104 protein-coding genes and 2 tRNA genes (2 of these 106 cut by a window edge) are annotated in these 115343 nt (G+C 63.2%); 46 read left to right on the top strand and 60 right to left on the bottom strand.

All coding sequences use genetic code 11. The features are described 5' to 3' along the window. Positions 1-865 carry the 5' portion of a GGDEF domain-containing phosphodiesterase gene (locus CJO11_RS01910; RefSeq protein WP_095011196.1) on the bottom strand. It extends 482 nt beyond the left edge of the window, so the window shows 865 of its 1347 coding nt (coding positions 1-865); it begins with the start codon at positions 863-865; its stop codon lies beyond the left edge, outside the window. Positions 866-992: 127 nt separating this feature from the next. On the opposite strand from CJO11_RS01910, the gene CJO11_RS01915 reads away from it, so the two are divergent. Together CJO11_RS01915 and CJO11_RS01920 are read left to right on the top strand one after the other, a co-directional pair. Then, the gene (locus CJO11_RS01915) at positions 993-1781 is read left to right on the top strand and encodes an NAD kinase (protein WP_095011197.1); all 789 of its coding nucleotides are present in this window, start codon (positions 993-995) and stop codon (positions 1779-1781) included. A 72-nt stretch (positions 1782-1853) separates the two neighbouring features. After that, positions 1854-1928 (top strand) — tRNA-Asn (locus tag CJO11_RS01920). A gap of 7 nt (positions 1929-1935) precedes the next feature. Here CJO11_RS01920 and CJO11_RS01925 read toward each other — a convergent pair. Beyond that, positions 1936-2676 carry a sulfite exporter TauE/SafE family protein gene (locus CJO11_RS01925; RefSeq protein ID WP_095011198.1) on the bottom strand — a complete coding sequence of 247 codons (741 nt, stop codon included), beginning with the start codon at positions 2674-2676 and terminating at the stop codon, positions 1936-1938. 66 nt (positions 2677-2742) lie between these two features. Between CJO11_RS01925 and CJO11_RS01930 the strand changes: the two genes are divergently transcribed. Beyond that, positions 2743-3357 carry a GNAT family N-acetyltransferase gene (locus CJO11_RS01930; protein ID WP_205651086.1) on the top strand — a complete coding sequence of 205 codons (615 nt, stop codon included), beginning with the start codon at positions 2743-2745 and terminating at the stop codon, positions 3355-3357. On the opposite strand, the gene secA is transcribed toward CJO11_RS01930, so the two are convergent. Beyond that, positions 3354-6125 (bottom strand): preprotein translocase subunit SecA, encoded by a 2772-nt coding sequence (gene secA, locus CJO11_RS01935; protein WP_095011199.1) that lies wholly within the window; start codon positions 6123-6125, stop codon positions 3354-3356. The genes CJO11_RS01930 and secA overlap by 4 nt on opposite strands. A gap of 114 nt (positions 6126-6239) precedes the next feature. After that, on the bottom strand, positions 6240-6515 hold the full coding sequence (locus tag CJO11_RS01940; protein ID WP_150124958.1) for a hypothetical protein: 276 nt from the start codon (positions 6513-6515) through the stop codon (positions 6240-6242). Between the two features lie 127 nt (positions 6516-6642). On the opposite strand from CJO11_RS01940, the gene argJ reads away from it, so the two are divergent. Together argJ and CJO11_RS01950 are read left to right on the top strand one after the other, a co-directional pair. Continuing rightward, the gene (argJ, locus tag CJO11_RS01945; RefSeq protein ID WP_095011201.1) at positions 6643-7869 is read left to right on the top strand and encodes a bifunctional glutamate N-acetyltransferase/amino-acid acetyltransferase ArgJ; all 1227 of its coding nucleotides are present in this window, start codon (positions 6643-6645) and stop codon (positions 7867-7869) included. Beyond that, positions 7869-8681, top strand: coding sequence for an inositol monophosphatase family protein (locus CJO11_RS01950; protein WP_095011202.1), 813 nt, complete (start codon positions 7869-7871; stop codon positions 8679-8681). Before argJ ends, CJO11_RS01950 begins: the two co-directional genes overlap by 1 nt. Here the strand turns inward: CJO11_RS01950 and trxA are convergent. The 9 genes from trxA to CJO11_RS01995 form a co-directional block, all read right to left on the bottom strand. After that, entirely contained in the window at positions 8678-8998 is a 321-nt protein-coding gene (trxA, locus tag CJO11_RS01955) for a thioredoxin (protein ID WP_095011203.1), read from the bottom strand. The two genes, CJO11_RS01950 and trxA, sit on opposite strands and share 4 nt — an antisense overlap. A 51-nt stretch (positions 8999-9049) precedes the next feature. Further along, positions 9050-12526 (bottom strand): double-strand break repair helicase AddA, encoded by a 3477-nt coding sequence (gene addA, locus CJO11_RS01960; RefSeq protein ID WP_095011204.1) that lies wholly within the window; start codon positions 12524-12526, stop codon positions 9050-9052. After that, the gene (gene addB, locus CJO11_RS01965; RefSeq protein WP_095011205.1) at positions 12523-15465 is read right to left on the bottom strand and encodes a double-strand break repair protein AddB; all 2943 of its coding nucleotides are present in this window, start codon (positions 15463-15465) and stop codon (positions 12523-12525) included. Before addB ends, addA begins: the two co-directional genes overlap by 4 nt. Further along, positions 15458-16180: a nucleotidyltransferase family protein gene (locus tag CJO11_RS01970; protein ID WP_095011206.1), complete on the bottom strand. Its 723-nt coding sequence runs from the start codon at positions 16178-16180 to the stop codon at positions 15458-15460. The genes addB and CJO11_RS01970 overlap by 8 nt, the downstream gene beginning before the upstream one ends. Continuing rightward, a complete protein-coding gene (locus CJO11_RS01975; protein ID WP_095011207.1) occupies positions 16177-17166 on the bottom strand; it encodes an aminoglycoside phosphotransferase family protein in 990 nt (329 codons plus the stop codon). Before CJO11_RS01975 ends, CJO11_RS01970 begins: the two co-directional genes overlap by 4 nt. After that, positions 17163-17600 (bottom strand): tRNA (adenosine(37)-N6)-threonylcarbamoyltransferase complex ATPase subunit type 1 TsaE, encoded by a 438-nt coding sequence (gene tsaE, locus CJO11_RS01980; RefSeq protein ID WP_095011208.1) that lies wholly within the window; start codon positions 17598-17600, stop codon positions 17163-17165. Before tsaE ends, CJO11_RS01975 begins: the two co-directional genes overlap by 4 nt. Further along, positions 17597-19933: a sensor histidine kinase gene (locus tag CJO11_RS01985; protein ID WP_095011209.1), complete on the bottom strand. Its 2337-nt coding sequence runs from the start codon at positions 19931-19933 to the stop codon at positions 17597-17599. The genes tsaE and CJO11_RS01985 overlap by 4 nt, the downstream gene beginning before the upstream one ends. A gap of 90 nt (positions 19934-20023) precedes the next feature. Then, entirely contained in the window at positions 20024-21418 is a 1395-nt protein-coding gene (ahcY, locus tag CJO11_RS01990; RefSeq protein ID WP_095013156.1) for an adenosylhomocysteinase, read from the bottom strand. A 135-nt stretch (positions 21419-21553) separates the two neighbouring features. Next, complete coding sequence (locus tag CJO11_RS01995; RefSeq protein WP_150124959.1) at positions 21554-22024, bottom strand: S-adenosyl-L-homocysteine hydrolase; 471 nt, start codon at positions 22022-22024, stop codon at positions 21554-21556. Positions 22025-22270: 246 nt separating this feature from the next. Between CJO11_RS01995 and CJO11_RS02000 the strand changes: the two genes are divergently transcribed. Beyond that, positions 22271-22750, top strand: coding sequence for a peroxiredoxin (locus CJO11_RS02000; RefSeq protein WP_095013157.1), 480 nt, complete (start codon positions 22271-22273; stop codon positions 22748-22750). A gap of 65 nt (positions 22751-22815) precedes the next feature. On the opposite strand, the gene CJO11_RS02005 is transcribed toward CJO11_RS02000, so the two are convergent. The 4 genes from CJO11_RS02005 to CJO11_RS02020 all read right to left on the bottom strand — a co-directional run bounded on the left by CJO11_RS02005 (position 22816) and on the right by CJO11_RS02020 (position 24568). Further along, positions 22816-23241 (bottom strand): PaaI family thioesterase, encoded by a 426-nt coding sequence (locus CJO11_RS02005; RefSeq protein WP_205651087.1) that lies wholly within the window; start codon positions 23239-23241, stop codon positions 22816-22818. A gap of 25 nt (positions 23242-23266) precedes the next feature. Then, positions 23267-23872: a GTP cyclohydrolase I FolE gene (gene folE, locus CJO11_RS02010; RefSeq protein WP_095011211.1), complete on the bottom strand. Its 606-nt coding sequence runs from the start codon at positions 23870-23872 to the stop codon at positions 23267-23269. Between the two features lie 161 nt (positions 23873-24033). Beyond that, positions 24034-24110 (bottom strand) — tRNA-Arg (locus tag CJO11_RS02015). A 47-nt stretch (positions 24111-24157) separates the two neighbouring features. Beyond that, positions 24158-24568, bottom strand: a complete 411-nt coding sequence (locus CJO11_RS02020; protein ID WP_240504521.1) for a (deoxy)nucleoside triphosphate pyrophosphohydrolase — start codon at positions 24566-24568, stop codon at positions 24158-24160. A gap of 90 nt (positions 24569-24658) precedes the next feature. Here CJO11_RS02020 and CJO11_RS02025 point away from each other — a divergent pair, with 90 nt between their 5' ends. Further along, on the top strand, positions 24659-24838 hold the full coding sequence (locus CJO11_RS02025; RefSeq protein WP_095011213.1) for a Flp family type IVb pilin: 180 nt from the start codon (positions 24659-24661) through the stop codon (positions 24836-24838). 111 nt (positions 24839-24949) lie between these two features. Beyond that, complete coding sequence (locus CJO11_RS02030; RefSeq protein WP_095011214.1) at positions 24950-25135, top strand: Flp family type IVb pilin; 186 nt, start codon at positions 24950-24952, stop codon at positions 25133-25135. 79 nt (positions 25136-25214) lie between these two features. On the opposite strand, the gene CJO11_RS02035 is transcribed toward CJO11_RS02030, so the two are convergent. The 4 genes from CJO11_RS02035 to CJO11_RS02050 form a co-directional block, all read right to left on the bottom strand. After that, positions 25215-26660, bottom strand: a complete 1446-nt coding sequence (locus CJO11_RS02035) for a M48 family metalloprotease (protein WP_095011215.1) — start codon at positions 26658-26660, stop codon at positions 25215-25217. A gap of 141 nt (positions 26661-26801) precedes the next feature. After that, entirely contained in the window at positions 26802-27749 is a 948-nt protein-coding gene (locus CJO11_RS02040; RefSeq protein WP_095011216.1) for an acetyl-CoA carboxylase carboxyltransferase subunit alpha, read from the bottom strand. An 11-nt stretch (positions 27750-27760) separates the two neighbouring features. Next, positions 27761-28639 carry a tyrosine recombinase gene (locus CJO11_RS02045; RefSeq protein ID WP_095011217.1) on the bottom strand — a complete coding sequence of 293 codons (879 nt, stop codon included), beginning with the start codon at positions 28637-28639 and terminating at the stop codon, positions 27761-27763. Beyond that, the gene (locus tag CJO11_RS02050; protein ID WP_095011218.1) at positions 28639-30531 is read right to left on the bottom strand and encodes a hypothetical protein; all 1893 of its coding nucleotides are present in this window, start codon (positions 30529-30531) and stop codon (positions 28639-28641) included. Before CJO11_RS02050 ends, CJO11_RS02045 begins: the two co-directional genes overlap by 1 nt. A 218-nt stretch (positions 30532-30749) precedes the next feature. Between CJO11_RS02050 and CJO11_RS02055 the strand changes: the two genes are divergently transcribed. Genes CJO11_RS02055 through CJO11_RS13250 form a run of 3 tightly spaced genes read left to right on the top strand, consistent with a single transcriptional unit; the run spans position 30750 to position 32653 of the window. Further along, complete coding sequence (locus tag CJO11_RS02055; RefSeq protein WP_095011219.1) at positions 30750-31319, top strand: shikimate kinase; 570 nt, start codon at positions 30750-30752, stop codon at positions 31317-31319. Continuing rightward, positions 31310-32419, top strand: coding sequence for a 3-dehydroquinate synthase (aroB, locus tag CJO11_RS02060; protein ID WP_095011220.1), 1110 nt, complete (start codon positions 31310-31312; stop codon positions 32417-32419). Before CJO11_RS02055 ends, aroB begins: the two co-directional genes overlap by 10 nt. Positions 32420-32479: 60 nt before the next feature. Further along, a complete protein-coding gene (locus tag CJO11_RS13250; RefSeq protein WP_169829099.1) occupies positions 32480-32653 on the top strand; it encodes a hypothetical protein in 174 nt (57 codons plus the stop codon). A gap of 46 nt (positions 32654-32699) precedes the next feature. Here the strand turns inward: CJO11_RS13250 and CJO11_RS02065 are convergent, their stop codons facing one another. The 9 genes from CJO11_RS02065 to CJO11_RS02110 form a co-directional block, all read right to left on the bottom strand. Further along, positions 32700-32966, bottom strand: coding sequence for a hypothetical protein (locus CJO11_RS02065; protein ID WP_205651088.1), 267 nt, complete (start codon positions 32964-32966; stop codon positions 32700-32702). A gap of 184 nt (positions 32967-33150) precedes the next feature. After that, positions 33151-33522, bottom strand: a complete 372-nt coding sequence (locus CJO11_RS02070) for a tRNA-binding protein (RefSeq protein ID WP_095011221.1) — start codon at positions 33520-33522, stop codon at positions 33151-33153. Then, positions 33522-35573, bottom strand: a complete 2052-nt coding sequence (locus tag CJO11_RS02075) for an acetyl-CoA carboxylase biotin carboxylase subunit (protein ID WP_095011222.1) — start codon at positions 35571-35573, stop codon at positions 33522-33524. Before CJO11_RS02075 ends, CJO11_RS02070 begins: the two co-directional genes overlap by 1 nt. Further along, positions 35574-35750, bottom strand: a complete 177-nt coding sequence (locus CJO11_RS02080) for a hypothetical protein (RefSeq protein ID WP_169829118.1) — start codon at positions 35748-35750, stop codon at positions 35574-35576. Positions 35751-35839: 89 nt separating this feature from the next. After that, a complete protein-coding gene (bioB, locus tag CJO11_RS02085; protein WP_095011224.1) occupies positions 35840-36853 on the bottom strand; it encodes a biotin synthase BioB in 1014 nt (337 codons plus the stop codon). A gap of 6 nt (positions 36854-36859) precedes the next feature. Next, on the bottom strand, positions 36860-37141 hold the full coding sequence (locus CJO11_RS02090; RefSeq protein WP_095011225.1) for a hypothetical protein: 282 nt from the start codon (positions 37139-37141) through the stop codon (positions 36860-36862). Continuing rightward, positions 37138-39387 (bottom strand): methylmalonyl-CoA mutase, encoded by a 2250-nt coding sequence (gene scpA / locus CJO11_RS02095; RefSeq protein ID WP_095011226.1) that lies wholly within the window; start codon positions 39385-39387, stop codon positions 37138-37140. Before scpA ends, CJO11_RS02090 begins: the two co-directional genes overlap by 4 nt. Before the next feature lie 19 nt (positions 39388-39406). Continuing rightward, entirely contained in the window at positions 39407-39856 is a 450-nt protein-coding gene (mce, locus tag CJO11_RS02100) for a methylmalonyl-CoA epimerase (protein WP_095011227.1), read from the bottom strand. A 358-nt stretch (positions 39857-40214) separates the two neighbouring features. Next, entirely contained in the window at positions 40215-41750 is a 1536-nt protein-coding gene (locus tag CJO11_RS02110; protein ID WP_095011229.1) for an acyl-CoA carboxylase subunit beta, read from the bottom strand. 108 nt (positions 41751-41858) lie between these two features. Between CJO11_RS02110 and CJO11_RS02115 the strand changes: the two genes are divergently transcribed. Continuing rightward, positions 41859-43265 carry a helix-turn-helix domain-containing protein gene (locus CJO11_RS02115; RefSeq protein WP_095011230.1) on the top strand — a complete coding sequence of 469 codons (1407 nt, stop codon included), beginning with the start codon at positions 41859-41861 and terminating at the stop codon, positions 43263-43265. On the opposite strand, the gene CJO11_RS02120 is transcribed toward CJO11_RS02115, so the two are convergent. Continuing rightward, positions 43262-44347 carry a cytochrome c oxidase assembly protein gene (locus tag CJO11_RS02120; protein ID WP_240504522.1) on the bottom strand — a complete coding sequence of 362 codons (1086 nt, stop codon included), beginning with the start codon at positions 44345-44347 and terminating at the stop codon, positions 43262-43264. The genes CJO11_RS02115 and CJO11_RS02120 overlap by 4 nt on opposite strands. A gap of 50 nt (positions 44348-44397) precedes the next feature. After that, positions 44398-45417, bottom strand: coding sequence for an NAD-dependent epimerase/dehydratase family protein (locus CJO11_RS02125; protein ID WP_095013160.1), 1020 nt, complete (start codon positions 45415-45417; stop codon positions 44398-44400). A gap of 81 nt (positions 45418-45498) precedes the next feature. Between CJO11_RS02125 and CJO11_RS02130 the strand changes: the two genes are divergently transcribed. Next, positions 45499-46620, top strand: coding sequence for an NAD(P)/FAD-dependent oxidoreductase (locus CJO11_RS02130; RefSeq protein WP_095011231.1), 1122 nt, complete (start codon positions 45499-45501; stop codon positions 46618-46620). 2 nt (positions 46621-46622) lie between these two features. On the opposite strand, the gene gorA is transcribed toward CJO11_RS02130, so the two are convergent. The 3 genes from gorA to pgi form a co-directional block, all read right to left on the bottom strand. Continuing rightward, the gene (gene gorA, locus CJO11_RS02135) at positions 46623-47969 is read right to left on the bottom strand and encodes a glutathione-disulfide reductase (protein ID WP_095011232.1); all 1347 of its coding nucleotides are present in this window, start codon (positions 47967-47969) and stop codon (positions 46623-46625) included. A 77-nt stretch (positions 47970-48046) separates the two neighbouring features. Beyond that, positions 48047-49435, bottom strand: coding sequence for a DEAD/DEAH box helicase (locus tag CJO11_RS02140; protein ID WP_095011233.1), 1389 nt, complete (start codon positions 49433-49435; stop codon positions 48047-48049). A gap of 234 nt (positions 49436-49669) precedes the next feature. After that, positions 49670-51211 carry a glucose-6-phosphate isomerase gene (gene pgi, locus CJO11_RS02145; protein ID WP_095013161.1) on the bottom strand — a complete coding sequence of 514 codons (1542 nt, stop codon included), beginning with the start codon at positions 51209-51211 and terminating at the stop codon, positions 49670-49672. 157 nt (positions 51212-51368) lie between these two features. Here pgi and lepB point away from each other — a divergent pair, with 157 nt between their 5' ends. Genes lepB through CJO11_RS02160 form a run of 4 tightly spaced genes read left to right on the top strand, consistent with a single transcriptional unit; the run spans position 51369 to position 55043 of the window. Further along, positions 51369-52202 (top strand): signal peptidase I, encoded by an 834-nt coding sequence (gene lepB, locus CJO11_RS13335; protein ID WP_240504523.1) that lies wholly within the window; start codon positions 51369-51371, stop codon positions 52200-52202. Then, entirely contained in the window at positions 52199-52870 is a 672-nt protein-coding gene (gene rnc / locus CJO11_RS13340; RefSeq protein WP_240504524.1) for a ribonuclease III, read from the top strand. Before lepB ends, rnc begins: the two co-directional genes overlap by 4 nt. Next, the gene (gene era, locus CJO11_RS02155; protein WP_095011234.1) at positions 52867-53772 is read left to right on the top strand and encodes a GTPase Era; all 906 of its coding nucleotides are present in this window, start codon (positions 52867-52869) and stop codon (positions 53770-53772) included. The genes rnc and era overlap by 4 nt, the downstream gene beginning before the upstream one ends. Positions 53773-53789: 17 nt before the next feature. Next, entirely contained in the window at positions 53790-55043 is a 1254-nt protein-coding gene (locus CJO11_RS02160) for an MgtC/SapB family protein (RefSeq protein WP_095011235.1), read from the top strand. Between the two features lie 30 nt (positions 55044-55073). Here the strand turns inward: CJO11_RS02160 and topA are convergent, their stop codons facing one another. The 4 genes from topA to plsY all read right to left on the bottom strand — a co-directional run bounded on the left by topA (position 55074) and on the right by plsY (position 59692). Continuing rightward, a complete protein-coding gene (gene topA / locus CJO11_RS02165) occupies positions 55074-57590 on the bottom strand; it encodes a type I DNA topoisomerase (RefSeq protein ID WP_095011236.1) in 2517 nt (838 codons plus the stop codon). 71 nt (positions 57591-57661) lie between these two features. Next, positions 57662-58012 (bottom strand): hypothetical protein, encoded by a 351-nt coding sequence (locus CJO11_RS02170; RefSeq protein WP_095011237.1) that lies wholly within the window; start codon positions 58010-58012, stop codon positions 57662-57664. Between the two features lies 1 nt (position 58013). Next, positions 58014-59114 (bottom strand): DNA-processing protein DprA, encoded by a 1101-nt coding sequence (gene dprA, locus CJO11_RS02175; protein WP_095011238.1) that lies wholly within the window; start codon positions 59112-59114, stop codon positions 58014-58016. Continuing rightward, positions 59111-59692 carry a glycerol-3-phosphate 1-O-acyltransferase PlsY gene (gene plsY / locus CJO11_RS02180; protein WP_095011239.1) on the bottom strand — a complete coding sequence of 194 codons (582 nt, stop codon included), beginning with the start codon at positions 59690-59692 and terminating at the stop codon, positions 59111-59113. The genes dprA and plsY overlap by 4 nt, the downstream gene beginning before the upstream one ends. Before the next feature lie 114 nt (positions 59693-59806). Here plsY and murI point away from each other — a divergent pair, with 114 nt between their 5' ends. The 8 genes from murI (at position 59807) to CJO11_RS02225 (ending at position 67842) form a co-directional block, all read left to right on the top strand. Further along, complete coding sequence (murI, locus tag CJO11_RS02185; protein ID WP_095011240.1) at positions 59807-60601, top strand: glutamate racemase; 795 nt, start codon at positions 59807-59809, stop codon at positions 60599-60601. 7 nt (positions 60602-60608) lie between these two features. Next, a complete protein-coding gene (locus CJO11_RS02190) occupies positions 60609-61082 on the top strand; it encodes a hypothetical protein (protein WP_095011241.1) in 474 nt (157 codons plus the stop codon). Positions 61083-61191: 109 nt separating this feature from the next. Continuing rightward, on the top strand, positions 61192-62412 hold the full coding sequence (gene hemA, locus CJO11_RS02195) for a 5-aminolevulinate synthase (RefSeq protein ID WP_095011242.1): 1221 nt from the start codon (positions 61192-61194) through the stop codon (positions 62410-62412). A 39-nt stretch (positions 62413-62451) separates the two neighbouring features. Then, a complete protein-coding gene (locus CJO11_RS02200; protein WP_095011243.1) occupies positions 62452-63315 on the top strand; it encodes a TauD/TfdA dioxygenase family protein in 864 nt (287 codons plus the stop codon). 123 nt (positions 63316-63438) lie between these two features. Further along, positions 63439-65619: an EAL domain-containing protein gene (locus CJO11_RS02205; RefSeq protein ID WP_240504525.1), complete on the top strand. Its 2181-nt coding sequence runs from the start codon at positions 63439-63441 to the stop codon at positions 65617-65619. Positions 65620-65657: 38 nt separating this feature from the next. Beyond that, the gene (locus tag CJO11_RS02210) at positions 65658-66356 is read left to right on the top strand and encodes a nitroreductase (RefSeq protein ID WP_240504526.1); all 699 of its coding nucleotides are present in this window, start codon (positions 65658-65660) and stop codon (positions 66354-66356) included. 167 nt (positions 66357-66523) lie between these two features. Next, positions 66524-66982, top strand: coding sequence for a hypothetical protein (locus CJO11_RS13255; protein WP_169829119.1), 459 nt, complete (start codon positions 66524-66526; stop codon positions 66980-66982). 83 nt (positions 66983-67065) lie between these two features. Beyond that, entirely contained in the window at positions 67066-67842 is a 777-nt protein-coding gene (locus tag CJO11_RS02225) for a hypothetical protein (RefSeq protein ID WP_169829120.1), read from the top strand. A 43-nt stretch (positions 67843-67885) separates the two neighbouring features. Here the strand turns inward: CJO11_RS02225 and CJO11_RS02230 are convergent, their stop codons facing one another. Continuing rightward, positions 67886-69091 (bottom strand): type III PLP-dependent enzyme domain-containing protein, encoded by a 1206-nt coding sequence (locus tag CJO11_RS02230; RefSeq protein ID WP_095011248.1) that lies wholly within the window; start codon positions 69089-69091, stop codon positions 67886-67888. A 245-nt stretch (positions 69092-69336) separates the two neighbouring features. Here CJO11_RS02230 and CJO11_RS02235 point away from each other — a divergent pair, with 245 nt between their 5' ends. Beyond that, positions 69337-71067, top strand: coding sequence for a GGDEF domain-containing protein (locus CJO11_RS02235; RefSeq protein ID WP_095011249.1), 1731 nt, complete (start codon positions 69337-69339; stop codon positions 71065-71067). Positions 71068-71094: 27 nt separating this feature from the next. Here the strand turns inward: CJO11_RS02235 and CJO11_RS02240 are convergent, their stop codons facing one another. The 3 genes from CJO11_RS02240 to CJO11_RS02255 all read right to left on the bottom strand — a co-directional run bounded on the left by CJO11_RS02240 (position 71095) and on the right by CJO11_RS02255 (position 75111). Next, positions 71095-72333 carry a serine hydrolase domain-containing protein gene (locus CJO11_RS02240; RefSeq protein ID WP_240504527.1) on the bottom strand — a complete coding sequence of 413 codons (1239 nt, stop codon included), beginning with the start codon at positions 72331-72333 and terminating at the stop codon, positions 71095-71097. Between the two features lie 35 nt (positions 72334-72368). Continuing rightward, positions 72369-73544 carry a carboxynorspermidine decarboxylase gene (locus CJO11_RS02245; protein WP_095011250.1) on the bottom strand — a complete coding sequence of 392 codons (1176 nt, stop codon included), beginning with the start codon at positions 73542-73544 and terminating at the stop codon, positions 72369-72371. A 355-nt stretch (positions 73545-73899) separates the two neighbouring features. Then, positions 73900-75111, bottom strand: a complete 1212-nt coding sequence (locus CJO11_RS02255) for a saccharopine dehydrogenase family protein (protein ID WP_095011252.1) — start codon at positions 75109-75111, stop codon at positions 73900-73902. 67 nt (positions 75112-75178) lie between these two features. Between CJO11_RS02255 and CJO11_RS02260 the strand changes: the two genes are divergently transcribed. Genes CJO11_RS02260 through CJO11_RS02270 form a run of 3 tightly spaced genes read left to right on the top strand, consistent with a single transcriptional unit; the run spans position 75179 to position 77082 of the window. After that, entirely contained in the window at positions 75179-76138 is a 960-nt protein-coding gene (locus CJO11_RS02260; RefSeq protein WP_095011253.1) for a threonine ammonia-lyase, read from the top strand. A gap of 39 nt (positions 76139-76177) precedes the next feature. Beyond that, a complete protein-coding gene (locus CJO11_RS02265) occupies positions 76178-76651 on the top strand; it encodes an MAPEG family protein (protein ID WP_338064652.1) in 474 nt (157 codons plus the stop codon). Beyond that, a complete protein-coding gene (locus CJO11_RS02270; protein WP_205651090.1) occupies positions 76648-77082 on the top strand; it encodes an MAPEG family protein in 435 nt (144 codons plus the stop codon). Before CJO11_RS02265 ends, CJO11_RS02270 begins: the two co-directional genes overlap by 4 nt. 10 nt (positions 77083-77092) lie before the next feature. On the opposite strand, the gene trxB is transcribed toward CJO11_RS02270, so the two are convergent. After that, positions 77093-78070 (bottom strand): thioredoxin-disulfide reductase, encoded by a 978-nt coding sequence (gene trxB, locus CJO11_RS02275; protein WP_205651091.1) that lies wholly within the window; start codon positions 78068-78070, stop codon positions 77093-77095. Positions 78071-78216: 146 nt separating this feature from the next. Between trxB and CJO11_RS02280 the strand changes: the two genes are divergently transcribed. Then, on the top strand, positions 78217-78933 hold the full coding sequence (locus tag CJO11_RS02280; RefSeq protein ID WP_095011254.1) for a hypothetical protein: 717 nt from the start codon (positions 78217-78219) through the stop codon (positions 78931-78933). 4 nt (positions 78934-78937) lie between these two features. Here the strand turns inward: CJO11_RS02280 and CJO11_RS02285 are convergent, their stop codons facing one another. From CJO11_RS02285 to CJO11_RS02310, 6 genes are all read right to left on the bottom strand, one after another. Further along, positions 78938-79726 carry a tyrosine-protein phosphatase gene (locus CJO11_RS02285; protein ID WP_095011255.1) on the bottom strand — a complete coding sequence of 263 codons (789 nt, stop codon included), beginning with the start codon at positions 79724-79726 and terminating at the stop codon, positions 78938-78940. 59 nt (positions 79727-79785) lie between these two features. Further along, entirely contained in the window at positions 79786-80400 is a 615-nt protein-coding gene (locus CJO11_RS02290; protein ID WP_240504528.1) for a retropepsin-like aspartic protease family protein, read from the bottom strand. Between the two features lie 114 nt (positions 80401-80514). After that, positions 80515-81501 carry an L-histidine N(alpha)-methyltransferase gene (gene egtD / locus CJO11_RS02295; RefSeq protein WP_095011257.1) on the bottom strand — a complete coding sequence of 329 codons (987 nt, stop codon included), beginning with the start codon at positions 81499-81501 and terminating at the stop codon, positions 80515-80517. Then, the gene (egtB, locus tag CJO11_RS02300; protein ID WP_095011258.1) at positions 81501-82736 is read right to left on the bottom strand and encodes an ergothioneine biosynthesis protein EgtB; all 1236 of its coding nucleotides are present in this window, start codon (positions 82734-82736) and stop codon (positions 81501-81503) included. Before egtB ends, egtD begins: the two co-directional genes overlap by 1 nt. Positions 82737-82810: 74 nt before the next feature. Then, positions 82811-84184 (bottom strand): class II 3-deoxy-7-phosphoheptulonate synthase, encoded by a 1374-nt coding sequence (locus tag CJO11_RS02305; RefSeq protein ID WP_095011259.1) that lies wholly within the window; start codon positions 84182-84184, stop codon positions 82811-82813. A gap of 129 nt (positions 84185-84313) precedes the next feature. Then, positions 84314-87313 (bottom strand): M16 family metallopeptidase, encoded by a 3000-nt coding sequence (locus CJO11_RS02310; RefSeq protein WP_240504529.1) that lies wholly within the window; start codon positions 87311-87313, stop codon positions 84314-84316. A gap of 86 nt (positions 87314-87399) precedes the next feature. Between CJO11_RS02310 and CJO11_RS02315 the strand changes: the two genes are divergently transcribed. The 7 genes from CJO11_RS02315 (at position 87400) to miaB (ending at position 92437) form a co-directional block, all read left to right on the top strand. Beyond that, complete coding sequence (locus CJO11_RS02315; protein ID WP_095011260.1) at positions 87400-87978, top strand: NifU family protein; 579 nt, start codon at positions 87400-87402, stop codon at positions 87976-87978. Between the two features lie 69 nt (positions 87979-88047). Continuing rightward, on the top strand, positions 88048-88659 hold the full coding sequence (gene tsaB, locus CJO11_RS02320; protein ID WP_095011261.1) for a tRNA (adenosine(37)-N6)-threonylcarbamoyltransferase complex dimerization subunit type 1 TsaB: 612 nt from the start codon (positions 88048-88050) through the stop codon (positions 88657-88659). Continuing rightward, on the top strand, positions 88656-89111 hold the full coding sequence (locus CJO11_RS02325) for a GNAT family N-acetyltransferase (RefSeq protein WP_095011262.1): 456 nt from the start codon (positions 88656-88658) through the stop codon (positions 89109-89111). Before tsaB ends, CJO11_RS02325 begins: the two co-directional genes overlap by 4 nt. 142 nt (positions 89112-89253) lie before the next feature. Next, positions 89254-89700, top strand: coding sequence for a Ros/MucR family transcriptional regulator (locus tag CJO11_RS02330; protein ID WP_095011263.1), 447 nt, complete (start codon positions 89254-89256; stop codon positions 89698-89700). A gap of 83 nt (positions 89701-89783) precedes the next feature. Beyond that, positions 89784-90206, top strand: a complete 423-nt coding sequence (locus CJO11_RS02335; RefSeq protein WP_095011264.1) for a Fur family transcriptional regulator — start codon at positions 89784-89786, stop codon at positions 90204-90206. Further along, the gene (locus CJO11_RS02340) at positions 90181-91074 is read left to right on the top strand and encodes a lysophospholipid acyltransferase family protein (protein ID WP_240504530.1); all 894 of its coding nucleotides are present in this window, start codon (positions 90181-90183) and stop codon (positions 91072-91074) included. The genes CJO11_RS02335 and CJO11_RS02340 overlap by 26 nt, the downstream gene beginning before the upstream one ends. Positions 91075-91102: 28 nt before the next feature. After that, positions 91103-92437: a tRNA (N6-isopentenyl adenosine(37)-C2)-methylthiotransferase MiaB gene (miaB, locus tag CJO11_RS02345; protein ID WP_095011266.1), complete on the top strand. Its 1335-nt coding sequence runs from the start codon at positions 91103-91105 to the stop codon at positions 92435-92437. Here the strand turns inward: miaB and CJO11_RS02350 are convergent. Next, complete coding sequence (locus tag CJO11_RS02350) at positions 92434-93147, bottom strand: hypothetical protein (protein WP_095011267.1); 714 nt, start codon at positions 93145-93147, stop codon at positions 92434-92436. The two genes, miaB and CJO11_RS02350, sit on opposite strands and share 4 nt — an antisense overlap. A gap of 329 nt (positions 93148-93476) precedes the next feature. On the opposite strand from CJO11_RS02350, the gene rarD reads away from it, so the two are divergent. Continuing rightward, positions 93477-94409 carry an EamA family transporter RarD gene (gene rarD, locus CJO11_RS02355; protein ID WP_095011268.1) on the top strand — a complete coding sequence of 311 codons (933 nt, stop codon included), beginning with the start codon at positions 93477-93479 and terminating at the stop codon, positions 94407-94409. On the opposite strand, the gene mmsB is transcribed toward rarD, so the two are convergent. From mmsB to CJO11_RS02380, 5 genes are all read right to left on the bottom strand, one after another. After that, complete coding sequence (gene mmsB, locus CJO11_RS02360; RefSeq protein ID WP_095011269.1) at positions 94390-95262, bottom strand: 3-hydroxyisobutyrate dehydrogenase; 873 nt, start codon at positions 95260-95262, stop codon at positions 94390-94392. The genes rarD and mmsB overlap by 20 nt on opposite strands. 108 nt (positions 95263-95370) lie before the next feature. Then, positions 95371-96153 (bottom strand): enoyl-CoA hydratase-related protein, encoded by a 783-nt coding sequence (locus tag CJO11_RS02365; protein WP_095011270.1) that lies wholly within the window; start codon positions 96151-96153, stop codon positions 95371-95373. After that, positions 96150-97196 (bottom strand): enoyl-CoA hydratase/isomerase family protein, encoded by a 1047-nt coding sequence (locus tag CJO11_RS02370; RefSeq protein WP_095011271.1) that lies wholly within the window; start codon positions 97194-97196, stop codon positions 96150-96152. The genes CJO11_RS02365 and CJO11_RS02370 overlap by 4 nt, the downstream gene beginning before the upstream one ends. A gap of 92 nt (positions 97197-97288) precedes the next feature. Beyond that, the gene (locus CJO11_RS02375; protein ID WP_095011272.1) at positions 97289-98434 is read right to left on the bottom strand and encodes an acyl-CoA dehydrogenase family protein; all 1146 of its coding nucleotides are present in this window, start codon (positions 98432-98434) and stop codon (positions 97289-97291) included. 11 nt (positions 98435-98445) lie between these two features. Then, positions 98446-99942, bottom strand: coding sequence for a CoA-acylating methylmalonate-semialdehyde dehydrogenase (locus CJO11_RS02380; protein ID WP_095011273.1), 1497 nt, complete (start codon positions 99940-99942; stop codon positions 98446-98448). A 254-nt stretch (positions 99943-100196) separates the two neighbouring features. On the opposite strand from CJO11_RS02380, the gene CJO11_RS02385 reads away from it, so the two are divergent. Then, positions 100197-100865 (top strand): OmpW/AlkL family protein, encoded by a 669-nt coding sequence (locus tag CJO11_RS02385; protein ID WP_095011274.1) that lies wholly within the window; start codon positions 100197-100199, stop codon positions 100863-100865. Positions 100866-100934: 69 nt separating this feature from the next. On the opposite strand, the gene recG is transcribed toward CJO11_RS02385, so the two are convergent. After that, complete coding sequence (gene recG / locus CJO11_RS02390) at positions 100935-102995, bottom strand: ATP-dependent DNA helicase RecG (RefSeq protein WP_095011275.1); 2061 nt, start codon at positions 102993-102995, stop codon at positions 100935-100937. Between the two features lie 274 nt (positions 102996-103269). Here recG and CJO11_RS02395 point away from each other — a divergent pair, with 274 nt between their 5' ends. From CJO11_RS02395 to CJO11_RS02410, 4 genes are all read left to right on the top strand, one after another. Further along, positions 103270-103638: a hypothetical protein gene (locus tag CJO11_RS02395; RefSeq protein WP_150124962.1), complete on the top strand. Its 369-nt coding sequence runs from the start codon at positions 103270-103272 to the stop codon at positions 103636-103638. A 63-nt stretch (positions 103639-103701) separates the two neighbouring features. Next, on the top strand, positions 103702-103983 hold the full coding sequence (locus tag CJO11_RS02400; protein ID WP_095013169.1) for an FAD assembly factor SdhE: 282 nt from the start codon (positions 103702-103704) through the stop codon (positions 103981-103983). Positions 103984-104086: 103 nt separating this feature from the next. Further along, entirely contained in the window at positions 104087-107560 is a 3474-nt protein-coding gene (gene mfd, locus CJO11_RS02405; protein ID WP_095011277.1) for a transcription-repair coupling factor, read from the top strand. A gap of 102 nt (positions 107561-107662) precedes the next feature. Then, positions 107663-110395: an ATP-binding protein gene (locus CJO11_RS02410; RefSeq protein ID WP_150124963.1), complete on the top strand. Its 2733-nt coding sequence runs from the start codon at positions 107663-107665 to the stop codon at positions 110393-110395. A 13-nt stretch (positions 110396-110408) separates the two neighbouring features. On the opposite strand, the gene CJO11_RS02415 is transcribed toward CJO11_RS02410, so the two are convergent. Beyond that, on the bottom strand, positions 110409-111206 hold the full coding sequence (locus CJO11_RS02415) for an outer membrane protein assembly factor BamD (RefSeq protein ID WP_095013170.1): 798 nt from the start codon (positions 111204-111206) through the stop codon (positions 110409-110411). A gap of 121 nt (positions 111207-111327) precedes the next feature. Here CJO11_RS02415 and CJO11_RS02420 point away from each other — a divergent pair, with 121 nt between their 5' ends. The 3 genes from CJO11_RS02420 to CJO11_RS02430 all read left to right on the top strand — a co-directional run bounded on the left by CJO11_RS02420 (position 111328) and on the right by CJO11_RS02430 (position 113875). Next, positions 111328-112224: a hypothetical protein gene (locus CJO11_RS02420; RefSeq protein WP_095011279.1), complete on the top strand. Its 897-nt coding sequence runs from the start codon at positions 111328-111330 to the stop codon at positions 112222-112224. Between the two features lie 175 nt (positions 112225-112399). Continuing rightward, positions 112400-113416 (top strand): DNA (cytosine-5-)-methyltransferase, encoded by a 1017-nt coding sequence (gene dcm, locus CJO11_RS02425; protein ID WP_240504531.1) that lies wholly within the window; start codon positions 112400-112402, stop codon positions 113414-113416. Next, positions 113417-113875 carry a very short patch repair endonuclease gene (locus CJO11_RS02430; protein WP_095011281.1) on the top strand — a complete coding sequence of 153 codons (459 nt, stop codon included), beginning with the start codon at positions 113417-113419 and terminating at the stop codon, positions 113873-113875. It begins immediately after the preceding gene. Here CJO11_RS02430 and CJO11_RS02435 read toward each other — a convergent pair. Both CJO11_RS02435 and lepA read right to left on the bottom strand, forming a co-directional pair. Further along, positions 113840-114790, bottom strand: a complete 951-nt coding sequence (locus CJO11_RS02435) for an HNH endonuclease (RefSeq protein ID WP_095011282.1) — start codon at positions 114788-114790, stop codon at positions 113840-113842. The genes CJO11_RS02430 and CJO11_RS02435 overlap by 36 nt on opposite strands. Beyond that, positions 114791-115343, bottom strand: partial view of a translation elongation factor 4 gene (gene lepA, locus CJO11_RS02440; protein ID WP_095011283.1) — the 3' portion only. It continues 1265 nt past the right edge of the window; 553 of the gene's 1818 nt are visible here — the last part of the coding sequence; the start codon falls outside the window, past its right edge; the stop codon is at positions 114791-114793.

The raw sequence follows: 115343 nt of genomic DNA on the forward strand, positions 1-115343 counted from the left end.
TCGCGAGATCGTTTGGAGTGACGTTGAGCGACAGGCGCAGCGGTGCAGGCCAGTCCGCCGCGATCGCCAGCGATCGCTCGGCGATGTGGCGCGACAGGTGCGCGACATGATCGGCGCGCTCGGCAATCGCGAACAGCGCCGCTGCACCGATCCGGCCGATCGTGGGGTGTTGCCAGCGCGCAAGTGCCTCTCCACCGACCAAGCAACCGCTGGCGAGTGAATACTGGGGCTGGATGGCGATCTCGATCTCGTCGCGGTCGAGCGCGGCCAGCAGGTCCGCCTCAAGCTCGGCACTGCGGTGACCAGGCAGCGCATGGACATGTCCGGCCCATGCGATACGCGCCGCTGGCAGGTCCTTCGCCCGTTCGAGCGTCGAGGCGAGGCGGTCGAGCACGTGCTCGCTGCGCTCGCCAGGCAGCACCCGGACGAGCGCCAGGCGGGGCCATAGCCGCACCGCTTGCGTTCCACCGGGAATGGAAATTGGTGCGGCGACCGCGTCGGCCATCGCTTCGGCCAGCCATTGCCAACGCTCGCGGCTGCAGGCCTCGCGTGCGGCGACGAGGAATTGCCCTCCCCCGGCCCTGGCGACGAGCCAATCGCCTTCCTCGAACTCGTCTTCGGCCATCAGCCGAATCCGCCGAGCCACTTCGACGAGGGCGCTGTCGCCGACCGTCTCGCCATAAGCGAGGTTGATCGTGTCGAACCGCCCCAGCCCGAGCATCATTGCCTGGACCGGGACTCGCCGTGTGTCTTGCGCGGCAGCCCCGCACCACCGGTCGAGCAGCGATCGGGCATGATCCGCATCCGCAAGGCCCGTGAGGGCATCGCGCGAGGAGAGGGCGGGTTGATCGGGCATCGTCGTCATCGAGCGTAGCCTAGATCGATTGAGCGAAGGTTGCGCGGCGCATGTGTGGTGCGTTGCCAAATGGGACAGCGCCGCTTAGCTTCGGAAACGACGCCAAGGCGGGCGTGAATGCGCGAGAGGGGCACAAGTGACTGGCCAGCAAGAATTCAGCCGCCTGGCGCTGCTCGCTTCCGATACGGAGCGTGCGCAGGAGGCGGCCTTGGTACTGCGCGATGCATTCGACTGGGTACCGCTGTCACGGGCTGATGCCGTGGTCGTCCTCGGCGGTGACGGTTTCATGCTCCAGACGCTTCACGGGATGCTCGATTCGAGCCGGATTGTACCGGCCTACGGGATGAATTGCGGGACGGTCGGGTTCCTGATGAACCGCTATCGCAGCCCCGCCAAGTTGCTCGACCGGATCGCGAAGGCAAAGGCATTCCAGATTGCCCCGATCAAGATGAATGCCACCCTCCGTGATGGAAGCAGCGTGGAGGCGCGTGCAATCAACGAAGTTTCGCTGCTGCGCGAAACCCGCCAGACGGCCAAGATCGAAATCTCGGTCGATGGAAAGGTGCGCCTGTCGGAAGTCGTTTGCGACGGTGTGTTGTTGGCAACCCCGGCTGGATCGAGCGCCTACAACCTGTCGGCCAACGGACCGATCCTGCCGCTCGATTCGCAACTTCTCGCGCTCACCGCGATCAGTGCATTCCGCCCGCGGCGATGGAGCGGAGCGATCCTTCCCGAGCGCAGCCAGGTCACTTTCCGCATCAAAGAACCGGAGAAGCGTCCGGTATCCGCTGTGGCCGACCAGCACGAATTCCGCGACATCGCCGAAGTGCAGCTCGAGATCGACCGCGAGAACCAGCTCGTGCTGCTGTTCGATCCCGGCCACGCGCTCGACGAGCGGATTGTGGCCGAACAGTTTGCGGTGTGAAAAACGCCCGATTCACGGGGTTGCCAAAGGTTCGAAGCGCCCATATAGGCACGCGCCTGCCGACACGGCTGCTCCCCGATAGCTCAGCGGTAGAGTAGGTGACTGTTAATCACTTGGTCGTTGGTTCGAATCCAACTCGGGGAGCCATTTTCCGCTAAACTCCCAGCAGCAAGCGCCCGCCAACCCAGATGGTCAGCGCGGCGGTCATCCAGCGGATGACCTTCTGCGGCAGGAAGCGGACCGCCAGCAGGCTGCCGATCTGCCCTCCGATCACGACCGCGAGCAGCAATGGCAAGCCAAGCCCCACGGCCTCGCCGATCCGGTCGAACCCACTCTTGGTCAGTTGGCCGACAAGGCCGAACATCGAATTCACCAGGATGAAGAACGCTGCCGTCGCGGCGACCTGTTTTGCACCGTTCCAGCGCGTGAGGTGGAGCAATGGCGCAAGGAAGATACCGCCGCCGATCCCGACGAGGCCAGCGAGATATCCGATGGGCGCGGCGATAAACGGCATATACTTGGCCGCAGCCATCGGTTCGCCTTCGTTGGCGGACGAGCGCGGCAAGAGCAGCGTGATTCCCGTAAGGACAAGGCTTGCGCCGAGAATCGTCAGGAAGGCCCCTTTCCCGATCGGGGTCAAACCGCCGAGCAGCGCCGCCGGAGCGGCAATTCCGGTAAGCAGGATAGCGCCTCGCCATGGGGTCAGCCCCGCCCGAGCAAAGCGGATCGAACTGCCGCTAACCACTACTATGTTGCACGCCAGCGAGAGCACCGGCAGCAGGCGGTAATCGAAACCCGCCATCGCCAGAAGCGCACTGTAGGTCGATCCCCCGCCAAACCCGACGGCGGCGTAGAGCAGAGCGGTGATGAAGAATGCGATTGCGAGACCCGGCATGGGGGCGCTCTATCGGCCACGGGCGGGCCATGCTAGGTCAAAATGGAGAGGGTGGAGGCTCGGCAGATGCAGGCAGACCAAATCGAACTTGGCGGTGAACTCCACCGCTCGCTAAGCGACGAGGCCGACAAGATTGGCGAGATCACTGCCGACGCCTTCCGCAACGATCCGATGATGGCCTGGATGGTCGGTAGGTTTCCGGCGATTTCGGCCTTGTTCCACCACCAGGCGCGGAGGATTTATACGCCGCGCGGATTTTGTTATCGCCACGCCGACGAAGGCGCATGCATGTGGATGCTCCCGGGCGGAAATACCGACTTCAGCCTCGGCGACTATGCTGCGATTGGCTGGTCGACCCTGCTCCATGCCGGCCCCGGTGCCCTGATCCGTGCGATCAAGACCGGCAACGCGATGGACGCCAACCATCCTCATTTCGAACACGCCTACCTGTTCAGCATCGGCGTGCGTCAGCGTTCGCAAGGCAAGGGATTGGGGCGCAAGCTGATCCAGCCTGTGCTCGATGCCTGCGACCGGGAGGGAATCCCCGCGTACCTCGAGAACTCGAACCCGAACAACACCGGCTTCTACCGCTCGTGCGGGTTCGAGGAGACGGGCGCGGTTATCCGGCCCGAGCCGGACAGCCCGCCCCTCGTTCCGATGGTCCGGCAACCGCGGAACTAGGCGTTCCGCGCAGCACCTTGCCCGCCCACGGCACCGTGGCAGTGTTTGTACTTGTTGCCCGATCCGCACGGACACGGCGCATTGCGGCTGATGTCCTGTCCGGCCCAGGGGTTTTCGCCCGGGCTTCCGGGGCTGGCCTGCGCCATCGGCGAACCCGCCAGGGATCCGAACAGAGCCGCGCGGGAGGCAGAGCCATCGCCGTCATTCGAATCATCGATCCCGAGCAGCGGCTCGATATGGCCGGTCAGGAAATCGGGCAGATCGGGTAGCGATTCGGGCGGCGGCGGAGCAAAACGGAATTCCGCCTTGAGCAGGATCGAAGTCACGTCTTCGCGCAGCGCATCGATCATCCGTTCGAACAGAGCGAAGGCTTCCTGCTTGTAGGCGTTGATCGGCTGCTGCTGGGCATATGCCCGGAGGAAAATAACCTGCCGCAGCGCGTCGAGCGTGGCGAGGTGTTCCTTCCAGTGGTGGTCGAGCCGTTCGAGCAGGATCTGCTTTTCTAGCCGCTTCCAGATTTCCGCGTCGGTCTGCGCGATCTTCTGTTCCATCAGGTCGTCGGTGATCTTCTGGAGCCGCTCCTCGATCAGTTCAGGTTCGAGGTGGTCCTCCTCCATCCAGTCGTCGATCGGCGGAGTGATGCCGAGCACTTCCTCGATCCGCTGCTTGAGCCCTTCGACGTTCCACTGCTCGGGATACGATCCCGGCGGGCAAGCCTCGCCCACCAGCGTGTTGACGGTGTCGTGGCGCATTTCGATCACCACGTCGTCGACCGCTTCGCTGTCCATGATCTCGGCGCGCTGCTCGTAGATCACCTTGCGCTGGTCGTTCATCACGTCGTCGTATTCGACGACCTGCTTGCGGATATCGTAGTTGCGCGCTTCGACCTTCTTCTGCGCAGTCTCGATGGCCTTCGACAGCCATTTCGATCCGATCGCTTCGCCGTCGGCCAGGTTCGAATTCATCATTCGCGCGAACAGTGTGTCCGGCCCGAATATCCGCAGCAGGTCATCCTCTAAGCAGAGGTAGAATCGCGATAGCCCCGGATCGCCCTGGCGGCCCGAGCGGCCGCGCAACTGGTTGTCGATCCGGCGGCTCTCGTGACGTTCGGTCGCCAGTACGAACAGCCCGCCGGCTTCGAGCACCTTTGCCTTCTCGGCAGCGACTTCGGCCTTGATCCGGTCGATCTCGATCTGCCGCTTGGGATCGTCTTCGGGGATGTCCCTAAGTTCGTCCTCGATACGGAAGTCGACGTTGCCGCCAAGCTGGATGTCCGTGCCGCGGCCAGCCATGTTGGTCGCGATGGTGACCGCGCCGAGTCGCCCGGCCTGGGCGACGATATGCGCTTCCATCTCGTGAAAACGCGCATTGAGGACCGAGTGCTTGACGCCTTCCTTGTCGAGGAATTCGCTGAGCAGCTCGCTCTTTTCAATCGAAACGGTCCCGACCAGCACTGGCTGCCCGATCGCATTCTTTTCTGCGATTGCCTTGGCGATGGCCTGGAACTTGTCCTGCGTGTTCTTGTAGAACTCGTCTTCCTCGTCGATCCGCTGGACCGGCACGTTGGTCGGTATCTCGACCACGTTCATCTTGTAGATGTCCCAGAATTCGGCAGCTTCTGTCGCCGCGGTGCCGGTCATGCCCGACAGCTTGGGGTACATCCGGAAGTAGTTCTGGAAGGTGATCGAAGCCATCGTCTGGTTTTCCGGCTCGATCTTGACGCCTTCCTTGGCCTCGACCGCCTGGTGGAGGCCGTTCGACCACCGGCGGCCTTCCATCATGCGACCAGTGAACTCGTCGATAATGACGATTTTTCCGTCCTTCACGATGTAGTCGATGTCGCGCTTGTACATGATGTTGGCGCGCAGGGCCTGGTCGAGGTGGTGGACCACCTGCGTATTCTCGACGTCATAGAGATTCGGCGTTTCGAGCAGGCCGCTGTCCGCCAGCAGTTCCTCGATCTTCTCCGCACCCTCTTCGGTCCAGGTGATCCCCTTGGTCTTCTCGTCGGCTTCGTAGAAGCTCTCGTCGACCCCTTTCACGATCGCATCGACCGAGATGTAGAGGTCGGTCTTGTCTTCGGTCGGGCCCGAAATGATCAGCGGGGTACGTGCTTCGTCGATCAGGATCGAATCGACCTCGTCGACGATCGCGAAATTGAACGGGCGTTGCACCATGTCGGCACGTTCGTGCTTCATGTTGTCGCGCAGGTAGTCGAAACCAAATTCGTTGTTGGTGCCGTAGGTGATGTCGGAGCCATACGACGCGCGCCGTTCCTCTTCGCTGAGGTCGGGAACAATCACGCCGATCGACAGACCCAGGAACTGGTGCAGGCGACCCATCCATTCGGCGTCGCGCTTGGCGAGGTAGTCGTTAACGGTAACGACGTGGACGCCCTTACCTTCGATCGCGTTGAGGTAGGTGGCGAGAGTCGCAACAAGCGTCTTGCCTTCACCGGTGCGCATCTCGGCGATTTCACCGCGGTGGAGCACGATCCCGCCGATCAGCTGCACATCGAAGTGCCGCATCCCGAGCACGCGGACCGACGCCTCGCGCACCGTGGCAAAAGCTTCGGGCAGGATGTCGTCGAGTGTCTTGCCTTCGGCCAGCTGGTCGCGGAACTTCTGCGTCTGTGCCTTCAGTTCATCGTCGGTGAATTCCTGAAGTTGCGGTTCGAGAGCATTGATTTGCTTGACGATCTTGTCGAGCGACTTGACATAACGATCGTTGGCGGAGCCGAAGATCGACTTGGCGATATTCTGGAACATGGGCTTTTGCGTCCTGGAAAAGCGGGATCGTCCGGATGGCGGACTTGTATTGGAATGCTCCGTCCCGGCGCCTGGCCAGTCGGAGTGAATCGGCTCAAATGATCGAGTAGTGCGCTATTCGCGCGCGCGGTCGATACCGACGCGGACCGTCGTGCCAACATGATCGAGCGACGGAAAATCGCCGAAGGAACCCGTCGCCGTACACTCGGTCGATCGGATCGCAGCCGGAGCTAGCGCCTCCAGTGATGCGATTTGCCCAACGCTTGCAGCGACTTGCCGAGCTTCGATTTGCTGCTCGGCGCCGATCGCAACCGTGCGTGCTTCCACCGGAACGCCAATCGCGGCGAGCCCGGACATGAGCGCAAGGACAGCAAGGAGGCGTCTCAGCATGATGCGGGCTAGATAGTGCCGCCGGGTTAATTAGTCCACCGTCCGGATGTGGATGCCTGCGCCCGATGATTGTTCTCGTTTGTTGGGCGTTGTTCGCACGCTCGGTCCGCACTATGCGCGCAGGCGTATGGACCTCGAACGTTCCCCCCTCGCCCGCCCCTTCCCCGATGCGCCTCCCATCACTGGAGCAACGCCGCATATTGCCCGAGCGGGATACAAGGATTGGGGGCGCTGCGACCTGACCTATGTCGAGTTGGCTGAAGGGACCGCTGTTGCGGGAGTCTTCACCAAGAACGTGTGCTGTTCGAGCGAAGTCGAACTCGGTCGCGAACAAGTGATGCATGGCAAGGCCCGTGCATTGGTGGTCAATGCCGGGAATTCCAACGCTTTCACTGGTTATCGCGGGCGCGAAGCGGTCGAGCAGATCATGGTGCAAGTCGCCGAACATCTCGGCTGCGCACCCGGCGAGGTGTTCGTATCCTCCACAGGGGTGATCGGCGTCCCGCTGCCCAAGGACAAGGCGCGCGAGGGCGTCAAGAATGCCCTGTCAGCCGCCGAATGCACCTGGGAAGACGCAGCCCTCACGATCGGCACAACCGATACCTTCGCCAAAGGCGCGTCCGCCAGCGCAATGATCGGCGACACGAAGGTGCAACTGGTCGGGATCGTCAAGGGCAGCGGGATGATCGCACCGGACATGGCGACGATGCTCGGCTACATCTTTACCGATGCTGCGGTCGCGCCCGCGTTCCTGCAACAGCTGTTGTCGGCGGCGAGCGATGCGACGTTCAACTGCATCACGGTGGATTCCGATACATCGACCAGCGACACCGTGCTGGCATTTGCCACCGGCAAGGCTGGCAATTCCGCGCTGTCTTCTTTCGACGATCCCGGCGCGGATGCGTTCGCTGCTGCCCTCAATGACGTGTGCCGCCAGCTCGCCCACCTCGTCGTGCGCGATGGCGAAGGCGCGCAGAAGTTCGTCGCGGTGAAGGTATCCGGAGCGGTTTCCGATGAAAGCGCTCGCAAGGTCGGCCTGGCCGTCGCCAACTCTCCACTGGTGAAAACCGCTATCGCCGGCGAGGATGCCAACTGGGGCCGCGTGGTGATGGCCGTCGGCAAGGCGGGTGAGCCCGCCGACCGTGACACGCTCTCGATCGGGTTCGGCGGAATCTGGGCGGCCAGGGACGGTCTGCCTTTGGCGGACTACGACGAAGCGCCGGTCGCCGCGCATCTCAAGGGTCAGGACATCTCGATCGAAGTCGATCTGGGCCTCGGCGAAGGCCGTGCCACCGTGTGGACCTGCGACCTGACGCACGGCTATATTTCGATCAACGCCGATTACCGTTCCTGATGACTGCACTCGACGAAGAAATCCTCTCGCTCCTGCGTTTCGCCGCGGAAAATTCGGTGATGCCGCGCTGGCAAAACCTCGCCGAATCCGAAATCGAGGAAAAGGCAAAGGGCGACCTCGTGACCGTAGTCGATCGCGAAGTCGAAGAGTTCCTGACCGAAGCGCTGACCAAGCTTGCACCCGGGGTTGCCGTGGTCGGAGAGGAAGCCGCAGCCGCCAATCCTGCGGTTCTCGAGCGCCTGTCCGATGCGTGCTGGATCATCGACCCGGTCGATGGCACGCACAACTATGCCCACGGACGCACTCCGTTCGGTATCATTGTGGCTTTGGCCGATGGCGGAGAGACGATCGGCGGGTGGATCTACGATCCGGTAAACCAGCGGTTCTGCCATGCCCGGCGGAACGAGGGCGCTTTCGTGAACGGCGAGCGGATCGCTTCAACTGCGACGGGCGAAAACATGCCGATCGCGGCGATCTCCAAGCTATTCATCACTCCCGATCAAGTCAAATGGGTCGAGGAGCACATCGAGCCACATTTCCGGCTCGTCGAAATCCCGCGCTGCGCCGCCGAGCAATATCCCCGGCTCGCGCTCGGCGAAAACGACATCTCGAGTTTCAACCGGACCCTGCCGTGGGACCACGCGGCCGGTGTCCTGTGGCTCAACGAAGCGGGCGGCAAGGCAACCCGATACGACGGCGGAAGCTATCGCGTCGACGAGCACGCACGCCCCGGATTGCTCGCGGCATCGAGCCCTGCACTATGGGACGACTATCGCAAGCTCATCGAACCGCTTGTCGGGAAAGCGCCCTAGAGCTCGCCTTCGAGCCACTGCTTGAGCTGGCCCTTGGGGGCAGCGCCGAGCTTCTGGGCGACCGGCTTGCCATCCTTGAACAGGACCATCAGCGGGATCGACTGAACGCCGATCTGTCCGGGAACGCCGGTGTTTTCCATGATGTCCATCTTGGCGATGGTCACCTTGTCAGCCAGTTCGTCGGAGATTTCCTCCAGAGAGGGGGCAATCATCTTGCATGGGCCGCACCAATCTGCCCAGAAATCGACCAGCACGGGTTTGCCGGATTCCAGCACGTCGGACTGGAAGCTGGCGTCGGTGACTGCGATGGTTGCCATGAAAAATCTCCTGGATGTCTCTTCGTGCACCAATTTAGGGTCGTCGCAGCGTTACTCAAGCGCTGGCTGTGCATAGCTTTCCGACGCGGTCGACAAGCCGCTCTTGCGCGCTGCCAGCATCTCCGCAGGTATCGCGATCAGCTGCGGTGTCTGGGTGTAGAGCACTGCCGCCCTGACTGATCGCCCGGGATAGATCGCTTCGAGCGCCGCGGAATAAGCCGCCATCTGTCGCAACGTTGTCTCGGGCACGTCTTCGAGCCTGGAAGGCGGCCGACGCGCGGTCTTGAAATCGACCACGGTTACCTCTTCCGCCGTGACCAGAAGGCGGTCCGCCGTCCCGGCTATTACCTGCCCATCGACAGTGGCAGCCAGCGGAACTTCGGCCAGAGCCCCAAGTGCGAAAATGTCGGCGAATTCGGACTCTGCAAGCACTGCAATCGCAGCGGCTAGCATATCCTCACGCTCTTCCCTCTCGAGGTCTCCGGCTTGTCGCTCAAGCCATTGCCGGGCAGCATCTTCGCGTTGTGTCGCTGCGATGTCGGGCAAACGCTCCAGCAGGCGGTGGATCAGCACCCCGCGCCGGGCAGCAGTCTTGGCGATTTCGGGTGGTAGCGGAGGGTCTGCGCCTTGCTCGCCACCGGCGGACGACGGTGCCAGCGGGCGCGGAGGGCGCGGTTCAGATCCAACAGGCGTCACCGCCCACGCCGGGAGATCGACATCCTCCGTTCGCTCTGTTGCGTCCTTTGCGAAAGTTAGGGAACACATTTCGCCAAGTTGCCGCCGCGCACCCCAGATCGGATCGGTCAGCTCGTCATCGGTAAACAGCGGAGCGAGCCGCGCGTACCACGAATCAGGTGCCGGTTCGGTTTCTCGTTTCTTGAGGGGACCGCCGAGGAACAACGCCTCCTCGGCGCGGGTCATGGCGACGTATAGCAATCGCCAATGTTCCTCCCGCTCGGCTGCGGACATTGCCGTTTCCGCCGCTTCGATGCGACCGACTTTCTCTTCGCTGCGCAGGTTCGGCAAGGGAACGGTGCGCCCTTCACCATCCGGGAGATCCTCCGCCAACGTCAGCCCGCGCGTACGCGAGCTGTCGGGGTTGCCGGTTGCATCGGCGAGGATGACGATTGGCGCCTGCAGCCCCTTGCTGCCGTGCACCGTCATCACCCGCACAAGTCCTCCGCCGCCGTCGGCCTCGCGCTTGAGTTCGGCATCCCCGGCGTCGAACCAGGCGATGAAACCGGCAAGACTGGGCGTATGTGCGCTGGCATAGGCGCTCGCCGCATTGAGCAGTTCGTTCACCGGATCGTTCGCTTCGTGACCGAGGCGGGAGACGATCGCCTTCCTGCCCTGCCACGGCCCGACGAGGATCCAGTGGAGCAAGGCTTGCGGCGGCTCGAAGTCGGCCCGTTGCAACAACCCGCGCAGCCGCTCGGCGGTCTCACGCTGGCGAGGAGCCGCGCCGCTGCGGATATGGTCCCACAGCCCCACGCCTCTCTTGCGCCAACCGTGATCGAGCAAGTCCTGCTGGCTCCACCCGATCAGCGGTGAAACGAGCAGGCTGGCAAGGCTGAGGTCGTCGCGCGGCTGCGCAGCAAAGCGCAGTGCGGCCATCAGGTCCTGCACCGCGAGCGGCGCGCCCAGGCGCAATCGATCGACCCCTGCCACCGGCACGCCCGCCGCGTGCAGCCGGGCAACGATCAGGCCGGCCAGTTCGCTCCGCTTGCGTACGAGCACCATGATGTCGCCCGGCTGAGCATTGCGGCGATGCTTGGCCAGAGGAAAACCCTCGTCGAGCCACATCTTGACCTGATCGGCGATCCGGTTGGCCATCGTGCGCTCGGGCGGGGACAGCCATTCATCCGGGCCGTCATCGTCAGTATCGTCCGTTTGCCCCGAGACAGGTTGCCACAGGCCCACGAGACCGGGCAGGCCCGATGTGTGGCTGACGTGCGGATCGGCGCGTTCGGGCAGGCCGAAATTGTCAGGTCCGATCGCCTTGATCGCGGCGTCGACGAAATCGAGCACTGGCTGCGCTGTGCGATAGGACCGCCCAAGGCCCAATTCGAGCAACTCGCGTGCACGGACATTGCTGCGCAGTTCGCGGGCGTTTTCCGCTGCCGCGCGCATTTCATCTCGAAACCGCTGCCGTGCAGCTTCGAAATGCTTTGGGCTGGTGCCCTGAAACCCGAAGATCGCCTGCTTGTAATCACCGACCACGAAAATGGTCCGCAGCTTGCCGTCATGCTGCCCTTGCCCGGAGAAAAAGTCTCCGGTCAGCGCATCGATAATCGACCACTGGGCCGCGTTGGTATCCTGTGCCTCGTCGACGAGGATATGGTCGAACTGGCGGTCGAGCTTGTAGCGGATCCACGCAGCGAGGTCGGAATCACTCAGCAGCTCCGCCGCGCGACGGATCTGGTCGTCGAAATCGATCAAGCCTTCGCGCTGTTTGGCCGCATCCCACGCCAACGCAAACTTGCGGCCGATTTCGAGCGCGGGAGCGATCCAGTCGACCAGCTCAAGCAGCACCTGCACTGTACGGACACGGTCGATCGATGCGAGAACGCGGTTGGACAATTCCTGATAGTCTGACGCCTGCTTTTCGAGGCTGGAGAGCGATCGCGCGGTCCCCTTTTGCGTAAACAGAGCAACCTGCATCGGAGCGATTGCAGCAACCCTGTCGGCTCCAACCGCTGCAAGGAAGTCCCCAATTGCCACGATCGAAGCGTCTGCGGTCTTTGTCCCCCACGCCTCGTTCGCGGCGAGCATCGACCTGAGCGCGACGACATCGAAGATCTCGTCCGTACAAAGCTGAGCTAGTGTCGCCTCTCCGGCATCTGCATCAAGCCCGAGCAATTGCGAGACGCGCGCACGCATCGGCGGTTGCCAGCTTCCCGGGCCGAACCATGCTTCGTGCGCCTGCGCGCAGCGCATCAGCCAAGCCCGCGCACCATCGGGCCCAAACCGCAAAGAGAGTTGCGCGAGCGGCTCGATTACCGAAGCATCGCCGCGCGCTTCCGCCTCGGCGACCAGCTCTGCAAGGACAGTGTGCGCAAGGGTTTCGCGATCACGATCTTCCATCGGGCGGTTGCCCGGCACGAGGCCCGCCTCTTCCGGGAACGCCGCCAGCAACCATTGCGAAAACGCGTGGATCGTGTCGATCCGCAGGCCTCCGCCCGGGCAATCTAGGACGCTCGCAAACAATGTCCGGGCGCGCGCTTGCGTTTCCGGGTCGACCGGCGCGCCGATGTCCTTGAGCTCCTTTGCAAGCGCTTCGGGCTTGAGGCGGACCCACCGGGCGAGCACGGTATTAACCCGCTCGGCCATCTCGGCAGCACCGGCCTTGGTGAATGTCAGGCAGAGGATTTCCGATGGCCTGACATTCGGGCTCAACAGCAACCGAAGCACACGCGCAGAGAGCACCTGGGTCTTGCCGGTCCCGGCCGAAGCCGAGAGCCATACGCTGTCCGCAGGCTCAACTGCCTTTGCTTGCGCGTCGGTGAGCGGGAACACCTTGCCGCTCATGTCTCGCGGCCCATCCATTCATCGAGGCGCATGAGCTGGTCGTACGTCGCATATCCGTCTGCGTCGGGGTTCAACCGCGCAGTGAACGCCTCACGGCCAAGGATCCATCGGTCGAGCGCATCGTCGAGATACTCCTGCGCCTTGGGCAGGAATGCATCTGGATCGAGTCCGCCGCGCGCACCGTCGACCTTGAGCGGCGTCTTGACGTAGCCGAACCCGGTTTCGCTGTCCTTGCTGCGCGCCAGCGACCAGTATTCGAACCGCGTCGCTTTGCCCGTTACGCTGGGAAACGCGCCGTTCTCGACCATCAATCCGAGCGTCCCGAGCTGGAGCGCGTAGCCTGCCTCGACTTGCGCGCCGCTGGGCGGCGAGCCGGTCTTGTAATCGACCACGGCAAAGCTGCCGTCTTCGAGCCGGTCTAGCCGGTCGATCCGCCCCCGTATGGTGACCCCGCGGCATTCGATTGTGCCCCATGCTTCGAACAGTTCGGGAGTTCGCGTCGGATCGCCGGCAATGCGGTTCTGGACCCACTCGAGCGCTTTCATCAGCCGCGGTCGCCAGAGCGCACGGGTCAGCGGATGGGCGTGCATCTTGGCAAGCTGTTCTTCGGCGATAACCTCGATATCGCGCCCGGTCTTGTGCCATTCCTCGAGGATCGCATGCGCCAGTTCGCCCTGCCACGCCGGGCCGGGCTCGGCATCGAGCGCATCGAGCTCGCGCAAGCCCATGATCGAGGACGCGTAGAACTGGTATGGGTCGGCGCGCAGTCGGTCGAGCGCTGTCACGCTAACCGCGACCCTGCGCTGTTCGGGCCCTGGATCGGGAGCCGGGCGCGGATATCGCGCGGCCGGCTCGGCATTATCGATCGCTTGCGCAAGCCGAACCGAACCGCGTTCCCGATGCCGGTCGAGAAGATCGCCCAAGATCGCTTCGACACGCAGCAGGAAACGCGAAGCGATAGCCGGCCCGCTTTCGTCGCGCCGCGCACGGCTCAACACGACTTCAGGCGCGCCCAATGCTGCGGCGAGATCGTGCGCGGAAAGGCCGATGCGGAAGTCCGCGCCAGGAACCCCGAGTGCACGCAAAACTGCCGGAGGAAGCAGAGGATCCGTTGCCGGACGAGCAGGCCAGGTGCCTTCGTTGAGCCCGCCGCAGATCACAAGGTCGGCACGAGCCATGCGCGATTCGATCAGGCCGTAGATCGCGACGCGCGGGTGGCCGCCATAAGGTGGACGGACCGAAATGGCTTCCATCGCATCGGCGAGCGCAGCGTGGATTTCGTCTGCCTCGATCAGGGTTCCAACATCGCGCGCGTGCGACCGAAGGTCCTCGACGAATTGCCCCAAGGCACGGCCGTCCTCGCGGCTCCACAGGGCATCGCCGCATAGCGCTTCGCCGGTTGCGGCAAGTCGGTCGAGCCAATCGGCGAGAGGCAACGTCTGTTCTGAGCAAAGCGGATCGAGGATTGTTGCGGTTTCATTCCACCAATCGGTAACTTGCGCTTCTTCGGCGATCCCCGCCAAAGGGCCGAGACCCGGAGCTGGGCGCGGCCCGCGCAGGCATTCCTCGAACGCGCGGACGCAATCGAGCCATGCCCCGCGACGGTCCCCCATGCGAACGAGCGGGTTGGACAGAGCGGCGATCAACGCGACGGGAGCAGCGCGTTCGGCAGCGACTTCCGCCAGTTGCAGCAGCATCCGCCCGGCGGCGGTGATTGTCAGCGATCGCCCGGCCGAATCGTCGGCCTCCAGGTTCCAGCGGCGCAAGTGCTGCACCACCCGGCGGGCCAATGGACGGTCGGGCGTGACCAGCGCCACTCTCTTCTCAGGTTCGGCGACCGCTTGCCGGATGAGCAGCGCGATCGCTTGTGCTTCTTCCTCGGGGTTTGCGGTTTCCATGATCCTGACGCCTGCCAGGCGACGCTTTTCGGGTGGCAGGTCGACCCATGCCTTGCTCGCCTGCGGTGGCTGGAACAGGCTCGAAACAGCATGGCTGCGCTCGGGCTCGGCAGCGGCCAAACCCCGGCGGTGCCACGGCAGCACTTCGTCCCGGTTGATCCCCATCCGGTTGAGCAACAGCTTGAGGTGGTACTGCGGATGGGCAACCGCATCGCCTTCGCCGAACGGCGGGTCGCCCGGGTTGTCGCTGGCCCCGGCAGCGCCGAGCTCGTCCCAAACCTCACTTGACATCGTGAGGTCGAGGTCCGGCAGGATGACCGCGCCCTTGGGCAGCTCGGATACGACGCGCAGCAGCCGTGCGAGCGCAGGTGCCGCGCTGGTAACACCGGCGGCCACGATCGGCGTCGGCGGCGGTGCCTCGCGCCAGCGCCGAGCGGCAAAATCGAACAGGCGATTGCGGCGCGTAGCGGCATCGGTCATTCCGCTGGCGTCCAGTTCGGCGAGCCATTTCGCCTGAACCCTGGCAAACCGCCGAGTCGCCCTCTGCCAATGGCCCGCCAGCTCGCCGACAATCCCGACGACGCGTTCCTCAAGCAGCTCTTCGGGCCCGATGTCTTCGACCAGCAAGCGGTCCATTGTTGTCGCAACGTCTCGGGCGAGCCTGAGGAGCGCCGAGCCGCGAGGTGCATCCTTGCCCAGTTCCTCGCGCACGATTTCGGCGAGCCGCAGCCAGCGCCGAGTCGGATCGACCGCAGGAGCGATGTCTGCCGCTCCCAGCGGGTCGAGCAACGCGCCGAGCGTTTCGTCGAGGTCGAGGTCGCCCACCACCGCCATTCGCGGCATCAGCATCCCGCCGCCGGAAGCGCGGATGAAGGCCTCTTGCACAGTCCGTGCTGCGCGGGTCGAAGGAAGCAGCAGGGTCAGCCGGGCAAGGCCGAATTCGGGTTCGGAATATCGCGGGATCAGACCGGCTACCAGGGCATCGGCAAAGCCGCGGTGCGCGGCGATCGAATAGACGCTTGGTTGCTTCGCCTCAGACACCCTTCAGCACCGCTTCGGTCGGCTTGATCGCTTGCGGCGTGCCAACCTCGAACCATTGCCCGGTGAAGCTGGCGCCGAACAGGCGCTCCTCCTCGATCGCCCGTTCCCACAATTGCATCGTGCCGAAGCGCCCTTCCGGCGCATCGCGCAGCAGGTGGTGGCTCACGATCTGGATCCCGGTGTAGATGAACGGCGCGATCCGTCCCGCGCGTCGCCGGGTGAGCCGCCCGTGCGGGTCCATATGGAAGTCGCCCTGCCCGGTGAAGTTGTTGGCACGGGAATGCGGCACCACCAACAACAGCGCATCCATCCGCTTTGCGTCCCACAACTCGGACAGTTCGAGGAAGGCATTGCGCGGCCCGTCGAGCCAGATGTTGTCGGCGTTGAGGCAGAAGAACGGATCGGGTAGCAGGCCAGCGTTCACCGCCTTGACCATCCCGCCGCCGGTTTCGAGCAAGGCTTCGCGCTCGTCGGAGATCGTCACCTTCGGTGTCTTGCGGCCCTTGATGTGCGCTTCGAGAGAGTCGGCCAGGTAATGGACGTTGACCACCGCCTGGCCAATCCCGGCTTCGGCGAGGCGGTCGAGCGTGTGATCGATCAGCGCCTTGCCTGCGACGCGGACCATCGGCTTGGGCTGCGCAGCGGTGAGCGGACGCATTCGCTTGCCGAGGCCTGCCGCCATAACCATCGCGGTATCCGAAGCGAGCCCGCTCACATCAACTCTCCGCCAAAGTCGTCGCGGATATTGCGCGGGATATTGGCATCGAACCACGCGGCAACCGCGGCGAGCGCCGGATGCTCGAGATCGCGTTCCATCGCTTCCCAGACGCGCGGAATGTAAGCAAGGTAACGCTGTTTGCCATCACGTTTCCATAGCCGGGCGAAGATACCGACGATCTTGGCGTTCCGCTGCGCGCCGAGCCGGGTGTAATCGGCATCGAAATCGGCGTCCGGGGACGCAAGCTCGCGATAATGCGCCAGCATCGCCGCTTCCAGCTCGCGGCTGACGTCGCGCCGCGCATCCTGGAGCAATGAAACCAAGTCATAAGCCGGGTGGCCGACGAGCGCATCCTGGAAGTCGATCAGGCCTTGCGGCCCTCGCCCTTGTAGGTCCGGGCCAAGCAGCATGATGTTCTCTGCGTGGTAGTCGCGCAGCACGGTTACTCCGGGCAGCTGGCGAGCAAGCATGGGCGCGAGCGCTTCTTCCCAAGCCGCGACGTAGCCGTCCGCATCAACCTCGAGGCCCATCGCCGGGCAGTACCATTCAGTGAACAGGCCCGCTTCGCGCTGGTAGGTTGCCAAGTCGTAGGGCGGGAAAGGTCCGGGCGCGCAGCGGTGTAGCGTTGCGAGAACCGCCACAGCATCCGCGTAGGCTCCGTCTTCGCCAGATGGATTGGCATCGAGCCAGTCGCGCATCCGGTCGTCGCCGAAGTCCTCGAGCAGGACCCAACCTTGTGCTCCGTCAGCGGCGAAAATCTGCGGCGCGCGCAGGTCGTGCTGCGAGAGCCAGGCGGCTACATCGAGAAACGGCTGCGGGTCCTCGTGCGGCGGCGGCGCATGCATCAACATCGCCTTGCGTTCGCCGTCGGCAATTCGGAAGTAGCGGCGAAACGACGCGTCACCGGGGATCGGGTCGATTGCGGCATTGCCCCAACCGGACTGGGCGAGAAAGGCGTGAATCCCGTCGGGCAGGTCGCTCATGGTTCGCGCCCTAGCCAAGATGAACCGGGCAAGACAATCGCTGTTCTGCCCTCGCCCGCATTTTCGAGCGTTACCGACAGGCACCCGGGCTCCTGCGCAAACCCGCCCGCGTTTTCGGGCCATTCGGCAATAAGTGCGGCACCTTCACGGTAGTCGTCGAGGCCAAGTTCCTCGATTTCGCCCGGTCGCTCCAGGCGGTAGAAGTCTGCATGGACGAGCGGCGGATCGAGCGCGTCATAGGTCTCGATAATCGTGAAAGTTGGCGAGGGAACTTCGCTCCGGTGACCGAGTGCGGCAATGATCGCTCTTGCAAGCGTCGTTTTCCCCGCCCCGAGGTCGCCCGACAGCGCCACGACATCGCCGACCCGGAGTTGGCCGGCGATCCGTGCGCCGAACACTTCCATTGCTGCAATGTCGGGGAGATCGACGATCACGGAACGAAAATCGTCGCGGTCGTCCCGGCGCCCTTTTGCGACAGCATCTCGAGTGTGCCGCCATGCGCTTCGATCAACTGGCGGGCAAGCGGGATGCCAAGCCCCTGTCGGCGTTCGAGCTTGCCGTCAGCACCGGTCCTGAGGCCGTCGAGCGCGCGTGATAATTCCTCGCGCGACATCCCGCGTCCGTTGTCCGAAATGACGATGTGCACCCCGTCCCTCTTGCGAGAGAGGTCGACGAGGATCTTTCCGCCGTTCGGCGTCGCATCGATCGCATTATCGAGTAGCTGACCTATCGCCCGGCCCAACTGGCGCTCGTCGGCGGAAATCTTCGCCGTACCGCCACCGCGCAGGTCGAGGCTCAATCCCTTACCGGTGATCGCTTGCTCGCGCTCGCGGACGATTTGCGTGACGAACGGCAGCAACTCGATCCGTTCCTTCGAAATCGGCAGCAGCCCCGCTTCGCTTTGCGAGAGGTCGAGGACGTTTTCGACCTGCGTGGTCAACCGCTGGACCGATTCGAGGATCGCCGCGACGTATTCCTTGCCTTGCTCCGAAAGCTCGCCCGCCACCCCTGCTTCGAGCAATTCGGCAAATCCGCCAATCGAAGTCAGCGGAGTGCGGAACTCATAGCTCATGTTGGCGAGGAACCGTGTCTTGACCTCGTCCGCAGCCTCGAGTGCCTGGTTGCGCTCGCGCAGCGCATCTTCGGCCATTTGCGAATCGGTGATGTCGAGCACCGTCAGCAAGCCGTTGCCATCCGGAAGCGGGACCCCGGCGATTTCCAGCGTCCGACCATCCTTCAACGCGACACGGCCAGCGGTTTGCTTGCGGTCGAGCGTCGCCCCGCGCACCACTTCGCCAATCGCCTGCGCCTGCTTCGGCTTGGTCAGCAACGGAGCCAACATGACAACGAATTCCTCCGCCGTCGGATGCTCGTCGAGTTGTTCACCCTCAAGGCCCCACGCCCCTGCAAACCTGCGGTTCCACAACTGCATGTGGCCATCGGGTGCGAACACCGCGAGCGCCTCGAACAGGCTGTCGAAAGTCGCGGTACGGGTACGCAACAAGGTGTCGCGCGTCGCCGACAATGCGAGTTGTTCGGTGCGATCTTCCGCAATCAATACCAGCGAACCGTCGGGCATCGGCTGCGCGACGATCCGCAGGTGCGTGCCGTCAGCCAGCGGCCAGTTCTCTTCGGCCGGTTCATCCGCCGCAAACCACTCGATGCGTTCGCTGCGCCAGGCAGGGAAATCGCGAACCTCCGGGGTTCGACCTGCCTCGCGCGATTCGCGCATGAAGCGTTCGAATTCGAGGCCCGGGCCTGCTCCCGAGCGCATCGTGAACGTGCGGCGGAAGGCCTGGTTCGCAAATGCCAACCTTCGGTCGGGATCGAACTGCGCGATGCCTACGCCGAGCTGGTCGAGCATCTGGCGCTGCGCATCGCGATAGGCTCGGAACGCGCGACCTTGCTCTTCCATTTCCTCGATATCGACCGCGTAGCCGGCCACGCCTTCATCGCCGAGCGGCAAGTCGCTTACCCGCATCGAGCGCCGCTGACCACTGATCGTCGTTGCTACGATACGCTCGATCGGCCTGCGTTGCTCCGCTGCCTGAGACGCAATCTGCGCGGCTGTGAGACCATCGACCGATTCGATCAACTCGGTCTGCGCTTCGACCACCGCATCGGCGCTATCGCCCGCGACAGCTGCGACATAAGCAGCGTTGACGAGGCGCAGTTTGGCATCGGGGCCGCGAAACCACATCGGCATCGGGGCTGCTTCGATCAACCCGACCAGCGCAGCAAAATCGCTCCGCGCCCGGGCCGCTTCGCTTCGCAGCCGGGAGAGTTCGCTCTCGCTGTCTGAGAAGTCGAAGATCCACAACAGCGCAGCGCCACCCGGTGAGACCTGCGGATCGGCGAGCGTCCCGCGCACTGCGAAGCTTCGCTCCGATCCAGGGACAGATAGCGCCATGCTGAACGGCGCTGCGGTCTTTTGGGTACGGTTGACGTGTTCTGCCAGCTCGGTGACCTGTTGCTTGGTAAGGCCGTTGCCTTGCCCGGCGTGGAGCTCGCTGAGATATTGCGGCAGCTTGGGCAGCCCCAGCCATCCGGCAAGCCGCTCGCTCCCTTCGATCCGCCCATCGACACGCACGACCAGCGGAATCGCCGGAGCTTCATCGATGATGCGGGCCATGCGCCGCGCGGCCTTGCGGGCATTGTCGGCCCCGCGCGCCTTGGCGGCGGCAGCAATCATCAGCCACGCCGCGGCAGCTGTCCACGCTGCCAGCAGCAGGCCGACCATCACCAGCAGGGTCGAGGAAAATTCCATGCCTGACCAGCTATGCGCCGCGCGCGCGCGATGCAACGTGTAGATCGCCCGCTCCCACTGCAATTAGGCCGGCGGGAGCGGGAGATAGCGTCAGTAGCGGTAATGGTCCGGCTTGAACGGTCCGTTCACCGGCACACCGATGTAGTCCGCCTGCTCCTGGCTCAGCTTGGTGAGTTTGACGCCGAGCTTGTCGAGGTGAAGTGCCGCGACCTTTTCGTCGAGGTGCTTGGGCAGGACGTACACATCGTTCTTGTAGGCGTCCGAATTTGCCCACAGCTCGATCTGCGCGAGCGTCTGGTTGGTGAACGAGCAGCTCATCACGAAACTCGGGTGGCCAGTCGCGCAGGCGAGGTTCACCAGGCGCCCCTTGGCCAGCACGATGATTTCCTTGCCGTCGGGGAACTTCACCAGGTCGGTGCCCGGCTTGAGCTCAGTCCATTCGTAGTTGTCGAGCGCGCTGATCTGGATCTCGGAATCGAAGTGGCCGATATTGGCAACGATCGCCATCGGCTTCATCGCCTTCATGTGCTCGGCAGTGATTACGTCCTCGTTGCCGGTCGTGGTCACGAAGATATCGGCGCGAGTGACCGCGTCTTCCATCGTCACAACCTCATAGCCTTCCATAGCCGCTTGCAGCGCGCAGATCGGGTCGATTTCGGTCACCAGCACCCGCGCGCCGCCATTGCGCAGCGACTGCGCACTGCCTTTGCCGACGTCGCCGTAACCCGCAACGCACGCAACTTTGCCGCTGAGCATCACGTCGGTTGCGCGGCGGATCGCGTCAACCAGCGATTCGCGGCAGCCATAGAGGTTGTCGAACTTCGACTTGGTCACGCTGTCGTTCACATTGATCGCCGGGAACGGCAGCTTGCCGTTCTTGGCGATGTGGTAGAGCCGATGGACGCCGGTGGTGGTCTCTTCCGACACGCCGCGAATGTTGGCGACGGACTTCAGCAGGTATCCCGGCTTCGCTTTGACGAAAGCCTTGAGCGCACGCTGGAACTCGATCTCCTCGGCGTTGGCAGGTTCGGGCAGCTCTTCGCCCGCTTCGAGCCGTGCGCCCCACAATGCGAACATCGTCGCGTCGCCGCCATCGTCGAGGATCATGTTGGCGGTGTCGTCACCCCAATCGAAGATCCTGCCGACATAGTCCCAATAATCCGCGAGGCTTTCGCCCTTGATTGCGAAAACCGGGATACCCTGCGCGGCAATCGCCGCCGCAGCGTGGTCCTGCGTCGAGAAAATGTTGCAAGTCGCCCAGCGCACTTCGGCCCCGAGTGCAACGAGCGTTTCTATCAGTACCGCCGTCTGGATCGTCATGTGGAGCGAGCCGGTGATCCGTGCGCCCTTCAGGGGCTGCGAGCTGCCGTATTCCTCGCGCAGCGCCATCAAGCCCGGCATTTCGGTCTCGGCGATCGCAATTTCTGCCCGGCCATAGTCCGCAAGGGCAATGTCCTTGATGACGTAATCGTTGAATTCGCTCACAAAATAATCCTTCACATCGATCAAAGCAGGGTAATACGTCGCGCGAACCAAAAAGGGCGACACCCCGTTCGGTGCCGCCCTTAGGCGCTCGATGCTGTGAACGCAAACGGGCGCGGTGCGCAACCCGGCCGGGACTTAGTGACCGAGCGCGAGCTGGGTCCCTTTGGAAGGATTGTCAGCGAGCATCGTGTCCGCAGCTGCGAGCAGGCTCGCGCGATCGTTGGGCGCTGTCTGCGCCAAATCGCGGGTTGCGGACTTGAGCTCCATGCAGCTCATCCACGGGTGGCCCCTGCCGTATTTGTTGGCCATCCCGACGCTCAATCGATCGAACGCGGCGCGGCCACGCGTCGTTCCGTAACGGCGATTGAGATCGGCCTGTAGCACATGCCCGGCCGAGTTGAGCATGCCGATATGGCGCGAAGTAAAGCGTTGGTAGTCGGCCTGGAAATTGTCGGGCCCCATGCGGCAACGGAGCGAACTGACCATCAACATGATATCGAGGCTACGCAGCTGGCGCGCCTCATGCGCGGTTTCTGCCGCGGCTGTTTGCGGCATCATCATTCCCGCCGTCGCCACCAATGCGAGACCTAGTGTTCCTGTCCTCATCGATTTGCTCCCCTGCAGGCGATCCCATGTGCCTGCTGGAGCCGATGCTGGACCGAGAGATTTACCCGATCTTAAACACCGAAAGTAAAGCGAAATTTACTACGTCGGTGCGCGCGCCAACAGGACAATTCGCAGTTGAGCAATCTCGCTCTTGCAATTGGCGCTTCATCACAATTGCGGTTGTAGCGCATGAACGCGAGCCTATATCCCGAGGCAGATCCAGAATGCACAGCAAGGAGCGATGCAATGACAATTGCCAAGGGTGACAAACTGCCGGACGTGAGGCTGGTCAAGGCGACGGACAATGGACCCGAAGCGGTCCAGAGCAGCGATTATTTCAAGGGCAAGAAGGTTGCGCTGTTTTCCGTTCCCGGTGCTTTCACCCCGACTTGTTCGGCCAAGCACCTGCCGGGCTTTGTCGACAAGGCAGCCGAGCTAAAGGCCAAGGGAGTCGACGAGATTGTCGGCACCGCAGTCAACGATGCGTTCGTGATGAGCGCATGGAACAAGGCCGCCGGCTCGGACGACATCACCATGCTGGCCGATGGCAACGGCGACTTTGCCGAGGCACTGGGCCTGACGATGGATGGCTCGGGTTTCGGCATGGGCAAACGCGGCCAGCGCTTCTCGATGATCGTCGACGATGGCGTGGTCACCGAAATCAATGTCGAAGAGCCCGGCGACTTCAAGGTCTCCAGCGCAGAGCACATGCTCGGCCAGCTCTGAACCGATTTATCCAGAATTGAAGGAAGGCCCGTCGGCGGTGGCGTCGGCGGGCTTTCGATTCCGCCTCAAGGAATGGCGTACGTGACTGTCGCCTGCGCCACGATGTGCTGTTCGCTGCCTTGCCACAGCCGCACGTCGACGGTGGCCAGCTTGCGCCCGAGCTTGAGCAGAATGGCGTCGGCAAACACCGGCTCTTTCTGCACTCCGCGCAGGAAGCTCATATTGAGATTGCTGGTCACGGCCATCGCGACCGGGCCGATATGTGCAAGAATCACCGCATAGGCAGCCCGGTCCGCCAAGCCCATCTGCGTCGGACCCGAAACCAGGTCACCCGGTCGCAGCATCGTCACGTCAGGCACCATCTTGATGCGAAGAAACCCGGGTTCGAACGCTTCGAATTCGAAATTGCGCTGAGGATCGCCGGGGAACGCCTGCCGGAAAAACGCGGAAAGGTCCTCGGCAGTCATTGCCAGCTCGAATGCGCGTGCCATTAATGTACCTCCGGGCCTTGTCCGATCAGCCGTAGCCCATCAGGCTAAGCACTTCCTTGCGGCTGCGCTGGTCATCGAGAAAACAACCGAACAGGCGGCTCGTGACCATGCCCACGCCGGGGGTGCGCACACCGCGACCGGTCATGCAGCCGTGTTCGGCTTCAATCACCACCGCGACGCCGTGCGGATTGAGGTTGTCCCAGATACACTTTGCGACTTCAGCCGTGAGACGTTCCTGAATCTGCAACCGGCGCGCATACCCGTGAAGGACCCGGGCAAGCTTCGAAATCCCGACCACTCGGTCGCGCGGCATGTAGGCGATCGCTGCCTTGCCGGTGATCGGCGCCATGTGATGTTCGCAGTGCGACTGGAACGGAATGTCCTTTAGCAAGACGAGCTCGTCGTAGCCGCCGACCTCCTCGAACTGGCGCGACAGGTGGCTCGCCGGGTCTTCAAGGTAGCCCTGACAATATTCCTTCCATGCACGCCCGACGCGCTTTGGGGTGTCGAGCAGACCCTCGCGCTGTGGATCGTCGCCCGCCCATCGAATCAGCGTTCGGATCGCGTCCTGCACATCGTCGGGAACGTCGATCTTGCCGTTGGTGCCGTTTGCCTCATCGTGATCGTGCATCGCTTCCAATTCCCCAAACGTGTTCCCGGGCACAGCCAGGCTGGCCCCATCGATTTGGCTGGCTACTTGGGGCTTCGGGTCACGTTGGGCAAGGGCATCGCGACCAGAACGCAGGCCAAAACCAACAAAGCCCACCCCTCACGAAAAGGGATGGGCTTTGTTGGCGCGCCCGGAAGGATTCGAACCTCCGACCACCTGATTCGTAGTCAGGTACTCTATCCAGCTGAGCTACGGGCGCGCTTGGAGGGCGCCACATAGGGGGGCAGTTCCGCCTTGGCAATCCCTTTAGGCCGGCAATTGTGCCAGCAGCGCCATATCGAGCGGCGGCATCGGCAGAGAGGATACTTCCGAGGCTGCGAACCAACCAATTTTTGCATCGGGATCTGGTCGAGGCGCCCCAACCCACGCGCTCACTTTGTAAAGCTTTATGACGATCGCGCGGTTGGCACCTTCGTCGGCACCTTCCGCCGCTGCAATCTCGGCAAGCGCTTCCTCCCGGACCAGGATCCTCAACTCCTCGTTAAGTTCTCTGACCAGCGCAGCCTGCGAGGTTTCACCGGCCTCGACCTTTCCACCGGGGAATTCCCACAGGCCGCCATGTTGCTTGTGATCGGGGCGGCGCTGCAGCAGGAAACGGCCCTGGCCATCGCGCATCAACCCCGCGACTACGGTCAGAGATGTCGGATTATTTTCCAATCGAAGCACCCTCCGAAACCATTTCTTAACTGATCGGGACGCAAAATCCGGTTCGTATCAGAGTTTATGGACGCAGGGGCAGTATCCGCAATGAGCAACATACTCTTTCGGTTCGTCCGCGATGAAGCGGGTGCGACTGCCATCGAATATGGCCTGATACTCTCGATGGTATTTCTCGCCATGGTGGGCGCGGTCCAGGTTTTCGGAAACGAGACGATCGGAATGTGGAACCGCATCACCACGGACGTGAAGACAGCCATCAACAAATGACTGCGCTGTTAGGAATTTATCAACACCCGCTGCGTAGTCCACGAATGTCCCGGTTACCAATTTGGGTTTGGGCCGGGTCGGGTAGCGAAGACTGAAACCAGGAGACGACTAATGCAGTTCATCAACAAGCTCATCCGTGACGAAGACGGCGCGACCGCGATCGAATACGGCCTGATTGCCGCTCTGATCGCCGTTGCTGCGATCGCCGCCATGCAGGGCCTCGGCAACCAGCTGAGCAGCACCTTCGGTGGTGTTTCGACCTGTCTCGCGAACGCTCAGGCGAAGACCGCCTGCTAATCGCAAGATACGCAAAAAGATTTGGGCGGTGGAAGCGATTCCGCCGCCCTTTTCTTATGCGCGATCGGTATGTGCGCGCTTAGCTCGCGCGGACGACGATCTTCACCTTCTGACCCGGCGTGACCCGATCGCTCGAAGAGAGCCCGTTGAGAACGCGGAAACGTTGCTCTTGTGCGTTAGTGTAGGCCATCCGCGCAGCTAACGACTGCACGGTGTCGCGCGAACCAACCGTCACCACGGCGATCTTGCGCGGAACCACGCCCCGCGCTTCCGCATCGCTGATCTTGCGAAACGAACGAAACATCGGGTTGAACACCCCTGCTCCGCCAGCCTTGGTTACCGTTACGAAGTGATAAGCGCGATTGGGCGCAAACTCGTAAGCGAATACCGTTACATCGACTTGCCCGCCGCTGGTGTTGGCACGCGCCGTCCCGTAAGCCGCCGCCAGCCCGTTGACCGTCGCGCGCTCGACGCTCGCGGGTACCACCTTCTGCTGCTGGCTGACGTTCGCGAACACTTGCCGCACATAACTGTCCAGGTTGCCGCTGTAAGGCGCGTAGCTGAATTGCGCTTGCCCGCTCTGGCCGTTGATCGAAACGGCCTGGGTCCCATTGACCATGTAGAACCCGCTCGGTGCGGAAAATGTCAGCTTGAGAGCCGGCTGGATGAACGCGCTTCCTTCGATCACCCCTTGTGCCGGATCGTCCCCATAGAGCAGCCCATCGATGCGGCTGAGGAACAGGTCTCGATCCGTCCGCCCGGTCGCCGTGCCCGCCCGCTGGAGCGCAGCTGCCACGCGACTTGCCGGATCGGGATGGGTCGAGGCCCATTCGGGGATCGTCGCGTTGCTGCGACCTTGTAGCTGTGCGTCGAGCGCATTCTGCGCGGCGAGATCTGTCAGCAAAGTTGCCATTGCGTGCGGATCGTATCCCGCCTTCACCAGATACTGCTGCCCGAGGGTGTCGGCTTCCAGTTCCTGGCTGCGCGAGAACTTGAGCGTGAAAGCCTGCGACAACTGCTGGCTCGCCTGGCTGGCGAGTTGCCCCAGTTGGCTGTTGCCGAGAACGGCCCCGGCCAACACCGACCCGAGCGCACCGAGTAGCGAATTCTGTGTCGCGGTTTGTTGGCGGCGCTGCGAGTGCCGCGCAGCGACGTGCGCCACTTCGTGACCGAGCACTGCCGCCAGTTCTGCCTCGTTGTTCATGAGGTTCACGAGTTGCCGGGTGGTGTAGATGTACCCGCCGGGGATGGCGAATGCGTTGTTGACCGAGCTGTTGAGCGTCGCGACGTGAAAACTCGATCGCGTATCGCCCAACCCCGACTGGACGGCGATGTTCTGGCCAACTTGTGCGATATAGGCGGCTTGTGGCCCGCTCATCGCGCCGCCGAACTGGTCGAGGATCTGCTGGTTTGCTTCCGCGCCCTGTTGCGCTTCGGCTGCAGTGATTGGTGTCGATGCGCTCGGGATCGGGCCACCCATCGTCGCGCATCCGGTTAGCGAAAGCGCGGCAAGCGCCATGGTCATCGTGCCCGCAGGCACGCGATTCGTGCGGTATTTCGGCATAAGTCTCCCCAGATTATGCGCGCTGGCCCCACCGCCGACGCCGGTTGTCTCTCTCCATTCTTCCAATCGTCGGCCTATGCCGATCGTTCCCGGCAGCGAAATTCAGTTCCCGCCGATTGTCAGGAATCGCTCTTCGCGCAGGCGACGCAGCGCGTCGGCCGGCAAGCCCACCAGCGCGTCGAGCTCTTCGCCGATTGCCTCGCCCAGCGCTTTGGCCGCACTTTCCGGGTCGCGATGCGCGCCGCCGATCGGTTCCGGAACGATCCGGTCGATCACTCCGAGCCGTTCAAGGTTCTGCGCGGTCACCTTCATCGCTTCAGCCGCATCGGGTGCCTTTTCCGCGGTGCGCCACAAGATCGACGCGCAGCCCTCGGGCGAAATCACCGAATAGACCGCGTGTTCGAACATCAGAACCCGCTCTGCACTGGCGAGTGCAACCGCGCCGCCAGAGCCGCCCTCGCCGACGATGGCGGAGACCATCGGCACCGGCAGCGCGAGGCACGCCTCGGTCGAACGGGCGATTGCTTCGGCCTGCCCGCGCTCCTCTGCCTCGATCCCGGGAAACGCCCCCGAGGTGTCGACCAGCGTAACCAGCGGTAGGCCGAACCGGCCCGCCAGTTCCATCAGGCGGATCGCCTTGCGGTACCCTTCGGGCTTTCCCATCCCGAAGTTGTGGCGAATACGCGATTCGGTGTCGTGCCCCTTCTCGTGCCCGATCAGCACGACCTTGCGACCATTGAGCGTCGCTAGCCCGCCCATGATCGCCTGGTCATCGCCGTAAAGGCGGTCACCCCCGAGCGGCACGAAATCGTCGAATGCAAAGGCGACATAGTCGCGGAAATGCGGTCGCTTGGGATGGCGTGCGACCTGCGTCTTCTGCCACGGAGACAGCGCCGCATAGGTGCTCGCGAGCAAGTCCGCGCTCTTGGTTTCAAGTCGGGCAAGCTCGCCGGAAATATCCACGTCGTCGCTGCTGGAAGCGGCCCGCAGCTCCTCGATCCGCGCATCAAGCTGCGCGACCGGCTTTTCGAAGTCGAGATAGGCAATCATTGTGCGCGGCGCTAACCCGCTTCGCGAGCGCGTGCAAGCGGGTGGCGTTCGTTGACCAGCGCGACGAGCCGCGCCGAATCGACGTGGGTATAGATCTGCGTGGTCGCGATATCGGCGTGACCGAGCAGGGTCTGCAGCACACGCAAGTCCGCCCCGCCCTCGAGCAAATGCGTCGCGAACGCGTGGCGCAGCACGTGCGGACTGACCTTCTCCGGCGGCAGCCCTGCGCGCACTGCAAGTTCCTTCAGCAATTGGAAAAGGCGCACGCGCGATAAGTGTTTGCCGCCGCGCGAGGGAAACAGGAACCGCCCCTCGGGCCTGACCGCGATCCACTTGGCGAGCGCCGCTTGCGCGCGTTGGCTGACGGGGACCATCCGTGCCTGTCCGCCCTTCCCGGTCACAGTCAGGAAGGGCGCGTCGCGCGGAACGGCGGAAAGCGGCAACGACACCAGCTCGGTCGCGCGCAAACCGGAGCCGTAAAGCATTTCCAGCAACGCAAGCATTCGCGCGGTGTGCGGTTTGCCATCGGCAGTTTCTTGCTCCGCCCTCGTCAACAAGGCCTCGACTTGTGCATGCCCAAGAATCTTGGGCAAAGGTCGGCGGGTCGCCGGGCGCGGCAACGCAGCGCTCGGGTCGTCGGTGCGCACGCCCTCGTCCACGAGGAAACCGTAGAATTGGCGCAGGGCGGAGGCTTTGCGCGCTACGGTGGATGGGGAGAGACCGCTCCACGCCTGCCCCAGGCGGGCGAGATCGTTGCGATCGGCACCCGCGAGATCGCCAACCACTTCGCCGGCATGTTCAAGATCGCGGCGATAGGCTGAAAGGGTATTGGCCGCGGCTCCCCGCTCGGCGGCGAGCATGGCGAGAAACTCGTCGATCCGGGCCGTCATCAGCCCCGTGCGACGGCCTCTGCCGCAATCATTCGCGCCTCGGCCGAAAGGCCCACGCGGTCGAGCGCCGATACGATATGGTAGAGCGCGCGCGGGGTCATCTGGTTCCACCCGCTGCCTTGCATTCCGACACCCGCCAGAAGTGCGACGAGTTCCTGGTTGCGGACCGCAGCCGCCTTGTCGATCAGCCCGCTCCACTTGGTTGGTGTGTAGAGGTCAATGTCGAGATCTTTCGCGAGCGAAGTTGCTGCCTGCCGGTCGATTCGACCGAGCCCGGCAAGGCCTGCCAGCAGGAACTTCGCCTTGCGATTACCTGAGCTCGAATCCTTGTCTGCGAACGTGCTGACCGAAGCCGGCTCGACCTGGCCGTTGTATTGCGGCGCTGAGGTGACCAGCAAAGCCCACGCCTCGGTACCCTCCTGCACCACGCCACCCCAGCGCTGCGCGTTGCGGTCGAGCCCGGCAGTCAGCATCGAGGCGAGCAGCGGGGCGGCATCGTCGGCGTAATTTTCGCTGGGGTCCATCCGCGCCGCGGCATAGGCCGTCAGGACAAGGCGGGCGTAATCGATCGAGCTACTCGAGCCCCACAGCGTCTTGATCGCCTGCAACCGGGTGTCGGCGTCCGCCCCGACATAAGCCTGTCGCAGCATTCTCGCCGCCCCGGCCGCATCGCTGTCCTGATCGGTCCCGTCATCGGTATGGAGTTGGGAATAGAGATCGATCATCGCCCGAGCCGAGAGAATTCCCTGACGTCCTGCGAGATCGGCCGCTGCAATCCGCGCCGGAAGCCCGAGCATCGGCGCGGTCGCGGTTGCCTGCTGGTAATACGCCCCGGCACCATCAAGCAGCCGTTGCGGAATCTCCTCACCCACAGCATTGGCCAACGCAAATCGCCATGGGGTCAGCTTGGTGACGCCGTCCCACTCGATTGTGACGGCAGATCGCTGTTCTCCAGCGGCCCCGGCGAACCTTTCCGCGAGGAAAACGTCGATCGGATCAGCCCCACCGCGAAACCTGATGCCCCTAAGCTCGTTTCGGGCGGCCAAAGCCTCTCCGGAATAGGCGTTGCAAATCGCCTGGAGCATTTGCCATTCGCCGTCCTTGCGCCGCGAGCTCTGCAGTTCGACCGCAGGGCATGCACCCACAATATCGGCGGTTCCGACATAAGCTTTGATCGCCGCATTCGTAAGATCGGGAGTCCAGTTCGCGGTGTCGACATCCTGCGCCACAGCGCGCGCAGCGGCGAATTCGCCCATCCTGTCGAGCAGCGCAATCCGCATTGCCGCGAATTCGGCGGGGTCCATTGCTTTCGGGGCAGCAAGGCGGCTCGCCAGCGCCCGGCGCAATATAATATGGCCCCAGCGCGAAACCATCGGCCCCTTGTTGCCTTCGATCGCTGCTCTCACCAGCTGCGCCGACTGATTGGCGAGCGACTGGGTCGGCAGGCCGCCTTCACTCGGTGCCAATACCCCAACTTCCGCCATCGAGCGCCGCGCGGCCGAAGGAATATCCACCTTTGGCTTCAGTCCGAATATTTCATCAAGCTGGTCCGGAGACATCGCCTCGAGTTCGTCGAGGCTCGGCAACTTCCCGCTGGCAAGCCGCGCGAGATCTTCAGGAGTGAGCAGGCTGCCGTTGGTATCGCCGTTGCCCGGAACCGGTTGAACAACCGGGCTGGCCGAGGTTGCCGGTGCGGACGAAACCGTTGCCGGTCCCTGGGTCGGTCTCACGGCTGGCGCAACCGGGCGTGGCTGCGCCTTTGGTGTAGGGGTCGGCTTCGGCTCGTCGAATCCGGGCGGGAGCAACGATTCGGGTGCTTCCTGCGCCGCCGCAAGGGCCGAAACCAGCGCCAGCAGGCCGGCACCAACGCCGAGGGCGAGCGCGCGCTTCACGATGCTTCACCCGGCACAGGCACGGATTGCACTATCTGCTGGAGCGGTTGCTCACCGCCATCGACCCACGCATATGCCAGCACAGCGGCGGCAATCGCCCCCGCAACCCACACCATTCGTTTCCTGCTTGCCTGCACTTGTGTGCAACCCTTTACCTTACTGCGCTCGCACCCGTCGGTGGTTGCGCCAGCCCTAGCCCATCTATAGGCGGAGCGGCAATGCATCCCGAACCCTCCACCCCGGGCAAGGCCGAGATTGCCGCGATTGCCAACCGGATCGATCGACCGATCGTGCTTGTCGGCCTGATGGGCGTGGGCAAGTCGACCGTCGGGCGCAAGCTGGCCGGGCTGCTCAATTCGGACTTCCGCGATGCGGACCAGGAGATTGAAGAAGCCGCGGCGATGACGATCCCCGAGATCTTCGAACAATTCGGCGAAGCCTATTTCCGCGACGGGGAGCGCCGCGTGATCGCCCGACTGGTCGACGAAGCGCACGGGGTGATCGCGACCGGCGGTGGAGCGTTTATCAACGACGAGACCCGTGCACTGATTCTCGACCAGGCGATTGCGGTGTGGATCGATTGCGAGATCGAAACGCTGGTCGAACGGACGAGCCGCCGGGACACCCGCCCGCTGCTCAAGGACGGGAACCCCCAAGAAATTCTCACTCGCCTCTATCGTGAACGCGAGCCATTCTACAGCCAAGCACCGATCCGGGTCACGAGCTCGGACGGGCCGCAACACGATACGGCGATGGCGATACTCGAGGCAATCGATCGATGGCTGTGATTCCAGTCGAACTGGCGGGGCGGGAATATTCCGTCCATGTCGGCTACAACCTGCTCGACGGTGCGGCGCGACTTGCGGCGGATTTTATCCGCAAACCGCAGGTCTGCGTGGTTGCGGACGAGCGGGCCTACGAGTTGCACGGACGGCGGCTCGAGAGTGCATTGATGGAAGTCGGCCGCGATGTGGCGTGGTATCTCGTCGCACCCGGAGAGGCTTCCAAGAGCTGGTCCAGCCTCGCCAAGCTGACCGAATGGCTGCTCGAAAAGGAAGTCGAGCGCGGCGATCATGTGTTCGCCTTTGGCGGCGGCGTGGTGGGCGACCTGACCGGATTTGCCTCTGCGATACTCAAGCGCGGCTGTGGGTTCGTCCAACTGCCGACGACATTGCTGGCGCAGGTCGACAGCTCGGTTGGCGGCAAGACCGCGATCAACACCAAGATGGGCAAGAACCTCGTCGGCGCATTCCACCAGCCATCGCTGGTCCTGGCTGACCTCGGGACGCTGGCAACGTTGCCGGTTCGCGAGCTGCGCGCGGGCTATGCCGAAGTGCTCAAGTACGGCGTGCTGGGCGACCGCGAATTCTTTGACTGGCTGGGCGATCATTCGGCGGAAGTACTGTCGCTCGACCACGCGCCGCTCGAACACGCAGTGGCTGTCAGCGTTGCAGCAAAGGCGCGGATCGTCGCGGAGGACGAACGCGAAACCAGCGGGCGACGCGCCTTGCTCAATCTCGGGCATACTTTCGGACACGCGCTCGAGGCCGAGACCGGTTTTTCCGATCGCTTGCTGCACGGCGAAGCGGTGGCGCTGGGGATGGTGATGGCTGCGCGTTATTCGGCACGGCTCGGGATGATCGGCAACGACGATGCCGATGCGGTCGAGCGCGCGGTCTCGCTTGCCGGGTTGCCCGCGCGGATCGGAGAGCTGGAACTTGCCTGCGATGGCGCAAAGCTTGTTGCTCACATGCGGCACGATAAGAAGATGGACGCAGGGACTTTGCCGTTCATTCTGCTCGATGGAATCGGCAAGGCAGTGGTGAAGCGCGACGTCGCACTCGACGATGTCGCCGCGTTCCTCGACGAAGAGCTACAATTTGCCTGACACCTCGCGGAAACCTGGCTAACCGGTCTCACCTGAAACCAGAACAACACGGGGGGATCCATGTCGGTTGCCGAAGCCGCGCCTGAAGTAGAGCCCGAAACGGTCGAATCGGTCGTTCGCGACGACCGCGCCTTCCTGGGCCACCCGAAAGGGTTGGGTTATCTCGGCTTCGTCGAGGCGTTCGTGCTGTTCAAGCTGTTCTTGTCGCGACACTTGCTTCACGGGGCCGCATAGCCAGTCCCGCCCCGATGTAGCGGTTTGCTGCGCGGTCAGGCAGGCGTCAGCTGATCAGGCGATCGCGCTTTCCGTCGATAGGCGTGACGTTGCTGTCGGCCAGCGTGACGCTCTCACGCATCTGGTCGAGTTCGGCAAAGATCCGTTCGATTTCGACCCGCTTCTCGAGCATCAAATGGGCTATGCCCGGTGCCAGGCTGTCACCTTCGCCGATCTTGCCGAGCAGCGCGCACAGGTCGCTCAGTGCCGCGTCCTCGGGCACCTTGAAGAACTGTCCGCGATTGTCGAAAAATCCGATACCCTTGTGCGCCATGAAACACCTCCATCGTGTGTATCCGGACCCGCACGGCGACTCTCGTGCCCCGGGGCGGAGCATGGTCACTTCGCAATTTCGCCTGTGAATTTAGTGTGAACCGCTGATTCGCACCAAGCGCGGTAACCACGATAGGGTCATTTCGACACAGCTTCGTGCGGAAATGTTTCTTTATGATCGCTGTCTAAAACAATCGCGATCCATCGGGCACTTTTACGTCCGGTGCGAACAACACAACCTCTCCGGCCTGGTCGGCAAATCCCAGCGTGAGCACTTCGGACATTGCCGGCCCGATCTGCCTTGGCGGGAAGTTGACCACCGCGGCGACCTGCCGCCCGGGAAGCTCGCCGATGTCGTAGTTGGCGGCGATTTGGGCACAGCTCTTCTTCAAGCCGATCACCGGGCCAAAATCGATCTTCAGCCGGTAGGATGGCCTCCGTGCCTCGGGAAACTCCTCTGCCGCCACGATCGTACCGATGCGGATATCGACCTTGAGGAAATCGTCGAACGCGATTTCGGGTGCAGCTGGTGCAGAAGGATCGTGGGTGACGTGCATTATTCGAGCTCGAGGATGACTTCGTCGACCGCGAGGCTGTCGCCCTGCGCAGCGTTGATCTTGGCTACCTTGGCGGTCTTTTCGGCGCGCAGGATGTTTTCCATCTTCATCGCTTCGACGGTTGCGAGTGGCTGACCGGGCTGGACCTCGTCCCCCTCGCCCACGTGTAGCGCGACCAGCAGGCCCGGCATTGGACAGATCAGCAGCTTCGAAAGGTCCGGCGGCACCTTCTCGATCATGTGGGAAGCAAGCGGCGCGACGTGCGCGGGGAGTATCCGCAATGCGTGCCTCGCCCCACGCGTCGTGATTGCATAACCGGTTCGGGTCGGCTCAAGCTGAAGCCCGAAGGTGTCGATCGGCTCCGCATCATCGTCGTCCGCATCGGCAAATAGCGCAACCTCGACGAAGCGTTCGCCGGGGGTGTACGCCATTTCGATCGCCACGGGATCGCCGTTCACGGTAATCGCGTTTTCTTCGAGGCTCACGGCATAGTCCGAACCGGCGATCGTCACCGACCAGTCGCCTGGGGGCGGCATCGAGCCGTCGAGCTGACCGTCGATGCGCCGCGCGCGGTCGGCATCGAGCGTCGCGATCACGCCGCCGACTGCCGCCAGCACCCCGGTTAATTGCTCTGTTGCAGGCGCGCCTTCGAACCCGTCGGGGTATTCCTCGGCGATGAAGCCCGTGGTGAGTTCCCCGGCGCGGAAGCGCGGGTGCTGCATGATCGCGCTGAGGAAATCGACGTTGTGGCCCAGCCCTTCCAGGCGGAACGCGTCGAGCGCGTGAACCTGCTTGTCCGCCGCTTCGTCGCGCGTCTCGCCCCAGGTGACCAGCTTGGCGATCATCGGGTCGTAGAACATCGACACCTCGCCGCCTTCGAACACGCCATCGTCGACGCGCACGCCATCAACCCCGCGCCGCCCGTTTGCCGAGCCATCATCGGTCCAGCCTTCGACCGGCGGCTGGTAACGCACGAGCCGCCCGATGCTCGGCAGGAAGCCGCGATAGGGGTCTTCGGCATAGACGCGGTTTTCGATCGCCCAACCGTCGATGCCGATGTCGTCCTGCGTGAACGGCAGTTTCTCGCCGGCCGCGACGCGGATCATCTGCTCGACGAGGTCGATCCCGGTGATCGCTTCGGTAACGGGATGCTCCACCTGCAGGCGGGTGTTCATTTCGAGGAAGTAAAAGCTTTCGCCGGTCGGATCCGCACCGGAGACGATCAGTTCGACCGTGCCCGCGCTGAAGTACCCCACGGCCCGCGATAGCGCGACGGCCTGCTCGCCCATCGCCTTGCGCATCTTGGGCGTGACGAAGGGGCTCGGGGCTTCTTCGACCACTTTCTGGTGACGGCGCTGGATGCTGCATTCGCGCTCGTTGAGGTAGAGGATGTTGCCGTGCTTGTCGCCGAGCACCTGGATTTCAATGTGGCGCGGATCCTCGATGAACTTCTCGATGAACACGCGATCGTCGCCGAACGAGTTCAGCCCTTCGCGCTTGGTTGCCTCGAAGCCTTCCTCGACATCCTTGTCATTCCAAGCGAGGCGCATGCCCTTTCCGCCGCCGCCCGCGCTGGCCTTCATCATCACCGGATAACCGATCTCGTTCGAGACCTTCAGCGCCTCTTCGGTGGTATCGATCGCATCTTCGGAGCCGGGCACGGTGTTGACCCCTGCCGCCTTGGCGAGCTTCTTGCTCTCGATCTTGTCACCCATCGCAGCGATGGCATTGGCGGGCGGGCCGATGAAGGCGATCCCCTCCGCGTCCAGCGCCTCGACGAAGCTCGCACGTTCGGAGAGGAAGCCGTAGCCCGGATGGACAGCCTCGGCCCCGGTGTCCTTGCACGCCTGGATGATCTTGTCCGCCAGCAAGTAGCTTTCGGCAGCAGGCGGCGGGCCGAGATGCACCGCCTCGTCCGCCATCTGCACGAATGGCGCACGCGCATCGGCATCCGAATAGACGGCGACCGTCTTGATGCCCATCCGGCGGGCGGTCTTGATGACCCGGCAAGCGATCTCGCCGCGGTTGGCGATGAGGATTTTTTTGAACATTCAGAAACCTTGCTGCTGAAGTGCGGTCAACAATTCGGATGCGCCGATTGCCAGCCCACCTGCTGCAATCGGAAGCAAGAAAATTGCTACGACCACGTTTGCCCAGAATTTGCCGGGATTTTCAGTCCGAAATTGTGGAGTCTCGATCGTATCCCGAAACGGATTGGTGAGCGCCATTACATAGTCCCGTGTCTTGGCCACCCAGAGCAACCGCACAAGATACCAAAGCAAGCCAAGTCCTGCGCATGAAAGGAAGGCACCCCAAATCACCCCACCACCTCCACTTCCCGACCAGCCCGCATCGGCTCCTCGCCCTTGAGCGCGGTCAGCCCCAACTTGGCGAACAGCGCGGCGTCGCTGTCGTCACCCGCGTTGGGGGTGGTGAGCAGCTTGTCGCCGGTGAAAATCGAGTTCGCTCCGGCGAGGAAGCACAGCGCCTGGGCCGCCTCGCTCATGGACTCGCGCCCGGCGGAGAGGCGCACCATGCTGAGCGGCATCGTGATCCGCGCCACCGCCACGGTGCGGACGAACTCGATATCGTCGATCTTCGCCAGCGGCGTATCGGCCAGCATATCGCCCAGAGGTGTACCTTTCACCGGCACCAGTGCGTTGACCGGCACGCTTTCGGGATGTTGTGGCAGGGTCGCGAGCGTATGGACGAAGCCCACTCGGTCCTCGCGCGTTTCACCCATGCCGATGATCCCGCCCGAACAGACATTGATGCCCGCGCTGCGGACATTGCCCAGCGTATCGAGCCGGTCCTCCATCGTGCGGGTGGAGATCACGCGCTCGTAATACTCCGGGCTGCTGTCGATGTTGTGGTTGTAGTAGTCGAGCCCGGCCTCGGCGAGCTGATCGGCCTGTCTCGGGGTCAGCATCCCCAGCGTCATGCAGGTTTCCAGCCCCATCGCCCGCACGCCCTTCACGATCTCGACGATCTTGGGCATGTCGCGATCCTTGGGATTGCGCCAGGCGGCACCCATGCAAAACCGCTGGCTGCCCGCATCCTTCGCCTGTGCTGCGCGCTGGAGCACTTCCTGCGCGTCCATCAGCTTCGACGCCTTGAGGCCAGTGTCGTGGTGCGCAGACTGCGCGCAATAGCCGCAATCTTCCTCGCACCCGCCGGTCTTGATGCTGAGCAGCGTGCAGAGCTGCACCTGCTCCGGCGGATGAAATTCGCGATGGACCGTGGCCGCGCGAAACAGCAGCTCGGTAAAGGGAAGCGCGAACAGCTCCGCGATTTCCTCGCGCGTCCAGTCGGTGCGGATTTGGGAACTCATTTTTGCTTAGTGCTCCGTGTCTTCACAGAAATTCAGTCCGTTGCCGGCAGGTTTGCAATTCAATCCGCATTCGTAGTCCCCACTCAGCAACTGCCCATTTTTCTGCTTTGACAATTTCGCGAGTTCGGCATGTGCCGCATTGCGGCAGCTATCGAGCGACCTGAAGGTCCCGATCTGCTTGGAATTGCTTGGCTCGGAGCCGTCGGGATAGACCCATCCTTGCCAGACATGCTGCTTCCCACACCCAGACAGCAGCAATGCAACAAGGATGGGGGCGACAAGCTTCACTCCGCCGCCTCCAGTTCATCACCCGCAGGCGGCATATTGTGGCCCAGCAGGCGCAACATATCCGCTGCGCATTCGACCACGTTCGAGCCTGGGCCGTAGATGCCCTGCACCCCGGCGCGCTTGAGGAAATCGTAGTCCTGCGGCGGGATCACTCCGCCGGCAACGACCTTGATATCCGCCCGCCCCGCTTCACGCAGGAGGTCGATCAGTTCGGGGATCAGCGTCTTGTGCCCGGCGGCGAGGCTGCTCGCACCGATCGCATCGACCCCTTCGGCGAGCGCCATGTCGCGGGTTTCCTCCGGCGTCTGGAACAGCGGGCCACTGACCACGTCGAAGCCCATGTCGGCAAACGCGCTGGCGATCACGTTCGCGCCGCGATCGTGCCCGTCCTGCCCCATCTTGGCGACCATCAGCCGCGGCTTGCGTCCGAGCCGCCGCTCGACCGCAGCCACGCCCTCGACAACCTGCGCATAACGGCTGTCACCCGCGTAGGCGGCGGCATAGATGCCCTTCACCGGCTTGGGCATGGTGTCGTAGCGGCCGAAGGCTTCTTCCATCGCAGCGGAAATCTCGCCCAGCGTCGCGTCGCAGCGCGCCGCCTCGACCGCGCGGGCGAGCAGGTTGACGTTGCCGAGCCGCTCCATCTCCGCGATCACCTTGGGAGGCAGCGGCACCCCGCGCTCGTCGTAGGGATTGTCGAGCGCCGCACGGTGCGTCTTCACGTCGACAGACGCCGCTTCGGTCAGTGCCTTGAGCGCGGCCTGGCACGCGGCCTCGTCGCGTTCCTCGCGCACCCGCTTGATCCGGGCGATCTGCGCATCGCGCACTGCATGGTTGTCGACCTCGAGCGTTTCGATCGGGTCTTCCTCGGCCTTGCGATACTTGTTGACGCCGACGATCACCGTCTCGCCCCGGTCGACGCTGGCCTGCTTGGCTGCCGCGCTTTCCTCGATCGCCGCCTTGGGCTTGCCGGTGGCAACGTAGGCGGTCATCCCGCCCGCTGCCTCGACCTCGGCCAGCAGCTTGCGGGCTTCGTCGACCAGCGCAGCGGTGAGGCTTTCGACGTAGTAGCTTCCGCCCAGCGGATCGGCGACATTGCAGATGCCGCTTTCCTCCTGGATCACCAACTGGGTGTTGCGGGCGATGCGGGCGGAGAAGTCGGTCGGCAGTGCGATCGCTTCGTCGAGCGCGTTGGTGTGGAGCGACTGCGTGCCGCCCAGCACCGCCGCCATCGCTTCGATCGTGGTGCGGATGACGTTGTTGTAGGGGTCCTGCTCCTGCAAGCTCACCCCGCTCGTCTGGCAGTGCGTGCGCAGCATCTTGGACTTGGGATTCTTCGCCCCAAGCCCATCCATCACGTCGTGCCACAGCGCACGGGCGGCGCGCATCTTGGCGACTTCCATGAAGAAGTTCATGCCGATGCCCCAGAAGAAGCTGAGGCGCGGCGCGAAGGCATCGATATCGAGCCCGGCATCCATTGCTCGGCTAGCGTATTCCTTGCCGTCGGCGATGGTGAAGGCAAGTTCCTGCACCGCCGTCGCCCCGGCTTCGTGCATGTGATAGCCGCTGATCGAAATGCTGTTGAATTTCGGCATGTTGGCCGAGGTATATGCGATGATGTCGCTGACAATCCGCATCGATGGCTCGGGCGGATAGATATAGGTGTTGCGGACCATGAACTCCTTGAGGATGTCGTTCTGGATGGTCCCGGCGAGCTTGTCCTGGCTCACCCCCTGCCGCTCGGCCGCGACGATGTAGAACGCCATTACCGGGATCACCGCGCCGTTCATCGTCATCGAGACGCTCATCTGGTCGAGCGGGATCTGGTCGAACAGGATTTCCATGTCGCGCACGGTGTCGATCGCGACCCCCGCCTTGCCGACATCGCCGACCACGCGCGGGTGGTCGCTGTCGTAGCCGCGGTGGGTGGCAAGGTCGAAGGCGACCGAGAGGCCTTTCTGCCCCATCGCCAGGTTGCGGCGATAGAACGCGTTCGATTCCTCGGCGGTCGAGAACCCGGCATACTGGCGGATGGTCCACGGACGGCCGGTATACATCGAGGCATACGGCCCGCGCGTGAACGGCGCGATGCCCGGCACGCCCGGATCGGGCAGCGCCGCGGTGTCGTCGCTGGTGTAGAGCGGCTTCACCTCGACCCCCTCCGGCGTGTGCCAGGTGAGATCGCGCCCCTTCACTTCCTTGTCGGCCAGCGGCTTCCAGTCGTCGTAGGTCGGCTTTTCGGTCATAGCGTGGTCCCCTGCGCGGTCAGTTCGACCAGTGCGCGCCTTCCTTGGGCGTTTCCATGATCTCGGTGAGCATCCCCATCATGTCTTTGGGATGGAGGAAGAAGATCGGGGTGCCGTGCGCACCGATCCGCGTGGGGCCGAGGATGCGCTTGCCCATGTCATCAAACCATTTGCGCGCCTCCTCGATGTCGTCGACCTCGTAGCAGACGTGGTGCTGGCCGCCCGAGGGGTTCTTCTCGAGGAAATTTACGATCGGGCTGTCGGGGCCGAGCGGCTCGATCAGTTCGATCTGCGTGCCGTGCGTGCCGTTCTGGCCCGGGGTATCGACGAAGCAAACCTTCACCCCTTGCGCTTCGAGCTCGAATGGCTTGTGGAACGAAGTTGCGCCCATGACGTCGCGATAATAGCGGATCGATTCCTCGATCGACGGCGTGGCAACGCCAATGTGGTTCAAACGTCCGAGTTTCATTGCTTTCTCATCGATAAGGGATTGATCCAATCACGGAACTGGGGGGACATACGTACAATTACCTCGGTAAGCAGGCTCTCGAAATGGGATGTTCGCTTCGCGCAACTTCTTTTCGAGGCATTCGAGTTTGGCGCTCTTTTTCCCACTTTCGCAGTCAAGTATCTGCCCACCGAGAGCAATCTGGCCGACTGGAGCTCGCTCGGGTGTAGTGTCGAGCTTGACCTGATCTAGCGGAAACCCGCAGAACCTAGCGCCCACAATCGCCGAGTTAAGGTGGTTATCTGCTTCCATTTTCTGGTGAATCCAAATTCCAGATACAGTACCACTCCCGATCAATATCGCCATAAAAAGCAATATTTTAGAGCGGAATATTGTCATGCTTCTTCCACGGGTTTTCGAGCTGTTTGCCGCGTAACTTGCGCAGTCCCAGCGCGATCCTCCGGCGGGTCGAGTGTGGGTAGATCACTTCGTCGATATAGCCGCGCTGGGCGGCGATGAACGGGTTGGCGAAGCGGTCTTCGTATTCCTTGGTGCGCTCGGCGATCTTGTCCGGATCGCCGATGTCCTTGCGGAAGATGATCTCCACCGCGCCCTTCGCGCCCATCACGGCGATTTCCGCGCTCGGCCAGGCGTAGTTGAGATCGCCGCGCAAGTGCTTCGAGGCCATCACGTCGTACGCCCCGCCGTATGCCTTGCGCGTGATCACGGTGATCTTGGGCACGGTCGCTTCGGCATAGGCGAACAGCAGCTTCGCGCCATGCTTGATGATCCCGCCGAGTTCCTGCGCGGTGCCGGGCAGGAATCCGGGCACATCGACGAAGGTTACGATCGGGATATCGAACGCGTCGCAGAACCGCACGAAGCGCGCAGCCTTCTTCGACGAATTGATGTCTAGCACCCCGGCAAGAACCATCGGCTGGTTGGCGACGACGCCCACCGTGCGCCCTTCGACCCGACCGAAACCGCAAATGATGTTGCCCGCATGGGCCGGCTGGATCTCGAAGAAATCGCCTTCGTCCAGCGTCTTGCGAATGACTTCGTGCATGTCATACGGCTGGTTCGCGTTGGCCGGGATCAGCGTGTCGAGGCTATCCTCGATCCGGTCCCATGGGTCGGCGGTCGGCCGCTCGGGCACCGCTTCGCGATTGGATAGCGGCAGGTAGTCGAAGAAATTGCGGGTTGCGAGCAGCGTTTCGATGTCGTTTTCGAACGCGACGTCGGCGACGCTGGTCTTGGTGGTGTGCGTGATCGCCCCGCCCAGTTCCTCTTGCGTGACGACTTCATTGGTGACGGTCTTTACCACGTCCGGCCCGGTAACGAACATGTACGAGCTGTCTTTCACCATGAAGATGAAGTCGGTCATCGCCGGGGAATAGACCGCCCCGCCAGCGCACGGCCCCATGATCAGGCTGATCTGCGGCACCACGCCGCTGGCAAGCACGTTGCGCTGGAACACTTCGGCATAGCCGCCGAGTGATGCAACGCCTTCCTGGATGCGCGCGCCGCCGCTGTCATTGAGGCCGATCACCGGTGCGCCGACCTTCATCGCGGTGTCCATCACCTTGCAGATCTTCTCCGCATGGCGCTTGGACAGCGAACCGCCGAACACCGTGAAGTCCTGACTGAAGACATATACCAGGCGGCCATTGATCGTTCCGCTCCCGGTGACGACGCCGTCGCCGGGGATCTTCTGCGTTTCCATACCGAAATCGACGCAGTCGTGTTCGACATACATATCTAGCTCCTCAAAGCTGCCTTCGTCGAGCAGGACATCGAGCCGTTCGCGCGCGGTCAGCTTGCCCTTGGCGTGCTGGGCATCGATGCGCTTCTGCCCACCACCCAAGCGGGCGGCATCGCGGCGGCGTTCGAGTTCGGCAATATTGGCGGCTGACATGGGCGCTCCCGAATAACTGCGAACTCTCGCAATGGCGGGCACTTGGCGCCAAGTCTAATGTGAAGTTGCAAAGTTGCAAAGTCGAACTTTGCAAACTATGCAAAGCGGATGCCGACCCGTGGCCGCATCTTCGCCGGACAATCGCTGCGCGCACTGCGCCGCACCTCAGCTCTGCGCCAAGGCGATATGGCCGAGCGATTGGGGATCAGTGCGTCTTATCTCTCGCAGCTCGAGAACGACGACCGCCCGCTGACCCCGCGCCTGCTAGAAAGGCTTGCCAGCGAATTCCCGCTCGACTGGAGCGAACCCGCCAGCGACGCACGCGGCACGCTATCCGCCGCGCTAGGCGAAGCGACCGCCGATCCGCTGTTCGCCGAACCGCTGCCCGCCGAAACCCTCACTCGCTTTGCCGAGCAGCATCCCGCCCTCGCCCAGCGGTTCGTCGCATTGCACGAAGCCTATCGCCGCACCGGGCAGCGGTTGGAGATGATCGACGAAGCCCTTGCCAACGACCAGGGAAGCGCGCGCCTGCCGTGGGAGGAAGTGCGCGACTGGTTCCACTTCGCAAATAACTACATCGACCCGGTCGACCGCGCTGCAGAAGCTCTGGCGGCCCAACTATCACGCGGTGCGCCCTCCCCCGGGCTCGAGGCGATCGAGGACCATCTGCGCAGCGCGTTATCTGTCTCGCTGCTCTACGCACACAATCGGGGTTTGCGCGAATTTGACGGGACGATGCGGCACTTGGTGATCGACCCCGGCCTTCCCGCCGAAAGCCGCCGGTTTCAACTCGCTCACCAGCTTGCTGCAATCGCCTTGCGTGACGAAATCGCGGCGGTGGTAGAAGCCGCACACCTGCGCACCGCCGCGTCGCGCCAGCTGCTGTTCGTCGGCCTGAGTAACTACGCGGCGGGCGCGCTGTTGATGCCCTATGAGCGGTTTCGCCGTGATGCCCGCGCGCTGCGCCACGATATCGACCGGCTCGCGCAGGCTTTCGGCACCAGTTTCGAGCAGACCTGCCACCGTCTCTCCACGCTCCAGCGCGAAGGTGCGCGCGGCGTGCCGTTCTTCTTTTGCCGGGTCGACATGGCCGGCAACATTACCAAGCGGCATTCGGCCACCCGGCTGCAATTCGCGCGCTTCGGCGGCGCCTGCCCGCTGTGGATCGTGCACGAGGCTGTTGCAATCCCCGACCGGATCCTCGTCCAGCTGGCCGAAACCCCCGACGGGCTGCGCTACGTTTCGATGGCCAGAGGACTGGTGAAGCCTTCGGGCAGTTTCGACCGAAGCCCGCGCCGCTATGCCGTCGCGCTCGGGTGCGAAACCGAGCACGCGCGCGAATTCATCTATGCCGATGGGCTCGACCTCAAGTCGGACCGCACCGTCACGCCTATCGGGATATCGTGCCGCATCTGCCCGCGCGACGACTGCGACCAGCGCGCGTTCCCTCCCAGCGACCGCCCGATCGCGGTCGACCCGGATCGGCGCGGGGTCGTGCCCTACCGGATCGGCTAGCCGGGTATTTCCCCGGCCATCCCGAAGTCGCGCTGCCGGTCGTGCGGATGGTCGATCACCGCCACTACTGCGACCGCCAGCAGCAGCATCAGGACCGAGAACAGCGACAGGCCGAATGCCATCGCGCCGTTACTGGTCTTGGTGACGGTACCGCCGCGCCCGGTGCGGGTGCGCCGGTCGTCGACCCGCGCCTCCTCGCTTGCCCAGCGGTGGATGACAATCACGGCGGATACCGCGAACATCATCGTGCCCGGGATCCACATCACCAGCCCGCCGGTCTGCTCATCGCTGAGCATCGAGACGTGCCACATATGACCGAGCTCGAGATAGGCCGAATAGAGTGGCATCGTCTTGAAGGTGAGGAACGAGCCGAGGATGATATTGCCAAGCGCCGCCGTCACCACCATCGCGATGCGTGCGCCCAGCCCTGCCCCTTGCGGCGCGGGCCTGCGGTCGAACACTACCGAGAAGAAGATCAGCCCGGTCACCAGCAGGCTGATGTGCCACATGTAGTGGATCGGCTCGTCGAGGATCGCCATGTCGTGCCAGCGCGGGTACATCCAGAAATAGCTGGCAGAGAGAAACAGGATCGTCGCGATCGCCGGGATGCGCAGGAAATCTACTATCTCGCGCAGCCATCCGCGTCCGGCAAAGAACCGCGACACGCCGGGCGGCAATCCGCGCACCACCGCCGCCTGCGGCCGCGAGAGGAACAGCAGCATCGGCGCGATCGTGCGCAGCAGCATGTGTTCGATCTGGTGGATCGCGAAGATATGGTCGGCGACTTCCTCGATCGGCGATATCAGCGCCAGGAACAGCGCGAACAGCCCGCCATAAAATGCCGCGTCACGCCACCTCTCGGCGACCTGTCCGTTGCGGCTGCCACGCCAGTAGATCGCGCCGGCGATGGCGATTCCGATGAGTATCTCCGGGGAGAACTGCCACATGCTCCACGGCGAGGCTCTTGCCTCGACGTGGTCGCCGTGGGCGAGAGCTGGAGCCGACCATGCGGCGAGCATAGCGATGGGGAGCGCGATCCGTTTTTTCACGCGGCCCTGCTGCGCCTCGACGCCGTGTGGCACAACCGCAAAGAATCGCGGCTCGTCGCTGCCGTGCAACGCTTCGCCGACGATCAGGGTTTGACGATCCCATGCGCGGCGAGACTGCGAACGGTGTCGGCAATCGTCCGGTCGGCGGGGATGTAGCTCATTCCGAGCAATTCCTCCGCCCGCTTGCCCGACACGTCGCGCCTGTGGCCAAGCTCGCTCGCCAGCTGCTTGAGGTCTGCGCTGAACGGCCGCAGCAGCTTGACCAGCCAATCGGGCATGTTGCGCTTGGGCAGCTTCCCGGCGAACTCGGGTGCCTCGCGCCGGACAACATCGACCATCTCGCCGAACCAGCGGAAGCTTTCGGATGCCGGGAAACGCTCACCACGCACAGTCGATGCCGGCGCTTCGATCGCCAGCACGTGGATCTTCGCCACGTCGCGCACGTCGACCACGCTGAAACCGACATTCGGGACCATCGGTACCGATCCGTCGAGCACCCGCTTGAGCATCTCGATCGAAGTGGAAAGGTCGTCGTTCGCGACCGGCCCAAGGACCGCGACCGGGTTGACCGAACAGAACGCCATCGAGGGATTGTTCACCGCAACCCAGTCGCGCGCGGCGCGCTCGGCGACTGTCTTTGATTCGATATAGGGTGGCACCCCGGCAGTCAGGTTGGTCCAGTCCGTGTGGTCGAATTGCTCCTGGCCCGGGTGGCCATAAGCAATCGCTGCAGCAGAACTGGTCTGGACGAACCGTTCGATCCCTGCATCGGTCGCAAAGTGCAACGCGCGCAAGGTACCTTCGCGTGCCGGGATCACCAGTTCATCGGCGCTCTTGGGCACCCCGAACGGGAACGGCGATGCAACATGGGCGACCGCATCGCATCCCTCGCAGGCCTCCGCCCAGCCCGCATCTTCCATCAGGTCCGCCTGGAACACCTTGAGACGATCGCCAGCGTCGGGCCAGCGCTCGCGCAGGCGCGGTTCGCTCTTGGGCTTGTTGCGCACTGTCGTGTGGACCGCGTGGCCATTCGCCAGCAACTGGTCGATGACTTCGCCGCCGATGTAACCTGTGCCGCCGGTGACCAGTACAGTTTGTGCCATCGGTGCGATCTCCTTCGCCATCAAACTAGCTGGATCGGTTGCATCGAACAATCTACTCCCTGCCGACTTAGAGGAGTCGCAATGCGTCAGGTCGAAACAATCGTCATTGGAGGAGGGATTGCCGGTCTTTCGGCTGCGGCCCGTTTTGCGCAGCACGGTGAAGTGGTGGTGCTCGAGGGTGAAGATCATCCAGGCTACCATGCGTCCGGGCGCAGCGTGGCGTACTTGCACTTCGGGCTCGGTGACCGGCTGGTGCGTGCGCTTACGGCGATGAGCCTCGAGGCCCTATCATCCGACGGAGACACGCTGGTTCGCCGCCATCCGGCGTTACACATCGTCCGCGAGGACGAGACCGCGCTGCTCGATGCGCTCGAAGATTCGCTCCGCAGCTTTGGCGCTGATTACGAACGGGTCGGGCCTGAGCGCATTGCCGGGATCGTGCCGGTTCTCGACATCGGCGAAGGCGGATTTCGCGAAGCGATCCTCGAACGCAGTGCACTCAAGCTCGATACTGACGCGATGCTGCAAGCCCATGTTCGAGCGCTCAATGCCGCAGGGGGTGCGCTCGAATGCCGGGCAAGGGTGGAGCGGATCGCTTCTGCGGGCAATCGCTGGCAGATCGACACGTCTGGTGCCAGCTACAGCGCCGCACGTGTGGTCAACGCAGCCGGGGCGTGGGCCGACGAGATAGCCGACATCGCCGGTGTCTCACCGATCGGCATTTCACCGCTCCGGCGAACGGTGATCCAGTTTGCCGCGCCCGACGGAGTGGACGTGTCTCCCTGGCCATTCGTGAAGACCGTCGGCGAAGGCTTCTATGTCCTGCCCGAAGGCTCAACCCGACTGCTCGCTTCGCCGATGGACGAGACGCCCAGCGAGCCGTGCGACGCTGCGCCGGAGGAACTCGATATCGCGATCGTCGCGGACCGGGTTATGCAGGCGACCAGCCTCGACATCCGGCGGATCGAGCACAGCTGGGCGGGCCTGCGCAGCTTCGCGCCGGATAAACATCCGGTAGTCGGATACGATCCTGCAGCGCCGGGATTCTTCTGGCTTGCGGGACAAGGCGGTTTCGGGTTCCAGACCTCGCCCGCTCTGGCCGCGGCGGCCGAGGCGTTGCTGTTCGGGCTCGACTGGCCGGAAGAGCTTGCGGCGCTCGGCGTGACGGTGGCCGACATCGGCCCTGCCCGCTTCGCGCGCTAGCCCTATTTCAGAAGGACCAGCTCTTCCGCCATCGTCGGATGGATCGCGACCGTCGCATCGAAATCTGCCTTGGTCAGCCCGGCTTTCACCGCCACGGCGGCGGCTTGCATGACCTCAGCTGATTCCGGCCCGACCATGTGGATCCCGAGGATCTTGCCCGACGTGGCATCGACGATCATCTTGTAGAGCCCCCGCTCGGGATGGTCGGAGAAGATGTTTTTCATCGGCCGGAAATCGGACGAATAGACTTTCACGTTGCCGTAAGTCGCCCGCGCCTGGCTCTCGGTGAGTCCGACGCCTGCGAGTGGCGGTTGGCTGAACACCGCGCTGGGGATCGCATGATAATCGATCGTACGCGGATTGTCCCCGAACACGGTATCGGCAAAGGCGTGGCCTTCGCGGATCGCCACCGGCGTCAGCTGGACGCGGTCGGTAACATCGCCCACCGCATAGATGCTCTCGCAGCTGGTACGATTGTATTCGTCGACCTTGATCGCACCGTGCTTGCCAAGGTCGACACCGGCGGTTTCGAGTCCAAGTCCGGCAGTATTCGGGGCGCGACCGATCGCGATCAGGACCTGGTCGACCTTGACCGGGTTGGTCTCGCCGGAATCGACCAGCAGGCAACCGTCGTCGGCCTTTTCGACCTTCTGAATCAGGCTGTGCATCCGGAAATTGATTCCCCGGCCCATCGCGACATGGAGCATCCGCTCGACGATCTGTTCGTCATAGCCGCGCAGGATCCGGTCGGTGCGATTGGCCACCGTCACTTCGCTGCCGAGCGCCTGGAAGATCCCTGCGAATTCAAGCGCGATGTAACCGCCCCCCACGACCATCAGGCAGCGCGGCTGCTCCGCGAGGTGGAACATCTCGTTCGAAGTGATGCAGTGCTCCACACCCGGGAAATCGGGCATTGTCGGATGCGCGCCGGTAGCGACGAGGATCACTTTGGCAGTGACTTCGCGCCCGCTCGCCAGCCTGATCCCGTGCGGTCCGGTAATCGTGGCACGCTCGGGGATCACTTCAACCCCATGGTTGTCGAGCGTTTGGCCGTAGAGCCCCTCGAGCCGGTCGACGTCGCGGTTCACGAAGTCGCGCAGCGTCGGCCAGTCGAAGCTCTTGCCTTCGACCGTCCATCCGAACCGCTCGGCATGGCCCAACTCTTCAGCGAACATCGAGCCGTAGACCAGCATCTTCTTGGGGACGCACCCACGGATCACGCACGTGCCGCCGACCCGGTATTCCTCCGCCACCGCGACCTTCGCCCCGTGGCTCGCCGCCACCCGGCTGGCCCGGACCCCGCCCGATCCGGCACCGATGACGAAGAGATCGTAGTCGTATTCGGCCATGTGCAACTCCTGAAGTCAGGGGCGCATATGGCGGCGGGTGCCGACTATCTCAATGGGCCAGCGCGAAAAGCGCTCGCTCAGCCGCGCGCCTGGCGACCTCCGCCACCACGATTGCGACGCCGGCGGTTGCCGCCCCCCGGCTTGCCGTGATTGCCGCCCTCGGCGCGCTTGCGCTGTTCGCCGCTGCCTTGCGGCTTGCCGCGGCGCGCACCGGAGTGCTCGCTGAGTGGACGCGGTTGGACCATCTTTGCGCGGCGGCCCTGCTGGGCCTGCCCGGGATTGCCCTTGGGCTTCACGATCGGCGCGTTCTCGATCACTGCGCGGAAATCGTCCGGCAAAGGCAGGCGATCGAGCGTAACACCGGTCAGCTTCTGGATATCGCGCAGGTATGCCCGCTCGTCATCGCTGCACAGCGTTAGCGCGATGCCGTCGGCACCGGCGCGCGCAGTGCGGCCGATCCGGTGGACATACTGCTCCGGCACGTTGGGCAGTTCGAAGTTGATCACGTGGCTCACGCCGGGAATGTCGATCCCGCGTGCGGCAATATCGGTCGCGACCAGCACCGGCACCTTGCCCGAACGGAACAGCGCCAACGCGCGCTCGCGCTGCGGCTGGCTTTTGTTGCCGTGGATCGCATTGGCTTCGATGCCCTGCTGCCCGAGCTTCTTCACGACCCGGTCAGCGCCGTGCTTCGTGCGGGTAAATACCAGCACGCGGTCCATGTCCTTGCACTGGTGGTAGCGGCCCCGCAGCATCAGATCGAGCAACGCCTGCTTTTCATCCTGATTGACGCGGGTGACGAACTGTTCAACCCGCTCTGCGGTGGTCGCCTGCGGCGCGACCGAGACATGCTCGGGGCTGCGCAGGTACTGGCCCGCAAGATCGCGGATCGATTGCGGCATGGTGGCGGAAAACAGCAGCGTCTGGCGCTTGACCGGAACGAGGCTGACGATCTTCTTCAGCGCGTGGATAAAGCCGAGGTCGAGCATCTGGTCCGCTTCGTCGAGCACGAGGATTTCAACGCCGTCGAGCCGGAAAGCCTTCTGATCGACGAGGTCGAGTAAGCGGCCCGGGGTGGCGACGAGGATATCGGTACCGCGGTGGAGCTTGTTGCGGTCCTTACCGACAGAAGTGCCACCGACGATGCTCTGCACCTTGAGGCCGGTGTAACCGCCATAGTCGCGGGCGGACTTGGCGATCTGGCCGGCCAGCTCGCGGGTCGGAGCAAGGATCAGCATCCGGCACGACTTGAACGGCGTCTGCCGGTCGGCATCGCGCAGGTTGTCGATGCTCGGGAGCATGAACGCGGCGGTCTTGCCGGTGCCCGTCTGGGCGATGCCGAACAGGTCGCGGCCTTGCAGCACGAGCGGGATCGCCTGTGCCTGGATCGGGGTGGGCGTGGCGTAGTTCTTCTCGTCCAGCGCCTGGAGGACGGGCTGCGACAGCCCGAGTTCTTCGAAAGTCATGAGTATTGGTACTCGCAATATATATGCGGCGACGCGCAGGCCCAATCCGGGCGCGCGGAGCAGCGGGTGGTGGAGCCGGAAAGGCCCCGTCAACAACCCGCGTGAAAAGGGAAGTCATTCATCTGGAACCGAAGCGCGGCCGGGGCGGCTTTCCGCCTGTTCACGCTGCCAAGGCGCTTCGATGAGGCGCCATGTGGTGCAGCGCAGCAAAAAAGTCAATCGAAACCGGTCTGCCTAGTTCAAACCCGCAGCCGCCAGCAGCGCAGTCGTGCTGGCGTCGAAGTCACCGCCTCCGGCCTCGATGTCCTTGGCCATCTTCTTGCCGAGTTCGACCCCGAACTGGTCGAACGGGTTGATGCCCATCAGCAAGGCGTTGGCAAAAGTGCGGTGCTCGTGAAAGGCGATCAGCGCGCCCAGCGTCGCCGCGTCGAGGTCGTCGCACAGGATCGTCGCACTCGGGCGGTTGCCGGGGAATGCCCGCGCCGGGTCCTTGCCGTCCGCCGCCATGTTGCCGCCCGCCATCAGTGCAGCGCCTTGGGCGAAGCAGTTGGTGAGCAGGATCGCATGGTGCGCCCGATCGAGATCGTCGCCCGGTGCGATGCTGGCGATGAAGTCGACCGGCACGGTCACAGTGCCCTGGTGAAGCAGCTGGAATACCGCGTGCTGCCCATCGGTCCCGACCCCGCCCCAGGTTATCGGGGCGGTCGGCTCGGTGACGGGTTCGCCATCGGCAGTGACGCGCTTTCCGTTCGATTCCATCTCGAGCTGCTGGAGGTAGTCGGGCAGCAGTGCGAGCCGTTCGTCGTAAGCGAACACTGCACGCGTCTGGCAGCCCAGGACGCGCGTATAATAGCGGTCGGCGAAGGCGGCACGCAGGCACAGGTTGTCGCGGCCATCGGTGTCGCGGAAATGTTCATCGACCGCTTGCGCGCCCGCCAGCATCGCTTCGAAATCGTCCCAACCCACGCCGAGTGCAACCGGGAAGCCGATGCTCGACCACAGCGAGTAACGTCCGCCGACCGTTTCGGGGAACGGCAGCACACGGGTCTCGTCGACGCCCCAATCGACCGCCTTTTCGGGAGATGCGGTGAGCGCAACGACCCGGCCGTAGGGATCGGAAACGCCGTTGTCCCGCAGCCACTTCAGCGCGCTCTCGGCGTTAGTCATGGTTTCGATCGTGGTGAAAGTCTTGCTCGCGACCGCGACCAGCGTGGTCGCCGGATTGCAAGCGGCAAACGCGTCTTCCAGCGCGATCCCGTCGATATTCGACACGACATGGACGTCGACCAACGAGAGATCGCGCGACAACGCCGAAATCGCCAGCTTTGGGCCCAGCGCCGACCCGCCGATGCCGATGTGGATCAGATGGTCGATTTGTCCCAACGCGCCGCCGTGGATCGCTTCGACCAGCATCTGCATCCGGGCATGGAGCGCTGCGGCTTCTTCCACCGATGCATCGGCACCGACGCCGCGCTGTGCAGTGTGCTCCGCCGCGCGACCTTCCGTCACATTGACCTTCTCGCCCGTAAGGAGCGCCGCGCGCTTCTCGAAAAAGCCGCACGCGTCCGCCAGCGCTTCGAAACCGGCCAGCAGGTCATCATCGAGATGGGTCTTCGACCAGTCGAGCAGCATCCCGCCGGCAAATTCATCCTCGCCCCATTCGAGCCGCGTCGACAGCTTGCCCACGCGCGCGGCATCGGCAGCGAACAGCTCCTGCAAGGTCCGGCGGGGTGCATCTTCGATCGCTTGCCAAGCGGCAGCAACGGGGTCGGTCACGTGAAAATCCCTTTCCATACTGGCCTCCACCCGACTAGGGACTGCGGCGATGTTTGCAAGCGCGCATACCCCCTGCCCCGCCGCGCAATACGAATGCGCAGTGCGAGCGGCGCACCAGTTGCAGGAATTCCCGAATGCGTAACCAGCCAGCCGCCGCATGACCGAAGCAGCTTCTCCCACTCCGCCCACCGAATCCTCGGCCAAGCAGGAACCCGAAAAGGAAACGCTCGGTTCGTTCCTGTGGTTCGTGATCAAGCTAGCGGTGCTCGTGCTCGCGTTCCGCAGCTTCGTGTTCTCGCCTTTCTCGATTCCGAGCGAATCGATGCTCCCGGGCCTGTGGAACGGGGACTACCTGGTCGCCGCCAAGTGGCCTTACGGTTACTCGCGCTATTCGTTGCCGCTCGATGCGCCGCTGATCCCGGGGCGAGTCCTGGCGCACGATCCCCAACGCGGCGACGTGGTCATCTTCAAGCACCCGATCGACAAGGTCGACTACATCAAGCGGGTGATCGGGCTTCCGGGCGATACGATCGAGGTCAGGAACGGCCAGGTGATCCTCAACGGCAAACCGGTCGAGCGCGAGAGGATCGGCGATTTCGCTCTGCCGATGTCGCCCAATACCGGTTGCACGTGGGGCGGACAGGTGGTCCCCGTCGGGACCAGCAAGGACTGCGTCTATGTCCAGTACCAGGAAACGCTGCCGAACGGGAAAAGCTACGATACGCTCGACTTCGGCCCGACCCCGCAAGACAATTTCGGGCCGGTGAAAGTCCCCGCAGGACATATGTTCGTGATGGGCGACAACCGCGACAATTCGGAAGACAGCCGCTTCCCTGCCGCGGCAGGTGGCGGCGTGGGCATGGTGCCCGAAGACCTGCTGGTCGGGCGCGCGACATTTATGATGTGGTCGACCGACGGATCGGCCAACTGGTTCCTGCCGTGGACCTGGTTCACCGCGGCGCGGTGGGATCGGCTCGGGAACACCTTTTGAGCACGCTCGAACCAGGAACGCTCGCTTGGCTCGAAGCGAATGGTTTTACCGTGCGCAATCCCGAAGTGTGGCGTGAGGCGCTGACCCACGGCAGCACCGGCGAGACCCCGACATACGAGCGCCTCGAGTTCCTCGGCGATCGGGTACTCGGCCTGTCGATGGCCGAATGGCTATTCGAGGAAATGCCCGACGCGGAAGGCGTGCTCGCCCAGCGTCTCAACGCGCTGGTCAACAAACGGACGTGCGCCTCGATTGCCCGTGGTATCGGGGTTCCCGACCATGTACTGCTCGGCAAGCAGGCTCGCGACGACGGCGCGCACGAAAGCGAAAACGTCCTCGGCGACACGTTGGAAGCGCTGCTCGGAGCCAATCTGCGCGATGCGGGGTTCGATGCCAGTCGCGATCTCGTTCGCCGGCTATGGCGCAGCGCAGTCGAAGGCAGGATCGGGCATGCCAAGCATCCCAAGTCCGCGCTCCAGGAGTGGGCCGCAGGCAACCGCCGCAAGATGCCCAGCTACACGCTGATCGACCGCAGCGGTCCCGACCACAAGGCACGGTTCACCGTGCGAGTGGAAATTCACGGTGTTGGCGAAGCCGAAGCAACCGCTTCCAGCAAGCAGGAAGCCGAAACCGCGGCTGCGCGGGCCTTCATGGAGCAGTTCGGATGAACCAAACCGCCTCAACGCATTGCGGAGTAGTTGCGGTGATCGGCGCGCCCAACGCGGGCAAGTCCACGCTGGTCAACGCGCTTGTGGGCCAGAAGGTCGCGATCGTCTCGTCCAAGGCGCAAACGACCCGTGCGCGACTGATGGGCATCGCGCTTCAAGGCGATGTGCAGATGATCCTGGTCGATACGCCGGGTATCTTCGCCCCGAAGCGGCGGCTCGACCGCGCGATGGTCAGCGCAGCTTGGGAAGGCGCGGAAGCGGCCGATGCGGTGCTGGTGGTGGTCGATCCGGTCAAGCAGCGTCGGCACGAACTGGAACCGCTGCTCGAAGCACTGGCCCAGCGCCACGAACGCAAGATTCTAGTACTCAACAAAGTCGATGTCGCGAAGAAGGAGCCGTTGCTTGCGCTGGCGCAGGAGCTGACCGCCAAGGCCGAATTTGCCGAGGTGTTCTTCGTCTCCGCATTGACCGGCGACGGCGTGGCGGAAATGAAGGCCTCGCTGGCCTCGGCGATGCCCGAGGGGCCGTGGCATTATCCCGAAGACCAGGTGTCCGATGCCAGCGAACGTCTACTCGCAACCGAAATCACCCGCGAGCAACTATACCGCCAGCTGCACGAGGAACTGCCGTACGACAGCGCGGTGCGCCCCGAGAGCTATACCCAGCGCAAGGATGGCAGCGTCGAGATCCACCAGCAGATAGTCGTCACCCGCGACAACCAGCGCGCGATCGTGCTCGGCAAGGCTGGCAGCCGGATCAAGGCGATCGGCGAAGCCGCGCGCAAGGAACTGAGCGAAGTGCTCGACCAGAAGGTCCATCTGTTCCTGCACGTGAAAGTGGAGGAGAACTGGGCCGACAGCCGCGAGATCTACGAGGAAATCGGGCTCGACTGGGTGCGCTAGGGGAACTTTCGCCGCCAATGGAATTCGACCAGCAAATCCTGAATACCGGGGCAGCGTTTGCCGCCGGATTGCTGATCGGGATCGAACGCGGGTGGAAGCTGCGCGGCCAAGCAGACGGAACCCGCGTTGCCGGGATCCGCACCTTTGCCTTGTTCGGCCTGCTCGCCGGGGTTGCCGGGCTGATGGCGCAAAGCGACTTCGCGCTGATCGGAGGCGCAATTTTGGCAGGCGCGGTCGGCATAATCCTGATCGGCTATGCCCGCGCGGTTGATCGAGATGGCAAGCCGGACGCCACGACAGCGGTCGCCGCATTGATCACCATTGCGCTCGGTTTCGCCGCAGGCGTGGGGTATCCGGCGCTGGCAATTGCCGGGTCGGCACTTGTCACCCTTGCACTGGCGCTTCGCACCGAATTGCACGGGTTCCTTGCGCGGATGGACGAAGCCGACATCAAGGCGCTCGCTCGGTACGCAGTCATCGCAGGAGCCGTCTATCCCTTCCTGCCCCACGGTCGCTACGGGCCATACGAAGCATGGGACCTGCACACGCTTTGGCTGGTGGTCATCGCGGTCACCGGGTTCTCGTTCATCGGCTATGTCGCCAACCGCCTGTTCGGCGCCCGACGCGGCACGATCGCCACCGCAATTATCGGCGGAGCATATAGCTCTACGGCGGTTACTTACGCCTTCGCGCAGCGCCTTGGCGCGGGTGGCGGCGGGTGGGCCGAAAACGCCGGGATCGCGCTCGCGAGTTCCGTCATGTACCTACGCGTGCTCATCTTGGTTGGCGTAATCGCAACGCCGATCATCGTGCCGTTTGCAGTGCTGGTTTTCCCGCCGATGATCGCAACGATGGCGATTAGCCTGTTCCTCTACCGCCGCGCCGAACCGAGCGGCGCGCCGGTCTTGCCCGGCAACCCGATAGCCATGCTGCCCGCCCTTACGTTTGTGGCGTTCGTCGCCGTGGCGGCAGTCGCGGCCCGTTGGGGCGAAAGCCAGTTCGGCGAACACGGAATCGCGGTGCTGCTCCTGCTGATGGGTACGATGGATGTGGACGCGGCAATCGTCACCGCGGGCGGCCTCGAACCCGGATCGATCACCCCCGCCCTTGCCGCGCTGGCGCTCACCGGGACCATCCTCGCCAATATGGGCGTGAAACTGGGCGCGGCTATCGTCTACGGCCGCAGCCACGCCAAGCCGGCCGCGTTTGCGCTCGCGATAAGCATGGTTGTGCTGGCGGCATCGCTCGCGGTCGGCTGGTTCCGGCTCTAGCTAGCCGCCCCGACGCCGAGCGGGTTCGAGCTAGCTCTTGGCCTTGGCTTTCCGCCGCCCCTTCTTCTTCGCCGGACCTTTTGCCGCACGCGCATCGATCAGCTCGATCGCCTGGGCCTCGGTGACATCCTCGGGCTTCACGTCCTTGGGAATCGTCGCGTTGGTCGTGCCATCGGTGACATAGGGCCCGTAACGGCCGGGCATGACCTTTATTTCCCCGCCACTGGTGGGGTGCGTTCCAAGCGCCTTGATCGGCTCCGTCTTCGCACGGCTACCCTGACCGCCACGGTTGGCGGCTTCGGCAAGGATCGTGACCGCGGCGTTCATGCCCACTTCGAATACGTCGCGGGTCGAGGAGAGCTTGCCGTACTTCCCGTCATGACGCAGATATGGCCCGTAACGCCCTATATTGGCTTCGATTTCCTTGCCCGTTTCAGGATGCGCACCGACGATACGCGGTAGGTCCAGCAGCTTTATCGCCCAGTCGAGATCAAAGTCCGGCAGGTCCTTCGGGATCGAGGCGCGCTTGGCATCCTTGCCCTCGCCCATCTGGACAAAAGGACCGAACCGACCCGACTTGCGGTGGATGTCCTCGCCGGTCTCGGGATGCTGGCCCATCACGCCATCGTCCTCCCCGCCGTCGCCCTCGCCGCCCGGTTGCGCGAAGCGGCGGGTGTACTTGCATTCGGGGTAATTGGCGCAAGCGATGAACGCCCCGTAGCGCCCACCCCGCAGGCTCAGCCGCCCACCTTCACGCCCTTCCTGCTCGCATAGCGGGCAGGTGCGCGGATCCTTTCCATCCTCGCGAGGAGGGAACAGGTAGTCCGAAAGGTACTCGTCGAGCGCTTCGGTCACTTCGGACGGCTTGCGTTCCATGACCTCGTCGGTCTTGGGTTTGAAGTCGCGCCAGAACTGGCTTAGCAGCGCCTTCCATTCCTCGCGCCCACCCGAGACCTCGTCGAGCTCGTCTTCCATCCCGGCGGTGAAGTCGTAAGCGACGTAGCGCGGAAAAAACCGCTCGAGAAATGCTGTCAGAAGACGGCCTGATTCCTCTGCGAAGAAACGGTTTTTCTCCATCCGTACGTAGTCACGATCGCGCAGCGTCTGGATCGTGCTGGCGTAGGTCGACGGGCGCCCGATCCCGAGCTCCTCGAGCCGCTTGACAAGGCTGGCTTCGGAATAGCGCGGCGGTGGCTGGGTGAAGTGCTGGGTCGCATCGATCGCGTCCTTGTGCGGTGCGTCGCCCTTGCGCATCAGCGGAAGCAAACCTTCGTCGTCGTCATCGGACTTCTGGTCGAGACCTTCCTCGTAGACCGCGAGGAAACCTGGGAATTTCACTACCTGCCCGGTTGCGCGCAGTTCGTGCCGGCCGGTGGGGTCGCGCATCGTCACTGTGGTCCGCTCGAGACTCGCAGCTGCCATCTGGCTCGCCATCGCGCGCTTGAAGATCAGGTCGTAGAGCTTGCCTTCGTCACCCGAACCGGCCCGTTCGCGACTGAAGTCGGTCGGGCGGATCGCTTCGTGCGCTTCCTGCGCATTCTTGGCCTTGGTCTGGTAGATGCGCGGCTTTTCGGGGAGGTAATGGCCCGAGAACCGGTCCGAAATCGCCTTGCGCGCAGCGGAAATCGCGCTGCCGTCCATCTGCACGCCGTCGGTCCGCATGTAGGTGATCGCGCCAGCCTCGTAGAGCGACTGGGCACAGCGCATCGTGTGGCTGGCAGAAAAGCCCAGCTTGCGCGCGGCTTCCTGCTGCAGCGTCGAGGTGGTGAACGGCGGCGCGGGGTTGCGCTTCAATGGCTTGGTTTCGACGTCCTCGACGATGAAGCGACCTTCCTCGACCGCCTTCTGCGCTGCCTTGGCCGTCCCTTCGTCACCGATCGAGAGCCGCTCGAGCTTCTTGCCGTCGAACGTCACGAGTCGCGCGTCGAACTTCGTCCCGTCATGCTGCATGTGCGCGACGACCGACCAGTATTCCTGCGGCACGAAGGCTTCGATCTCGCGCTCACGCTCGACGATCAGCCGCAAAGCAACCGACTGCACGCGGCCTGCACTCTTCGCGCCGGGGAGCTTGCGCCACAGGACCGGCGAAAGCGTGAAGCCGAACAGGTAATCGAGCGCGCGGCGGGCGAGGTAGGCATCGATCAGGTCCTGATCGAGCGCACGCGGGTGCTCCATCGCGCCGGTCACGGCAGCCTTGGTGATCGCGTTGAAGGTCACCCGCTCGACGTCTTCGGGCAGCGCCTTGCGCTTCTTGAGCAGGTCGAGCACGTGCCAGCTGATCGCTTCACCCTCGCGATCGGGGTCGGTGGCGAGGATCAGGCGGTCGGCCTTCTTCGCAGCATCGGCAATCGCCTTCACCTGCTCGCGGTTGCGCTTGTCGGAATAGACTTCCCAATCCATCGCGAAGTCCTCGTCCGGCCGCACGCTGCCGTCCTTGGGCGGCAGGTCGCGGACATGGCCGTAGGATGCGAGGACCTTGTAGTCCGCGCCGAGGTACTTCTCGATGGTCTTCGCCTTGGCCGGCGATTCGACGATTACTAGCTGCATGGAGAGGGCGATCGGTCCTTACGTGCGTACGTGTATGTACGCGCGAAGGTGGGGTCGGGGATTCGATGCTGTCAAGCGGCTGCGTTGCGAAGTCGGCGCCATGCGATGAAGAACAGCGTCATCAGCACCAGGTCGATCGCGCCGAATACGCCCATCGTCAGTTCGACTTGCCCACGCGCGGCAAACGCCACGGCCGGGACTCCGAAGCAAAGCTTCTCGAAAAACGTCACCGGCATCAGCGGTTCGAACCGCACAGGATCGCGGGCAATGACGAGGAACACGCCCTGGAACACCAGCGCAACACCGACGAAAGCGAGGTAAGTAAGGTGCCACGGATCGGGCACGGGTCGCAGATAGGCCAGCAGGAGCGAAGCAATCCCGTATATCGCTGCCCAACGATAAACGCGTGCGGCGAATTTCACTTCATATGACAAGACTAACTCTCCCACCGGCATGTCTCACCAGTTTTCCAGCAATTTCAAGCTCTAGAAGCGAAAGCTGCACAGCTGCGCCGCTCGTTCCCGACTGCCGGATCAATTCGTCGACCGTCACCGGGGCAGTGGTGAGCAGCGCTGCGATGTCAGCAGGTTCGGCCTCGGCGAAGTCCTCGTCGCCCCACTCATAGGCAGGCGCCGCCTCGCGGAAAGTCGAACGCGGCGAGCCGTCGAATGTCGAGAGCAGCTCGATCACGTCTTCGGGCGACTGGACCAGCACCGCGCCGTCGCGGATCAGCTGGTTGCAGCCCTGGCTGCGCGCATCGAGCGGGCTGCCGGGGATCGCCATGACCTCCCTGCCCGCTTCGCCCGCGAGCCGCGCGGTGATGAGCGAGCCGGACTTGGGCGCGGCCTCCACAACCAGTGTTCCCGCAGCAAGCCCAGCGATGATCCGGTTGCGGCTTGGAAAGTGGCTTCCGCGCGGCTCGGTCCCGGGCGGTTGCTCGGCCAGCAGCAAGCCCTCGGTCGCAATCCGCTCCTGCAAGTCGGCGTGCTGCGGCGGATAGGCGATGTCGATCCCGCTGGCGATCACGCCTATCGTCGCCGGAAACGCACCTTCGTGCGCCGCCCCGTCGATCCCCCGGGCAAGGCCCGAAACGACGGCATAGCTTTCCGCTGACAGGGCTGCGGCAAACTCGCGCGCCAGCTTCACTGCCGCCGCCGAGGCGTTGCGCGCGCCGACCATCGCCACGCACGGCTTGGCCACCAGCGCGATCTCGCCGCGACAGGTCAGGATTGGCGGCGCGCCGGGTGTTTCGGCCAGCAACGCAGGGTAATCAGGCTGGTCGTGGAAAAGGTACCGCGCGCCTGCCCGGCGAACCTGCGAGATTTCCTCCGCGATCGCATCCGGTGGCGCTGCGCGGTAATCGCGCCCACCGCGCTTGCCGAGTTCGGGCAGTGCTTCGATTGCTGCTTCACCGCTGCCGAACCGGCGCAAGAGCTGGGCGTAGCTGACCGGCCCGATATTGGGCGATCGCAGCAGCCGGATGCGCGCGAACGCTTCGGTCTGGGACAGCCCGGTTTCGCTCACTTCTTGCTGCCGACCTTCGGTTCCTCGCCGCGCATCAGGCGACCGATATTGGCGCGGTGCTGGATGATCACGATCGCAGCGACCGCTACCAGCGTCGTGACGATGGAAGGAAAGCCGAGCAACCACGCAAGGATCGGCGCGGCAATCACTGTCGTCATCGACGAGACCGACGATATCCGGCTGATCGCCAGCGTGGCAGCCCACACGGCAGCACACGCAAGCATGACCTGCCACGACAGCGCCAGGCACACCCCGGCAGCGGTAGCAAAACCCTTGCCGCCCTTGAACTTGAGCCACAGCGGAAAGCAATGGCCCGCAATCGCGGCAACCGCTGCCACCCCGGCCATTCCGGGCCACAAACGGTCCGCAAGCAGCACTGCCACCAGGCCTTTGCCAGCGTCGAGCAGGACGGTCGCCGCTGCCAGTCCCTTGCGCCCTGTGCGCAACACGTTGGTCGCGCCGATGCTGCCCGAACCGATCTGGCGCACGTCGCCCGCCCCGCCAAACCGCGTCAGCAGCAGGCCGAAGGGGATCGACCCCAGCAGGTATCCGGTCAATGCAGCGAACAGGAGTTCCATGCTATCCCCCTAACCATGCAGGACTTACTTGTCGAAGCCCCGCCTTTTCCTCTAGCGGCGGTGTAGCGCATAACCGGCCAGCGACAAGCGCGGGCCGCACGGGATTGATCTGACTTGGACCCATCTGCCCCGATCCTGCTCTTCGATTCCGGCGTCGGCGGGCTGACCGTGCTCGCCGAGTTGCGCAAAGTCCTGCCCGAAGCACCGGTGATCTACGCGGCCGACACGGCTGGCTTGCCCTACGGTTCGAAGACCGAAGCAGAGATCGCCGCGCGGGTCGCGGGGCTGCTGGGGCGTTTGAGCGAACGCTACCGCCCGCGCCTCGTCACGATTGCCTGCAATACCGCCAGCACGATCGCATTGGGCATGGTGCGCGACGTGCTGCACATTCCGATCGTCGGCACGGTGCCGGCGATCAAGCCGGCAGCCGCGATGACAAAGACCGGGGTGATCGGCTTACTCGGGACAGAAGCGACGATCCGGCAAGGCTACGTCGACCGGCTTGAGGCTGAGTTCGCTAGCGACAAGCGCCTGCTGCGTTATGCCGCACCGGGACTGGTCGCAGCGGCAGAGGCCAAGCTACGCGGTGAGCCTGTCGATAATGGCGCAATTGCAGCGGCGGTCGATGGTCTACGCAGCCAGCCAGACGGCGCATCGATCGATACAGTGGTGCTTGCCTGCACCCACTTTCCGCTTATCGAGGACGAATTGCGCGCTGCGCTCGGTCGCGAGATCACCTTCGTCCACGGGGCGGAAGGCATTGCCCGCCGCATCTCCCACCTGACGCAAGGCCTGCCCTTTGCCCGCAGCGAGCCCGACTTGGCCATCACAACTGGAGAACTCACCGAGTTCGAACGGCTTGCGCCGACGTTTTCGGCCTTCGGGATCGAACGCATCGAGAGGCTCTGACAGCACCGTGGGCGAAGATCGCATTTACCTTGCCACTCGCAGCCTGACGCGACTGGCGGAACAACGCGGGGACGTGGCCGGCCAGGTCATCAATCGCTTCTATCGCGACCACCCCGATGCCCGCTCTTCGTTCGAGCATCACGGGCTCGGTCAGACCCGCGACCTGGAAGGCAGGATGGCCACCGAAAGCATCTTTATGTTGCTGCAATGGGTTGAAGACCCGGCTGCTGCACGGATCGACCAGGGCACCACGATCGTCCACCACAACGACACGCTGCAGGTGCCTCCGCGCTGGTATCTTGGGCTGGTCGATGCAGCGCTGGCCGTGCTGTTCGAGACCTTTCCACCCGATGCCAGCAACGAACACGCGATGTGGCTGGAGGTGCGGGCCGACTACGCCGCATTCGTCGATAGTTTGCGCGGCGACTTTTTGCGCCCCGACGACAGCTCGCCCTTGCCGACGTTTTTCGACCCTGCATGACATTTAAGAACCATTCGCAAAGATCGCAGTGGCAAAATCGGTTGCAAACGAGTAACCGACCGTTCGCAAATTGCCGGACTCGAACCCGGCGCTGCCGTGGAATGTGCCTGTGAATTACGACCAGATCTTCGACCAGGCGATCGATCGCCTCCATGCCGAAGGCCGCTATCGCGTTTTCATCGATATCCTGCGCAACAAGGGGGCGTTCCCCAACGCGCGGTGCTTCCACGGGCACAACGGCCCCAAGCCGGTCACCGTGTGGTGTTCCAACGACTATTTGGCGATGGGCCAGCATCCCAAGGTAATTGCCGCGATGGAAGAGGCGCTGCACGATGTCGGCGCCGGTTCGGGCGGCACCCGCAATATCGGCGGTAACACGCACTACCACGTGGACCTCGAGGCCGAGTTGGCAGACCTCCACGGCAAGGAAGGCGCGCTGCTGTTCACCAGCGGGTATGTCTCGAACGACGCGACGCTCTCGACGCTCGCCAAGCTGCTGCCGGGCTGCATCATCTTCTCCGACGAGCTCAACCACGCGAGCATGATTGCGGGCATTCGCAATTCGGGCTGCGAGAAGCGCGTATTCCGCCACAACGACGTCGAGCACCTAGAAGAGCTGCTCGCGGCCGAAGAACCGGACGTGCCGAAGCTGATCGCTTTCGAGAGCGTCTATTCGATGGACGGCGATGTCGCACCGATCCACGCGATTTGCGACCTCGCCGAGAAGTACAACGCGCTGACCTACATCGACGAAGTCCACGCCGTCGGCATGTATGGCAAGCACGGCGGCGGGATCTCCGAGCGTGACGAGGCGGCCCACCGGATCGACATCATCGAAGGCACGATGGGCAAGGCCTTTGGCGTGATGGGCGGCTATATCGCTGCCGACAAGAAGATCATCGACGTGATCCGCTCCTACGCCCCCGGGTTCATTTTCACCACTTCGCTCAGCCCGGTGCTGGTCGCAGGCGTGCTCGCCTCGGTCCGCCACCTCAAGCAGAGCAGCGAGGAACGCGACGGCCAGCAAGCCGCTGCCGCGCAGCTCAAGGCGATGATGCGTGCCGCCGGCCTGCCGGTGATGGACAGCGTGACCCACATCGTGCCGCTGATGGTCGGCGATCCGGTTCGCGCGAAGAAGATCAGCGATATCCTGCTTGCCGAATACGGCATGTACGTGCAGCCGATCAATTTCCCGACCGTACCCCGCGGTACCGAACGCCTGCGCTTCACGCCGGGGCCGGCGCATACCGAGGAAATGATGCAGGAACTGGTCGACGCCCTGGTCGAAGTTTGGGACCGGCTCGACCTGGAGTTGCGCGAGGCAGCGTAACGGCGCACAATCGCTCTCAAACATATTGGGAGACGATCGATGGCAACTGCCGCAAGCAAGGACGCTTCAAACCGTTTGGAGCTCGATATCCGTCCGCTCACGCCCGTGATCGGAGCGGAAATCCACGGCGTCGACCTCGCATCCCCCGGTATCACCGAGCAGGTTCCCGCGATCCGCGCGGCGCTGCTCGAATACGGAGTGGTATTCTTCCGCGACCAGACGCTCACGCAGGAGCAACACATCGCATTTGCGCGCCACTTCGGCGACCTGGAAATCCACCCGGCCACCCCGAGGAAGCAACCCAATCGCGAAGTGCTGCGGATCGTCCACGGCCCGGAAAGCCGCGGCAGCGAAAATGCCTGGCATTCGGATGTGACCTGGCGTGAAGAGCCGTCGCTAGGCTCGATACTGCTTGCTCGCGAAGTGCCGGATGTCGGCGGCGATACGCTGTTTGCCAACATGCACGCGGCTTACGAGCGGCTCAGCCCGGAAATGAAGCGCTGGTGCGAAGGGTTAACCGCAGTGCACGACATCGCGCGCGTGTTCGCCAAGCGCCTCGGCAAGAGCGTGGACGAACTCCACGAGCAGTACCCGCCGATGCGCCACCCGGTGATCCGCACGCATCCCGAGACCGGCAAGCGCGCAATCTACGTCAACACCGGGTTCACCAGCCATATCGAGGGCTTGGCAGATGCCGAGAGCCGCTGGTTGCTCGACCGGCTCTATGCCACCGCGTCGAACCCCGAAGTCCAGTGCCGCTTCCGTTGGCGAGAGGGGTCGATGGCATTCTGGGACAACCGGTTGACCCAGCATTTCGCTGCGAGCGATTATTACCCGGCCCGCCGGGCGATGGACCGGGTAACCATCGCCGGCGACCGGCCATTTTTCGATCCCGAAAACTGACCGGATCGCCGGATCCCGCTTTAGCGTAATATAAACCATTAGGTTGCAAGGTATTCCAAGGTCTGGCCGGGAAATCCGGTCGGTTGATCTCTGGACTGACTGGCGGAAGCTTTGCGCAATATTTTGAAAGGCCTATCGGGCACCCAGCCCACAACGGCGGACGGGCACGATCTCGTCAGCGACGGCCTGCGCCATGATGTGCTCGACGATTTCGAACAAACCGGCATCGCCTGGGTCTGGGCGAGCGATGCGGACAACGTGCTCAGCTATCTCTCCTCCGGTGCCGCCAAGGCGATCGATCTTCCGCTTTCGACCTTGCTCGGTCAGCCGATCAGTACATTGTTCGAGACCGACCCCGACGATCCGGACAATCGCGCGGGCCGCCCGCTGGGATTCCAGCTCAATTCACGCTCGAAATTGACCGACGTGGTTGTGCGCTGCGCACTGCCGGTTGCGAAGGCAGGTGGCAAACCGGTCTGGTTGTCGCTCTCGGCGCGACCGAAGATCGATTCTGCGGGCAAGTTCCACGGTTATCGCGGCCTCGCGAAGGACGTTTCGGTCGAATACCAGCGCAAGATCGAGGATTCACGCCTCGCCGAATTCGACTCGCTCACCGGCCTCTACAACCGCCACCGAATGAACCGGCGGCTGGATTCGATCCTCGCTGCGTATAAGTCGGCCAAGCGCAGCTGCGCGATCATGATGCTCGACCTCGACCGCTTCAAGCAGGTCAACGATACCATGGGCCACCCGGCAGGCGATTCCCTGCTGCAGCAGGTCGCCGAGCGGCTGCGCAACGTTATCGGTGAACGCGGCGAGATCGGCCGCCTCGGCGGCGACGAATTCCAGGTCATCTTACCCGATCTCGACGATCGCGGAAAACTCGGCGAATTGGCCGACAAGGTTATCCAGATCGTCTCCCAGCCCTACCCGATCGACGACAAGCGCGCGATCATCGGCACCTCGGTAGGCGTTGCAATCGCACCCTACGACGGGATCGAAAGCGACGACCTCGTTCGCGCGAGCGACCTCGCACTCTATTCCGCCAAGAACGGCGGACGCGGGCAGTTCCGGTTCTACTCGGCCGATCTCAAGGACGAGGAGCAGGAGCGCCAGTTGCTGCTCGACGACTTGCGCGAAGCGCTCGCGGCCGACGAACTCCAGCTGCACTACCAACCGGTCGTGCGGATCAAGGACAACCACGTCGTCGGCATGGAAGCGCTGATGCGCTGGGAGCACGAAGAACGCGGCTGGGTCAGCCCGGGCATGTTCATTCCCGTGGCCGAAGAATCGAGCCTTATCGGCGCGCTGGGCGAATGGGCGATCAACCAGGCGTGCAAGGACGCGATGGAGTGGCCAAGCAGCATTCGCGTCGCGGTCAACGTTTCGCCGCGCCAGTTCACTGCCAACGGGTTCGTCGACCAGGTGGCTGCGGCGATCGAGAACAGCGGCATCGATCCCGATCGGCTCGAACTCGAACTGACCGAAAGCGTGTTCCTCGGCGATAGCGAGCAAACCGAGAAAACGTTCGACGCACTTAAGAAGCTCGGCGTGCGGCTCGCGCTCGACGATTTCGGTACCGGCTATTCGTCGCTCAGCTATTTGCGCTCGGCTCCGTTCGACAAGCTCAAGGTCGACAAGAGCTTCGTCGACTCGTGTACCCTCAAGGACCAGAACAGCGCCAAGATCATCGCTGCGATCATCGGCCTGTCGAAGGCGCTCGGGATGGAAACGACCGTCGAAGGCGTGGAAGCGTTCGACCAGCTCGAAGTGGTCAAGTCCAAGGGTGCATCGCTGATCCAGGGCTGGCTCTATTCGAAAGCCTTGCCGCAAGCGATCGTGTTGCAGAATATTTCCGCCGGCGAATACCTGATAGAGCCGAGCGGGCCGGACAAGCACCGCCCCGACCGCCGTTCGATGTTCCGCCGCATCGGCCTGATTCACGAAGACCATCGCTACGAAGCGGTCATCCGCGACCTTTCAACCACCGGGGCCTTCATCGAAGGGCTGGTTGGGGTGCCGCTCGGCACGCCGCTGGTGCTCGACCTCGGCGGCGGACAGCTGGTCGTTTGCACGGTCATGCGGTCCGAGGACGCCCAGATTGGGGTCGAATTCGAAACCCCGCTGGTCAGCGATGGAGCGGGCGGCCTGTGCACCCGCCATCGGGTCAGCCCCTACGCGCTTGCCGCTGCCGGTATGCCGCTGGGCGCCCTCCCCAAGGGCAACTACCCGATGGAGCAATTGCAGCCGCCGCCCACCAGCAAGCCGCAATTCCTCCAGGTCCAGGTCGGCGGCGGAGCGTAGCACTTTACTTATACGTAAACCCGGCTAGCGTGCCGGTCATGCCAGACATCATGCAATCGCCGCCCTACGACGAAGTCGTGCTCGGCCGTCGCTCGATCCGCGGATACCTCGACAAGCCGGTCCCACGAGAGCTGATCGAAGAGATACTCGCGCTCGCCATCCGCGCGCCTTCGTCGATGAACACGCAGCCTTGGCATTTCCATGTGATCACCGGGGAACCGCTCGACCGGATCCGGCGCGGCAATACCGACCGGATCCTCGCGGGCGAGCCCGACAGTCGCGAATTCCGCCGCGGACAGCCGTTCGCCGGCGTGCACCGCGAGCGCCAAGTCGGCGTCGCCAAGCAGCTGTTCGGCGCGATGGGGATCGAACGCGACGACAAGGAGCGACGTCAGGACTGGGTCTTGCGCGGATTCCGCCAGTTCGACGCCCCGGTGTGCGTGATCGTGACTTACGACCGCGAATTGTCGGAAAGCGACGACACTCCGTTCGATTGCGGCGCGGTCACCACTGCCCTCGTCAACGCAGCGTGGAGCCGGGGCCTCGGCTGCGTGATCAACTCACAAGGCATCATGCAAAGCCCGGTTGTACGCGAACACGCCGGTATCCCCGAAGACCAGGTGATCATGAAGGCGGTAGCGCTCGGTTGGCCCGACGAGAGCTTCCCGGCCAATGCCGTCGTCAGCGAACGCAAGAGCGTGGACGAAGCCGCTCGGTTCGTGGGGTTCGAGGACTAGATTGCGCCCTTCCCCTTCGGCGTTCAACCTGTCGCACGGCTCTCTCGCCTCGTCTCGTAACCACGTCCATTGAGCGGAACTTAAGCCTGATAGAGGCGTAACTGTGCGAAGGCAGCGTCGTTGCGACACCGCCTTGCAGAGTTTTTCAAACCTTGAGGGTACGCAAGATGAAAAAGATAGTTCTGGCCGGATCGGCCTTGGTGTTGGGCCTGGCAAGCGTGGCATACGCGCAGGACGCGGGAAACCAGTCGAACGATCCGCCGACCGAACCGACCGCAAACGGTAACGGCGCGACGGTCACTCGCGAGGCCACGACCGAACAGGTGCCGGTGCTCGATGCCAACGGTGATCCAGTGCTCGATGCCAACGGCAACCCTGAATACGAGACCAAGACCACCGGCAGCGTGCAGACTGTGACGACACCAAGCGGCATCGTCCATACGATCACCAAGACCGATGGGGAGCATACGACGGTCGAGCACGATCGTTCGGGCATGACTCATCCCGACAAACCGGACAAAGCGGATGTGCCGGACAAGCCGGAAAAACCCGAGAAACCGGAAAAGCCCGAGAAGCCTGAAAAACCCGAAAAGCCCGAGAAGCCTGAAAAGCCGGAGCATCCCTGAGCGGGTTCGCAAATCGCCAGCAGCGCGGGTCGGGAATCGGCCCGCGCTGACGGCTTAAAATGGAAAGAAACAGGGACCGTCCAATGAGGAACAGCAGCAAGATCGCCATCGTAGTCGCGGCAGGCCTCGTCACTTTCGGAGCAACGCCGGCCTTGGCGCAAGACAGCTACATCCAGTTCAACACCGGAGCCGACTATTCGTCCGGGAGCTACGGCGACCCCACGAACACGGACTTTCTGGCGATCCCGATCGGCGTGAAATACAACACCAACAGCTTCTACCTGAAAGCTTCGATCTCGTACTTGTACGTCAAAGGGCCTTCCAACGTCATTCCCGGTGACGGCGGCGTGAATGGCGGAACGTCGGGCGCAGTGACTTCGCGCAGCGGCATCGGCGACATGTGGCTGACCGCCGGATATTCGATGCCGGTGGGCGGCTCCACTTGGTTCGATTTTGTCGGCAAGGCCAAGATCCCGACCGCTTCCGAAACCAAGTTCCTTGGCACCGGCAGCACCGATTTCGTGGCCCAGGGCCAACTGCTCCACAGCTTCGGCAATGTGAGCATCGCCGCGTACGGCGGGCGCCGGTTCAACGGCAAGAGCAACCTGTTCAATCTTCGCGATGTCTGGCTCGGCGGTGGCGGGGTCTATGTCAACTCGGGCAAATCGATGCTCGGGCTCGATTACGACTATCGCCAGGGAGCCACAGTAACTTCGCCGCCGATCAGCGAAGTCACCGGATCGCTCACCTACAAGGTATCCGACACGCTGCGCGTTCAGGGATACGGCTATACCGGGCTAGCCAACGGCAGCGCCGACATTGGTGGCGGGCTGCAATTGCTGCTTCGCTTCGGCCTGTAACCAACAGCGGTGGCGCGGAGTGCAATCCGCGGCGCCCTTTGCCTTAGCGCAAGCTGACGACGTTATCGCTCGCCCGCGGATCGACACGGTCTCCGCGATAGAGGCTGCTCATCGGCTCGTCCTCGACCACGTACTGGTCGGCGTTGCCGAACCCGTTGAACCCGGTCTTCATCGCTGCACCATAGGCACCGAGCATACCGATCTCGATATAGTCGCCCGCCTGGATGTCTTCCGGCAGCAGGAACGGCCCCTTCATGTAGTCGGCATCGTCGCAAGTCGGGCCGTAAAATGCAAACTCAGCGAGCGGCTGGGTAAGATCGTCCTCCAGCGCCACGACCGGGAACCGCCAGTCGACGTGCGCGGCGTCGAACAGCGCGCCGTAGGCACCGTCGTTGATGTAGAGCTCATCGCCGCGGCGCTTCTCGACCCGCACCACCAGCGAAGAATATTCGGCGCACAGCGCACGGCCCGGCTCGCACCATAGCTCGGCATTATAAGCGATCGGCAGGGCTTCGAAGTGCCGGAAGATCACCGCAAAGTAATCTTCGAGCGGCGGCGGCTCCATCCCCGGGTATTCACTCGGAAAACCCCCGCCCACGTCGACCACGTCGATCACCACGCCGGCTTCGGCGACGGCGGCACGCACGCGCTCGAGCGCCTGGACGTAGGCGAACGGGGTCATTGCCTGGCTACCGACGTGGAAGCACATCCCCAGCCAGTCGCAATACTGGCGGGTCTTCTGCAGCAACTCCGCCGCATCGGCGAGGTCGACACCAAATTTGGATGCAAGGCTCAGCTCGGAATATTCGCTCGACACACGCAAGCGAACCAGCAGGCGCAGGTCGCTCGGCGGAGTGCCGTCGGCCGAGGAGCAAGCAGAAACGATCTTCCCCAGCTCTTCTTCCGAATCGAGGCTGAAGGTCTTCACGCCATGCACGTTGTAGGCCTCGGCGATCGCTTTGGCGGTCTTCACCGGGTGCATGAAGCACAGCGTTGCATCGGGCAGCGTTGCACGCGCCAGGCGTACCTCGGCAATCGAAGCGACGTCGTAGTGGCTGATCCCGTTGGCCCACAGCACTTCGAGCAGCTCGGGCGAGGGATTGGCCTTCACCGCATAGAGCGACTTGCCCGGGAACTTCTCGGAAAAGAAGTGGGCAGCGCGCGCGGCGGCATGCGGGCGGTTGAGGATAACCGGTTCGTCCGGCGAAATATCGCGGACTACAGACCGGGCGTCAGGATAATGGTGCAACTCAAGGGACCCCCAAACGGTTAGTTTGAACGAGGCTGCCTTGCGGTTAGGAAGTCCCCTTGGGGCAGCGAAGCGCGCATATACGCGTGGAACGGTGAACCGCAAGTGAAAATGGCACACCCGCGACACAAGATTGCGCGGGGTGAATCGTTTCACAACCTCGACAGGCCACCCAACTTTGCGAACAAGCCGAAATGTCCGCAGGCGTTAAATATAATACAACACCCTGATGTTAGCTCACGAGTATGGGGAGACTGGGGTCGATCTTCGCAGCGTTCGCGCTTGTGCTGGGAATTGCCCTGTCATTCAGCGCGCCTGCAGCTGCCAACGAGCTCTACGATCGTTCCTGCCTGCTGACGACGCCAAACTCCATTTCATATGATCAAGCACGCGCGAGCGCCGCTTGGGATTGCAAGCCGGGCTTCAATGCGGCGCGAACCGGGCACAGTTGGCAGCAAGTCTCGCTCGACGGGATCCCGCCTGGAAAAATTGCGTTCGAGACTGCCGGGGGGCCGATCGAGCAGATGCGCATCGTCATGTTCGACAAGCGCGGCTTGCTGACGAAGATAGCGCTCGACGGGCACGAACTGGCGCGCGACTGGATGCCGGGCAATTCGATTGCCATACCGCTCCCTGTCGAAGGCAAGGATCTTGCCTCGCTCTACGTGGCTATCGATGGCGAGCCCAATGCGCTCCCCGTTACCGAAATTTCGCTTCGACCCGAGGCATTGGTGCAGAGCACGAAGGTCTCGCACAGCGTCCTCTATGCGATGGCATTCGCAGTCTTGCTGACGGTCGGGTTGTTCAGCGCGTTCATGGCCGTCGCGGTCGGGACGCGAACCACCGCCTATCACGCCATCTTTAGCTGCCTCGCTGCCCTCTACACGGCATCGTCCAGCTCGCTGATATTCCTGCTCCTGCCCGGCCTGACAATGTGGGAGCGGACCGCGATCAGCTATGCCTCACTGGGGTTTGCCGTGCCGATGCTCGGCCCGATCGTCATGACTTATTTCGAGCAGGAAATTTTTTCGAAAGCGGAACGGCGCGCGATGTGGATTGCCACCGGCGTCGCCGCACTCGGGGCGTTCGCATTACCGGCGTCTCGGATCGTCGAGTTCGACGCCAAGCTGGTGTACCACTTGCTGTTCATTCCCGGTGTGATTGTGCTGCTTTTTGCCCTCATCGCGGCGTGGCGCAGGGGTAGCCGGGTCATCGGAGGATTTCTCGTCGCCTGGTCGCTCCCGCTGGTCGCGGGAATAGAACGGATCCTTCGCGGAGCGGGGCTCTATTACCTGCCGAGTTCAGCTGACGCCTTTCTCTTCATTGGCCTCGCCGCGCAAGCATTCCTGATGGCGGCAGCGATCGCCACGCAGGCCGATGCGGTCCGCAGGGAACGCGATGATGCGCACGATCGCGCGCGCGAAATGCAAGGGGAAGCGCTGAGCGACCCGTTGACCGGTCTATACAACCGCCGCGATTTCGACGCTCGGCAATGGCGACGATCGGATATCCTCGCGATCATCGACATCGATCGATTCAAGCGCGTCAACGATACCTTCGGCCATGACGTGGGCGACGAAGTACTCAAGGCAATCGCTCGCGTCCTGAAGGGCAGCATCGATTCAGGCCGGATATTGCGGGCTTGGCGGCTTGGCGGAGAGGAATTCGCCGTAGCAATGACCGGTCTTTCGACAACCGACGCGGCCGTCTCGCTAAACGAACTTCGAACGCGAATTTCAGCCGAAATTCGCACAGCGGCCCCACAGATCAACTACGCCGTCACCGCCAGCGCCGGTCTTGCGGGGGTCGGCGAGGACGGGATGCGGCAGGCCTACCGCGCGGCGGACGCGGCGCTCTATCGTGCCAAGGCAAGCGGACGCGACCGGCTCAGCTACGAGATCGAGGAGCAGGAGTTTGCAACGATCTTCCCACGCCGACGCAATCCCGGAACGGACGCAGCCGCACAAGCGGCATAGTGCCAATGCGGCCTGGCGGCTCGGCAGCTAGCACTGGGCCAAGAGATGCTCGCCCAGCGCCTTCCAGAGCGGCAACGAGGTAGGGTCGTTGGCACCATTCGCGGCGGTCGGGTGCGAGCCGAACCGGGCGACGACCATTTCCGCAGCGGGATCGATCCACAGCGTCTGGCCGTGGATCCCGCGCGCGCAATAGCAACCGCGGTTGTCGTGGCTGACCCACCACTGGCTGCGGTAGCTCCAGCCCGGCAGTTGCGGATAGTGCGGCTTGTCGAAGCGATCAGGATCGCCACCCGCCGAAATCCGGTCGATCGCCGCAGTGGGGATCGCGCCCCTCCCGGCGAGGCGCATCGCTTCCCCGAACCGGGCGAGGTCTTCGAGCCGCAAGTTGAGTCCGCCGCCGGCGAAAGCACTCCCGGCCTCGTCGACCAGGAATTCGGCATCGCCGCCCATCCCGAGTGGTTGCCAGATCCGCTCCTCCAGCACTTGCGCCAGCGGCTTGCCTTCGGTGCGGGCCACGATCCATGCCAGCACGTCGGTGTTGACTGTGCGATAGGTAAATTTCGCGCCATGCGTGCCCGCTTTCCCGACGGTAGCTGCGAATGCGCACATGTCGCGCGGCCCATCGTAGCCTTGAGGGCGCGGGGTAATGCCCAGCGCGTTCGACAATCCGCCGATACCCGAAGTCGGATCGGTGTAGTCTTCGGAAAAATCGATTCCCGTCGTCATGTCCATCACTTGCCGCACGGTGGCGTCGGCAAATCCGCTGCCTTGCAATTCGGGTATAATCGCACCCACCAATGCGTCGGGATCAAGCTTTGCTTCCTCGATCAGCATCTCGGCGAGCACCCCGACGAAACTCTTGGTCATCGAAAAGGCGATGTGGCGCGTTTCGGGGCCGGTCACACCGAGCCAGCGCTCGTAAACGACATTGCCCCGGTGCAGCAGGATGATGCCGTCGGTAAAATTGGCCACAAGCGCCTCGGCGAAGGTGATCGGGGCATCGCCGCCCAGCGGTGTAAAGCTGACCTGCTCGATATCGTCCCGTAACGCGCGCGGCAGCGGCGCGTGCACAGCGCCCGCTCCTACCCGCACCGTTGGCAAGAACTGGCGCAAGTTCGAATAGGACCAGCGGATCATCGGGAACCGCATATGGCCCGCATCGCCGTAGAGAATCCGCTTTTCAGGCGGGACAGGCGTGCCTTGCATCCACCCCATCCGCACCGGATCGCTGGTGATCCCGTCGAGCACTTGTGCGTCGTCTGCCAAGTCGAATCCTCTCGTAGTTGAGCGCCTGACCGAAGCTAGCTCAGCCGATTGCGGAAGTCTTCGTATTCAAAGCTCTTTACCATCTCGAGCTGGTCGGTCTCGCTGTCCCACAGCCAGATGCTCGGCAGTTGAACGCCGTTGAAGGTGTTGGTCTTGACCATCGAATAGTGTGCCTGGTCGAGGAACGCGATGCGCTGCCCCGGCTCAGCGGGAACCGGCAGCGAATAGTCGCCGATCACGTCGCCCGCGAGGCACGATGGGCCGCCGAGGCGGATCGGCTGCCCCTCCCCAACCTGCTCGTGCAGCATAGCGGGGCGATAGGGCGCCTCGATCACGTCTGGCATATGGCACGTTGCGGAGATGTCGGTGATCGCGAACGGCACTTCGTTGACCCCGGTATCGAGGATCGTACCGACGAGGATTCCCGCATCGAGCGCAACCGCCTCGCCAGGTTCGAGATAGATTTCCGCGCCGCTGTCTTCCTTGGCATCGCGCAGGAATTCGACCAGCTCCTCGCGCTGGTAGTCGGCGCGGGTGATGTGGTGCCCGCCGCCCATATTGATCCATTTGAGGTGCCCGAACCACGGCTCGATCGCATCGAACACCTTGTCCCACGTCTGCTGGAGCGGTTCCAAGTCCTGCTCACACAGGTTGTGGAAGTGGATCCCGTCGACCTGTTCCATGATCTCCGGCGTCAACTGGTCGAGCGGGAAGCCTAGGCGACTGCCGGGGCTGGAGGGATCGTAACGCGGCACTTCGCCGGTCGGCACCTGCGGGTTTACCCTCAAGCCGATGTCGAACCCGCCGCCGCTCGCCCGTGCATTCTCAAGGATCAACGCCGCGCGTTCGAGCTGGCTGGGTGAATTGAAGATCACGTGATCCGACAGGCGGCAGATTTCGTCGAGCTCATCGGGCTTGTAGGCCGCCGAATAGGTCGCGATCTCGCCGTCGTAGAACTCGCTCGCCAGCCGCGCTTCCCACAAGCCGGAGGTGCACACCCCGTCGAGGTATTCGCCGATGATCGGCGCGACCGACCACATCGAGAAAGCCTTGAGTGCGGCGAGCACCTTGATGTCCGCAGCGTCTCGGATATCGGCCAGCACCTGGCAATTGGCGCGCAGCTTCGCCGCGTCGACCACGAACGCAGGGCTATCGACCAGGTTGAGGTCGAACTGTGCAAACGCCCCCGGATCTCCTGCGCGCGTTTCCATTATTGGTCCACACTCCGCGAACATCGGACCAAGGTCTTTGGCTGCTCCCCATCCAGAGTCACAAGCATCCGGTCTTCACCGAGGCCTTCCAATGTTCCCGAAGGACCGCCCTGCAATGAGCCGAACCGGACAACCGGGCCATCGAGTCCCACGCTTGCGACCGTATACATGTGCTCAAAACTACCGACACTGTCTTTGGTAACAAAGAACCATGCATTGGTGTCCATCTTCGATCGGTCACAGGACTTAGGATCGGTCGACCATCTTCCGGAATAACTTGCAGGAATTTGGACCGTTTGACTGACGCAACCCGCCAATTGCAGCACGAGAACAGCGCGACAGATACGAGCCAGCATCAAAACTCGACCGGCCCGTCCAACTCTTCCACCGTCCACGGCAAACCGTGCCGGTTGAGCATGTCCATGAACGGATCGGGATCCATCTGCTCCATGTTGAACACGCCCTTGCCGCTCCAGATGCCCTGCACCATCATCGCGCTGCCGATCATCGCGGGGACGCCGGTGGTGTAGCTGACTGCCTGGTTGCCGGTTTCCTCGTAAGCCGCTTCATGGCTGCAGATATTCTTGATGTAGAACGTTTTCTCGCCGCTTCCGTCGAGCGCCTCACCGGTAGCGATGCAGCCGATATTGGTGTTGCCGTGGGTCGTCTCGCCCAGCGTTTCCGGCTTGGGCAGCACTGCGGCGAGGAACTGGAGCGGGATGATCTCCTTGCCCTGGTAGCGGATCGGTTCGATCGAGGTCATGCCGACGTTCTGCAGCACGGTCAGGTGCTTGATGTACTCGTCGCCGAAGGTCATCCAGAACCGCGCGCGCTCGATCTCGGGATTGAACTTCGCGAGGCTTTCCAGCTCCTCGTGGTACATCATGTACATGTTCTTCGGGCCGACCGCCTCGAAGTCGAACTCGACCCGCTTGGCCATCGCCGGGGTCTCGACGAAGGTGTCGCCTTCCCAGTGCCGTGCTGGCGCGGTGACTTCGCGGATGTTGATTTCCGGGTTGAAGTTGGTCGCGAACGCCTGCCCATGATCGCCGCCGTTGCAGTCGAGGATGTCGAGCGTGCGGATGGTCTTGAGCTTGTGCTTCTTGAGCCACATCGTGAACACGCTGGTCACGCCCGGATCGAAGCCGCTGCCGAGCAGCGCCATCAGCCCGGCATCCTTGAACCGGTCGTGGTAGGCCCACTGCCACTTGTATTCGAACTTCGCCTCGTCCTTCGGCTCGTAATTGGCGGTGTCGAGATAGTTCACGCCGGCGGCCAGGCAGGCGTCCATGATCGGCAGGTCCTGGTACGGCAGCGCGAGGTTGACCACGAGGCTCGGCTCGATCTTGCGGATGAGGTTCGTCATCGCCGGGACTTCCTCGGCGTCGATCTCGTAGGTCGAGATATCCTCGCCCGTCCGCTCCTTCACGCTGGCGGCGATCGCATCGCACTTGCTCTTGGTGCGGCTGGCGAGGTGGATATCTGTGAATATATCCGCGTTCATCGCCATCTTGTGGACGCAGACCGAGCTGACCCCGCCCGCGCCGATTACCAGGACTTTCGACATAGCTACTCCGCAACGAATTCATGTGAAGCCGATTGGCTCTTGCTGGCAAACGCACTAGTCGGGTCGGATGTTGAGCGAAAGCCCCCGTAGCCCCGATCATGCAGGCGTTTTGCGCGCGGCAGAGAAAATTGCCGCGATCCTGCCGCCGACGCCGCTGCTGCCGGTCGAGATCGGTGGGGTCACCTGCCATGTGAAGGCGGAGAACCTGCAGCCGGTCGGCGCGTTCAAGATTCGCGGCGGATGGCATCGGCTGAGCGATCTGACCGACGAGGAAAAGGCACGCGGCGTCGTGGCCGTCTCCAGCGGAAATCACGCGCAGGGCGTCGCGTGGGCGGCGCGTCGGCTCGGGATCAAGGCAACGATCGTGATGCCGCGCGATGCCCCGCAAGTGAAGCTCGATGCGACCCGCGCGCTTGGTACAGAGGTTGTGCTCTACCAGCGCCCCGGCGAGGACCGCGACGAAGTCGCCGCAAAGATCATCGAGCAAAACGGCGCGGTGCTGGTCCATGCATTCAACGATCCGTGGGTGATCGAGGGACAAGGCAGCATGGGCATCGAAATGACGACCCAGCTCGGCCGCGAACCGAGCCGCATCGTCGCCCCGTGCGGCGGCGGGGGCATGGTTTCGGGCCTGTCGCTCGCGTGCCCGTCATCAGCCATAGTGCCGGTCGAGCCGGTCGGGTGGGACATGGTCGGGCAGGCGCTACTGGCAGGCGAAATCGTCCGCGCGGCAGACGATGCTCCGGCGACGATCTGCGACGCGTTGCAGCCTTTGGCGACCGGGCATCTGGTACTTTCGACCCTTGCCGGCAGGTCCGAGCCGGGTGTCGCGGTCACCGACGAAGAGGTCCGCGCCGCGCAGCGGTTTGCATTCTCGCGCCTGCAACTGGTTGTCGAACCGGGTGGCGCGGCGGCCTTGGCGGCAGCGCTCGCGGGCAAAGTCCCGGTGGACAGCGACACAGTCCTCGTCATCAGTGGCGGCAATGCCGATCCGGCGAAGTTTGCGAAGACGATCGCCGGCAATTGAGTTGCGTTTGACAATCGTTCTCTCTGGGCGCAGTTTCCGGTGCAATCACTGGGGGAGGAATTCATGGTGACGCAAATGCTCGCTCCGGCCGCCGTCCTCGTCGCTTGGTCGTTGGTGATGTTGCTCCTGATACCTGTGACGCGTTTTCCCGCGCTCTCCAAGCTAGGCATCAACCTGCGTACCGCCGCACGGGGAGTTCGCGGCAAGGACTCCGAGGAACACCTGCCGCCCAGGGTCAACTGGATTTCCCACAATTACACCCACCTGATGGAGCAGCCGACCATCTTCTATCCGGCGGTGATCATCATCGCGCTATGCGGTGCGTCGGCGGGAGATGTGCTAGCGGCGTGGATCTATGTCGGACTGCGTATAGTCCATTCGTTGTGGCAGGCTTTCGTCAATGTGGTGGCCATTCGCTTCGGCCTGTTCCTGGCCATGACCGGTGCCCTGCTTTACCTCGCCTACCGAGCTGTCACGCTAACACTGTTCGCCAATCCGGGAGCACTCGCATGATCGGCATGGATATTCTCAAGCCCGCCGTCGCGCTGATGGCATGGACGATGGTCATGTGGCTGTGGATGTACGCCACACGGATGCCTGCGATCGCCAAGCTCGAGGGCAACGACGCGCCCGGTGCGGATGTCGGCTGGACAGGCGCCAAGTTGGAAGCGGCATTGCCCCGCGAAGTCCAGTGGAAAGCCCACAACTACAACCACCTGCATGAAGCGCCGACGCTGTTCTACGCGGTCTGCCTGCTGCTTGCGGTGATCGGTCAGGGTAGCGGCCTCAATGCAACGATCGCGTGGGTCTATGTTGGCCTTCGGGTCATCCATTCGATCTGGCAGGCGACCGTCAACAAGGTCATGGTGCGCTTCGGCTTGTTTGCGCTGTCGACAGTCGCGTTGATCGCGCTGATCGTTCACGCCGCGATAGCGGTGTTCTGAACCAGGCCGTTCAGTAGGTGGCTTCGGGCGCCGCTTCGCGGGCAAATTCAGAGGTAGCCAGAAACCGCTCTGCGTCGAGCGCGGCCATGCACCCGGTTCCGGCGGCGGTCACCGCCTGGCGATAGGTATGGTCCATCACATCGCCGCAGGCGAACACACCGGGGATCGCAGTCTTCGGCGTGCCCGGCTCGACCACCAGATAACCACTCGCGTCCATCTCGAGCTTGCCCTTGAATAGCTCTGTTGCCGGGGCATGGCCGATAGCAACAAAAGCACCGTCTGCGGCAAAGTCGCTGCCCTCGCCCGTCACGGTATCCTTCAACGCCAGGTGCGTGAGGCCGCCCGCCAACGGATCGCCTTCGAAGCTTTCCACCACCTTGTTCCAAAGGACGGAGATCTTGGGGTTCTTGAATAGCCTTTCCTGCAGGATGCGTTCGGCCCGCAGTTCGTCGCGCCGGTGGATCAGGGTGACGTCGTCGGAATGATTGGTGAGGTAGAGCGCTTCCTCGACCGCGGTATTGCCGCCGCCGATTACAGCGACCTTCTTGCCGCGATAGAAGAACCCGTCGCACGTCGCACAGGCGGAAACGCCCTTGCCGCCCAGTTCCTGTTCGCCCGGAACCCCGAGCCAACGGGCCTGCGCACCTGTAGCTATCACGAGCGTATCACCTTCGTAGCTATCGCCGCTGTCGCCTGTAGCGCGAAACGGCGATCCGCTTGCGAGATCGATGTCTACGATCGTGTCCCACATCATCCGCGTGCCGACGTGTTCGGCCTGCGCCTGCATTTCCTGCATCAGCCACGGACCCTGGATCACGTCCTTGAAGCCCGGGTAGTTTTCGACGTCAGTGGTGATCGTCAACTGGCCGCCCGGCTGGAGGCCCTGCACTACGATCGGTTCCATCATCGCCCGCGCACCGTAGATCGCGGCAGACAGCCCGGCCGGACCGGAGCCGATGATGAGCATGCGGGTCTTGTGGGTCGCCATAATTCCTCCGTCGTGTCCGCGCCAGATAGGCACCTGTCGCTGCAATTGCGAGTCACCCGGGCAGGTCTTCCCACAAGCATTCCAAATCTACAGTTGCGATTGCAAACCATTCGCATTAGCGGCCCACACGAACGGAGATTCGATTCGTGAAGAAAATGATTGCGGCTGCCGCCTTCGCGGCGGCATGGCCCTCACTCGCCCATGCCGACCCGGGACAAGCGGGCGAAGTGTACGGCGCTACGGTAACTGCCGGACAGACCGAACTCGAAGCGCGCTATGGCGAGCTAGACGGTGGCTCAGCTGACGGCAGATCCAAGCTCAAGCTCGAAGGCGCATACGGCGTCAACGACCGCCTCCGGCTCGGCCTTGTCGGCGAAGTCGAACGCACACCGGGAACCTCGAGCGAATTCACATCACTCGGCTTCGAAGCCATCTATTCCCTCGGGAAAGTCGGCCCGGTCGATATCGCGCTATACGGAGAATACGAGGCCAAGTTCGACGGCGCGGACAAAGTCGAATCGAAGCTGCTTATGCAGCATAAGAGCGGCCCGCTTGATCTGCGCTTCAACCTTATCGCGGAAAAGGAACTCGAAGCGAGCGAACCGGTCGAACTCGAATATGCCGCGTCTGCCGACGTCGAAGCGGTCGGAGAGATCCGGCTCGGAGTGCAGGCCTACGGCCAGCTCGGCGGCTTCAGTCGCTTCCTTCCAAGGGGCGGACATTACGTGGGGCCCGTCGCGAAGATCGAGATCGAAGGGCTCGGACCAGAGACCAGCCTCGGCGTCGGATACCTGTTCGCACTGGGCGCTGCAAAGGACAACGCTGACGGACAATTCCGGCTGACTGCCGAAGTCGAGTTCTAGCGCACTACTCCACCAGCATTGCGCGCAAGCGCTCGACCTTGGCCTTGTCCACATCCAGTTCGGCATTGGCATAGGCTTCGACCGTTCCGTAGCGGTCGAGCAACCCGTTCACCGCGGTTTCGAGATATTCCGGGGCGACTCCCATCACGATGCGCATCCGGCGTTCGTCGACTTCTTCGCCGGTCGCGCGCAACGCCGCGATCGCCGCTTCGATCCGCGCTTCGTTGTTTCCGGCGGTGTTGGTCAACAGGTAGTCCTCCATTGCATCGTCCGGGTGGACCCCGAGCAGGCGGTGGAGGACCCAGACCGCGAGGCCCGTGCGGTCCTTGCCGGCAAAGCAATGGACGAGGCTCGGCGCGTCGCGGGTTGCCAGGATCTCATAGTACTGGCGCAGGACGGTGTTGAGGTTCGGGCGGAACGGAATCGTACTGTAGACCCAGCGCATACGGCGGTGGGCCCCCTCTTCCGGTCCGTCGCCCTTTGCGGCCTCTTCGTGCGGAGCCACGCCCGAAGCGGTCTCTCCGTCAAAGTAAATCACTTCGGCATTGAATTCGGGCGAGCGACGACACGGGTGGTTGTCACGCTCCGAATTGCCGCGCAGGTCGAATACGGTCTCGATGCCTAGTGCGTCGACCTTCGAGAGGTCGGCTTCGGTTGCATCGCGGTGATGACCCGAGCGCCACAGCACTCCGCGCTTCAGCCGTCCGCCGTCGGCTTGGTAGCCGCCGTAGTCGCGAAAGTTATGAATTCCTTCGAGGACGAGAACTCGGTCGTTGGTGGCTGCTTCAGTCATGCCCAGTGCCCTGCCAGCCTGCCGTGTCAGGGGCAAGACACCTGTTTGCCGGCTCGGCATCAATCATCAGAAGCTACATCATCCGACACCGGGTTGCGCGGAACGAGGATCAGCGTGTTGTCCTCCACCCGCCACGAGGCAAGCCGCGAAAGCAGGTTCATCCCGATCACGTTGGTCTCGCCGAGGTTCGGTGCGATCACCGCATCGAGCCCGTTGGCCGCGACATTGCCAAACTGGAGCCGGTCGATCGTCGCCAGCTTGGCGGTGACGGTGCCGTTGGCTGTTTCGACCCTTACCGGCAGGCTCCCTGCTCGAGGATGGATGCCCGCATGGCCCGCAACCGGCTCCGAAACGGCGGTCAAAGTTGCACCGGTGTCGATCAGGAACGGGGCGGTCACCCCGTTGATCGTCGCTCGGACCCAGAAATGCCCGTCGGGCGCCATCGGCACGCGCGTCTCCCCGCCTTTCACGATCTGCTGCGGCAGTCCGAGTTCGGGCACTGCAACGTCAAGCCGCGGATCAAATCGCGCGACCTGCAGCACGACCACAACGAGGATACCCGCCAAAGCGAACGAACTCAGATTGTTGATCGCCCGCCCGAGGGGCACACCACGCCGGGCGAAGAACCCGCCGAGCATGCTGCCGCCGATCGCTGCCAGGGTAGCAATCAGCAAGCCCGACCGCGGCACTGCCAGGATGACCTGTGAAAACGCAATCCAGAGGGCATGAAGGTCCATCGGGAATGACGTTACACCGAAGCCGGTTGCTGCGCCATGACTGGCGAATGCCTAAGGCGCGCTGCGCGGGATCGTCGCGTCGGCGAGGATAAGCGAAAATCGCTCATCACTGTCGGTCCATCGCGCGAACGGCGTCCAGCCACCCGCCAGCAGGATCGCGTTGGCGCTGCGGCGGGAGAACTTGTGGCTGTTTTCGGTGTGGATGCTCTCGCCCTGTGCAAGACCAAACGCGCGGCCTGCGACCGTGAAATGAACTGCTTCGCTCGAGACCAGGTGCATCTCGATCCGCGCGAATTCGTCGTTCCAACGCGCTTCGTGGCGTAGTTTGTCGACCGGGATCGTCCCGCCCAGTTCGCGATTTATCCGCCGCGCGAGGTTGAGGTTGAATTCAGCCGTCACCCCTGCCGCGTCGTCGTAGGCCGCTTCGAGCACTGCCACGTCCTTGATCAGGTCCATTCCGATCAGCAACCTGCTGCCTTCGCCCAAAGTTGCGCGCATCGTCCGCAGCAGGTCGACCGCCGTGCGTGCGACCATGTTGCCGATCGTCGAACCCGGAAAAAACCCGAGCTTGGGCAACCCGGACACCTCTGCAGGAAGCTCCACCTCGCGCATGAAATCCGCTTCCACCGGATAGACAGGCAGGCCGGGGAACTTCGCGGCGAGGTCTTGGGCCGCAGCGCGCAGGAAATCGCCCGATATGTCGAGCGGCACATAGGCTGCCGGATCAATCGCAGAGAGCAGCAGCGGCGTCTTGACCGAACTACCCGAACCGAATTCGACCACCGCCCTGCCAGGCCCGATCAGCCTGGCGAACTCTGCCCCCTTACCCGCAAGGATCTCACGTTCGGCACGGGTCGGATAGTATTCGGGCAGATGCGTGATGTCTTCGAACAGCCGCGAACCTGCATCATCGTAAAGCCAGCGCGCCGGAATCGCCTTTTGCACTTGCGACAAGCCCGCCAGCACATCGGCGCGAAAGGCCGTCGCAACCCCATCCTCGTCGAGCTCGACGAGGCTCAGACCTTTGCCTGCTGCCATCAGAGATCCCTTGCGAGCCGCAACCCGGTGAATTGCCAGCGCTGGTGCGGATGGAAGAAATTGCGGTAACTGGCGCGCGAATGTCCGCGCACTGTCGCACAGCTTGCGCCCCTCAGCACGACCTGCCCGGACATGAACTTGCCGTTGTATTCGCCAACTGCCCCCTCCGGCGGCGCATAGCGCGGATACGGGAGATAGGCCGAGCGGGTGAATTGCCAGCAATCGCCGAACAATTCGCTCCCGCCCGATGGTGCGGGCGGACCCGCAGTGTCGAGCTGGTTGCCACCGCTTGCGTCGAAGTTCTGCGCCACGGCTTCCCATTCGAATTCGGTCGGCAAACGGTTACCGCTCCAGCTTGCGAATGCATCGGCTTCGTAAAACGAGACATGGGCGACCGGGGCATCGGGATTGCGCGATTGCCAACCTGCGAGCGTAAAGTGCTCGTCGCCTTGCCAATACAGCGGCGTCTCGATCGCATTCGCAGTGACCCACGCCCAACCGTCGGACAACCACAGCGCAGCGTTGCGATAACTGCCGTCGTCGATGAATTCCTGCCACTCGCGGTTGGTCACCAACCGGTCCGCCAGCGCGAACGGCTCGAGCAGGACACGATGTTGCGGCCCTTCGTTGTCGAACGCAAAACCTGTGCCATCGTGACCGACGAGGGCGATTCCGCCCGGATGCTCGTACCAACCCATCGCACCCGCCGCCGACGCTGTTTGCGGAGCGCCTGTCCACATCGCCGGACCCAGCGGGCTCTGGAACAGCGCGTGCTTGATGTCGGTCAGCAACAATTCCTGGTGCTGCTGCTCGTGCGCGATGCCAAGTTCGATCAGCGGTCCGAGAGCGGGATCGTCGAGCAGCGGCTCCATCGCAGCGGTCACGTGCGCCCGCCATTCGAGGATTTCCTGAACGGAAGGCCGCGAGAGCATCCCGCGTCGATCGCGGGCGATCCGCGCGCCTTCGGCCTCGTAGTAGGAGTTAAACAGGAACGGCCAATCGTCGTTCCACAAGGCGTAGCCGCGCGCATAGTCGCGCAACAGGAAAGTCTCCCAGAACCACGTGGTGTGCGCCAGGTGCCATTTGGTGGGCGAGGCATCTTCCATCGACTGGATTGTCGCGTCGGCCTCGCTCAACGGCGCAGCCAGCGCCTCGGTCAGGGCGCGGGTTGCGGCAAATCGCTCGGCAAGCGCGCCACCGGCCCCGGCGGCGTTATGGGCAGGACGTCCTCCCATGCCTAGACAATGTAGTCACGCGGCCGAAGTTCCGCAAATGGCGGAGGGAATCAGTCGCTCGCGCGTCGCAAAGCTCAGGCGGCGTCGGCCTGCCGATCGCTGGCTTCGAGGTTGAGCATCTCCGCCAGCAGGAACGCCAGCTCAAGCGACTGCGCGGCGTTGAGGCGCGGATCGCAATGCGTGTGATAGCGGTCTGCCAGCGCAGCGTCGGTAATCGCCACCGCTCCGCCGACACACTCGGTCACGTCCTGCCCGGTCATCTCGATATGGATGCCGCCCGCGTGAGTGCCCTCGGCGCGATGGACTGCAAAGAACCCACGCACTTCGGCCAGGATACGGTCGAACGGGCGGGTCTTGAAACCGCTGTCTGACTTGATGACGTTGCCGTGCATCGGGTCGCAGCTCCACACTACCGGGTGGCCTTCCTGCTTCACCGCCCGCACGAGCCGCGGCAGGCCGGCCTCGACCTTGTCGTGCCCGAACCGGCTGATCAGCGTGATGCGACCCGGCTCCCGTGCCGGATTGAGCGTATCGAGCAAGCGCAGCAGGTCATCGGTTTCGAGGCTCGGGCCGCACTTCATGCCCAGCGGATTGCCGATCCCGCGCGCGAATTCGACATGCGCACTACCCGGAAAGCGCGTGCGATCGCCGATCCATACCATGTGCGCCGAACAATCATACCAATCGCCGGTCAGCGAATCGCGCCGGGTTAACGCCTGCTCGTAAGGCAGCAGCAGCGCCTCGTGGCTGGTGTAGAAGCTGGTCCGCTCAAGCTGCGGCAGCGTCTGCGGGTTGACCCCGCAGGCCTCCATGAAATCGAGCGCCTCGCCGATCCGGTCTGCCATTTCGCCGAACTTGTCGGCCCACGGGCTGCGGCCCATGAATTCGAGCGTCCACTGGTGAACCTGGCGCAGGTTGGCGTAACCGCCACCGGCAAATGCCCGCAGCAGGTTGAGAGTCGCGGCAGCCTGCGAATAGGCGCGCACCATCCGCTGCGGATCGTTGCGGCGCGTTTCGGGATCGAACTCGATCCCGTTGACGTTGTCACCGAAGTAGCTCGGCAGCGTTACGTCGCCCTGCGTTTCGGTGTCCGAACTGCGCGGCTTGGCGAACTGGCCCGCCATCCGGCCGACCTTCACCACTGGGCGCTTGCTCGCGAAGGTGAGCACAACTGCCATCTGGAGAAGCACTCGGAAAGTGTCGCGGATGTTGTTCGGATGGAATTCCGCGAAGCTTTCCGCGCAATCGCCGCCTTGCAGCAGGAACGCCCGGCCCTGCGCCACTTCGGCAAGGTCCGCTTTCAACGCACGCGCTTCCCCGGCGAACACCAGCGGCGGATATGCCGAAAGCGTCGCTTCGGCTTCGGCCAATGCAGCCGCATCCTCGTAAGCAGGCAAGTGACGCGCTTCGTGCGACTGCCAGCTGTCGGGTTTCCAATCCTGTGCCACTGTATTCAGTTCCGGTCGTGCAATTGTGAACAAGTAAACGGACGCGCGCCTTTACGCGCCCTGCCACCAGAACGCAAAGCCCCTCTACGGGCAAGAGCGATAATCTTGAGCGCGGACTAGCCGGGCTAATCAGCGCGAAGCTGCCGCTTCCTTGGCGATGTCGGCAGCAGGAACCTTGGTCGCCAGCCTTTGGCCGTCGGGGATGATTGCCATCCGCCAACCCGGGCGGGCACCGAAATACTTCTTGGCCAGCGCCTGCATCGCTGCGGGCGTAGTGCGCGAATAGTCCCTGAGCAGCGACCGTAGCATCGCAACCCTTTGCGGATCGGTGCTCGCGCCTTCGAGTTGCCACAGCCAGAATGTGTTGCCTGTCGAAGCGCGAGTGATCATCTGCTTGAGCGGTTCAGTCACGCGTTCAAGCTCGGCGGCCGTCGGCGGGGTGGCCTGCAGGTCGTGCACGATCTTGTCGGCTGCGGCGAAGAACGCCGGGACGTCCGCCGGTTTGAGCTGCCCCAGCGCAGTGATCGTGCCGCCCGAATCGAGGTCCTCGGGCCAGTCCGACACGACTTGCGGCGAGTAGCTCGCCCCGGTGCGCTCGCGCATTTCCTCGAGCAGGCGGTTGTTGAACAGGTTGACGAGGATTTGCAGCTGGCGGGATTCGGGAAGTCCTGCAACACCGCCTGCAGTCGGCCAGGCAATCACGGCGGCGGCCTGGTCGGCGTCACCATTGTGATGAAGCACGACCGTCGGCTCGCCCGCCGGCGGGAACTGTTCGGTCCGCGCCAGCGCCGCAGCGGGGATCGGCTCGCGCGGAGGCAAGGCGCCGAACGTTTTCGCCAAGGCGTCTATAGTCTTGGCTTCATCGAATTCGCCGAAGACAAGAACCTCGACAGGGCCCTGCTTGAGTAACGGTGCCCAGGTCGCCTTGAAGCCCTCGGGGGTTGCCGCATCGAGCTCAGCGGGAGTCGGGGTCTTGAACCTCGGGTCCTTGTTGCGCTCGTAATAGGTGAGGTCCCGCGTCAGGACGCCTTCGGGGCTGGTCGAATAGGACTCGTAGGCGAGCTTGTCGGCGGCGATCGCGCGCCGGACCGGGTTGGCATCCCAGCGCGGGTTCGCGAGTTTGGCCGCGAACAGGTAGAGCTGGTCGGCGAGGTCCTGCTGGCGGGTCTGCGCGCTGAAGTCGAAAACTGCATCGTCGATATCGAAATCGAAGCCCATCTTGCGGCCAGTGCTGATCCGGTCGAGATCCTCGATATCGAGCGGTCCGACACCCGACGGCACGAGCGCCTTCTCGCCAATCGAAGCGTACACCGCGTCCTTGGCATCGAACCCGCGATATCCCGATCCGAACCGCACCTTCACCGCGACCCGTCCCGGTTCGGCACCGTTCGACCACAGCAGCGCGTGAACGCCGTTGGAAAAAGTCACCTTCTTGATGTCGAGCACACCGATTGGAACGTCCGACACGACCGTTCCGGGCGGGCCAACCGGCGGCAGGTCCGCAAAGGTGAGCGACTTGGCCGAAACGCGCGAACTGGCGTCGGCCTTGACCGGCTGCTCCAGCGCCGCGCGCAATTCCGCCGCGGTTGCCTCACCCGCTGTCGGGGTCACATAAATGGCGCGCACGACGTTGCCCTTGAACAGCTCGCGGGTGTGCTCGAGTACGTTCTGCGGGGTCAGCTGGTCCTTCATCGAGCGGAAAACCTGCAGCACCGTCTGCGGCGATGCGACTGTCTCGCGAATATCGACCGCCTGCACCAGGTCGTCGGCCAGCTTCGATCCGGCCTGCACTGCGCTCTGTTCGACCTGGCTCTGGAATGCCACGTCGAGCTCGGCGGCTTCGCGATCGATTTCCGCCTGGGTCGGCGGCTGGTCGATTGCATCGGCAATGACCCCGCGCACATCGAGCAAGGCCGACTTCCAGTCTGTGGTCAGCGGAGCAAAGGTGACGAACGTCGCATCGGCCGAGCGGCTCGGTTTGTCTTCCTGGACTTGCGCATAAAGGTACGAACCCCCGGTGCGCGCCCGCGCCTCGAGCCGCCGGTTGATGATCGCCTGTGCCACTGCATCGAGCAACAGGCCCTGGTTGTATTTGATGTTGTCGTGCACCTGGTGCCACGGGCGAAGCACCGCGTAGGTCATGTTGCGCGGCAGGTCCGGCTCGACCAGCACGCGCGTTTCGCCGACCGGTCGCTCCGGATTTACCCCGGGCGGCGCGGTCGGAACACCGAAACTCGGTGCGGGAACATGCGGGCCCTTGCCCTGCCATCCGCCGAACCACTTTTCGACCAGCCCTGCGAGCTCGTCCGGGTCTGCATCGCCGGCAACTGCGATCATGGTGTTCTCGGGCCGGTACCAGCGATCGTGAAACGCGCGGACCGTGGCCGGTGTCGCCGCATTGAGCGTCGCTTCGGTCCCGATCGGCAGCCGGTTGGCGAGCGGCTGGCCGTGGAACAGCGTTTCGCGGGTCGCTTGCGAGACCCGCTCCGATTGCGATCCGCGCTCACGCTTTTCAGCCAGCACGATCGGCAAGTCTTCGCTGAGCCCCTTGGCCGAGAGCGTCGGTGCCTCGATCATGCCCGAAAGCAGCTTGAACACCTGGTCGAGCTTGGCCTCGTCGGCATTTGGCAGATCGAGCTGGAACACCGTTTCGGTCGGCGTGGTCTGCGCGTTGGTATCGGTGCCGAAAGTCGCGCCGAGCCGCTGGAAGGTTGGGATCGCTTCGCCGTCGCCGAGATACTTCGACTGGCGGAAGGTCATATGTTCGAGCAAGTGTGCAAAGCCCTGCTCGGCATCGGTCTCGTAGAGCGAACCCGCGTCGATCCGCACCCGGATCGAGACCTGCCCAGGTGGCACCCCGTTGTGCCGCACGGCATACCTGAGGCCATTGGGCATTTCCCCGAACACCCACTGTTTGTCGTGCGGGATATCGCTGCCGACATAGAGCCATGGGGTCTTGTCGCCGGTCTGGAGATACTTCGGCGCCGGCACATCTGCGCTCGCAGCAGTGGCCGGCTTGGTATTGTCCTGTGCCGGAAGCGGCGCGGACAGCAGTGCGATGGGAAGGAGCAGCGCGAGGGGCCGGGCGGCGCGCGGGAGGAATGGCATGGCGAACGTATAGAACCCCATTGGGTGAAGGGATAGTGAATAGCTGGCGGCAATCACCCGTCGTGCTGGCCCTTGCTGCACGGCGTTTGCGTCCCTAAATCCACCGCATGTTCATCGAGACCCAACCAACGCCGAATCCGGCCTCGCTCAAGTTCCTCCCCGGCCGACAGGTCATGCCGAGTGGTACGCGGGAGTTTTCCACCCCCGAATCCGCCGAGGCGAGCCCCTTGGCGGAAGCGCTGTTCGGTACTGGTGAAGTCGTGAACGTGTTCTTCGGCAGCGATTTCGTGGCGGTCACCGCCGCCCCCGGGGTCGACTGGAGCCAGCTGAAACCGCAAGTCGTCGCTGTCCTGCTCGATCATTTCGTCTCCGAAGCGCCGTTGTTCGTCGGCGGAGATGCCAGCGGGATCGCGGTGCCCGGCGAGAGCGACATGGTGGTCGAGGAAGACCCCGCCGATGCGGACATCGTCGCACAGATCAACGAGCTGCTGGAAACGCGCGTGCGCCCGGCTGTAGCCGGCGACGGCGGCGACATCGTCTATCGCGGTTTCCGCGACGGTGTGGTGCACCTGCAGATGCAAGGCGCGTGCTCGGGCTGCCCCAGCTCGACCGCAACGCTCAAGCAAGGCATCGAAGGGTTGCTCAAGCACTACGTACCTGAAGTGACCGAAGTCCGCGCAGCATAACCCGCGCAGCCGCACCGCCGCGATCATCCGGCTTGAAACGCGGCGCTTCGCGGGGCATCGCCCGAACCGATGCGAACACTGGCAATCGAGACAGCGACCGAGGCGTGTTCGGTGGCGTTATTCGACGGGAGCGATCTCCTCGATGCACGCCACCGCGTTCTGGGGCGGGGCCATGCCGAGCAGCTCGTGCCGATGATTGCGGAGCTGCCCGAACGCGGGCGCGCGGAACGGATCATCGTCTCGCGCGGTCCGGGCAGCTTCACGGGAGTGCGCATCGGGATCGCCGCAGCGCGCGCACTCGGCATCGCCTGGCAAGCCAAAGTGCTCGGGTACCCTACCCTCGCGCTGGTCGCGGCAATGGCGCGCAACAGCCATCCCGGTCCGGTAACCGTGTGCATGGCCGGCGGGCACGGCGAATGGCTCGTGCAGGATTTCAATGCCGAGGGATCGCCCGAAGGAAGCTTTCGTTCGGCAAATCCCGCCGAAGTGACGAAGGCCGCCCACCATCCGGTCATCGCCGGGAGCAAGGCCGCCGAAATGGCAGAACTTGTCGGGAGTGAGCAGATCGCGCTCGATATCCTGCCCGACGCCCGCTCCGCTTTCGCGGTGCCCGAAGCGCTACTGGCGCCTGATGTTTCGCCGATCTACGGCCGCGCGCCCGACGCCCGCCTGCCGATATGAAAGACGATCTCGACCGGATCATGGAGGTGATGAGCGCGGCGTTCGACCCGCACTGGGGCGAGGCATGGACGCGCCGGCAAGTCGGCGACTCACTTGCATTTCCCAACACCCACTACCGCTTGGTCGGCCCTTCGGGAGGTCCACCGCAGGAAGAGGGTCTGGCAGCCGGATTCACGCTCGTGAAGTCTGCACCCGGCGAGGAAGAGCTGCTGCTGATCGCGGTCGATCCGGCCTATCGCAATCGTGGGCTTGGCCGGCAATTGCTCGAACGCGCCGCCAGCGACGCGAGCGAACGCGGGGCTGAGAAGATCTTTCTCGAAATGCGCGAGAACAACCCCGCAATCGAGCTTTATCGCGCGTTCGGGTTTGTGCCGATCGGACGGCGCAGTAATTATTACCGTCTTTCAGATGGTTCACGAATTGATGCCGTTACCTTTTCTCTCGATCTCTAAATCCTAGATTGTGCAAAAAAGTGCGAATTCGTTTAAAGCGGTCCGATACTACTTGTATCGACCAAGAACTTGACGCACTGTCGGCAACGCGGGGATGACGATCACGCTCCCTCGTATAAATCTCGATCGCAAAGGGATACTAATGGAGAACCTCGAAACCGACGTAGCCGAAATGTTGATTACGCTCACTTCGGACATCGTCGCCGCCCATGTCAGCAACAACAACGTATCGGTCGATGAAGTGCCGGCTCTGATCACTTCGGTGTACCAGGCGCTTGCCAGCCTCGACGGGCCTGCCCCGGCTGAAGAGCAGCTCCCCGAGCCAGCGGTATCGATCCGCGCTTCGGTGAAAAAGGATCACATCATCTGCCTTGAAGACGGCAAGAAGATGAAGATGCTCAAACGGCACCTGATGACCGAACACGGCATGACGCCTGACGAATATCGCGCGCGTTGGGGCCTCGGAGCCGACTATCCGATGGTCGCGCCAGATTATGCCGAAACCCGCCGCACTCTCGCCAAGAAGATCGGCCTGGGTCGCAAGCCGGGCCAGAAGCGCGGACGGCGCAAGAAGGCCGCAACGGCTTAACTGCGAATCGTTCGCTATTGGCTTGAGATAGCTGCCCCGTCCCGATAAGGTTCGGGGCAGTTTCTCATTTTCGGCAGGACAAATTGCACCAGACGATCGACCTCGAAGCACTGTGCAGCGAACGCGGCCTGCGGATCACTGACCAACGCAGGGTGATCGCTCGGGTCCTGTCCGAGAGCGAGGATCATCCCGATGTCGAACTGCTGCACCAGCGCGCTGCCGCGATCGATCCGAAGATCTCGATCGCCACTGTCTATCGTACCGTGCGCTTGTTCGAGGAGGCGGGGATTCTCGACCGCCACGATTTCGGCGACGGGCGCGCGCGCTACGAAGCTGCGCCCGAAGCACATCACGACCACCTGATCGACGTGGAAACCGGCAAGGTGGTGGAGTTCGTCGACCCTGAACTCGAAGCGCTGCAAAAGCAGATAGCCGAAAAGCTCGGTTACCGGCTCGTCGATCACCGGATGGAACTCTACGGTGTCCGGATCGACCGCGACGACTGACGCCGACGCCTGGCGCGAAGCTGCCGCCCGGGGCGAATCGACACCTGTTTCCCCGATCGGCTGGGTCCGGTTCGCGATACGCTTCGCGGCGCTTGTCTTGCTGCTGGCCGTGATGGTCCCGCTGCACTACGCGTGGCGCACGATCGCCTATGGCTCTCCGTTCCCGATGCTGTTCCTGCGCTGGACCGCGCGGATCATCGGTGCCCGCGTAAAGACCATCGGCACCCCGCTCAAACGCGACGTGTTCTTCATTTCGAACCATGTCTCTTGGGTCGATATTCTTGCGCTCGCCGGGGCGAGCGGAACAGCCTTTGTCGCCAAGCAGGAACTGAGCGAAGTCCCGGTGATAGGCTGGTTGTGCAAGCTCAATCGCACGGTATTCGTCAAACGCGAGAACCGGATGAACGTCGCCGACCAGATCAACGACCTGCGCGAGGCGCTGGCGGACAACTGGTCGGTCACGATCTTTCCCGAAGGCACCACCACCGACGGACAGAGCCTCCTGCCGTTCAAGACCAGCATGATGAGCGTGCTCGAACCGCCGCCAGACGGGGTGCTGGTCCAGCCCGTGATGCTCGATTACGGCGAATTCGGCGAATGGATCGGCTGGGTCGGTGATGAAAGCGGGATCAACAATGCCAAGCGTGTATTCGCGCGCAAGGGCACCTTTCAATTGTGCATCCACTTCCTCGAACCGTTCAGCCCGGTCGAATTCTGCGGGCGCAAGGCAATCGGCGCCCGCTCTCGCTCGGAGATCGAGGCGGCGCTGCTGGCCGCGCTCGGCAAGCCGTTGCGCGAGTTCAAGCATGACGTAGCACCGGTCCGCTACAACGCGCCCAAGCAAGGCGATCTTCCGCCTTTGGAATAACGCCCCTTTGCCGCTATAGGCGCGCGCCATGCGTGCCAGTTCCCCTCCCAAGACCTACCGGGTCAAAAGCTTCGGTTGCCAGATGAACGTCTACGACGGCGATCGGATGGCCGAATTGCTCGCCTCGCGCGGCATCGCGCCCGCGGCGGAAGGCGAGGAAGCCGACCTGGTGGTGCTCAACACGTGCCACATCCGGGAAAAGGCGGCGGAGAAGGTCTATTCGGACATCGGCCGCTTGCAGAAGGCGGACGGTTCAAAGCCGTTGATCGCGGTCGCCGGGTGCGTCGCGCAGGCCGAAGGCGAAGAAATCATGGCCCGCGCCCCGGCTGTCAGCATGGTCGTGGGCCCGCAGGCGTACCATCGCTTGCCTGAAATGCTCGACAAGGCGGTAGCGGGCGAGCGTGCGACCGATACCGACATGCCGCCGATCGCCAAGTTCGCTGCCCTGCCCGCACGGCGTCGCGCACCCCCAAGCGCGTTCCTGACGGTGCAGGAAGGGTGCGACAAGTTCTGCACCTATTGTGTGGTCCCCTACACGCGCGGCGCGGAAATTTCGCGCCCGTTCAACGATCTCGTTGCCGAAGCAGAGAAACTGGTCGAAGCCGGCGCGCGCGAGATCACTCTGCTCGGCCAGAACGTCAATGCCTGGAGCGGGGAAGACGCGAAGGGCCGGGCAATCGGGCTCGACGGGCTGATCCGCGAACTGGCGAAACTGCCCAATCTCGCCCGCATTCGCTACACCACCAGCCATCCGATGGACGTGACCGACGGTCTGATCGCTGCGCACGGCGAAGTCGACAAGCTTATGCCGTTCCTCCACTTGCCGGTGCAAAGCGGTTCGGACCCGATCCTGAAGGCGATGAACCGCAGCCACGATGCCGAAGGGTATTTGCGGCTGCTCGAACGGTTCCGCGAAGCACGCCCCGACATCGCACTGAGCGGCGACTTCATCGTCGGTTTCCCGGGCGAGACCGAGGCCGATTTCGAAGCCACGATGCAGCTGGTCGATGCGGTCGGTTACGCGCAGGCGTTCAGCTTCAAATATTCCGCCCGTCCCGGCACCCCGGCGGCAAGCATGGATGGAGCGATCGCGCCCGAAGTGATGGACGAGCGCCTCCAGCGCCTGCAGGCCGCGCTCAACCGCGACCAACTGGCGTTCAACCAAGCCAGTGTTGGCAAGCGGTGTGCCGTACTGGTCGAACGCAAGGGCAAGAAGCCCGGGCAGATGCTCGGCAAGTCCCCATGGCTGCAATCTGTCTGGTTCGAAAGCGACGCCGCGCTGGGTGAGATTGCCGAAGTCGAACTGGTCGAGGCGGGCCCGAATTCGCTCGCCGGGCGCGTGCTCGCGCCTGTCAGCGCCTAATCGCGAGCAATCGTTGCCAGCACGACTTCGGTCGGCTGGTGGGTCGTCTTGCCCGCCTTCACCCGCAAATCGAACGCGTCGTTACCCCTGCGCCCGTCGAGGACATCCTGCCCACCGTCGGTCTTTCTGTGACGGGGCGCGTATTTGGATTGCGTTGCGCGGGTCCAGTAGAACGACAGCACGTCGGCAACCGGAACCGGTGTCGTAAAGCGCACGACGCGCGCGTGGCAGTCGGCCGAATCCCCGCCTGCCGCCGCCTGCGTCGCCCCGCGCGGATAGACCGGCAACTCGGGCGGCAAGCGAGCCGCCCAAATCGCGCCTCGCGCCAGCTTCGCCTTGCATTCTGCGGCACCGGGAAGGGTAGCGAGATTGCCGCTAGCCCGCGCATCGGTTGGAACGGCCGCCACCGTCCCGCTCGCGGCAGGCACTGCCAGCACCTTACCATCGAGCATCTGAATCGCGTCCTCGCGCGCAGCAGCGATCGCTTCGGGGGTGACCGGAATGATCGGCAGCGAATGATCGGTATCGATCGTCACTGCCGCCGCACCCTCGTTGCGTTGGGAAAGGTCGGGATCGACCATAATCGGATCGTTGAGCGCCTGCGACACGGCAGGATCCCGGTCGGGCTTGTCGGTATCGGGCGTTTCGCCTTTCCCGCAAGCGGCGAGCAGGACGAGCAGGATCAGTGCAGCGGGATAAGTGCGTCTCATCGGTCGAGACACCTATCCGATAGCCACTCGCATAGGAAGAAGGCGCCGCCTGCCGTGAAGCGAGCGACGCCTTCCGCGACCCCAAGGGGGTTCGCGCCCTGACCGTGGGTGGGCACGGCCTGAGTTGGGAATTTCCAGTCATTGTGGATGGCCGATTCGTCAGCCGTCCCTCATTTGATGCGTTCACAATTAGACGTGTTTACCTGAACACAGAGCAACACCGCTGTCAGATTGCGAAATAATTCAGGACCCTGTGGAGAACCGCTTCTTCAATGAAGCCAAACAGCTGCTTGCCGGGTCGGAACTCCCACCCTAAGGGCCTCCCGAAGATGAACGAACCCAAGCCCTCGCTGCTTCATTCGTGCCTGCCCGCCGCACTTACAGCATACCTGATCTGGGGTTTCCTGCCGCTCTACCTGATTCTCGTGCGGGTAGTGCCACCGGTCGAGTTCGTCGCCTGGCGGATCGTGTGGACGCTGCCGCTGTGCCTGCTGATAGCGGGCTTCCGGAAGCAATTGCCCGAAGTCCTCGCCGCACTGCGTAACCCGCACGTGCTGATGCTGCTGGTCGCGAGTTCGGTGCTGATCGTCATCAACTGGCTGACCTACATCTGGGCGATCCAGGAAGGGCACGTCTACGCCGCGAGCCTGGGCTACTACATCAACCCGCTGGTCAACGTGCTGCTCGGCACGGTCGTGCTCGGCGAGAAGCTTTCGCGGCGCCAGTGGATCGCGGTGGCGATTGCCGCCGCGGGAATCGCGATCCTGCTTGGCGGCGCGCTGACGACGCTATGGATCAGCCTGACGCTGGCTTTCAGTTTCGGCACTTACGGGCTCGTGCGCAAACAGGTGCCGGTGGGGGCGCTGCCCGGCCTGACCATCGAATCGACGATCTTGTTGATGCCCGCACTGGTGACGACCTGGTGGTTTGCCCAGACCCCGCACGGCTCGTCGTTCGGCCACGACCCGCAGCTCAGCCTGCTGATCATGCTCGGTGGGGTGCTCACGGCAACCCCGCTGTGGATGTTCGCGACGGCTGCACGCAAGATGAGCTATTCGGCGCTTGGCTTCACCCAGTTCCTCGCACCGTCGATCGTGTTCGTGCTGGGCCTGACGGTGTTCGACAAGCCGCTGCACCCCGCGCAGCTCGCGTGCTTCGTGTTCATCTGGGCCGCAATCGCGGTGTTCGTGTGGGACCTGCTGGCGCGCAGCCACAAGGCGAGGCCTGCCTCCGCCTCACCAGTCAGTTCATCGTTCGAATGATCCCGGAGAAGTCGACCGCGCCGTTCCCCGCCGCGTCGAACGCTTCGTAAAGGTCCTTCGCGTGGTGGCCCATCTGCGGGTCGATCCCGGCGCTGGCAGCGGCCTCCATCGCCAGCTTGAGGTCCTTGAGCATCAGCGCGGTGGCGAACCCGCCCTGGTAATCGTTGTCCGACGGGCTTTGCGGGCCGACGCCGGGGACCGGGCAATAGCTCGTCATCGACCAGTTCTGGCCGGAGGAAACGCTGGAAATGTCGTAGAAGGTCTGCGGATCGAGCCCGAGCTTCTGCGCCATCGTGAACGCTTCGCAGGTGCCGATCATGTGGATGCCGAGCAGCATGTTGTTGCAGATCTTCGCCGCCTGCCCATTGCCCGCCTGCCCCGCGTGGATCACCGCCTTGCCCATTGCTTCAAGCACCGGTTTCGCGCGTTCGAACGCCTTGTCGCTCCCACCGACCATGAAGGTCAGCGTGCCCGCATTGGCTGCCGCGATCCCGCCGGAGACGGGCGCATCGACCATGTCGTAACCGGCCGCTTCGGCCAGGGCGATCGTTTCGCGCGCGGTAGCGACGTCGATCGTCGAGCAATCGAGGAACACCGCGCCTTCAGGCGCATGGCCGATCACGCTGCCGGTATAGACCGACTTCACGATCGCGCCGTTGGGCAGCATCGTCACCACCGCTTCTACGCCCTGCACCGCTTCCTTGGCATCGGTGAAGGTCGCGCAGCCGTGCTCCCCGGCAGCAGCCAGCGCCGCTTCGCTGAGGTCGAACGCGTTCACCGCGTGGCCCGCCTTGACGAGGTTCGCGGCCATCCCGCCGCCCATGTTGCCGAGGCCGATAAATGCGATCTTCATAATCCAGATCCTCTCAATTCGTTCGTGTCGAGCGGAGGCCGAAGGCCATAGTCGAGACACCTCCCTGAACGTGTCTCGACTTCGCTCGACACGAACGGAGGTTGTCTCCTATCGCCCCTTCCACTGACCTTCGCGCTTCTCGATAAACGCGGCCATGCCTTCCGCCTTGTCCTCGCTGGCGGTGAGGACCTGGAAGATGCGGCGCTCCATGACGATGCCCTGGTCGAGCGTCGTCTCGAACGCGGCGTTGACCATTTCCTTGTTCGCCACCGCCGCCATCGGCGGCATCCCGGCGATGGTCGCGGCGGTTTTCAACGCTTCTTCGAGCAGGCTTTCGTGCGGCACGACGCGCGCGACGAGGCCGCTGCGCTCGGCTTCTTCCGCCCCCATCATCCGCCCGGTGAGGCACATTTCCATCGCCTTGGCCTTGCCTACCGCGCGGGTCAGCCGCTGGCTGCCGCCCATCCCTGGCGCGACGCCGAGCTTGATCTCTGGCTGGCCGAACTTAGCGTTTTCGCTCGCGATGATGAAGTCCGCCATCATTGCCAACTCGCACCCACCGCCAAGCGCGAAACCGTTGACCGCGGCGATCCACGGCTTGCGGGTCGCCTTGACCAAGTGGCTCGTCCAGCGGGAGAAGAAATCCTCGTTGTAGAAATCGGCTGCCGGCTTGTCGGCCATTTCCTTGATGTCGGCCCCCGCGGCAAACGCCTTGTCCCCGCTGCCCGTCAACACCGCACAACGCTGGGTGCTGTCTGCCTCGAACGCGGCGAACGCGCTGATCAATTCCTCCAGCACCTGGCTGTTGAGCGCATTGAGCGACTTGGGCCGGTTGAGCGTGACCAGCGTCACCGCGCCTTGTTGTTCGACAGTAATCGTTTCGTAGCTCATAACGGCTTCCATTCCTCGTTTGCCGGCAGCGGTGCGAAGATACTGTCGAGCAGTTCCTCGCTCACGCCTTCGGGGGTCGGCGGGTTCCACTTGGGGTCGCCGGTCTTATCTACGATCACTGCGCGCACGCCCTCGGCAAAGTCGGGGCGCAGCAGCACGCGGCTGGCGATGCGGTATTCCATCGCCATGTTGTCAGCGAAATCGGAGAGCTTCGCGCTTTCGGCGAGTTGGCGCAGCGCGACCTTGCAGGTCTGCGGGCTCTTGGTGCCGAGCGCATCGCGCTCTTTCGCCGCCCACTCGCTGTCGTCGGCCTCGAGGCTCGCGAGGATGTCCTCGTAGCGGTCCGAAGCGAAGTGCTTGGCGATCTTGTCGGCGTTGCCTTCGATCCGCGCGTGCGGGGGCGTTATCGAAAGCTCCGACAGGATACCGCCGATGCGATCGGGGTTTTCGGCGATCCGCGCCTTGGCCTCGGCCAGCTTCTCGCTCGGCAGGTAGTGCGTCGCGATCCCTGCCCACAGGCATTCCGCCCCATCGAGCCGCGCTCCAGTCAGTGCAAGGAACTGCCCTAGCCGCCCACCGAGCCGCGAGAGATACCACCCGCCGCCGACATCGGGGAACAGTCCGATCCCCGTCTCGGGCATCGCGAACCGGGTGTTCTCGGTCGCCACGCGGAACTTCGCCGGCTGGCTGATGCCGACCCCGCCGCCCATCGTGATCCCGTCCATGAACGCGACGATCGGCTTGGCGTATTCGAACATCCGGTGGTTGAGCTGGTATTCGTCGTGGAAGAACTTCCGCCCGCTCACCCCGCCATCGTTGAGCGCGGAGTTGCGCAGCAGGTTGATATCGCCACCGGCGCAAAAACCCCGCCCTTCGGCATGGTCGAGCAGGACCGCAGCAATCGCGTCGTCTTCCGCCCATTCGCCCAACGCCGCGCTCATCGCGTGGCACATATCGAGCGTCAACGAATGCAGCGCCTTCGGGCGATTGAGCGAGATATGCCCCGCCGCGCCGTGGGTGTGAATGTGAACTTCCGAAGTCAATCAAACCTCCGTTCGGTTCGAGCAAAGTCGAGAACCGACTGCGCGACCGTGTCTCGTCTTCGCTCGACACGAACGGCAGAAATGAGTCAAATTTACTGCCGCAGCATGTCCCGGCCGACGATCATCCGCATGACCTGGTTGGTTCCTTCGAGGATCGAGTGGACCCGCAGGTCGCGCCAGAACCGCTCGATCGGGTAGTCTTTGAGATAGCCGTAGCCGCCGAACAGCTGCAGCGCATCATTGACCACCTTGCTGCCGGTATCGGTCGCGAGCCGCTTGGCCATCGCCGAGAAGCGCGACTTGTCGGGCGCGCCGTCGGTCACCTTGCACGCTGCAAGGTAGAGCAGCGCGCGCGCCGCCTCGAGCTCGGTTGCCATGTCGGCGAGCATGAACTGGGTGTTCTGGAAATCCGCCACCGGCTGGCCGAACTGCTGGCGCTCCTTGGTGTAGCTCACCGCTTCATCGAGACACCGCTGCGCCCCGCCGAGGCTGCACGCCCCGATATTGAGCCGCCCGCCGTCGAGCCCGGCCATTGCGAAGCGGAAGCCCTCGCCTTCGGCGCCGACCCGGTTGGACACCGGCACCCGGCAATCCTCGAAGATCAGCTGCGCCGTCGGCGAGGCGTTCCAGCCCAGCTTGTTCTCCGGCGCGCCGTGGCTGAGGCCGGGCGTGCCTTTCTCGACCACCAGGCAGGTGATGCCCTTCGCCTTGTCTTCGCCGGTGCGGACCATCACGACGTAGATATCGTTGAACCCGCTGCCGGAGATGAACTGCTTGGTGCCGTTCAGGACATAATGGTCGCCGTCGAGCTTGGCGGTGGTCTTGAGCGCGGCGGCGTCGGACCCGCTGCCCGGTTCGGTGAGCGCGTAGCTGGCGATGTGTTCCATCGTCACCAGCTTGGGCAGGTACTTCGCCTTGAGCTCCGCCGAGCCGTAGGTGTCGATCATCCACGCGGCCATGTTGTGGATCGAGACGTAGGCGCTGGTCGCGGGGCAGCCATAGGCCATTGCTTCCATGATCAGCGCCGCTTCGAGCCGCCCGAGCGCGATCCCGCCACTTGCCTCGCTGACGTAGATCGCGCCGAAGCCGAGCTCGCCGGTCTTCTGGATCACGTCGCGCGGGAAGTGATGCTTCTCGTCCCACTCGGCGGCGAACGGCGTGATGTTGTCGGCGGTAAACCGCTGCGCCATTTCCTGGATGGCGAGCTGGTCGTCGGTAAGTTGGAACTGGCTGGTCATTGTGCGTTCCGTCACCCCATCGTCGGGATGACGAATGCGTTGGAGCCATCGCCGCCGCCATCGGGCCAGCGCTGGGTGACCTTCTTGGTCTTGGTCCAGAACCGCAGCCCTTCCATCCCGTACTGGTCGATGTCGCCGAAGCCCGAACGTTTCCAACCGCCGAAGCTGTGGTAGCTCACCGGCACCGGGATCGGCACGTTGATCCCGACCATGCCGACGTTGACCCGGCTGGCGAACTCGCGCGCGGCGTGGCCGTTGCGGGTGAAGATCGCCACACCGTTGCCGTACTGGTGCTTGCTCGGCAGGCTGACGGCTTCCTCGAAGTCCTTAGCCCGCACGATCTGGAGCACGGGGCCGAAGATCTCTTCCTTGTAGCTGTCCATGTCAGTGGTGACGCGGTCGAGCAGCGTCGGGCCGACGAAAAACCCGTTCTCGTGGCCCTGCAGGCTGAACCCGCGCCCGTCGATCACGACTTCGGCGCCTTCCTTCTCGGCGGTGTCGATCCAGCCTTCGATGCGCGCCTTGTGCTCCGCGGTGACCACCGGGCCATAGTGCGCATCGGGATCGGTCGAGACACCGACACGCAGCGCGTTGATCGCGGGGATCAGCTTGGCCTTGAGCTTCTCGGCAGTATCGTCGCCCACCGGGACCACCACGGGCAGCGCCATGCACCGCTCGCCGGCCGAACCGAACGCCGCGCCGGTCAGGTCATTGACCACCTGGTCGAGGTCGGCATCGGGCATCACGATCCCGTGGTTCTTGGCTCCGCCGAACGCCTGCACCCGCTTCGCATTGGCACTGCCGCGCGCGTAGATATATTGCGCGATGTCGGACGAGCCGACGAAGCTGATCGCCGGGATATCGGGATGGTCGAGGATCGCATCGACCATTTCCTTGTCGCCGTTGACGACCTGCAGCAGCCCCTCGGGCGCACCCGCCTCGAGGAACAGCTCGGCGAGCCGCACCGGCACGCTCGGGTCACGCTCGCTGGGCTTGAGGATAAATGCGTTGCCCGCCGCGATCGCCATGCCGAACATCCACATCGGGATCATCGCCGGGAAGTTGAACGGCGTGATCCCCGCGCCGATGCCGAGCGGCTGGCGCATCGAATAGACGTCGATCCCCGGACCCGCGCCCTGGGTGTACTCACCCTTCAATGCCTGCGGGATGCCGCAGGCGTATTCGATCACTTCGAGCCCGCGCTGCACGTCGCCGTGCGCGTCTTCGACCACCTTGCCGTGTTCGCTCGACAGCAGGCGAGCAAGATCGTCCTTGTTCGCCTCGACCAGCTCCTTGAACTTGAACATCACCCGGGCGCGGCGCTGCGGATTGGTCGCCGCCCACTCCGGCTGGACCGTCTTTGCGGCATCGACCGCACGTTGCAGCAGCGCGGCATCGCCCAACGATACCTGCGCCTGCACTTCGCCGGTGGAAGGGTTGAACACGTCCTTGGTCCGCCCCGAACCGCTGCCCGGGCCGCCGACCATGAAGTGATCGATATTGCGCATGAGTCTCTCCTTTGATGGGAGCCACGTGGCACTTCGGACGCGTGGCTGCAAGGTTCAAACCTGCCCGCAAGCCCTATCGAATTTGCAGCACGCAATTGGACGGCAAGACGACCAAATCGTCGGCCAATTGCGTAATAATGTTTCACCCCTTGATCTAGATCAACCACATCCTCTGATCGATCCGCCAGTGAGTCGGGGCGCAGCAAAAATCCTGGGCCGCGAGGGGTGGCCACTGCGGCGCTGGATTGATCTACATGAAAACCTGTCTAGCTGCTGTCGGCATTGCGCTGGCGGCCTTCGCCAGCCAACCCGCCATCGCCAAGGACGGAGGAAAGCTCCAGGTCAAGGTGCTCGGCACGGCAGTGCTGCCCGATGGAAAGATTACCAAGGTTAACACCGATCTGGTCGGGCTCCCTTCGGACCTACAAACAACCGCAAACGACAACTACGTTCCGACGATCGCAATCGAATATTTCGCGACTCCGTCGGTCTCTGTCGAGACGATCTGCTGCATGACTGAGCACGACGTCGATGCGACCACGGGCCTTCCGGGCGCAGAACTGGTCTCAAACGCCAAGCTGATCCCGGCAACGGTGACGCTCAAGTACCACTTCAACCCCGAAGGCATCTCGCCCTACATCGGCGCGGGTCCCAGCTTCTTCTGGTGGGTCGACAAGAACCCTGGCGCGGCCACGATCCCGCTAGGCGTCACCAATTTCGACATGACCAGCAAGTTCGGCGTCGCGCTCCAGGCGGGCGTGGACGTGCCGATCAATTCGAACGGCCTGTCGATTTCGCTCGACGCAAAGAAGTATTTCGTCAGCACGACGGCACGGTGGTACGCTGGCAGCACGAAGGTCATCGAGACCGAGCACAAGCTCGACCCGTGGGTGCTGAGCGCAGGCTTGGCCTTTCGCTTCTGAAGCAATCCGATAGGGGGAGCGATCGCCGGGTGGCAGCAATGCCCCCGGCGGTCTTTGGCGCGGCCGACTTCAGCCTCCGCGCAACAGCTGCACGCCCCAATCGCGTTCGAACAGGTAGAGCAGGATGCGTGCCGCCTCGCCGCGGTCGCTGGCGAGCCCGCCATCGCGTTCCATCAGCAGGCGCGCATCGTCGTGGGCTAGCGGCAGCAAGCGCTGGATCTGGTCGAGATCGGCGACCTTGAACGGCGTATCGCCCGATTGGCGGGTGCCGAGCAGTTCGCCGCCGCCGCGCAGCCGCAGGTCCTCCTCGGCAAGCCTGAACCCGTCCTGCGTCTCGCGCATCAGCGATAGTCGCGCCTTGCCGGTTTCGCTCAGCTCTCCGCCGCGCAGCAGCACGCACGCGGACTTGGCGCTGCCCCGCCCCACGCGCCCACGCAACTGGTGCAACTGAGCGAGCCCGAAGCGCTCCGCCTGTTCGATCACCATCAGCGTCGCGTTGGGAACGTCGACCCCGACTTCGATCACTGTCGTCGCGACCAGCAGTTTTGCCTCGCCGGACGCAAACCGCTCCATCGCTGCGTCCTTCAGTTCCGGCTTGAGCTGGCCGTGGACCAGCACGACGTCGTCGCCGAACCGCTCCTTCAACGCAGCATAGCGTGCCTCGGCGGCGGCGATATCCTCGCTCTCCTGTTCGCGCACCATCGGGCACACCCAATACGCCTGCGCCCCGCCCGCGATCGCCAAGCCAAGCCGGTCGATGACTTCGCCGAGCCGCTCGGTCGAAACGACCACGGTGTCGATCGCCTGCCGGCCGGGCGGCATTTCGTCTAGGCGGCTCACGTCCATCTCGCCGTATTGCGCCAGTGTCAGCGTGCGCGGGATCGGTGTCGCGGTCATCGCCAGCGTATGCGGCGTGACCTTGCCCTTTTGCGCCAGCATCAACCGCTGCGACACGCCGAAGCGGTGCTGTTCGTCGATCACCACCAAGCCGAGGTTGCGATAGTTCACCGTCTCCTGGAAGATCGCGTGCGTCCCGACGACGAGACTTATCGAACCATCCTGGAGCCCCATAAGGATGGATTCGCGCGCCCTGCCCTTGTCGCGCCCGGTAAGCAGCGCGATCTCGACGCCGGTGGGCGCAAGCATCTGGCGCAAGGTATCGTAATGCTGGCGCGCGAGGATTTCGGTCGGTGCAAGCAACGCGGCCTGCGCGCCGGCCTCCACTGCCGTCAGCATCGCTTCGAGCGCGACGACGGTCTTGCCCGAGCCCACGTCGCCCTGCAGCAACCGCAGCATCGGGGTATCCTGCGCCAGGTCGCCCTCGATCTCAGTGATCGAGCGACGTTGCGCCCCGGTCAGTGGGAACGGCAACTGGAGCTTGTCGCGCAAGTGCCCGTCACCGCGCAGCGCCTGCCCCTTGCGACGCCGGTTGTCGGCCCGCACCAGCATCAGCGCGAGACTGTTGGCGAGCAATTCGTCATAGGCGAGCCGATCGCGGGCCGCGGCGTGTTCGCCCTTGTGCGCCAGCTTGAGCGCATCGGCCCACGCAGGCCATTTCTCTTTCGCGAAGTGCCCCGGCTCGATCCACTCCGGCATTTCGGGCAAGCGAGTGAGCGCCTGTGCTACCAGCCCGGCAACCTTGGGCTGGGTCAAACCGCTGGCGAGCGCATAGACCGGCTCGTTAAGCGTGCCGAGAAGGCCTTCGCTGGTCTTCGCGACATGGTCTGGATGCACGATCTGGAGCATCTGCCCGTACTCGTCGAGCCGCCCGGCGATCCACCGCTTCTCGCCCACCGGAAGCTGCTTCTTCGCAGTGTAGCTCGCCCGCCCGAAGTATGTCAGCGCGCACACATTGCCGAGCGCATCGCTGGCAAAAACACGGTACGGCCCGCGCCCTGTCCTGCTCGCTCGGTGCTCGGTCGGGGTCAATGCCACGACGATCTGTTCGCCAACGCTGGCTTCATCAAGGTTGTCGACCGGGCGCCGGGTCACAAACCGGTCGGGCAAGTGATAGGCGACATCGCCCACCCGCATGAGCCCGAGCTTGTCGAGCGGCTGCTTTACCTTTGGCCCCACGCCATCGAGCGTTTCGACCTCTGCAAACAGCGGATTGAGTACGTCAGGACGCATCGCTAATCCCTAACCCGTTCTGGCGATTCTGCGAAGCCGACGGGCAGGACTTGTCAAACGATCGATTCGCCTGTCTATTGCTCGCAGGATGACGCTGAGGGGGAGGCAGTGTTTTCGAAACATCTCCCTGTGCGATAATGTCCGGACCGAACGGGTCGTATCTCCACTCAACCTAATCAGGGGGAATACGATGATTCGCAAACTGACAATCTCAATCGCAGCGGCTGCTACCTTAATCGGGGGCTCGGCCATGTTCGTGGCCAGTTCGCCAGCAATGGCCCAGGCCGCGGAGAAGGAAGAGGCGCGCACGACATACCGGATCGAATACCTCAAGCTGAAACCTGGCACCCAGCAACGCTGGATCGAACTGGGTGAGAAGTATTTTGGCCCGGCAACCAAAGAGGCGGGCCTCGATCAACCGAAGATAGTCTGGCTGACAACCGGTCGCTGGGATATCATGATGATGTTCAAGATGCCGCGCGGGATGGCAATGCTCGACAGCCACAACTCGCCCGAACAGACCGCCTTCCGCAAGGCAATGGTCAAGGTCGCGGGCTCCGAAGAAGCGGCGAAGAAGATCTACGACGAGGACCAGGCGATGACGGCCGACTCGATGGTGGTCTACGGTCACACGCACCCTTGATCGAAACACGAGAATAACAGACACGGGGTGCCGTTCGACAAACCGAAGGGCGCCCCGTTTCGCATGACCGACCCTGCTGCAATCGATTTTTCGACCCGCCTCGCCCGTGCGAAATTCCGCGCCTGGCACCGCGGGACGCGCGAGGCCGATTTCATGATCGGCGGGTTCTTCGATCGCTACGCTGCAAGCTGGGGCGAGAGCGCGCTTGCGTGGTTCGAAGCGCTGCTCGAAGAAGATGACGTCGACATCATGGCGTGGGCCATGCAGTCGCAGCCGGTGCCGCCTGCCTTCGATGGCGAACTGATGCAGGCAATGCAGAGGCTCGATTACGTCGATATCCGCTGAGGCGGTTGGAATTTCCCGCCGTTGCCCTATGTGAGGGCCCGATAACGACCCCGTCCGAACCCTCGGGCGGGTTTTCGCGCGTGCGCCAGCCACAGGAAACCCGATGCCCGATCTCCAGAAAATCCTGTCTGCACGCGAGCCACTGAATCTGTCCTCACTGCCACGCGGCAGCCAACCACTGGTGCTCGGCGACCTTGCCCGCGCCGCCAAGGGCCGTGCGGTATTCATTGCGCCCGACGATGCAGCGATGCGGTCGATCGCCGAGGCCGCGCAGTATTTTGCGCCGGAACTGGAAGTGATCGAGTTTCCGGCGTGGGACTGCCTGCCCTACGACCGGTCGAGCCCCGCACTCGCGATCAGCGCGCAGCGGCTGGCCGCGCTCCACCGGCTGCAGGCGGGCAAGGCGGGTAGCCAGCTGCTGGTGACGACCGCCAACGCCCTGCTCCAGCGCGTGCTGACCCCATTCCGCATCCGCGAGGCGGTGCAGGAATTCCGGCCCGGCGCGGTGATCCCGCACGACCAGCTCACCGCGATGCTGATGCGGCAAGGCTATTCGCGCACCGATACCGTGATCGACCACGGCGAATTCGCGATGCGCGGCTCGATCTTCGACGTGTTCCCCTCCGGCCTCGACCAGGGTTTACGACTCGACTTCTTCGGCGACGATCTCGAATCGCTGCGCACCTTCGATCCCTCGACCCAGATGAGCACCGGGGTGCTGGAAAGCCACCTGCTGCTCCCCGCAAGCGAAGCCCTGCTCGACGAGCAATCTATCAAGCGCTTCCGCAGCCGTTATCGCGAGATGTTCGGGGCCAACGCGACGCAGGATCCGCTCTACCAGGCGGTCAGCGACGGGCGGCGGCTCGCAGGGATGGAGCACTGGCTGCCGCTGTTCGAGGACCGGATGGCGACGCTGTTCGACCATCTTTCGGCCGACGACCTGTTGGTGATCGACGCCGGAGCGCTGTCGGCGGGCGAGGAACGTTTTGCGGATGTCGCCGACTACCACCGCCAGCGCGCCGAACACGCCGAAGGCAGCTACCGCCCGCTGGCGACCGATGCGCTCTACCTGACGAGCGACGAATTCAATGAAGCGCTGCAGTCGCGCCCGATCCACCGCGCTTCGATCTTCGCCGAGCCCGAAAGTGCGACGACGGTCGATTACGGGTTCCATTCGGGACGTGATTTCGCTCCTGAGCGCGCGCGCGGCGACAACGTCTATGCCGCTGCCGCCGAGCACCTCAAGGCAGTCGGCAAAGCGGGCAAACGGCCCCTGCTGGCGGCCTATTCGAAGGGTAGCCGATCGCGCCTGGCGTCAATCCTGACCGAGGCCGGTGCACCGACCGCGCTTGCCGATACCTGGCAGGAAGCGTTGGGGCTGGCCGCCAAGGGCAAGCCGGTTGCACTGGTGCTGCCGCTCGATACCGGGTTCGCCAACGACGAGATCGACCTCGTCACCGAGCAGGACGTGCTCGGCGACCGGCTGGTGCGGCGCAAGAAGCGGCGCAAGGATGCCGATGCGTTTCTCGCCGAGCTGTCGGCGCTCAATGCGGGCGACCTCGTGGTTCACATCGACCACGGCATCGGGCGCTATCGTGGGCTCGAAGCGATCCCCGTCGGACAGAGCAAGCACGACTGCGCAATGCTCGAATACGCCGGGGGCGACAAGCTCTACGTGCCGGTCGAAAACCTCGAGGTACTCAGCCGCTATGGCGCGGCGGAAGGCACGGTCATGCTCGACCGGCTGGGCGGAGAAGCATGGCAGAAGCGCCGCGCGCGCCTGAAGGAACGCATCCGCGAAATCGCCGGCGAATTGCTCGCTACCGCTGCCGCCCGCGCGCTGCGCAAAGCACCGGTGCTCGAAGCCGAGGAAGCCGGGTTCAACCAGTTCGTCGAACGCTTCCCGTGGGAGGAAACCGACGACCAGGATCGCGCGATCGCCGATGTCCTGCGCGACCTGGAATCGGGCAAACCGATGGACCGCCTCGTCTGCGGCGATGTCGGCTTCGGCAAGACCGAAGTCGCGCTGCGTGCCGCGTTCGTCGCAGCGATGAGCGGCAAACAGGTTGCCGTGGTCGCCCCCACCACCCTGCTCGCCCGCCAGCACTTCGAAAACTTCTCGGCGCGCTTTTCCGGTTTCCCGCTGAAAGTCGGGCGGCTCAGCCGCCTTGTCGGCGCCAAGGAAATGAGCGCAACCCGCGAAGGGCTGAAGAAAGGCGATGTCGATATCGTCATCGGCACGCACGCGATCCTCTCGAAATCGACCGAATTCCGTGACCTCGGGCTGGTGATCGTCGACGAAGAACAACGCTTCGGCGTGACCCACAAGGAAAAGCTCAAGCAGCTGCGCGCCGACGTCCATGTCCTCACGCTCACCGCTACGCCGATCCCGCGCACGCTGCAGATGGCGATGAGCGGGCTGCGCGAGCTCTCCACGATCCAGACCCCGCCGGTCGACCGGCTCGCGGTGCGCACTTACGTGATGGAATGGGACGACATGGTGATGCGCGAGGCGTTGCTTCGCGAACATCATCGCGGCGGGCAAAGCTTCATCGTCGTGCCGCGCATCAAGGACATGGCCGAAGTCGAGGAATGGCTCCGCGAGCACGTGCCCGAGGTGAAGCCGATCACCGCACACGGCCAGATGAGCCCGACCGAAGTCGAGGAACGCATGAGCGCGTTCTACGATGGCAAGTACGAAGTGCTGCTCTCGACCACCATCGTCGAAAGCGGGCTCGATATCCCCAGCGCGAACACCATCGTGATCCACCGCGCCGACCGCTTCGGGCTTGCCCAGCTCTACCAATTGCGCGGCCGTGTCGGCCGGAGCAAGCTGCGTGCCTATGCCTATCTCACCACGCCCGCCGACACCGTTCTGAGCGAAGTGGCGGAAAAGCGGCTCAAGGTGCTCGGCGACCTCGACAGCCTTGGCGCGGGGTTCCAGCTCGCGAGCCACGATCTCGACATTCGCGGCGCGGGCAACCTCCTGGGCGACGAGCAGTCGGGCCACATTCGCGAGGTGGGCTTCGAACTCTACCAGTCGATGCTGGAGGACGCGATCGTTGCTGCAAAGGCGGGCGACACGGGACTGGAACCGGCAAAGGACGCGTTCAGCCCGCAAATCACCGTCGATGCACCGATCATGATCCCGGACGACTACGTGCCCGATCTCGCGGTGCGGATGGGCCTCTATCGCCGTCTCAACGATGCCCGCGACCAGGGCGAGATCGAAGCGCTGGCGGCCGAGATGATCGACCGTTTTGGCCCGCTGCCGCAGCCGACCGCCAACCTCGTTCGACTGATCGAAATCAAGCACCAGGCGATCGCCGCCAATATCGCCAAGATCGACGTTGGCGCGCGCGGAACTCTCGTTACGTTCCACAACGATGACTTTCCCGACCCTGCGGGCTTGCTGGCATGGGTCGATCGGGTGGGTGACACGGTCAAGCTTCGCCCCGACATGAAGCTGGTGCTCAGCCGCGCATGGAGCGATCCGCAAAGCCGCCTCAACGGCCTGTTCCAGCTTACCAAGGGGCTGAGCGGGATCGCCCGGAAGGCGAGGAAACCCGCGGCATGATTTCGCCTGAAATGTAGGCGCAAGTACCTAGGGCGAAGTTTGCGCCGCCCCAACCAATCCCCTCCAATCTCGGACAACCACCGGCAAAGGGGGAACGTCGCCGTGTTCAGAAAGCTTCGGGCAACCGGGTTGCCGCACCCGATCGCCATCTTCGCGCTGGCCGTCGTGTTCGGCCTGCTCGCTTTTGCGGGAATCGAATTGACCCGTGACGACGGGCGGATCGCCGCTGTCTGGCTACCCAATGCAATCCTGGTCGCGGTTCTCCTGCGCGGCCGGGGGCGCGGAACACTGGCGTTTCTCCCGTTCACCTTCGCTGTAAACTTGGCGGTCAACATCATCGAAGGCGACGGTGCGGCAGTCGCTGCCGGATTGGCGTTCGCGAACGCTTTCGAAGTCCTGCTGGTCTGGTGGGGAATGCTCCGTGCCGGGATACCCCGTCCCGATATGTCGGAGATTCGCCACCTGGCCGTCTATTGCGTGATTGCAGGTATAGGGGCGCCTTTGGCGTCCGCGCTCGCGGCGGTTGTTGTCCTCCAACCCGGAACCGTCGCGAGCGCACTCACATTGATCAGGACCTGGTCGATTGCGGATTCGCTGGGCTTGCTCCTGCTTACCCCTACCCTGCTGATCCTGTCTGACGCGTGGCGATCGCGGAGGCGACCGACCGCGAAAGACCTGCCCGACTGGCTGTTCCTGTTCCTGGTCGGAACCGCCATCACGGTCGCGGTGTTTGCGCAGACGCGATACCCGTTCCTGTTCATGGTTCCTCCAGTGGTGGTGCTCCATGCTTTCCGCCAGGGAAGCCTGGGCACCGCGATCTCGATTCTCAAGATCGCTGCGATCGCGACGACCGCAACCGCCTGGGGCTATGGTCCGATACATCTCGCGAAGGGTCAGTTCAGCGAGCAGATCGTCGTGCTTCAGCTGTTCCTGGTAACCGCGTTCGTTACCGGACTCCCGATCGCCGCTATGCTCCATAGCCGGGACAGGATTGCCGATGGGCTGGCCGAAAGCGAGCGGAGGTTCCGCCAGATCGCCGAAGCCGCCCCGATCGCGATTTTCTGCGCCGACGCTGCCGGCAAGATCAACTTCGTAAACTCGACCTGGTCCCGAATGCTCGGCAGGCCGGCAAAGGACCTGATGGGCGATGGCTGGGTCGCATCCCTGCGCGATCTTAGCCCGTTCACGGATGACCCGGCATGGCAAGGCTTCGAGCAACCGGGCGACTTGCGCCGACGTGTCCTGCATTTCGAATCGGCCGACGGCAGCGACCTGTGGCTCGAGACGGTCAACAGTGCCGAATTCGATAGCAAGGGCAGGATCGTTGGTTTCGTCGGCGCGGGAACCGACATTACCGAACAGCGCGCCGCGCTCGAAAAGGCAAAACAGGCTGCGCAAGCAAAGGCCGCGTTCCTTGCCAACATGAGCCACGAAATTCGCACCCCGATGAACGGGGTGATCGGCTTTACCGACCTGTTGCTGGCGGCCGACCTGCCAGCGGAACAGCGCCACCATGTCGAGTTGATCGCCGAATCGGGCAAGGCCATGCTGCGGCTGCTCAACGATATCCTCGACATGTCGAAGATCGATTCAGGCCAGATGCAGATTTCACCCGAACCAATGGACCTGCGGCACAAGCTCGCTGGAGCGATCGCCTTGCTCAAGCCAATCGCGCAGGCCAAGGGTCTCGGACTTACCCTCGACGTAGCCGATGGCCTGCCGACATGGATTGACGCCGACCAGCATCGCCTGCGCCAGATCGTGCTCAACCTGGTAGGCAATGCAGTCAAGTTCACCGAACGCGGCAAAGTCACGGTCGCAGCGCAGATTCACGACACGCTTGGGGAACCGACTATGGTGATCGTAGTCGAAGATACCGGGATCGGAATTGCACCCGATCACCTCGCCACGATTTTCGACCAGTTCACCCAAGGCGACAGTTCGACCGCGCGCAAGTTTGGCGGGACCGGGCTGGGCCTGGCGATCAGCGCAAAGCTGGTCAAGATGATGGGCGGTGAAATCGACGTCACCAGCGAAGTCGGCAGGGGAACCCGGTTCACTGTGCGCCTCCCGCTTGTTCCGATTGTCGAACCGGCAATTCTCGAATCCGCGGCGCCCGAGCCCTGCGATCGCCCACCACCACAAGCTCGATCGCTAAAGGTGCTGGTGGCCGAAGATCACGACATCAACCAGATCCTGATCCGCGCGCTTGCCGAGCAGGCCGGAATGGCCGCGGACATCGCCAACGACGGTGCCGAGGCAATCGACATGGTCGCTGCGGCACACGCTGAAAGCGCGCCCTACGACCTGGTCCTGATGGACATGCAGATGCCGCGGATCGACGGGCTCGAAGCGACACGGCGGATTCGCGCACTCGGCTTCGGCAGCGAACAACTGCCGATTGTGGCGTTGACCGCGAATGCCTACCCGGACGATGTCGCCGCGTGTCTCGATGCCGGAATGCAAGGACATCTCGCCAAACCGGTAACCCTGGAGGATCTGCTGCGGACATCGGCCCAGCTGGTTGCTCGACCTGCGCCGGTTCGGGCTCGGGACAGCGCACCCGCCGTTTCGCTCGAGGACCGCTATCGGGAACGGAAACAGGCAGCATTCGATGCACTTGCCGACGCTGCCAGCGCAGGCCGGCTATCGCAGCACGAACGCGACGATCTGGTCGATCAATTGCACAAACTGGCGGGAACGGCTGGCTATTTCAAAGAGGCCGCGCTCGGGCGCGAAGCGCGCGCGCTCGAGAACGACCTTCGCAACTCCGGTCTGTCCGAAGCATCCCAGCTGGTGAACGAGCGCATGCCGAGGCTGCAACGCGCCGCATAGGCGCGCCTCGCGATCAGCTCGCCTTGGCGTTGGGCGCGTACTTTTCCATCAGGTTGTACGCCTTCTGGTACCACTTGCTGCCGGGATAGTTCGCCCCCAGCACCGCAGCGTACTTCTTCGCCTCGTCCGGGATACCGAGCGCGAGGTTGGTCTCGGTCATGCGGAACAGCGCTTCGGGCGCGTGGCTGGTGGTCGAATAGTTGTCGACCACGTTCTTGAACCGGATCGAGGCCGCCAGCCAGTCGCCGCTGCGTTCGTAGAAACGGCCGATCTCCATTTCCTTGCCCGCCAAGTGGTCCTGCACGAGGTCGAGCTTGAGCTTGGCGTCGGTGGCGTAGGGCGTGTCGGGATAGCGGCGGATCAGTTCGCGCAGCGCGGTTCGCGCCTGGTCGGTCACCGCCTGGTCGCGGGTCACGTCGCTGATCTGCTCGTAGTAGCTGAGCGCGATCAGGTAGTAGGCATACGGCGCCTCGCGGTTGCCCGGGTGGATCGAGAGGAACCGCTGCGCGCTGTCGATCGCCTTGGCATAGTCGCGCGCGACGTAATAGCTGAACGCACCCATGATCTGCGCGCGGCGGGCCCACGGCGAATAGGGGTGCTGGCGCTCGACCTCGTCGAACAGCGCGGCAGCGACCTTGGGCTGGTTGGTGTCGAGCTTGTCCTTCGCGGTGAGGTACAGCGTTTCCACGTCGCGGGCGACGTAGGCGGTGTCCTTCACCTTGCCGCCCCGCCCGGCGCAACCGGTCACGAGCAGCGAGGAGCCGACCACGGCGGCGACGAGAGCAAGCTTGAGCGGGCTGCGCGAAACGATCTGCATAGGCCGGTGCCTATAGCCAGCACGCACGTGAACGCAAAGTGAAGTTGTGCGCCTATCCCCCTCGCGCTTCCCCCATTTTCCTACACCCCCGGTTTTGTGCTTCACTCATTTACTTATGACCCGCCGCAAGGATAACCGCGCCGTCCGCACCCTCGTCCCGCGCGAGCAGCTGCCCGAATTCACCCCCGTCCCGCGCAAGAGCAAGCGCCACGACGGGTGGACCCCCGCCCGCCAGCAGGCATTCATCGAAGCGCTGGCCGATACCGGCAGCGTCGAAGCCGCCTGCCGCGCGGTCAACATGAGCAGCGTGGGCGCCTACCACTTGCGCCGCCAGCCCGGGGCGGAGAGCTTCCGCGCCGCATGGGAGGCCGCGCTCGATTGCGGCGTGCGGATGCTGGAGGACAAGGTGATGGAGCGCGCGATCCACGGCATCGAAGTCCCGGTGCTCAGCTGCGGCAAGCAGTTCGGCACCCGCCGCATCTACAACGAACGCACCGCGATGCTCATCCTCCAGGCGCGCCTGCCGGAGAAATACGGGATGCAGCGCGCCAAGGCGATGAACGGGCTCGACCGCCAGACCCTCGCCCGCGAAAAGCGCCGCTGGCGCAAGGAGTGGGAGCGGGAGCGCGAAGCCGACGAGGCCCACAAGCGCAAGCTCGCCGCCGCCCACGATGCGGAGGACGAGGAGGCGGTCTATGCCAGCATCGAGGCGAAGCTATCCAAGATGCACGAACGCTGGCTCGAAAACCTCAGCCCGCTCGCCCGCGCCGCGCACGACGAAGCCAAGCGGATCGAGCGGGAGGACGAGGAAAACGGCTACGACCCGTGGAAAGACCCGGACCACCCGTTCTACCTGCCCCCGCGCGGCGAGCAGGCGGGCGCGGGCGACCCCACCGCCCTCCCCGCGCCAGGCGATGGCGCGGAGCAAGGCCCGGAAGACGGCGACGCGGAGGCCGCGCCGGAGCAGAAGAGAATGCGTGTGTGGACGATGAAGGACAATGGGTGGGAGTGAGCGAAGGCGCACTTCAACGGTTAACGAATGATCTTCCCGGAAAGAAGCAAGGCGTTCGTTCGATCCACTAAGACGGGGAAAACTAGGTCCAACTCGGATATGAAATCCCATCTTGCCCTTGCAGATGTTCCGCTAATGTTTCACCTAATCTCACGGCAAGACATTGGAGGTTTGCTTGGCCAGTTTCCGGTTTATTGATTTGTTCGCTGGAATTGGCGGCCTTCGAATAGGTTTTGACGCCATAGGTGGACACTGCGTGTTTACCTCGGAACGCGACAAATACGCTCGCCGGACTTACCAAGCGAATTTTAGAGATAATCACGAACTGGGTGCGGACATTGAGCCCTATTCAGCCGACCCCAGCAGTATCCCGGAATTCGACGTGCTTTTGGCAGGCTTCCCGTGTCAGCCCTTTTCAATCGCGGGAGTTTCCAAAAAGAATGCTCTGGGCCGCCCCCATGGTTTCCTCGATGATACACAAGGAACTCTTTTCTTCGATACCGCCAAGATCATCGCTCATCACAAGCCAACCGCCTTCGTGCTGGAAAACGTGAAAAACCTTGAACGGCATGACAAGGGCAAGACTTTTGCTACAATTATGAATGTCCTCAAGAATGAACTTGGTTATAATGTTCAGTCACGAGTAATCTCAAGTCACCCGTGGGTTCCTCAAAAGCGCGAACGCATCTTTATAGTGGGTTTCAAAGAAGCCACTGCTTTCGATTTAAAGAACCTCAAGCTTCCAGAAACATCGCCGACTCTCGGCACCATCCTCGAACCACATACTACGGTCGATCCTAAATACACGCTCACTCCGCGGCTTTGGGAATACCTTCAAGGCTACAAGGCCAAACACGAAGCGAAGGGGAATGGTTTCGGGTTCGGTCTATGCGGACCGGATGATGTAGCTAGGACTCTTTCTGCGAGATACCATAAAGACGGGTCGGAAATTTTGATTAGCCAGCCCGGCCCGAGGCCGCGTCGATTGACGCCTCAAGAATGCGCTCGCCTGATGGGATTTGAGCACGGTGATCGGAAATGGATTATTCCAAAAGAGGTATCAGATACCCAAGCTTACCGTCAGTTTGGCAATGCTGTCGTTGTGCCTGTCGTCGAGTTTATCGCACAGGCAATGAAGCCGCATCTTTTCGGGGCCTTGGCACAGAAAAGGGTGTCTTCTAAGGCCGCCTGAATGGCGGACATCGTTTCTCCTGCGAAGCGCAGCCAGATGATGGCTGGGATCAAAGGCAAGAATACAAAGCCCGAGCTTTTGGTGCGTCGAGCTCTTCATCGGCGTGGCTTCCGATTTCGTCTTCACCAGCGCGAGCTGCCCGGTCGACCAGACATAGTTCTCCCACGGTTCAAAGCCGCCATATTTGTAAACGGCTGTTTCTGGCACGGACACAGCTGCAAATATTTTAAGCTGCCCGCTACAAACACGGAATTCTGGCGCAAGAAAATCGAGGCCAATCAAAAACGTGACGCTCTCAAAGAAGCGCAGCTTGTCGATCTCGGTTACAGAGTTTTCTCAGTTTGGGAGTGCCAGACGCGCGCAGGAACAAACTCGATCGAAGCACTGATTGATAAACTTACGAGTGATATTAGGCGGCCAGAATTACACGACCAAGATGTTTCTTCGGTGCCAAGCTAGCGCCTCAGCCGCAGGATGCTCATCCATGTTCTTCGGCAGCGAAATTTCCCGGCCATCCAATTGGACTAATTGAACGTTCCTAGCCAAGGAACGGACAACATGCGGGATGAGCAACTTGTAGCTGTCTGTCACTCCGATCAAACCATTGTCAAACGCCCAATGGTGCCCCTTGCAGAGCAGCAGCCCGTTCCGGATGTCGTCGCTTCCTTTCAGTGATCGCGATACGATGTGGCTCGCGTCGAGTTCAAACCTGCCGTCTGGATGCTGCAAGCCCCCACCACAAAAGGCGCACGAGTTGGCATACGAAATACTAACGACCCTCTTGAACGCCCTGCTTCGCGCGACCTTACGTGCGCGGGTTTCGGTCAAATTCGCATCATGCTCGAACAACGAAAAAGGTTGCTTAGTGGTGGACTCGATTTGCTCAACAGCCTCAATAACTTCTGTCTCCTTCGCCGGCAAAGACTGTTGGTCCAAAACGCCCCAGCGATTTGACCCGAAGGATCTTATCAGCTTTGAGTGCAATGGACTGGACTCTTTAATGAGCGTGAAGCGATAGTGATCATCGACCTCGATCCCTCGCTCAATAATAAGGATGTCACCGCCTTGCGCGCGATTTAATAGTCCGCTCAGGTTTCTCGTGATGCGGCGCTCTGGCGATCGCACCCCGCCCCATGTCTGATACTGATACCGAGTATCAGCTGTACCGAGAAAATCGTCACCGTCGAACAAGTCGGCAGTGATCTCGACGTCAACAGTCGGCCTTTGCGGAGAGGTCATGTTCCGCAACAAGGGAAGATAGTCCTCGAGGTCCTTTGGCAGGACAAATCCCCCTTGATGGCCTTTTGCAGCGCCTGTGTCGTTGTTCGCCAATACCTTGTAGATCGGAGCATCGAATGATGTGGCAATTGCCATCTACTCCTCCCCCATCCGCAGCGCAGCAATGAAAGCCTCCTGCGGAATACTCACGTTACCGTATTCCCGCATCCGCGCCTTGCCCTTCTTCTGTTTTTCGAGAAGTTTCTTCTTCCGCGTGATGTCGCCGCCATAGCACTTCGCGGTCACGTCCTTCCGCAGCGCGGCGATCGTCTCACGCGCGATGATCTTGCCGCCGATAGCGGCCTGGATCGGGATCTTGAAAAGGTGTCGCGGGATCAGGTCTTTCAGCCGCTCGCACATACCGCGGCCGCGCTCTTCCGCCACGCTGCGGTGGACGATCAGCGATAGCGCGTCGACCGGCTCGTTGTTTACCAGGATGTTCATCTTCACGAGGTCGCCTTCGCGCAGGCCGATCTGCTCGTAATCGAAGCTGCCATAGCCGCGGCTGATCGATTTGAGCCGATCGTAGAAGTCGAACACCACTTCGTTCAATGGCAGTTCGTAAGTCACCTGCGCGCGGCCCCCGACGTAGGTCAGGTCGGTCTGGATGCCGCGGCGATCCTGGCACAGCTTGAGGATCGCGCCGAGG

Source organism: Tsuneonella mangrovi, assembly GCF_002269345.1.
Taxonomy (GTDB): domain Bacteria; phylum Pseudomonadota; class Alphaproteobacteria; order Sphingomonadales; family Sphingomonadaceae; genus Tsuneonella; species Tsuneonella mangrovi.

What these genes read in the sequence shown, in the direction of transcription:
- CJO11_RS01925 (WP_095011198.1), bottom strand. Translation starts at nt 2,676, where the DNA reads ATGCCGGGTCTCGCAATCGCATTCTTCATCACCGCTCTGCTCTACGCC.
- CJO11_RS01930 (WP_205651086.1), top strand. Translation starts at nt 2,743, where the DNA reads ATGCAGGCAGACCAAATCGAACTTGGCGGTGAACTCCACCGCTCGCTA.
- secA (WP_095011199.1), bottom strand. Translation starts at nt 6,125, where the DNA reads ATGTTCCAGAATATCGCCAAGTCGATCTTCGGCTCCGCCAACGATCGT.
- CJO11_RS01940 (WP_150124958.1), bottom strand. Translation starts at nt 6,515, where the DNA reads ATGCTGAGACGCCTCCTTGCTGTCCTTGCGCTCATGTCCGGGCTCGCC.
- argJ (WP_095011201.1), top strand. Translation starts at nt 6,643, where the DNA reads ATGGACCTCGAACGTTCCCCCCTCGCCCGCCCCTTCCCCGATGCGCCT.
- CJO11_RS01950 (WP_095011202.1), top strand. Translation starts at nt 7,869, where the DNA reads ATGACTGCACTCGACGAAGAAATCCTCTCGCTCCTGCGTTTCGCCGCG.
- trxA (WP_095011203.1), bottom strand. Translation starts at nt 8,998, where the DNA reads ATGGCAACCATCGCAGTCACCGACGCCAGCTTCCAGTCCGACGTGCTG.
- addA (WP_095011204.1), bottom strand. Translation starts at nt 12,526, where the DNA reads ATGAGCGGCAAGGTGTTCCCGCTCACCGACGCGCAAGCAAAGGCAGTT.
- CJO11_RS01975 (WP_095011207.1), bottom strand. Translation starts at nt 17,166, where the DNA reads ATGAGCGACCTGCCCGACGGGATTCACGCCTTTCTCGCCCAGTCCGGT.
- CJO11_RS01985 (WP_095011209.1), bottom strand. Translation starts at nt 19,933, where the DNA reads ATGGAATTTTCCTCGACCCTGCTGGTGATGGTCGGCCTGCTGCTGGCA.
- CJO11_RS01995 (WP_150124959.1), bottom strand. Translation starts at nt 22,024, where the DNA reads ATGAGGACAGGAACACTAGGTCTCGCATTGGTGGCGACGGCGGGAATG.
- CJO11_RS02000 (WP_095013157.1), top strand. Translation starts at nt 22,271, where the DNA reads ATGACAATTGCCAAGGGTGACAAACTGCCGGACGTGAGGCTGGTCAAG.
- CJO11_RS02005 (WP_205651087.1), bottom strand. Translation starts at nt 23,241, where the DNA reads ATGGCACGCGCATTCGAGCTGGCAATGACTGCCGAGGACCTTTCCGCG.
- folE (WP_095011211.1), bottom strand. Translation starts at nt 23,872, where the DNA reads ATGCACGATCACGATGAGGCAAACGGCACCAACGGCAAGATCGACGTT.
- CJO11_RS02025 (WP_095011213.1), top strand. Translation starts at nt 24,659, where the DNA reads ATGAGCAACATACTCTTTCGGTTCGTCCGCGATGAAGCGGGTGCGACT.
- CJO11_RS02030 (WP_095011214.1), top strand. Translation starts at nt 24,950, where the DNA reads ATGCAGTTCATCAACAAGCTCATCCGTGACGAAGACGGCGCGACCGCG.
- CJO11_RS02035 (WP_095011215.1), bottom strand. Translation starts at nt 26,660, where the DNA reads ATGACCATGGCGCTTGCCGCGCTTTCGCTAACCGGATGCGCGACGATG.
- CJO11_RS02040 (WP_095011216.1), bottom strand. Translation starts at nt 27,749, where the DNA reads ATGATTGCCTATCTCGACTTCGAAAAGCCGGTCGCGCAGCTTGATGCG.
- CJO11_RS02045 (WP_095011217.1), bottom strand. Translation starts at nt 28,639, where the DNA reads ATGACGGCCCGGATCGACGAGTTTCTCGCCATGCTCGCCGCCGAGCGG.
- CJO11_RS02055 (WP_095011219.1), top strand. Translation starts at nt 30,750, where the DNA reads ATGCATCCCGAACCCTCCACCCCGGGCAAGGCCGAGATTGCCGCGATT.
- aroB (WP_095011220.1), top strand. Translation starts at nt 31,310, where the DNA reads ATGGCTGTGATTCCAGTCGAACTGGCGGGGCGGGAATATTCCGTCCAT.
- CJO11_RS13250 (WP_169829099.1), top strand. Translation starts at nt 32,480, where the DNA reads ATGTCGGTTGCCGAAGCCGCGCCTGAAGTAGAGCCCGAAACGGTCGAA.
- CJO11_RS02065 (WP_205651088.1), bottom strand. Translation starts at nt 32,966, where the DNA reads ATGGCGCACAAGGGTATCGGATTTTTCGACAATCGCGGACAGTTCTTC.
- CJO11_RS02070 (WP_095011221.1), bottom strand. Translation starts at nt 33,522, where the DNA reads ATGCACGTCACCCACGATCCTTCTGCACCAGCTGCACCCGAAATCGCG.
- CJO11_RS02075 (WP_095011222.1), bottom strand. Translation starts at nt 35,573, where the DNA reads ATGTTCAAAAAAATCCTCATCGCCAACCGCGGCGAGATCGCTTGCCGG.
- CJO11_RS02080 (WP_169829118.1), bottom strand. Translation starts at nt 35,750, where the DNA reads ATGGCGCTCACCAATCCGTTTCGGGATACGATCGAGACTCCACAATTT.
- bioB (WP_095011224.1), bottom strand. Translation starts at nt 36,853, where the DNA reads ATGAGTTCCCAAATCCGCACCGACTGGACGCGCGAGGAAATCGCGGAG.
- scpA (WP_095011226.1), bottom strand. Translation starts at nt 39,387, where the DNA reads ATGACCGAAAAGCCGACCTACGACGACTGGAAGCCGCTGGCCGACAAG.
- mce (WP_095011227.1), bottom strand. Translation starts at nt 39,856, where the DNA reads ATGAAACTCGGACGTTTGAACCACATTGGCGTTGCCACGCCGTCGATC.
- CJO11_RS02110 (WP_095011229.1), bottom strand. Translation starts at nt 41,750, where the DNA reads ATGTCAGCCGCCAATATTGCCGAACTCGAACGCCGCCGCGATGCCGCC.
- CJO11_RS02115 (WP_095011230.1), top strand. Translation starts at nt 41,859, where the DNA reads ATGCCGACCCGTGGCCGCATCTTCGCCGGACAATCGCTGCGCGCACTG.
- CJO11_RS02125 (WP_095013160.1), bottom strand. Translation starts at nt 45,417, where the DNA reads ATGGCACAAACTGTACTGGTCACCGGCGGCACAGGTTACATCGGCGGC.
- CJO11_RS02130 (WP_095011231.1), top strand. Translation starts at nt 45,499, where the DNA reads ATGCGTCAGGTCGAAACAATCGTCATTGGAGGAGGGATTGCCGGTCTT.
- gorA (WP_095011232.1), bottom strand. Translation starts at nt 47,969, where the DNA reads ATGGCCGAATACGACTACGATCTCTTCGTCATCGGTGCCGGATCGGGC.
- CJO11_RS02140 (WP_095011233.1), bottom strand. Translation starts at nt 49,435, where the DNA reads ATGACTTTCGAAGAACTCGGGCTGTCGCAGCCCGTCCTCCAGGCGCTG.
- lepB (WP_240504523.1), top strand. Translation starts at nt 51,369, where the DNA reads ATGACCGAAGCAGCTTCTCCCACTCCGCCCACCGAATCCTCGGCCAAG.
- era (WP_095011234.1), top strand. Translation starts at nt 52,867, where the DNA reads ATGAACCAAACCGCCTCAACGCATTGCGGAGTAGTTGCGGTGATCGGC.
- CJO11_RS02160 (WP_095011235.1), top strand. Translation starts at nt 53,790, where the DNA reads ATGGAATTCGACCAGCAAATCCTGAATACCGGGGCAGCGTTTGCCGCC.
- topA (WP_095011236.1), bottom strand. Translation starts at nt 57,590, where the DNA reads ATGCAGCTAGTAATCGTCGAATCGCCGGCCAAGGCGAAGACCATCGAG.
- plsY (WP_095011239.1), bottom strand. Translation starts at nt 59,692, where the DNA reads ATGGAACTCCTGTTCGCTGCATTGACCGGATACCTGCTGGGGTCGATC.
- CJO11_RS02200 (WP_095011243.1), top strand. Translation starts at nt 62,452, where the DNA reads ATGGCAACTGCCGCAAGCAAGGACGCTTCAAACCGTTTGGAGCTCGAT.
- CJO11_RS02210 (WP_240504526.1), top strand. Translation starts at nt 65,658, where the DNA reads ATGCCAGACATCATGCAATCGCCGCCCTACGACGAAGTCGTGCTCGGC.
- CJO11_RS13255 (WP_169829119.1), top strand. Translation starts at nt 66,524, where the DNA reads ATGAAAAAGATAGTTCTGGCCGGATCGGCCTTGGTGTTGGGCCTGGCA.
- CJO11_RS02225 (WP_169829120.1), top strand. Translation starts at nt 67,066, where the DNA reads ATGAGGAACAGCAGCAAGATCGCCATCGTAGTCGCGGCAGGCCTCGTC.
- CJO11_RS02235 (WP_095011249.1), top strand. Translation starts at nt 69,337, where the DNA reads ATGGGGAGACTGGGGTCGATCTTCGCAGCGTTCGCGCTTGTGCTGGGA.
- CJO11_RS02245 (WP_095011250.1), bottom strand. Translation starts at nt 73,544, where the DNA reads ATGGAAACGCGCGCAGGAGATCCGGGGGCGTTTGCACAGTTCGACCTC.
- CJO11_RS02255 (WP_095011252.1), bottom strand. Translation starts at nt 75,111, where the DNA reads ATGTCGAAAGTCCTGGTAATCGGCGCGGGCGGGGTCAGCTCGGTCTGC.
- CJO11_RS02260 (WP_095011253.1), top strand. Translation starts at nt 75,179, where the DNA reads ATGTTGAGCGAAAGCCCCCGTAGCCCCGATCATGCAGGCGTTTTGCGC.
- CJO11_RS02270 (WP_205651090.1), top strand. Translation starts at nt 76,648, where the DNA reads ATGATCGGCATGGATATTCTCAAGCCCGCCGTCGCGCTGATGGCATGG.
- trxB (WP_205651091.1), bottom strand. Translation starts at nt 78,070, where the DNA reads ATGGCGACCCACAAGACCCGCATGCTCATCATCGGCTCCGGTCCGGCC.
- CJO11_RS02285 (WP_095011255.1), bottom strand. Translation starts at nt 79,726, where the DNA reads ATGACTGAAGCAGCCACCAACGACCGAGTTCTCGTCCTCGAAGGAATT.
- egtD (WP_095011257.1), bottom strand. Translation starts at nt 81,501, where the DNA reads ATGGCAGCAGGCAAAGGTCTGAGCCTCGTCGAGCTCGACGAGGATGGG.
- egtB (WP_095011258.1), bottom strand. Translation starts at nt 82,736, where the DNA reads ATGGGAGGACGTCCTGCCCATAACGCCGCCGGGGCCGGTGGCGCGCTT.
- CJO11_RS02310 (WP_240504529.1), bottom strand. Translation starts at nt 87,313, where the DNA reads ATGGGGTTCTATACGTTCGCCATGCCATTCCTCCCGCGCGCCGCCCGG.
- CJO11_RS02315 (WP_095011260.1), top strand. Translation starts at nt 87,400, where the DNA reads ATGTTCATCGAGACCCAACCAACGCCGAATCCGGCCTCGCTCAAGTTC.
- tsaB (WP_095011261.1), top strand. Translation starts at nt 88,048, where the DNA reads ATGCGAACACTGGCAATCGAGACAGCGACCGAGGCGTGTTCGGTGGCG.
- CJO11_RS02325 (WP_095011262.1), top strand. Translation starts at nt 88,656, where the DNA reads ATGAAAGACGATCTCGACCGGATCATGGAGGTGATGAGCGCGGCGTTC.
- CJO11_RS02330 (WP_095011263.1), top strand. Translation starts at nt 89,254, where the DNA reads ATGGAGAACCTCGAAACCGACGTAGCCGAAATGTTGATTACGCTCACT.
- miaB (WP_095011266.1), top strand. Translation starts at nt 91,103, where the DNA reads ATGCGTGCCAGTTCCCCTCCCAAGACCTACCGGGTCAAAAGCTTCGGT.
- CJO11_RS02350 (WP_095011267.1), bottom strand. Translation starts at nt 93,147, where the DNA reads ATGAGACGCACTTATCCCGCTGCACTGATCCTGCTCGTCCTGCTCGCC.
- rarD (WP_095011268.1), top strand. Translation starts at nt 93,477, where the DNA reads ATGAACGAACCCAAGCCCTCGCTGCTTCATTCGTGCCTGCCCGCCGCA.
- mmsB (WP_095011269.1), bottom strand. Translation starts at nt 95,262, where the DNA reads ATGAAGATCGCATTTATCGGCCTCGGCAACATGGGCGGCGGGATGGCC.
- CJO11_RS02365 (WP_095011270.1), bottom strand. Translation starts at nt 96,153, where the DNA reads ATGAGCTACGAAACGATTACTGTCGAACAACAAGGCGCGGTGACGCTG.
- CJO11_RS02375 (WP_095011272.1), bottom strand. Translation starts at nt 98,434, where the DNA reads ATGACCAGCCAGTTCCAACTTACCGACGACCAGCTCGCCATCCAGGAA.
- CJO11_RS02380 (WP_095011273.1), bottom strand. Translation starts at nt 99,942, where the DNA reads ATGCGCAATATCGATCACTTCATGGTCGGCGGCCCGGGCAGCGGTTCG.
- CJO11_RS02385 (WP_095011274.1), top strand. Translation starts at nt 100,197, where the DNA reads ATGAAAACCTGTCTAGCTGCTGTCGGCATTGCGCTGGCGGCCTTCGCC.
- recG (WP_095011275.1), bottom strand. Translation starts at nt 102,995, where the DNA reads ATGCGTCCTGACGTACTCAATCCGCTGTTTGCAGAGGTCGAAACGCTC.
- CJO11_RS02395 (WP_150124962.1), top strand. Translation starts at nt 103,270, where the DNA reads ATGGCCCAGGCCGCGGAGAAGGAAGAGGCGCGCACGACATACCGGATC.
- CJO11_RS02400 (WP_095013169.1), top strand. Translation starts at nt 103,702, where the DNA reads ATGACCGACCCTGCTGCAATCGATTTTTCGACCCGCCTCGCCCGTGCG.
- mfd (WP_095011277.1), top strand. Translation starts at nt 104,087, where the DNA reads ATGCCCGATCTCCAGAAAATCCTGTCTGCACGCGAGCCACTGAATCTG.
- CJO11_RS02420 (WP_095011279.1), top strand. Translation starts at nt 111,328, where the DNA reads ATGACCCGCCGCAAGGATAACCGCGCCGTCCGCACCCTCGTCCCGCGC.
- CJO11_RS02430 (WP_095011281.1), top strand. Translation starts at nt 113,417, where the DNA reads ATGGCGGACATCGTTTCTCCTGCGAAGCGCAGCCAGATGATGGCTGGG.
- CJO11_RS02435 (WP_095011282.1), bottom strand. Translation starts at nt 114,790, where the DNA reads ATGGCAATTGCCACATCATTCGATGCTCCGATCTACAAGGTATTGGCG.